Origin of the sequence: Streptomyces sp. NPDC059917, from assembly GCF_042730635.1 — a bacterium.
Classification (GTDB): domain Bacteria; phylum Actinomycetota; class Actinomycetes; order Streptomycetales; family Streptomycetaceae; genus Streptomyces.
Map to the genome: position 1 here is coordinate 1 of NZ_JBHWLC010000004.1, position 109,470 is coordinate 109,470.

Below are 109,470 nucleotides of genomic sequence, written 5' to 3' on the forward strand. Positions count from 1 at the left end.
CAGCGCCCGCACCGCCGTGGCGCCCGCTCCCGACCCGGCCCCGGCCCCCGCGCCCGTCGTCGCGCCCGCGGCCCCCGCGCCCGTTCCCGCCGCCGCTCCGGCTCCGGCTCCGGCTCCGGCCGAGGAAGCGGTCCGTGCCCCCCGGCGCACCGATCACGCCGTCTTCGAGCGGATGGCCGAGCGGGCCGCGCGCCCCGCCGGTCCGGCCCGCCGGCTGCTCGCGCGGGCCGTGGACTCGGTGGTGCTGGGCGCCGTCGCGGTGGCCGTGGCCCAGCCCCTCCTGCCGGCCGTCACCGCGCACCTGGACGCCAAGGTGGAGGCGGCCCGGGTGAGCGGGCGCACCGTCACGGTGTGGCTGCTCGACGGGACCACCGCCGGGTACCTGGGCGTCGTACTCGGCGCCGTACTGCTCTTCGGCGTCTTCTGCGAGGTGCTGCCGACCGCGCGGTGGGGCCGCACGGTGGGCAAGAAGCTGTTCGGGATCAGGGTGCTCTCGGTCGCGACCCGGCGCCCGCCGTCCTTCGCCGCGGCGCTGCGCCGCTGGCTGGTGTTCGCGCTGCTGGGCCTGCCCGCGCTGCGGTGCCTGGGCGACCGGACCCGCCGGCAGGGCTGGCACGACAGGGCGGCGGGGACGTACGTGGTCCGCTGAGGGCCGACCCCCGGCCCGCCGGGGCCCGTTCGGCCGGGCGGGTCGCCCGAACGGACGCGGTCGCATTGCGCGGGGTGCGCGGCCGGGTTCGACTCGGGCCATGAGCACCGACCAGCCGCCGCCGGGCCCGTCGCCCGAGGACGACCCGTTCCTCAAGAAGCCCCAGCAGCCGACGCCGCCGTCGGGCGGCTCGCCGTACGGCTCACCGCCGCCCGGCGGGCCCACCCCGCCGCAGGGCGGCGGCCCCTACGGCGGGACCCCGCCCGGTGGAGGCGGATACCCGCCCCCGCCCCCGCCGCCCTACGGCGGCGGCGGCCCGTACGGCGGGGGCGGCTACGGCATGCCCGACCCGCTCGCCGGGATGCCCCCGCTCGCGGACTTCGGCAAGCGGCTCGCGGCCCGCGTCATCGACCTGCTGATCATCAGCGTGCCGCTGTACCTCCTGCAGTGGATCTTCAGCAGCAAGCGCTACGTCGTCGACACCAGCAAGGGCGACGACATCAGCGACGTCGTCGTCAGGTCGTACAGCGGCAGCGGTCTGATCTGGACCCTGATCGGGATCCTCGCCTACGTCGGCTATGACTGGTTCATGACCAAGAAGAACGGTCAGACCATCGGCAAGAGGGCGATGAGCGTGCGCGTCGCCATGCTGAACGACGGCAGCGTCCCGCCGTCCAACGCCGCGCTGACGCGCGCCGCCGTGCTCTGGCTGCCGACGCTGCTCTGCTGCTTCTGCCTGTGGCCGATCGCGCTCGTCGTCTCGATGCTCATCGACAAGCCGTACAAGCAGGCGTGGCACGACAAGGTCGCCAAGACCGTGGTGGTCAGCTCGGCCACGTAGGAGTCGAGCCGTGCGCCCTAGTGGTGCACGGAGTGTTCGGCGGCGGCCGTCCGGGGTGCGGGGACCCGGGCGGCCGCCGGTGCGTCCACGGCGGTGTCGGGTCCACGGCGCCGCCGCTTCGGCATGGGCACGGTGAGGGCGACGAGCAGGCCGAGGGCGAGGGCCGCCGCAGAGATGACCGCGACGCCGAGGCCCGTGCTCGTCTGCGAGAGCAGCAGCATGGCGATCGTCGACACGACGACGGTGACGGAACCGGAAGTGAGCTGAACGGCGGTCGGTCGCGGCATGGCGGTATCCGTCCTCAAGCAGGGAGGGAACTCTACGACGGGGGATGCCCGAGCCTGACCAACGGTAAGCGTGTCCTAACCCGTTGGCACCGGTCTCCCGGAGCATGGGGGGCGCACGGAGTCATGCGTTGGCCCGAGATGGGGGGCGCGGGCGCGGGCGGGAAGCGCCGTTCGCCCCATATGGCTGTGGAACGTCCGAATAACGGAACTCCCTGACCGCATAGTGCAGTTGTAGGGAACAAGTCAAGGTCTGTCTTTTCTCGCGTTACTCCGGTCAAATGTCGTCACTTGAGACGCGTGCCGCGCGGAACCCCCCGCTCCGATGGAGACGTTCCGAACGTCCTGGCGGCCGCGGGAGGGGAACGACATCAAGTGACCAGCAACTCAGACTCCGCCAGAAGGCGGGCGCTGCGCGCCGCGGCTGTCGCCGTGACCATCGCCGCGTGCGCCGCCAGCGGCGCAGCCTTCACCACCGCGACCGCGTCGGGCCCCGTGGCCCCCGCGCCCGTGGCGGCCGCCGTCCATCAGGACCCGACGGCTCCGGCCAACTCGGTCAACCACAACCTCGACGGTCCGTTCAGCAAGCAGCAGGAGCAGGCCCGCAAGGCCGCCCTGGAGCAGGTGCTGGCGGGCAAGACCAACGTCGAGCAGCGTGGCGCGTCGAAGGTCGTCAAGCTCGACGACAAGAAGTACGTCGAGCTGGGCCGCGAGAAGACCGACAAGATCTTCACGATCCTCGTCGACTTCGGCGACCAGGTGGACAGCACCACCATGTTCGACCCGGACGGCCCCGACGGCCCGAAGCCCCCCGTGCAGAAGTACGGCGGCAACCCCGGCCCGGCGCACAACCAGATCGCCCAGCCCGACCGCAAGACGAACAACAGCACCGCCTGGCGCAAGGACTTCAGCCGCGACTACTTCCAGGACCTGTACTTCGGTACCGGCCAGGGCAAGAACTCGCTGAAGACCTACTACGAGAAGACCTCCTCGGGTCGCTACTCGGTCGAGGGCCAGGTCCAGGACTGGGTCAAGATCCCGTACAACGAGGCCCGTTACGGCTCGAACTACTGCGGTCAGACCAACTGCTCCAACGTCTGGGACACCGTCCGCGACGGCGTCACCGCCTGGGCCGACGCCCAGAAGAAGGCCGGCAAGACCGACGCCGAGATCAAGGCCCAGCTGGCGCAGTACGACCAGTGGGACCGCAACGACTTCGACGGCGACGGCAACTTCAACGAGCCCGACGGCTACATCGACCACTTCCAGATTGTCCACGCGGGCGAGGACGAGTCGGCCGGCGGCGGCGTGCAGGGCACCAACGCCCTGTGGGCGCACCGTTGGTACGCCTACGGCACCGACGCGGGCAAGACCGGCCCGGCGAACAACAAGGCCGGCGGCACCCAGATCGGCAACACCGGCATCTGGGTCGGCGACTACACGATGCAGCCCGAGAACGGCGGCCTCGGCGTCTTCGCGCACGAGTACGGCCACGACCTCGGCCTCCCGGACCTGTACGACACCTCCGGCGGCGGCGAGAACTCGGTCGGCTTCTGGTCCCTGATGTCGGCGGGCTCCTGGCTCGGCGAGGGCAAGGACTCCATAGGCGACCTCCCGGGCGACATGACCGCCTGGGACAAGTTCCAGCTGGGCTGGCTGAACTACGACAAGGCCAAGGCCGGGACGAAGTCCACCCACAAGCTGGGCGTCTCGGAGTACAACACCAAGGACAAGCAGGCCCTGGTCGTCGACCTGCCCGCGAAGCAGGTCAAGACGGACATCGTCGCTCCCGCCGAAGGCGCCACCCAGTGGTGGAGCAACATGGGTGACGACCTCAAGAACACCCTCTCGCGCCCGGTCGACCTGACCGGCAAGTCCTCCGCGGCCCTGTCCCTCAAGGGCTGGTGGGACATCGAGAAGGACTACGACTTCCTCTACGCGGAGGCCTCCACCGACGGCGGCGCCAACTGGACCGCCCTCGCCGGCACCGCGAACGGCAAGGCCATCCCGCTCGACGCGGGCGGCAACCCGGCCCTGACGGACGTCTCCGGCGCCTGGCAGGACCTGAAGTACCCGCTCGACGGCTACGCGGGCAAGAAGATCGACATCCGCTTCCGCTACCAGACGGACGGCGGCGCGGGCGGCAAGGGCTTCACCGCCGACGCCATCACCGTGACCGCGGACGGCCAGGCCCTCTTCACCGACGGCGCCGAGAACGGCGACAACGGCTGGACGGGCAAGGGCTTCTCCCGCATCGGCGCCAGCTTCACCAAGGAGTACGCGCAGTACTACCTGGCGGAGAACCGTCGCTACGTCTCCTACGACTCCACCCTCAAGGTGGGCCCGTACAACTTCGGTTGGGCCGACACCAAGCCGGGCTGGGTCGAGCACTACCCGTACCAGGACGGCCTGCTCATCTGGCAGTGGGACACCTCGCAGAAGGACAACAACACCAGCCAGCACCCGGGCCAGGGTCTGATCCTCCCGATCGACGCCAACGCCAAGCCCATGAAGTGGGCCGACGGCACCCTGCTGCGGAACAAGATCCAGCCGTACGACGCCACCTTCAGCGCGTACTCGACGGATGCCTTCACCCTGCACAAGAACGGCCAGGCGCTCTTCCTGAAGCCGAAGCCCGCCAACCTGGTCTTCGACGACCACAAGGGCAAGTACTACTACGACGAGAACCCGACCGGTTCGGTGAAGGTCACTGACACCAACACCAAGATCAAGATCGTGAAGGAGCCCTACGACGGTCTCCAGATGACGGTCGAGGTCGGTCCCTCCACCAAGTAACACGCATCGCCGCAGGTCAGAGCATGATCGGCCGTCGCCCCCTAGCGGGCGGCGGCCGTTCGCGTTTAGATGCCCGTGCGAGTTTCTTATTGACGGGGGAGATGACAAGCATGCCCGGTGGAGGTTTCGTCCGATTGCCCGGCGGCAGCGTGGTGGTCGCGCTCACGCTGCCCAGACCGTCCGGTGAGGGCGGAAATGTCCGCGTGCTGGTGCACGCCGTGAACCGGGCCCGCGCCCTGACCAGGCTGCGGAACCTCGGGATGCGGGCCGTGTACCTGCGGGGGAACGGGCAGCCGCCGACGCCCGACGAGGTGACGGCGGTCCTGCACCATCCGGACGGCCTGCTGTGGCGCGGCGCCCCCGACCGGGCCGAGGAGCTGTGGCACCCGATCAGGGCCCTGCTGCCGGGTGCCTGAGCTCGACCTGGGCAAAGCCTGGGCAAAACCTGTGCGTCCGCTGTGCGTGGGTCCCGTGGGACGCACGGGCCCTGCGGGGCGTCCTACGCGCCGGTCACGTGCGGGGAGCCGGAGAGCTTCACCCCGGCCGTCCTGAGCTCCTCCAGGGCCCGCTCCGTGCTGTGCGGGGCCACTCCCGCCGTGAGGTCGAGCAGCACGCGGGTGTCGAAGCCCGCGCGGACGGCGTCCAGGGCGGTCGCCCGGACGCAGTGGTCCGTGGCGATGCCGACCACGTCGACCTCGGTGACCTGGCGGGCGCGCAGCCAGTCCGCGAGGGTGGCGCCGTTCTCGTCGGCGCCCTCGAAACCGCTGTACGCAGCGTCGTAGGCGCCCTTGTCGAAGACGGCCGAGACGGCGCCCGAGGCGACGGCGGGGGCGAAGTTCGGGTGGAACCCGACGCCCTCGGTCCCGGCCACGCAGTGCACCGGCCAGGAGGTCTCGTAATCCGGCTCGGCCGGGGGGCGGGCGAAGTGCGCGCCGGGGTCGACGTGGTGGTCGCGGGTGGCGACGACGTGCCGGTAGCCGGGGGTGGCCTGGCCGATCAGCTCCGTGATGGAGGCGGCCACGTCGGCGCCCCCGGTGACCGCGAGGCTGCCGCCTTCGCAGAAGTCGTTCTGTACGTCGACGACGATCAGTGCGCGGTGCATGTTCGCGTGTCCTTCGCTCGGTGTGACGTCTGTGCCCCTGCTTCCGGCCGCCCGGCCCTCCGCTGGCCCTCTTCCCCGCTCCCCCCACCCCGAACCCGAGCGAGCCGCCAGCCGCTGCCCGCTCCAGCCTCGTCGGCGGGGCTGGATTGGGCGGGGCCCAGTCTTGTCGGCGGGGACGGGCCGGGCGGGGCTGGTCGGGCCCGCCTCGGCCCCGGCCCATCCAGCCCCGCCGGCGATTGAGGCGGGTCCTGGAGCGGCCCCCCGGGAGGGTCAGGCGTACTCGGTCGGGATCACGGCCTCGCCGCGGGAGAGCTGGGTCGCGGAGAGGGGCAGGGCCGCCAGCGCCGCGCGGTGGCGGTCGCGCGCCGCCTCCAGCGGCTCCCGGGCGACCACCTCGCCGCCCTTGACCAGCTGCACCAGCAGCTGCTCCCCGGCCAGCGCCGACGGCACGGCTCCGGTGCCGATGACCTCCGCCTCGGCCACCCCGTCGGCGTCCCGCCGCCGGGCCGCCCACTTGCGGCCGCCCACCGAGGTCTTGCCGCCGGAGGACTTCTTCGCCACCGGGTGCAGGACCGCCTTCGGATCGGCGGAGGTGGCCCGGGCGACCAGCTTGTAGACCATCGAGCACGTCGGGTGCCCGCTGCCGGTGACCAGCTGCGTGCCCACCCCGTACGCGTCCACGGGCGCCGCGGCCAGCGAGGCGATCGCGTACTCGTCCAGGTCGGAGGTGACCACGATGCGGGTGCCGGTGGCCCCCAGCTCGTCCAGCTGCTGGCGCACCCGGTGCGCGACGAGCAGCAGGTCGCCGGAGTCGATGCGGACCGCGCCGAGCCCGGTCCCCGCCACCTCGACGGCCGTCCGCACCGCCTCGGCGACGTCGTACGTGTCCACCAGCAGCGTGGTCGAGCCGCCCAGCGAGGCCACCTGGGCCTCGAAGGCGTCCCGCTCGCTGTCGTGCACCAGGGTGAACGCGTGCGCGCTGGTCCCCACCGTGGGGATCCCGTACCGGAAGCCCGCCGCCAGGTCCGAGGTGGAGGCGAAGCCGCCGACGTACGCGGCCCGCGCCGAGGCCACCGCGGCCAGCTCGTGGGTGCGCCGCGCGCCCATCTCGATCAGCGGCCGCCCGCCCGCCGCCGAGGACATCCGGGAGGCGGCGGCGGCGATCGCCGAGTCGTGGTTGAGGATCGAGAGGATCACGGTCTCCAGCAGCACGCACTCGGCGAAACTGCCCTCGACGCGCAGCACCGGGGAGCCGGGGAAGTAGACCTCGCCCTCCGGGTAGCCCCAGATGTCGCCGGAGAAGCGGTACGAGGCCAGCCAGTCCAGGGTCCGCATGTCGACGACGGCCCGCTCGCGCAGGAATTCCAGCACGGCGGCGTCGAAGCGGAAGTTCTCCACCGCGTCCAGCACCCGGCCCGTTCCGGCCAGCACTCCGTAGCGCCGGCCTTCCGGCAGCCGTCGGGTGAAGACCTCGAAGACCGAGCGCCGGTCGGCGGTGCCGTTGGCCAGGGCGGCCTGCAACATCGTCAGCTCGTAATGGTCCGTGAAGAGCGCTGTCGACGGCACGTCCACCGGCAGGCCCAGGTCCGCAGGGTTCATGGCACGGATGCTAGCGCACATCTCGTCAAAGTGACGAGATGTAGGGCCCGTTTGTGCGACGGGCCCGTCACAGTGGCAGCATGGGACGAGTGAGTGTCGCCCCCATTGAGATCGAACGCACCGAATCCGCCGAGGAGACCTTCGCGGTCCCCGAGCCCGACGTCCCCTGGGTGACGCTGGTGCACAACGACCCCGTCAATCTCATGAGCTACGTCGCGTACGTGTTCCAGGCGTACTTCGGCTACTCCAAGGACAAGGCGAACAAACTGATGCTCGACGTCCATCACAAGGGGCGGGCGGTCGTCTCCAGCGGCAGCCGCGAGGAAATGGAACGCGACGTGCAGGCCATGCACGGCTACGGCCTGTGGGCGACCCTCTCCCAGGACCGCAACTGATGGAGCGCGAGACGGGCACCTTCGTGCCGCTCGACGGCGGCGGCGCGGCCGTCGCCCTCGACGAGATCGAGATCCAGATCCTGCGCTCGCTGGCCGTCCAGCTGCTGGAGCTGATCGGCCCCGGCGCGGCCGAACCGGCCGAGGACGCCGACCCGCTGGCGGTCCTGTTCGCCGCCGACGGCCCCACCGAGCCGCCCTCCGACCCGGCGTTGGCCCGGCTCTTCCCGGACGCCTACGGCGGTCCCGGCGGCGACGGCGCGGCCGACCCGGAGGAAGTGCGGGCCCACTCGGCCGAGTTCCGCCGCTTCACCGAGAACGACCTGCGCACCCGCAAGCGCGAGGACGCGCTGGCCGTCGTACGCAGCCTCGACGCGCTGACGCTCGACGACGGCCTGGACGAGGAGTCCGACGACGACGGCGGCGGCGCGGTGTTGGAGCTGACCGGGGAGCTGCCGCTGCGCTGGCTCGGCTCGCTCAACGACCTGCGGCTCACCATCGCGGCGCGGCTGGAGATCACCGAGGACGACGAGAGCGCGGTCCTCTTCCGGCTGCCGGACGACGACCCGCGCAAGCCGATGGTGATGGCGTACCTGTGGCTCGGCGGCCTCCAGGAGACGCTGATCGAGACCCTCTGAGGGGGCTCCCGGCGGGCTCCCGTCACACTCCCGACACGCGCCGTTCGCTCAGCGGACGCTCAAATCCGGATAACGATCAGATCACCACCATGTGGTGGTCTGATCGCGTTCAGGGGCTTTGTCCGTATTTTTTCGTGCCATGGGTCACTTTTTCGCACCTCGATCACCCGTAAGGCCGTGATAAATCTTCACGACTGCCGACGGGACGCCACCCCTGTTCCCCGGCTCGCTCCAACCGGCCGACCGCCGGGTGCAACTCCATCCGTATCCGGGGGGATCGAGGATCCGGTCCGCAGCCACTCCAAGGCGCGGGTCGGCGTGGAGAAAGGCGCACCAAGACATGACCTCTGTGCAGGTCGAGCACGACGACACGAAGCCGGCCGGCGGCGGAGCCGAGGCGGGCGAGGGTTACCACCGCACGCTCGGCGCGCGGCAGATCCAGATGATCGCCATCGGCGGAGCCATCGGCACCGGCCTCTTCCTGGGCGCCGGAAAGGCGATCTCCAAGGCGGGCCCGAGCCTGATCCTGGCCTACGCCATCGCCGGCCTGGTCATCTTCTTCATCATGCGGGCCCTGGGCGAGCTGCTCATGTACCGCCCCGTCTCGGGCTCCTTCTCGGACTACGCCCGCGAGTTCCTGGGCCCCTTCTGGGGGTACGTGACGGGCTGGACCTACTGGCTCTTCTGGGTGGTCACCGGCATCGTCGAGGTCACCGCCGCCGCGAAGTACATGGCGTTCTGGACGGACGGCAGCTTCCCGCAGTGGGGCTTCGCGCTGATCTTCACGCTCATCCTCTACGGCGCCAACCTGATCTCCGTGAAGCTCTTCGGCGAGCTGGAGTTCTGGTTCTCCATGGTCAAGGTCACCGCCATCGTCGGCATGATCCTGATCTGCGCGGGCATCCTGACCATCGGCTTCTCCGACGCGGCCGACACGGCGAGCGTCTCGAACCTGTGGAACGACCGGGGCTTCTTCCCCAACGGCATCGGCGAGACGCTGATGACCCTGCAGATCGTGATGTTCGCCTTCCTCGCGGTCGAGCTCGTCGGCGTCACCGCCGGTGAGTCCAAGGACCCGGAGAAGACCCTTCCCAAGGCCATCAACACCGTGCCGTGGCGGATCGCCGTCTTCTACGTCGGCGCGCTGATCATGATCCTGTCGGTCATCCCGTGGCACGAGTTCAAGGCGGGCGAGAGCCCCTTCGTGCTGGCCTTCGAGAAGATGGGCCTCGGCATCGGCGCGGCCGTCGTCAACTTCGTGGTGCTGACCGCCGCCCTGTCCTCCTGCAACTCGGGCATGTACTCCACCGGCCGCATGCTGCGCGACCTCGCGCAGAACGGCCAGGGCCCGAAGGTCTTCACCAAGCTGACCAAGAGCGGCACCCCGCTCATCGGCACCACCTTCTCCGCCGCGCTGATGCTGGTGGGCGTCTGGATCAACTACGTCGCCCCGGGCAAGGCCTTCGAGTACGTGGTCTCCTTCGCCACCATCTCCGGCATGTGGGCCTGGATCATGATCCTGGTCTGCCAGATCCGCTACCGCGCCAAGTCCGACCGCGGCGAGCTGCCCGCGTCCCCGTTCCGGGCGCCCGGAGCCCCGTACACGAGCTGGTTCGCGCTCGCCTTCATCGCCATGGTCATCGTGATGATGGGCATCGACAAGGACGCCCGCGTCTCGCTGTACTGCGCCCCGCTGTGGGGTCTGATCCTCGGCGTCTCCTACCTGGTGATGAAGAGCCGCAACCCGAACGCGGACGCCTTCGTCAAGGCCTCGTAAGGCTCCTGTCCAGCATCCGGGCCCTTCCGTACCACTCCTCGGTACGGGAGGGCCCGTCTGTTTATCCTTTCGCTCATGCTGACCCTCACCCAGGACCTGTACGACCGGATCGTCGAGCACGCCCGCAAGGACCACCCGGACGAGGCCTGCGGGATCGTCGCCGGTCCGGCGGGCACCGGCCGCCCCGAGCGGTTCGTCCCGATGCTGAACGCCGCGCGGTCGCCCACGTTCTACGAGTTCGACTCCAAGGACCTGCTCAAGCTCTACCGCGAGCTGGACGACCGGGACGAGGAGCCCGTGATCGTCTACCACTCGCACACCGCGACCGAGGCGTACCCCTCGCGCACGGACGTGACCTACGCGAACGAGCCCGGCGCGCACTACGTCCTGGTCTCCACGGCGGACGCGGACGGCCTCGGGGAGTTCCAGTTCCGGTCGTACCGGATCGTCGACGGAGTGATCACGGAGGAAGAAGTGCAGGTCGTGGCCGGTTACTGAGGGGTTACTGCCCAGTATGTGAGCCGAAGGCGTCCACGATGCGGAATCACACTCCAAACGCCGGACCGGGAATCGTTAACATGACCGCATGGTTCCCCACGACGTGAGCATCGAGACGCCCGGCAGGCTGCTGCTCGTGGCGCGGCTGCACGTCGACCTGTGCCGCCTCGCCAGTGCCATCTGTCCTGCCGCTGCCTGAGTACCGCAGTGCCGGCGCCGCGCGCCGCGCCGCACCGCGAACCCGCTCCGCCCGCAACGCCCTTCCCGCTTCCTTCACGACTGGAGCCAGCCATGGCCATCGAGGTCCGCATCCCGACCATCCTCCGCACCTACACCGACGGCGAGAAGGCCGTCTCCGGTGAGGGCGCGACCCTCGGCGACCTCTTCGCCGACCTGGAGACCCGCCACAAGGGCATCCAGGAGCGCATCATCGACGCGGCCAAGGGCGGCGAGCTGCGCCGCTTCGTGAACGTGTACCTCAACGACGAGGACGTCCGCTTCCTCGCCGGCATCACCACCGAGCTGAAGGACGGCGACAGCGTCACCATCCTCCCGGCCGTGGCCGGCGGATCGAAGTAATGCGCTACGACTCCCCGCTGGCGGCGGTCGGCAACACCCCGCTGGTCCGGCTGCCCCGGCTGTCCCCCTCCGAGGACGTCCGGATCTGGGCCAAGCTGGAGGACCGCAACCCGACCGGCTCGATCAAGGACCGCCCCGCGCTCCACATGGTCGAGCAGGCCGAGAAGTCCGGCCGCCTCTACCCCGGCTGCACGATCCTGGAGCCCACCTCCGGCAACACGGGCATCTCGCTCGCCATGGCGGCGAAGCTCAAGGGCTACCGGATCGTATGCGTCATGCCGGAGAACACCAGCCAGGAGCGCCGTGACCTCCTGGCCATGTGGGGAGCCGAGATCATCCCGTCGCCCGCCGCGGGCGGCTCCAACACGGCGGTCCGCGTCGCCAAGGAACTGGCGGCGGAGCACCCGGACTGGGTGATGCTCTACCAGTACGGCAACCCGGACAACGCGGGCGCCCACTACGCCACGACCGGCCCGGAGATCCTCGCCGACCTCCCGTCCATCACCCACTTCGTGGCGGGCCTCGGCACCACCGGAACCCTCATGGGCGTCGGCCGCTACCTGCGCGAACACGTCGAGGGCGTCCGGATCGTCGCCGCCGAACCGCGCTACGACGACCTCGTCTACGGCCTGCGCAACCTGGACGAGGGCTTCGTCCCGGAGCTGTACGACGCCTCCGTGCTCACCACCCGCTTCTCGGTGGGCTCCGCGGACGCGGTCACCCGGACCCGGGAACTGCTCCAGCAGGAGGGCATCTTCGCGGGCGTCTCCACCGGGGCCGCGCTGCACGCGGCGATCGGCGTGGGCCGCAAGGCGGTCGCCGCCGGCGAGTCCGCGGACATCGTCTTCGTCGTCGCCGACGGCGGGTGGAAGTACCTGTCGACGGGCGTCTACACGGCGGCCACGACGGAAGAGGCCATCGAGGTCCTCCAGGGCCAGCTCTGGGCCTAGCCCTTCCCCGCCGGAGGCCGTACCGGCCTCCGGCGGGCCCTCAGTGGGTCAGGAGGGCCGCCAGGACCGCGGCGTGGCTGGTCGGCGGGTCCTTGACCGCGGTCAGCAGGGTCAGGGGACCGGCCGCCGCCAGGGCCCGCAGCCGCTCCAGCGCGGCCACCGCCCCGGCCCCGGCCAACTCCGCCTCGTACCGCTCGCGGAACTCCTCGAAGTCCCCGCCCCCGCCGTGGAACCACGTGCGCAGCTCCGCCGACGGGGTGAGCTCCTTGGGCCACTCGTCCACCGCGGCCACCGCCTTCGCCAGCCCCCGCGGCCACAGCCGGTCCACCAGCACGCGGACGCCGTCCGCCGCCGGGTCCGGGGGATCGTAGACGCGCCGCAGCCGAACCGTCCGCGTCACCGGCCCTCACCTCCCAGTCCGAGCCCCTTCACCTGGTCCCACACCGCGGGATCCACGGAACCGACCCGTCGGCGCAGCTCCCACACCGAGACCTCCCGCGCCCGGTCCGCCTCCACGAACGCGGCCCGGCCGTGCGCCGCCCCGAGCACCCCCGGCGGCAGCGCGATCACTCCCGGCCGGGCGTCCCGGTACTTCCCGGTCACCGGCGCGACCCGCGCGCGCGGCCCCCGTACCGCCAGGACCAGGTAGGACCGGCCGTCCGCCAGGCACCACAGCTCGCGCGCCACCGGCCGCGGCGCCGGCCCCGGGCCCTGCCCGGCCGCCACCGTCCGCCCCGGCCGCACCGCCGCCTTCCGCCGTCCCGCCACCAGCAGCACGAGGGCCACGGCCACCACCGCCGCCACCCCGGGCCACCAGGACGTGTCCATGCATCGACCGTAACCGCGCCCCCACCCGCCCGCACGGTCCGCGCCCGGCCCGTGCGCGGCAACCCGTGTACGGGCCGTCGCTCCACCGGGTGACACCGCAGGTGAGTTGCCCCACAACGGCCCGCCGCGGAGGAGCGACGGGACGATTCGCGCTTTACGCTCGACTCCACGCACGCCCCCGTCGCCCTCCCCGTATCCGTGTAACGTCCACGGACCGTCCACGGAGGTTCCCGTCTCCATGAAGCTCACCGTCGTCGGCTGCTCCGGCTCGTTCCCCTCCGCGGAATCGGCCTGCTCGAGCTACCTCGTCGAGGCCGACGGCTTCCGGCTGCTCCTCGACATGGGCAACGGCGCCCTCGGTGAGCTGCAGCGTCACTGCGGTCTGTACGACCTCGACGCCGTCTTCCTCAGCCACCTGCACGCGGACCACTGCATCGACATGTGCGGCTACTTCGTCGCCCGCTACTACCGCCACGAGGGCGGCCGCTGCGGGACCATCCCCGTCTACGGCCCCGAAGGCACCGAGAAGCGCCTGACCACGGCCTACGAGGACGTCCCGGACGAGCGCTCCATGAGCGAGGTCTTCGACTTCCGCACCCTCAAGCCCGGCACCTTCGAGATCGGCCCCTTCCAGGTCCGCACCGAGCGCGTGGCCCACCCCATCGAGTCCTACGGCATCCGGCTCGAACACGGCGGCCGCTCGCTGACGTACTCCGGCGACACCGGGGTCTGCGCCGAGCTGGGCCTGCTCGCCGAGGACGTGGACCTGCTGCTCTGCGAGGCCTCCTTCACGCACGGCAAGGAGGACATCCCCGACCTCCACCTCAACGGCCGCGAGGCGGGGGAGTTCGCCCGCGACGGCCGGGTCGGGCGGCTCGTCCTGACCCACATCCCGCCGTGGACCGACGCCGAGCGCAACCTCGCCGACGCCCGCGCCGTGTACGGGGGCCGCGTGGACCTCGCCCGCGCGGGCGAGGTCTACGAGGTCTAGGCGGTCCCTCCGGACGGCGAGGCGCCCCCGGAGGGACACGCCCTAGCGGGCGCGCCGCCCGGAGAGGGCCATCCGGTTCCAGGTGTGGCGCCGGCCGCGGATGGCCACCGAGTACGCGTACATGACCTCGGGGTCGCACATCCCCGGGAGGTAGGAGTCGCCGAAGTGGTGGGCGTCGAAGCCCGCCTCCTTCGCGTTCAGGGCGAGCTGCGGGACCACGTTCGCGTGGCTGCCCTCCTGGCTCGTCCCGATGGCGCCCATCACGATCGCGCCCGCGTCCTGGACCGCCGCCACCGCCTCGGCCGCCAGCTCCCGCGTCACCCCGGGCAGCGTGCCGGGCAGCGGCATGACGACCCCGTCGGCGCCCGCGTCCACCAGCGCGGTGAGCCGCGCCGTGGTCACCCGCTCCGGGTGCCCGGCGTGGTGCATCTTGCCCGACCACAGGGCCGCGTCGTCGCCCAGCCCGCGGCGCAGCTCCTCGGTCACCCGGGCCATCGCGTCGTACGAGCCGCCCGTGCCCGGGTTCGCGGTGATGCACAGCATCGCCGCGCCCATGTCGATCAGCCGCTTGGCGTACTCCGGCTTCGCCCGGCGGATCTCCGGTACGTCGCCGGGCTCCAGGTTCACGCCGATCGGACGGCCGATCACCTGGGCCAGCTCCGTGAACGAGGTGAACTCGCCGAGCCCCGGCAGCCGCAGCCGCTCCCCGTCCCAGGCGCGCTCGATGAGGTTCAGCACCACGATGTCCGCGCCGAAGGCGGCGACCAGCTCGGCGTTGTGCACCCCGCGGCCGTCCGGGTGCGGGGACAGCGCGGCGCGCTCGCCGAAGACCTCGGCGACCATGGTCCGCCCCTCGGCGGCGGCCACGGCCCGGGTCAGTGCCCGCCCGCGCAGGGCGGCGAGCTGTTCGCGGTCAAGGTCGAGAATGCGCTGTTCTGTCATGTTTCCAGGCTAGGCAACGCACAACGGCCGAAGCCCCTGTCTTCCGGAGGGAAAGACAGGGGCTTCGGACCTCGATATGTGCGCCGGACGCCCCGGGGGGCGCGGTGCGGCCGGGCTTACTTCGCCTCGGCCTTCTCCATCTCGGCGATCTCCTCGTCGGACTCGCGGCCCGGGGTCGGAAGGTTGAACTTCGTGATGGCGAAGCGGAAGACGACGTAGTAGATCGCGCCGAAGCACAGGCCGATCGGGATGATCATCCACGGGTTCGTGGCGAGCTTCCAGTTCAGCAGGTAGTCGATCAGGCCGGCCGAGAAGCCGAATCCGTCGTGGACGCCCAGGCCCCAGGTGACGGCCATCGAGAGGCCGGTCAGCACCGCGTGGACGGCGTACAGGAGCGGGGCGAGGAAGAGGAAGGTGAACTCGATCGGCTCGGTGACACCCGTGATGAAGGAGGTCAGCGCGAGGGAGACCATCATGCCCATGACGACCTTGCGGCGGCTGGGCTTGGCGCAGTGGGCGATGGCGAGCGCGGCGGCCGGGAGGCCGAACATCATGATCGGGAAGAAGCCCGACATGAACTGACCGGCGGTCGGGTCGCCGGCGAAGAAGCGCGGGATCTCACCGGTGACGATGGAGCCGTCGGCCTTGGTGAAGGAGCCCACCTGCTGCTGGAAGAAGGTGTTCAGGAACTGGTGCATGCCGACCGGGATCAGACCGCGGTTGAACACGCCGTAGATGCCCGCGCCGACCGAACCGAGGCCGATCAGCCAGTCACCGAAGCTGGCCAGCGCGTCGCCGACCGGGCCCCAGGCCAGACCGAAGAAGACGCCGAAGAGGGTGCCGATGAAGGCCATGAGGATCGGGACGAGACGGCGGCCGTTGAAGAAGCCGAGCCAGTCCACCAGCTTGGTGCGGTGGTACTTCTCCCAGATGATCGCGCTCACGAGACCGACGATGATGCCGCCGAGCACGCCCGGGTCCTGCGGCTTGCCGGCCGGAGCCAGGGCGGTGATCGAACCGGCGACCGGGAACGCGGTCAGCACGCTCTTGTAGACGAGGAAGCCGACGAGGGCGGCGAGGGCGGTCGAGCCGTCCGCCTTCTTCGCGTAACCGATGGCGACACCGACGCAGAAGAGCAGGGCGAGGTTCGCGAAGACACCGTCACCGGCCTTCGCGAAGACCAGCGCGACCTTGCCCCAGTGCAGGCCGTCCTTGCCGAAGACGTCGTCCTGGCCGAGGCGCAGCAGGATCGCGGCGGCCGGCAGAACGGCGACGGGCAGCTGGAGGCTGCGACCCACCTTCTGCATGCCCTGCATCAGGCCGGAGCCCCACTTCTTCGTGGGAGCGGCGGTTGCCGTACTCATCAACTTCCTCCATTGGGCAAGGCGCCGCCCGGGGATGTGGAAGGGGGAGGCGACGTCTCAGAAAGGGGGGACCGGGGCCCGTTGGGCCCGCGTGGTCTACACCACTAAGTGGTGTAGACCAGTTGTAGCACGGTGAGGTCTGCGTAAGGAACCCACCAATTCCATGACGGCGGACACATCTGGATATGAACGACAAAGGCCCCCGGACCCGAGGGGTCCGAAGGCCTTCGTGCCCGGGACGGATGGCCATCCGTCCCGTTTGGTGCTCTATGTCGCGCGGCGGCTCGCGCGCTCCGCGGCGGCGCCGCGCTACTTGATGTTGTCCAGTTCCATCTGCGCGATCTCCTCGTCCGACTCCCGTCCCGGAGTCGCGAGGTTGAACTTCGTGATGGCGAAGCGGAAGACGACGTAGTAGACCACCGCGAAGCAGAGCCCGATCGGAATGATCATCCACGGCTTCGTGGCGAGGTTCCAGTTCAGCAGGTAGTCGATCAGGCCCGCCGAGAAGCTGAAGCCGTCGTGCACCCCCAGCGCCCAGGTGACCGCCATCGACACGCCCGTCAGCACGGCGTGGATCGCGTACAGCAGCGGCGCGATGAAGAGGAAGGAGTACTCCAGCGGCTCGGTGATGCCCGTGACGAAGGACGTCAGGCCCACCGACAGCATCAGGCCGCCGACCTGCTTGCGCCGGGCGGGCTTCGCGCAGTGCGTGATCGCCAGCGCCGCCGCGGGCAGCGCGAACATCATGATGGGGAAGAAGCCGGACAGGAACTGCCCCGCCTTCGGGTCGCCCGCCAGGAACATCGCGATGTCACCGTGGACCACCTGCCCGTCCGGCTTGGTGAAGCTGCCGAACTGGAACCACACCGGCACGTTCAGGAACTGGTGCAGGCCGATCACCAGCAGCGCGCGGTTCGCGACGCCGAAGATTCCGGCGCCCCACGAGCCGAGCCCGACCAGCCAGTCCGAGAAGCTCTCCAGCGCGTCGCCGATCGCCGGCCAGATGCCCAGGCAGATCGCGGCGAAGGCGATCGCGACGAAGGCCATGATGATCGGGACGAGTCGGCGGCCGTTGAAGAAGCCGAGCCAGTCGACCAGCTTCACCCGGTGGTAGCGCTGCCAGAACCACGCGGCCAGCAGGCCCATGATGATGCCGCCGAAGACCCCCGGGTTCTGGAAGGTGTACTCCGCGAAGGAGTCGCCCTGCCCCAGGCAGCCGCCCCCGATGTCCTTGGTGCCCTCCGGGCACGACTTGGGGAAGGCGTGCAGGACGCCGCGGTAGACGAGGAAGCCGACGACGGCGGCCAGGGCGGTCGATCCGTCGGCCTTCTTGGCCATGCCGATGGCCACGCCGATGCAGAAGAGGAGGGGCAGGCCCAGGTCGGAGTTGAGCAGGGCGCCGCCCGCGCTCGCCATCACCTTGGCGACGTCCGTCCAGCCCAGGCCGTCCTTGCCGAAGACGTCGTCCTGGCCGAGGCGGTTGAGGAGGCCGGCCGCGGGGAGGACGGCGATCGGCAGCTGGAGGCTGCGGCCCATCTTCTGGAGCCCCTGGAAAAGGCCGTTCCACCACTTCTGCTGCGGCACTGCTGCGGCGCTGCTCGCGCTCATCGGCGTCCTCCCTGGCCGGCCGTCGGAGCGGCCCGTTTTTGGCAGTTGCGACACTTGCGGCACACTGGTGTAGACCACTTACGACGCGGTCGCGTCCAGGGTGATGCTGATCGTTATGATTCGGCATATACCGGACATGCGCCCATGTAAGTGGGCCAACCGTGGGCTACCGTGACAGAGCGGACGCTCACGCGGAGTATGCGCGCCGAGACTCGTTCTTCGTAGAACTCAGGGAGAAACAGATGGCCACCAAGGCTGAGAAGATCGTCGCCGGGCTCGGCGGTATCGAGAACATCGAAGAGGTCGAGGGCTGCATCACGCGCCTGCGCACCGAGGTCATCGACCCGAGCAAGGTCGACGAGGCCGCGCTCAAGGCCGCCGGCGCCCACGGCGTCGTCAAGATGGGCACCGCGATCCAGGTCGTCATCGGCACCGACGCCGACCCGATCGCCGCCGACATCGAAGACATGATGTGAGCTGAGCCCACCCGGCTCGGACCACAGGACCCCGCCCGGGGAGCACCCGGGCGGGGTCTTTCGCGCGGCGCCGTGGGGCGGGCGCGCACCGGCTAGGCTCGGAGCCATGTCTCGCATCGACGGCCGTACGCCCGAACAGCTCCGCCCGGTCACCATCGAACGCGGATGGAGCAAGCACGCCGAGGGCTCCGTCCTCATCTCCTACGGCGACACCAAGGTCTTCTGCACCGCCTCCTTCAGCGAAGGCGTCCCGCGCTGGCGCAAGGGCAGCGGCGAAGGCTGGGTCACCTCCGAGTACTCGATGCTGCCCCGCTCGACCAACACCCGCGGCGACCGCGAGTCCGTACGCGGCAAGATCGGCGGCCGCACCCACGAGATCTCCCGCCTCATCGGCCGCTCGCTGCGCGCCGTCATCGACTACAAGGCCCTCGGCGAGAACACCGTCGTCCTGGACTGCGACGTCCTCCAGGCCGACGGCGGCACCCGCACCGCGGCCATCACCGGCGCCTACGTCGCCCTCGCCGACGCCATCGCCTGGGGCCAGCAGAAGAAGCTGATCAAGGCCGGCCGCAAGCCGCTCACCGGCACCGTCGCCGCCGTCAGCGTCGGCATCGTCGACGGCGAGCCGCTGCTCGACCTCTGCTACGAGGAAGACGTCCGCGCCGAGACCGACATGAACGTCGTCTGCACCGGCGACGGCCGCTTCGTCGAGGTCCAGGGCACCGCCGAGGGCCAGCCCTTCGACCGCAAGGAACTCAACGCCCTGCTCGACCTCGCCGCGGGCGGCTGCGCCGATCTCGAGGCCATCCAGCGCGGAGCCCTGGAGCTGTAGCAACCGCGGGGCGCGGTCCCGCGTCATGACGGGTACGGGCGCACGGTGTCAAAGCCGTGCGCCCGTCCACGTATCCGGCCACCCGGGGGAGTCCGCATGTCCCAGTACCGTCGCCTGTCCGCCGTCCTGTTGGCGGCCGCGCTCGCCGTGCCCGCCCTGACCTCCTGCGACGCGATCTCCACGGCGATGGACTGCGCGAACACGGCGGTGGCCATCACGGACGGCGCGAACGACCTCCAGCAGGCCGTCTCCCAGGCCGGCAACAGCCCCCAGGACGCGCAGAACGCGCTCGACCAGATCGAGCAGAACCTCAAGAAGGTCGGCAAGCAGACCGACAACGCCGACCTCGGCAAGGCCGTCGACTCCATGACCAAGGCCGTCCAGAACGTCCGCACCTCCATCGAGGGCGGCAACAAGACCCCGGACATCACCCCGGTGGCCGACGCCGCCAAGGAGATCTCGAAGGTCTGCACCCCCGGCTAGCCCCAACCGGGCCGACGGGATAATGGGGACATGACCTCCACGCCCACCACGCCCCCGGCCCGCCCCCGCCTGATCCTGGCCACCCGCAACGCGGGCAAGGTCACCGAACTGCGGGCCATCCTGTCCGACGCCGGCCTGCCGCACGAGCTGGTCGGCGCGGACGCCTACCCGCACATCCCGGACGTCAAGGAAACCGGCGTCACCTTCGCCGAGAACGCCCTGCTCAAGGCCCACGCCCTGGCGCAGGCCACCGGGCTCCCGGCCGTCGCCGACGACTCCGGGCTCTGCGTGGACGTGCTGAACGGCGCCCCCGGCATCTTCTCGGCCCGCTGGGCCGGCACCCACGGCGACGACCAGGCCAACCTGGACCTCCTGCTGGCCCAGCTCGGCGACATCGGCGACGAGCACCGCGCGGCCCACTTCGCCTGCGCCGCCGCCCTCGCCCTCCCGGACGGCACCGAACGCGTCGTCGAGGGACGCCTCCTGGGCACCCTGCGCCACGCCCCCGCCGGCACCGGCGGCTTCGGCTACGACCCGATCCTCCAGCCGCTGGGCGAGTCCCGCACCTGCGCCGAGCTGACGGCGGCGGAGAAGAACGCCATCTCCCACCGCGGCCAGGCCTTCCGCGCCCTGGCCCCGGTGGTCCGCGAACTGCTGGGCTGACGCCGGTACGTCGAGGGCCCCGTACGCGGCTGCGTACGGGGCCCTCGACATCGACGTGCGGTTGGGGGGACTCGAACCCCCACGGGTTTTACCCCACTAGGACCTAAACCTAGCGTGACTGCCAATTCCACCACAACCGCATGCATACCGGGTCGATGTGGACATCCCCCGGTGCGCTGCGGTCAGTCTACGGCTGCCGGGGGTCGGCCCGTGCGGAGTTGTGCCGCCGGTCGCCGCGCCATCCGCGGGTGAGGGCGCGGCGATCGGGGCGGATCCGGCCCCGGGCCGGGGTCAGATGCCCAGGTCCTTGATGATCTTGGCTACGTGGCCGGTGGCCTTGACGTTGTAGAAGGCGTGCTCGACCTTGCCCTCCTCGTCCACGACCACTGTGGAGCGGATGACGCCGGTGACGGTCTTGCCGTACAGCTTCTTCTCGCCGTAGGCGCCGTACGCCGTCAGGACCTCCTTCTCGGGGTCGCCGACCAGGGTGACCTTCAGCTGCTCCTTCTCGCGGAACTTCGCCAGCTTCTCCGACTTGTCGGGCGAGACGCCGATGACGTCGTAGCCCGCCGTGGCCAGCAGGGCGAGGTTGTCGGTGAAGTCGCAGGCCTGCTTCGTGCAGCCCGGGGTGAGGGCCGCCGGGTAGAAGTAGACGATGACCTTGCGGCCCTTGTGGTCGGCGAGCGAGACCTCGTTGCCGTCCGCGTCGGGCAGGGTGAAGGCGGGGGCGGTGTCGCCGGGCTGCAGTCGCTCGCTCATGTCTCAGCAGTCTCCTCGGGAGGGGATCGGTACGGGACGAGACTAAGCTGACAGACTGTCCACGGCGGACTACGCCCCTTACGACCAGGACCACGACGACGGAGGCAGCGCGGTGCCGGAAGCCAGGACCCCCGAACAGATCGAGGCGGACATCGTCCGCAGGCGCGAGCAGCTCGCCGAGACGCTCGACGAGATCGGCGTGCGCATGCACCCGAAGACGATTGTCGGGGACGCCAAGGCCAAGGTCGCCGGAGCCGTGGACCACACGGCGGGCCGCGCCTTCGTCGCCGTCAACCGGCTCGTCACCGATGTGAAGGGCGGGCTGCGCGACGACGGCGGGGCCCCGCGCATCGAGCGGATCGTGCCCGTCGCGCTGGTGGCCGTGGCCCTCGTGGGGCTGCTGGCGCTGGGCGCCCGCCGCAAGCGCGCCTGACGCGGACGGGTAGGTTCGGGGCGTGAGCGAGAACAGCACCCACGACGACAAGCTGCCCATCCGCATGCTGCACGACCGCGTGCTCGTACGGTCCGACACGCCCGAGGGCGAGCGCCGCTCGGGCGGCGGCATCCTGATCCCGGCGACGGCCGCCGTGGGCAAGCGGCTCGCCTGGGCCGCGGTGGTGGCGGTCGGGCAGAACGTGCGCAGCGTGGAGCCGGGCGACCGGGTGCTGTACGACCCGGAGGACCGGGCCGAGGTCGAGGTGCGCGGGGCGACCTACATCCTGATGCGCGAGCGGGACCTGCACGCCGTGGCCGCGGAGCGGCTGGAAGGCGCCGAGGATTCGACCGGTCTCTACCTCTGAGTCCGTCAGGAACGCGCGAGCCGAAGGGCCGGTGACCGAGGTCACCGGCCCTTCGGCTGCGCTTTCCGGGGCTTTTGCTACGGTGGAGGGGATTCCCGACGAGACGCGCCGTACCGGGTCCGACAAGACGACGCACCTGATGTCCGTTCTCGTCCGGAGGTGCCCGTCATGGCATGGATCCTGCTTCTGCTCGCCGGTCTGCTCGAAGTCGGCTGGTCGATCGGCATGAAGTTCACCGAGGGTTTCACCCGGCTGTGGCCCAGTGTGTTCACCGGCGCCGGGATCGTCGCGAGCATGGTGCTGCTGTCCTACGCCGCGAAGACGCTGCCGATCGGTACCGCCTACGGCGTGTGGGTCGGCATCGGCGCGGCCGGGGCGGCGGTGCTGGGAATGGTGGTCCTCGGTGAGCCCGTGACCGCCGCCCGGATCTTCTTCATCTGTCTGCTGCTGGTCGCCGTCGTGGGGCTCAAGGCGACCTCCGGTCACTGACCGGAGGCCACCGGCCGGGCGTCACCGGCCCGGCGTCACTGGCCGAACAGGTCCGGCCCCACCGTCGTGCCGCCGCGGTCGCCGCCCTGGGTCGTCGTACCGCCCTGGTCGCCCGCCGTCGTGCCGCCCTGGTTGCCCGCGGTGGTGCCGCCCTGGTCTCCCTGGGTGGTGCCGCCGCGGTTCCCGGAGGTGGTGCCGCCGTTGCTCGGCGTGCCCGTGGTGGTGGTGCCTCCGTTGCTCGGGGTGCCCGTGGTGCCGCCGTTACTGGGGGTTCCGGTGGTGCCTCCCGTGCCGGGGGTTCCGGTGGTGCCGCCGTTGTCGGTGGCCGGGGGGCGGGTGAACGGGGTGTCCGGAGTGACCGGCGGCGGCGGGGGCGGCAGGCCGCCACCGGGCTGGAGGTCCAGGTCGAAGTCCTGCGGGTCGCTGCCGGCGAGCGCCGCCTTCGTGTACGCCGCCCAGATCCGGGCCGGGTAGCCGCCACCGCTGATGCGCGGCTCGCCCAACGCGCCGTAGAGGGGCTCGGTGGTGCCCTTGTCCGGGTCCTGGCCCATGATCGAGACGACCGTGACCAGGTCCGGGGTGTACGCCGCGAACCAGGCGGCCCGGTCCTGCTCGGCGGTGCCGGTCTTGCCCGCAGCGGGGTGTCCGGCGGCGAGGGCGGCCGTGCCCGTTCCGTTGTCGACCACGCTGACCAGCATCGACGTGGTGGTGTCGGCGGCCTCGCGGGTGACGGCCTGGCGCCCGGAGCGGTCCGGGAGGGGGACCGTGTCGTCGCCCTTGGAGATCTTCTCGACGAAGGTGTACGCGGTGTAGCGGCCGTGGTCGGCGAGGGTCGCGTACGCCTGGGTCATGTCGAGGACGCTGGCCTGCACCGTGCCGAGCGCGATGGCCGGGCCCGCGTCGAAGTTGGGGGTGTTCTCGGGGATGCCGAGGTCGACCGCCGTCTTCTTGACCTTGTCGGTGCCGACGTCGACCGCCATCTGCGCGTACACGGCGTTGACGGAGAGGTCGGTGGCGGTGCGGACGGTGATGTTCCCGTACGAGGCGTCGTCCTCGTTCGAGGGGGCGAAGGGGATCCGGCTGCCCACCACCGGGCGCCTGTTGGCCCCGCTGTAGACGGTGTTGGGGGTGATCGTGCGGCCGTCCTGGGTGCGCGAGTCGTTCTCGACGGCGGCGGTGAAGACGAACGGCTTGAAGGTGGAGGCCACTTGGAAGTCGTGCCGGGTGGCGTTGTTCACGTACTGCTTGGTGTAGTCGATGCCGCCGTAGAGCGCGACGACCTTGCCGGTGGCCGGGTCGATGGAGGCGCCGCCCGCGCGGACGACCCGGTCCGCCTTGCGGGCCTCCGGGTCGAGCTTGCTCAGCATCTGCTTCTGCACGGCGTCGACGAAGGCGTTCTGGCGGCGCTTGTCGATGGTGGTGGTGATCCGGTAGCCGCCTTCGGAGAAGGTCTTGTCGTCGAGGATCTTGCGGTCGACGATGTACTCCTTGATCGCCTCGACCAGGTAGCCGCGCTGGCCGGAGAGGCCGGCGGCCGGACGGACCTTGCCGGGCTCGGGGAAGGTGGTGGCGGCCCGTTCGGCCTCGGGCATCCAGCCCTTCTTCACCATGCCGTCGAGCACGTAGTTCCAGCGGGCGAGCGCGCGGGGGCGGCCCTGGGGGTGGGCGACGACGTCGAAGGCGCTGGGGGAGTTGAGCAGGGTGGCCAGGTAGGCGCCTTCGGCGGTGGTCAGCTTGCTGACGTCCTTGCCGTAGTAGGCCTGGGCGGCGGCCTGGATGCCGTAGGCGTTGCGGCCGAAGTAGCTGGTGTTCAGGTAGCCCTCCAGGATGTAGTCCTTGGACTTCTCCCGGCCGAGCTTGATCGCGATGAAGAACTCCTTGGCCTTGCGCTCCACCGTCTGTTCCTGGCCCAGGTAGTAGTTCTTGACGTACTGCTGGGTGATGGTGGAGCCGGACTGGGTGCCCTTGCCGGTCGCCGTGTTCCAGGCGGCGCGCAGCATCGCCTTGGGGTCGACCGCGCGTTCGGAGTAGAAGTCCCGGTCCTCGGCCGCGAGCACGGCCTCCTGGACGCTCCGGGGGATCTCGGAGAGCGAGACGTTGACGCGGTTGACCTCGCCGTCGCGGGCGAGCGGGGAGCCGTCGGAGTACAGGTACACGTTGGACTGGGCGGTGGCCGCGGCGTTGGCGGGCGGGATCTTCACCAGCAGGTAGCCCGCGATCAGGACGCCGCTGATCAGGAGGAGCAGCAGCAGGAACGCGCCGAGCAGCATCCGCCAGGTGGGGAGCGCGCGGCGCCAACCGGTCCGCTTCCGCTTGCGCTTGGGCGGCCGTGCGGCCTTTGCCGCCTGTGCCGGTGCGGGCGTGGGGGCCGGCTCGGGTGCGGGCTCGGGTACCGGCTCGGCGGCGGAGGCGGCGGTGGCGGTGGCGGAGGCCGCGGCCACCGCCGCCGCTGGCTCGGGCTCGGGCTCGGGCTTGGGCTCGGGCTTGGACTCGGGCTTGGGCGAGGGCGCCGGTTCGGCCTCGGGCTCGGCTGCGGTCGCGCCCGGTTCCTCCCGCTTCTCCTCGCCCTTCTCCTCGTGCTTCTCCTCGCCCTCGTCCTTCGTCGCGTCCGGCTCGGCCGGTGGTTCGGCGGGGGTGTCCGGGTCCCGAGGGGTCCAGCCCGGCGGTGGTGACTGGTCGCTCATGTCTCCAGGGCTCCTCGGCGCCATACGAAATATCCGTGTCTGTACCTAATGGTGTCTACCCGATGGCCAATGATTCCGCGCCGGACGGGGGTAAATCCCTCGCGTGGATCGCCCCACCGCACTAAGCTCGCGCGCTTTGGCCGTCGTAGGAACAACGTGCAAACGGAGGAATCGGTGCACCGGACCGCGCACCTCTATGCGGCGATCGCGGCGGGCGGCTTCCGCCGCTACGCCACCTACGGAACGGCGACCGCCGCGGGCGTGTTCACCAACACCGTCTTCGGCTTCATCGTGGCGTACACCTACATCGCGCTGTGGGACCAACGACCGGGCCTCGGCGGTTACGACCAGGCGCAGGCCCTGACCTTCGTCTGGGTCAGCCAGTCGCTGCTCGCCGCGGGCGCGCTCATCGGCGGCGGCTTCCAGGAGGAGATGCAGGAGCGCATCCGAACGGGTGACATCGCCGTCGACCTCTACCGCCCCGCGGACCTCCAGATGTGGTGGTTGGCCGCCGACATGGGGCGGGCCGCCTTCCAGTTGCTGGGGCGCGGGGTGGTCCCGCTGCTCGCCGGGTCGCTCGCCTTCCGGCTCGCGCTGCCCACGGCGCCGGGGCGGTGGCTGCTCTTCCTGGTGTCCGTGCTGCTCGGGCTGCTGGTGAGCTTCGCGCTGCGCTACCTGCTGGGGCTGTGCGCCTTCTGGCTGTTGGACGGATCGGGGATCAACATGCTGGCCACCCTCGTCTCGATCTTCTTCTCCGGGATGCTGCTGCCGCTGACCCTCTTCCCCGGCTGGTTCGGCGAGGTGGTCCGGATGCTGCCCTGGAGCGCGATGCTCCAGGTGCCGCTGGACGTGCTGATGGGCAAGCAGGCGGGGGCCCTGGGCACGGCGCGGGCGCTGGGCTTCCAGGCCGTGTGGGCGTGCGCACTGCTGGCGCTGGGCCGGCTGGTGCAGTCTGCGGCGACGCGCAAGGTGGTGGTCCAGGGTGGCTGAACCGGCGCACGTGCTGGGGGAGCGGCTCGGCTTCTGGCGCCAGGCGGGTGCGGGCCTGCGCGGTTACGGCCTGATCGTGGCGATGTGGATCCGCGCGACCATGACCTACCGGAGTTCCTTCCTCATCGCCCTCTTCGGCAACGCGGCCGGGAGCCTGCTGGACTTCGTCGCGATCTACATCATGTTCCGGCACGTGCACGCCCTCGGCGGCTTCACGCTGGCGGAGATCGCCCTGCTGTACGGGTCCAGCTCGGCGTCGCTGGGCCTCGCCGACCTGCTGCTCGGCAACACCGACCGGATCGGGGTCCGGATCCGCGACGGCTCGCTCGACACGATGCTGGTGCGCCCCGTGCCGGTGTTGGCGCAGGTCGCGGCGGACCGGTTCGCTCTGCGGCGGCTCGGCCGGGTGGTGCAGGGGCTGGGGGTGCTGGGCTGGGCGGTGTCGGCGCTGGACGTGGATTGGACGCCGGGCCGGGTGCTGCTGCTGCCGGTGATGGTGGTGGCGGGTGCCGCGATCTTCGGGGCCGTGATGGTGGCCGGGGCGGCGTTCCAGTTCGTCGCCGGTGACGCGGCCGAGGTGCAGAACTCCTTCACCTACGGCGGCAACACGATGCTCCAGTACCCGCCGACGGTCTTCGGCAAGGAGCTGCTGCGCGGGGTGACCTTCGTGGTGCCGCTGGCCTTCGTGAACTGGCTGCCGGCCCTGTACGTGCTGGGGCGGCCCGATCCGCTCGGGCTGCCGGGGTGGTTGGCCTTCGCGAGCCCGCTGGTCGCGGGGCTGGTCCTCGTACCGGCGTCGCTGGCGTGGCGGGCGGGGTTGCGCTCCTACCGGAGCACCGGGAGCTGAGCGCGGGGAGGCGGGCGGGACGTGGGCGGGGAAGCGGGTCGGGACCCGGATGCGGACGAAGGAGCGAGGAGTGCAGTGATGGAACCGCTGATCGAGCTGGTGGACGTGCGCAAGGTCTTCGACGTGCGGCGCCGGACCGGCCTGCTGCGTCGGGAGAAGCGGCAGGTCAAGGCCGTGGACGGGATCAGCTTCGGGGTCGCGCGGGGCGAGATGGTCGGCTACATCGGGCCCAACGGGGCCGGGAAGTCCACCACGATCAAGATGCTGACCGGCATCCTGACGCCCACCGACGGCCGGTTGCGGGTCGCGGGCATCGATCCGGCGCGCGAGCGCACGCGGTTGGCGCACCGGATCGGGGTGGTGTTCGGCCAGCGCACCACCCTGTGGTGGGACCTGCCGCTGAAGGACTCCTACGGGTTGGTGCGCAGGATGTACCGGATCCCGCCCGACCGCTTCCGCCGCAATCTGGAGCGCTGCGTGGAGCAGTTGGACCTCGGCGAGCTGCTCGACGTACCGGTGCGCCAGTTGTCGCTGGGGCAGCGGATGCGCGGGGACATCGCGGCGGCGCTGCTGCACGATCCGGACGTGCTGTACCTGGACGAGCCGACGATCGGTCTCGACGTGGTGAGCAAGGCCAAGGTGCGCGGGTTCCTGCGGGAGCTGAACGAGGAGTCGGGCACCACGGTGCTGCTGACCACCCACGACCTCCAGGACATCGAGCAGCTGTGCGAGCGGGTGATGGTGATCGACCACGGGCGCCTGATGTACGACGGCCCGCTCGACGGACTGCACGCGGCGGGGCCCGCGGGGCGCGGCGAACGGACGCTGGTGGTCGACCTGGAGCGGGACCTGCCGCCGATCGCGGTGGCGGGCGCGCGGGTGGTGAAGGTGGAGGGGCCGCGGCAGTGGCTGGCCTTCCCGGCGGAGGACTCGGCGGCCCCGTTGGTGGCGGCGGTGGCGGCGCGGTACCCGCTGGTGGACCTGTCGGTGCGGGAGCCGGACATCGAGGACGTGATCGCGCGGATGTACGCGGGGCGGGAGTAGCGGACCGGGCCGGGCCGGGCCGCTCGCCCCCCTACGGTTCGGGCGGGCGTCTGCATAGGCTGTGCCGTATGAGTGACGAGCGGCCGGAGAAGCCGTTGCCGGAGCTGCGGGCGTCCGATGCCGACCGGGAGCGGGTGGTGGAGCGCCTGCGCGACGCCGTCGCCGAGGGTCGGCTCGGCATGGACGAGTTCGAGGAGCGGCTGGAAGCGACGTACGCGTCGCGCACGTACGGCGAGCTGGAGCCCCTGACCAGCGATCTTCCGGCGCCGGGGCAGGTCTCCGGCGGGCCGGTGTCCTTCAGCAAGGCGCCCGCGCCGCGGTCGGGCGCCCCGGCGCAGGAGTCCTGGCCCGCGCGGATCGGGGGGCGGGGCACGTCGTCCTGGGGCGTGGCGATCATGTCCGCCTTCCAGCGCAAGGGCGCGTGGACGGTGCCCCCGCGCTTCTCGGCGGTGGCGTTCTGGGGCGGGGGCGAGATCGATCTGCGCGAGGCCCGTTTCGAGGAGCGCGAGGTGGTGATCACCTGTGTCGCGATCATGGGCGGGATCGAGATCGTCGTACCGCCGGGCGTGCAGGTCGAGGTGAACGGCATCGGGGTGATGGGTGCCTTCGACCACCGGGAGATGGACGTCGCGCCGGACCCGGGCGCCCCGCGGGTGATCGTGAACGGATTGGCCTTCTGGGGCGGGGTGGACGTGAAGCAGAAGGCCCGCAAGGTCCCGGGGCTGCGCCGCTCGAAGCGCAAGGAGCTGTAGCGGGGGCGCGCGGGGGCACGGGGTCCGCGCGGACCGCGGCCCGTGAGCGCGGGGACACGCCGGGTGGCGGCGGGAACTCCGCGGCCGCCCCGGGAGTCGGATGCTATGCAGACAAACCGGCGCCCCCGGGGGAAGGCAGGAACCCGTGAACGACACAGGGACGAGCACCGGAGCGCCGCCGACGGCGCCCCGGCCGCCCGCAGCGGCATCCGGTCAGTTCGTCTTCAACGCGGCGGACGAGGAGCGGCAGCGCGGCGTCCGCCGGATGAAGACGACGGCGACCGGTCTGCTGCTCCTGGTCGCGCTGGTCTACGTCCTGGCCAAGTGGGCCCAGCACGCGGGCGGCGGGGGCGGTGACGGCGGCTGGGCGGGCTACGTCGCGGCCGCGGCCGAGGCCGGCATGGTGGGCGCGCTCGCGGACTGGTTCGCGGTCACCGCGCTCTTCCGGCGGCCGCTCGGCCTGCCGATTCCGCACACCGCGATCATCCCCACGAAGAAGGACCAGCTCGGCGTCTCCCTCGGGGAGTTCGTCGGCGAGAACTTCCTCTCCTCCGACGTCGTCCGTACGCGGTTGCGGGCGCTCGGCATCGGCGGCCGGGTCGGTGCCTGGCTGGCCGAGCCCGCGCACGCCGACCGGGTCACCGACGAGCTGGCGACCGCGCTGCGCGGCGCGCTGACGGTGCTGCGCGACTCCGACGTGCAGGCGGTCGTCGGGGAGGCCATCACGCGGCGGGCGGAGAACGCCGAGATCGCGCCGGGCCTCGGCAAGACCCTGGAGCGGATCGTCGCGGACGGCGGGCACCGGCGGGCCGTGGACCTGGTGTGCGTCAAGGCGCACGACTGGCTGGTCACGCACGGCGAGTCGGTGATGGACGCGGTCCAGGGCGGGGCGCCGGGCTGGACCCCGCGGTTCGTGGACCGGAAGATCGGCGATCGGGTCTACAAGGAACTGCTCCGGTTCGTCACGGAGATGCGCGACATGCCGGAGCACCCGGCGCGCGGCGCGGTGGACCGGTTCCTGAGCGACTTCGCGGCCGACCTCCAGTCGGACACGGACACCCGCGCCCGGGTGGAGCGGCTCAAGTCCGAGGTCCTGGCGCGCGGCGAGGTCCAGGACATCATCGCGTCGGCCTGGTCGGCGGTGCGCACGATGATCCTGTCGGCGGCGCAGGACGAGCAGAGCGAACTGCGCCTGCGCGTGCGGGCGTCCTTGATCTCGCTCGGCTCGCGGCTGGCCACGGACGGCCGCCTGCAGGCGAAGGTGGAGGGGTGGATCGAGGGCGCGGTGGTCTACGTCGTGACGACCTACCGGGCGGAGATCACCTCGCTGATCACGGACACGGTGGCGGGCTGGGACGCGGAGCACACCTCGCGCAAGATCGAGGCCCACATCGGCCGCGACCTGCAGTTCATCCGTATCAACGGCACGGTGGTGGGCGCCCTGGCGGGCCTGCTGATCTACACGGTCAGCCGGGCGCTGGGGGCGTAGGCGGGCTCAGGGGGGCTGGGGGGGGGTGCCGGCCGGGGCCGCCGGGCCGGTGGTGCGTGGCCCCGGCGGCCCCGGCGAGGGGTCAGCCCCGGTCGGCCACGGCCCAGGAGGCGGCGGCCACGACACCGGCCGCGCCGAAGACCGCGGGCCAGGCCCCGATCTTCTTGGCCAGCGGGTGCGATCCGGCGAAGCCGGCGACGTACAGCGCGCCGAGCCCGACCGCGGCCGGGGCGCCCGCGCGCCGGTGCCATTCGCGGCCGGCGGCGATTCCGGCCGCGCCGAGCACGACCCCGCCCAGGGGCCGCTTGCGCGTCCACCGCGCGACGGCGTAGCCGCCGACCAGCCCTGCCGCGGCCACCACCGAGGTCGGTACCTGTGCCATGTCCATTCCCTCCGCCGTACGGACGTCCTACGCTTCGAACGATCCTTCCGACGAGGCTAGGGGATGTCCGACGGAGCTCCGTCGGACGCCCCCTAACGCGACCGCCGCGCGAAGCGACGCGCACCCACGGCGCCGAGCAGCAGCACGGCACCGCCCACGACGCCGTGCGGCACGCCGGGCGGCAGCATGGCGACCACGCCCAGCACCAGGAAGAACGCCAGCGCACACGCGCCGAGTCCACGCAGGAATCCGTCCACCGACACCCCTCGAGCGACCGCAGGCCACGGTCACCGGGCGGCCGCGCCACCCTGACAACGCCCCAACACCGGCCCCTGACACGGCAGCACGGTGGATCTGCCGGGAACCTCCCGATCGAGGCATGCGCCACACCAGGCAACCGCAGGGGCGTAGATTCGCTCTCCGCAGGAGAGAAACCCCCCAACCCACCCCAGGAGCGGACAACCGTGATCTGCTACGGACCGGCCGTCCTCGACCTGACGGACGAACTGGTCGACACCTACGCCGACGTCTTCTCGGGCCCGCCGTGGAACGAAGGTGAAGAAACCATTCGCCAGTTCGCGTCCCGCCTCCACTCCGACACCCGTCGCCGGGGCTTCCGTACCGCCTTCGCCCAGACCGCGGACGGCATCGACGGCTTCGCCACCGCCTGGCTGACCCGCGCCCCCTTCCCCGCCGACCGCGGCTACGCCCAGGTCAGCGCCCAGCTCGGCCGTGCCCGCGTGCGCCGGTTGCTGGTCGACGCCCTCGAGGTGGACGAACTCGCCGTCCGCCGCCACGCCCGCGGCCAGGGCACCGGCCGGGCCCTGCTCGCGGAGATCACCGCCGACGCCCCGGAAGGGCGCGCCTGGCTGCTCACCGCCCGCGCCGCCACCGACACCGTCGCGACCTACCGCCGCCTCGGCTGGCACGAGGTCACCCCGCTGCCCGGCACGGAGAACGCGGTGATCGTCTTCCTCTCCCCCGACCACCCGGAAGCGGGGACGGCCTCGGCGGCGGCCTGAGGCCCGGCTTGCCCGCGGCCCCGACGGGCATACCCGGGGCATGATCACGCACCGCGTTCGCGCCACCGCCCAGGACGTCGCCCCGCTCGCGCGCCGCCAGCTGAACCTCGTCACCGCCCACCAGCTCAGGGCCGCCCGGGTGCCGTCCGCCACGGTCGCCGGCCGCACCCGCCCCGGCGGACCCTGGCAGCGGCTGCTGCCCCGCGTCTACCTCCTGCAGACCGGGCCGCCGGACGAGCGCCAACGCGCCCTCTCCGCCGTCCTGTACGCGGCGGGGCCCGCCGCCGACCCCCTCGGCGGGGGTGCGGCGGCGCTCACCGGCGGCGCCGCCCTGGCGCTGATCGGCGTACGCGGCGCCCCGCCGACCCCGCTGGACGTCCTGGTCCGGGCCCCGCGCACGGTCGCGCCCGCCCCCGGGGTCCGGCCGCTGACCACCGCGCGCTGGCCGGCCACGATCACGGTGTCCGGGATCCCGAGCGCCCGCCCGCTGCGCGCCGCCGCCGACTTCGCGGCCCGGGCCGAGGACCCCGACCTGGTCCGCGCGGTCCTGGCGAACGTGGTCCAGGCCGGCTGGTGCCACCCGCGGGACCTGCACGGCGAACTGCGCGCCGCGCGCGCCCTGACCCGGCCCGCGGTGCGGGGCGCGGCCGCCGAGCTGGTGGCCGGGGTCCGCTCCATCGCCGAGGCCCGGGCCCGCGACGCCCTGGCGGCCACGGACCTACCGGCCCCGCTGTGGAACGCCCGGCTGTACACCCCGGACGGGGCCTTCCTGGCGAGCCCGGACGCGTACTGGCCGGACGAGGGCGTGGCCCTGGAGATCGACTCGGCGGAGTACCACTACGCCCGGGACTCCTGGCACGCGACCCTGCGCCGCCGGCTCCGCCTGGAGGCGCACGGCGTCCTCGTGGTCAGCGCCACCCCGTCGATGGTCCGCGACACCCCCGCCGAGGTGGTCGCCGCCCTGCGCACCCTCCTCGCCCTCGCCGCCCACCGCCCCCACCCACCCACGGCCACGGCCCGCGGCCACGAACAACTACGACTACCGCTCGGCTGACCGCCCCCGCCCCCGCCCCCGCCTCACCGCGGCGCGGACAGGAACCGGTGGACGGCCCCGGCCGCGCCGGGACCGTCTGCGGGATCAGGCGAGCGGGCCGCCGTGGCAGGTGGCGTACGGCTTGGTCGAGGCGCACCAGCAGGGGGTGGTGGGGGAGGGGGGCCAGGGGGTGGCCTTGCCGCGGGCGGCGAGGGTGGTGGCGTACTCGGCCAGGAGGCTGGGGGAGGCCGGGGAGGTCTTCTCGGAGGCGGCGAAGGCCTCGAAGGAGGGGACGCTCGCCGTGACGATGCCGAGGTTCGTGGTGCCCGAGGCGGCCAGGGCGCGCAGCGAGGTCTCGATGTCCGTCAGGTGCGCGGCGTGCGAGGGGTACTCGCTGGCCAGGGTCGGGTACGAGGCGAGGAGTTCGGACAGCTCCTGCAGGGGCCAGTGCAGCAGGGCCACCGGGAAGGGCCGGGAGAGCGCGGCGCGGCGGTCGCCGAGCTCGGCGCGCAGCCGGGCGATCTCGGCGCGCAGCTCGGTCGGGTCGTCGGAGCCCAGGGCCCAGATGCGCTTGGGGTCGTGGAGTTCGTCGAGCGGGATCGGGCCGGTGTGGCGGGTGTCGGCGACCATGTCCCAGTCGTCGTGGGCGAGCCCCAGCAGCCGGCGGACGCGGTGGCGGCCGGTGAGGAGGGCGGTGGTGGAGGCGGTGAGCGGTTCTTCGTCGGTGATGAGCAGCTGGGCGGCCTGGGTGAAGCAGTCGTGGGAGGCGTCGAGTTCGTCGTGGGCCTCCAGGGTCTCGGCGATGACCTCCCAGGGCGCCGGGTCGTCCGGGGCGGCCGCGCGGATGCCGGAGATCAGGGCGCGGGCCTCGGCCTCGTGCCCGTACTCCCACAGGTTCGCGGCCTGGAGGGCCTTGATCAGGTGGGTGTTGGCCGGTGTGCCGGACAGTAGTTGGTCGTAGAGCGCGCTCGCCCGTTCGCGTACGTCGGCCAGTTCGAGGTGGGCCGCGGCTTGCAGGAGCAGCGGCTCCTGGTCCTCGGGGTAGCGGTTCGCCGTGCGGATGAGGCGCTCGGCTTCGGCGATGTGCTCGGCAGGCGTGTCGGGGCGCATGGTTCACACCGTACTGCCGCTGGTCAGTTGGCGGGGTAGGTCTTAAGGTGCGGCCCGTGCGGGATCACATACCTGTGGTGGTGCAGGGGAGCGGTCGGCGGGCACGGCGCGTGGGGATCGCGCGGGTGCTGTGGACCTGTGCCGAACTGACCACGACGGTGGGCCTGGTGGTGTTGTTGCTGGTGGTGCACCAGGTGTGGTGGACGAACCGGGAGGCCGTGGCGGCGGCGCGGGACCAGGTGCGGGCCCTGGAGCGGTCCTGGGACGGGTCCGGTCCGATCGCCTCAGACTCAGACTCAGACTCAGACCCAGGCCCAGGCCCAGGCCCAGGTTCCGGCTCCGGTTCTCCGGACGGCGGGGGCGAGGGCGATCCCGCCGGGGCGGACGCGGATCCCGGTACGGGCGCGGACTCCGGCGCCGGGTCCGGCGCGCCCACCGCCCGCCCCGCGCGCCCGCCCGCCGCGGGGCAGCCGGGGCGGACCGGTTCCGCGACGGCTCCGGCCGCCTCGCAGGCGTACGCCGTGCTGCGGATCCCGCGGCTGGGGCTGGTCGTGCCCGTCGCGCAGGGGGTGTCCAAGGCCGCGGTGCTCGACAAGGGGTACGTCGGCCACTACCCGCAGACCGCGCAGCCCGGGGCGCGGGGGAACTTCGCGCTCGCGGGGCACCGCAACACGCACGGGGAGCCCTTCCGGTACGTCAACCGGCTGCTGGCCGGGGACGAGATCCAGGTCGAGACCCAGGGCAGGCGGTACACGTACGTGGTGGACAAGGTGCTCCCGGAGACGACCGAGCGGGACTCGGGGGTGATCGCACCGGTGCCGCGCAGCGTGGTGAAGCCCGACTACGGGTACGCCGAGCCGGGGGCGTACATCACCCTGACGACCTGCACGCCCGAGTACACCTCCAAGTACCGGCTCGTGGTGTGGGGGAAGTTGAAGGGCTGACCGCGGCGGCGGGGCCGTCGGCGCGGGGCGGTGCGCCTACCGTGGGGCGGTGCGTCCGAAACGAGTGAAACGTCCTCAGCTGGTGTGGCTCGCCGCGCCCTTCGTGCTCTTCCTCGGGGTGCTCCCCCTGGTCAACCGGGTGGAGCCGCTCCTCTTCGGGCGGGTGCCCTTCCTGCTCGTGTGGTGCGTGGGGGCGACGCTGGTCACCCCGCTCGCCGTCTGGCTGGCCTGGCGGGGTGACCACCGGTGAGCGCGGCCGCGGTGGCCACCTCCGTCTTCGCCGTGTTCATGGTGGGGACCGTCGCGCTCGGCCTGTACGCGGTGCGCGGCCGCGGGGGAGCGGGCGGCGGGGGCGGCGGGCTCGCCGAGTGGTCGGTGGGCGGCCGGTCGCTGGGCACCGTCTTCATCTGGGTGCTGATGGCGGGCGAGGGCTACACCAGCTTCAGCTACCTGGGCGCGGCGGGCTGGGGCTACAACTACGGCGCGCCCGTGATGTACGTCGTCGCCTACATGTCGTGCGGGTACGCGGTCGGCTACGTCGTCGGGCCCCTGCTGTGGGACTACGCGCGCCGGCACGGCCTGGTCGGGATCTCGGACATGGTCGCGCACCGGTACGGCCGCCCGTGGCTCGGCGCGGTGGTGGCGGTGCTGGCGACGGTGTTCCTGCTGCCCTACATCCAGCTCCAGATCACCGGGATGGGGGTGGTGGTCTCCACGGTGACCTACGGGGCGGTCCCGCTGGAGTGGGCCTACTTCGTGGCGTTCGCCGTCACCACCGGCTTCGTGGTGGTCAGCGGGCTGCGCGGGAGCGCGTGGGTGTCCGTGCTCAAGGACGTGCTGGTGATCGCGACGCTGGGCTTCCTCGCGGTGTACGTGCCGGTGCACTACTTCGGCGGGTACGGGGAGCTGTTCGACCGGCTGGTCGCGGAGCGGCCCGAGTGGCTGACCCTCCCCGGGCACGGGGGCGGCGGGAGCGGGCTCGGGACGGGGTGGTTCGTGTCCACCTCCGTGCTCAACGCGCTGACCGTGGTGATCTTCCCGACGACCGTGGCGGGCTACCTGGGGGCGCGCGACGCGGACGCGCTCCGGCGCAACGCGATCCTGTTGCCCGCCTACAACGTGCTGCTCTTCGTTCCGATGCTGCTGGGGATGGCCGCGCTGTTCGTCGTGCCGGGGCTGACCGGCGCGGGCTCCAACCTCGCGCTGTTCGAGCTGGTCGTCGACTCGTTGCCCGCGTGGGCGGTGGGGGTGATCGGGGTCGCGGCGGCGCTGTCGTCGATCGTGCCGATGGCGGTGTTCATGCTGGTGATCGGGACGATGTGGGGGCGCAGCGTGCTCTCCCTGGTGCCCCGTTGGAGCGCGCCGGAGCGGCAGAAGCCGGCCTCGCAGGTGGTCGTGGTGGTCGCCGGGACGCTGGCCCTGGTGATGACGTACACCGCGCCGAACACCCTGGTGCGGCTCTCGCTCATCTCCTACGAGGGGATGGCGCAGTTGGTGCCGATGCTGCTGCTGGGGCTGGTGTGGCGGCGACTGACCCTGACCGCGGCGGTGAGCGGGCTGGTGGTGGGGGTCGTGGCCGTCTGCCTGCTCGTGTTCACGGGCCACGACCCGGTGTGGGGGGTGAACGCGGGGATGGTCGCGCTCGCGCTGAACCTGGCGGTCGCCCTGGCGGTGGCGCGGTTCGGGCCGGGGGAGCGGGACGGGCGGCCGGACGCTGAGGTGTTGGCCGCCGATCCGATTGTCGGCGGGGGAGGTTAGGCTGGTCGAGCAGTGGGTCAGGACATCGGAGCGAGTGGCAGGGGGGTGGGTCGTATGGCGCGTGTCCGTGGGTTGTTGGGCGTCGTCCTGCTCACCGGTCTCCTCACGCTGCTCCTGGGACCCTCCTTCGGGGAGGGCGGGCTGGGCGCCGCCGTCGCCCTCGCGGCCACGGCCGCCGTCGGCGCCGCGGTGACGGGGTGCGCGGCGCTGCTCGCCCGGTGCACCCCACCCGTACCCCGCACCCGCATACGCACCGCGATCCGCGATCGCGAACAGCGCACGGCCTTCCTGCCGCAGCGCGATCCCGACGCCTCCGGCCGCTCGCGGCCCAGGGCGCCCGGGCGGTCCGTCCTGACGGCCGCGTAGGGGCGTTCCCCGGGTCCATCGCGACCCCCGCGGCGCCCCCGCACGGCTCGTCACGCCGAAATGCACCACGCACCACGCATCTTTCGACGTCCGACGAGACCTTCCGGAGGGACCCCGTGTCCGTTCTCACCCCGATCACCCATGCCCTCACCCAGGGCGTCGCGCAGCCCGTCGCCGCCCTCGCCCAGCTGCTGGAGCCGGTGGCGGCCCCGGCCGCGACCGCTGCCGCGATCGTGCTGTTCACCGTGCTGGTGCGGCTCGCCCTGCACCCGCTGAGCCGGGCCGCCTTCCGGGGCGCGACCCCGCGGGCCGGTTGCCTGCCCGTGCTCGTGCAGCTGCCGGTGTTCTTCTTCATGTACCGGGCGTTCACGTCCGTGGACAGCGGGCTGCTGGGCGAGCGGCTCTTCGCCGCCCCGCTCGGGGCCCGCTGGGCCGACGCGCTGGGGGACGGCGGCCTCTTCGGCGGTCCGGGGCTGGTGTTCCTGGGCCTGTTCGCCGCCATCGCGGCCGTCGCCGCGTGGAGCGCCGTACGGGGGCGGCGGGCCGCCCGCTCGGGCAACGGCCCCGAGCTGCCCGACACGCTGCCCGCGGAGCAGCGCGAGCTGATGCGCAAGATGTCCGGCGTGCTGCCGCTGCTCTCCTTCGGCACGCTGGTCACCGCGGCCGTGGTGCCGCTGGCCGCGGGCCTGTACCTGGTGGCCACGACCGCGTGGACGGTGGCGGAGCGGGTCTGGCTCCAGCACCGCAAGGACCGCGCGGGGCGCATCGCGCTCGGAGCCGCGCGTTCCAGTCTGTGAACAGGGTCTTGCGGATTGGGCGGACATCTTGGAGGATCGACCAATCCTCCGATGGCCGCAACCCATCGGCCGGCCCGGGGCGCGCCCACGGGCCGACCACCCACGACCACGGGAGAATGCCCATGAAGCTGCTGCGCGTCGGACCGGTGGGTGCTGAGCGCCCCGCGCTGCTCGACCAGGACGGGACCCTGCGGGACCTGTCCGGCCTGATCACGGACGTGGACGGGGCGCTGCTCGCCGACGACTCCGTACTGTCCCGCGTCCGGGAAGCGGAGTCCGGCGACCTTCCGGTGCTGGGCGCCGAGGGACTGCGCGTCGGCGCGCCCGTCGGCCGGATCGGCAAGATCGTGGGCATCGGGCTGAACTACCACGGGCACGCGGCGGAGGTCGGCGCCGAGACCCCCGCGGAGCCGATCCTCTTCCTCAAGGCCCCGGACACCGTCGTCGGCCCCGACGACACCGTGCTGATCCCGCGCGGCAGCGTGAAGACCGACTGGGAAGCGGAGCTGGGCGTCGTCATCGGCAGCACGGCCCGCTACCTCGGCTCGGCCGCGGAGGGCCTCGCGCACGTCGGCGGCTACCTGCTCGTGAACGACGTGTCGGAGCGCGAGTTCCAGATCGAGCGCGGCGGCACCTGGGACAAGGGCAAGAACTGCGAGACCTTCACCCCGCTCGGCCCCTGGTTGGTCACCGCCGACGAGATCCCGGACCCGCAGGTCCTGGACGTGAAGCTGTGGGTCAACGGCGAGCTCAAGCAGGACGGCAACACCTCCGACCAGATCTTCCCGGTCGGCGAGGTCGTGCGGTACCTGAGCCAGTTCATGACCCTCCACCCGGGCGACGTCATCGTCACCGGCACCCCGGCCGGGGTGGCCATGGGACAGCCGGAGCCGAAGCCGTTCCTGCGGGCCGGTGACGTCGTGGAGCTGGAGATCGAGAAGCTCGGCCGCCAGCGCCAGGAGTTCAAGAGCGCCTGAGGCGCCGGACGCGCGGGAGGGGGCGGGACCGCCGTGGTCGGCGGGCCCGCCCCCTCTCGTACCGGGAAATACCGGTGACGCGTACCGGGAACGCGGAGCGGAGCGTCAGCCGCGGGTCGACGCGCCGCGCCGACGCGCCGTCAGCACCAGGCCCGCGCCCGCCGCCAGGGCGAGGGCGCTGCCGCCGACGATCCACGGGGTCTCGGCGCCGCTTCCGGTGGACGCCAGCGGGCCCTTGCCGCCGGCCGGGGCCGCGGTGTTGCCGCCGGACCCGTTGTTCGGGGTGACGACGACCTTGCCGGCCTCGTCCTTGGGCTTGTCCTTGCCGCCGACCGGGTCCTTGCCGTCCGCCGGCTTGCCGTTCCCGTCCTGCTTGTCCTTCTCGCGGGCGGTGAACTGCCCGGTCTTCAGGAATTCGGCACGGTCCTTCGCGCTGCCCTTGAGGGCGGCCTGCGCGGCCTTCTTCAGCTCGGGACCCGGGTTCTTGCCGAGGATGGCCGAGATCAGGACGGCGTTGTCGTCGTCGCGCAGCTGGTGCTGCGTGGTCGTGACGAACTCGCGGACCTGGGCCGCGGTGCCGTTCGAAAGGATCTTCTGGATGCCTTCGGTCAGGCCCGGACCGGCGCCCTGGAGAGCCTTCAGCAGCTCGACGCGGTCGTCCTCCAGCCGGGCCGCGTGCTGCCCGGTCTCCAGGAACGCGGTCAGCGCCGCCTGGGTGTCGACCTGCAGGGCCTTCTTGCCCTCGCGCTGCACGGCCTTGCCGCCGGAGTGGATGAGCTGCGAGACCCGCACCCGGTCGTCGTCGAGCTGCTGCTCGGCCAGCTCGACCGTCAGGAATCGCCGCATGTCCGCGTCCGTGCCCTTGAGGGCCTTGGCCGCGGCCCCGCGCACGCCGGGCCCGCTCTTCGGGTCGGCCAGGATCTTCTCGATCGCGGCGCGGTCGGCCGCGGCCTGGTCCTTGCCGTCGGCGGGCTTGCCGTCGACCGGCTTCGGGTCGACCGGCTTGCCGTCAGCGGGCTTGGTGTCCGCGGGCGTCGACACCGTCGAGGCGGCGGAGGCGGAGGTCGCCCCCGCCGCCGTCGAGGTGTCGGCGGCGAAGGCCGGCGAGGCGATCAGGACGGCGGGAGCCATCGCGGCCACGGTGACGGCCGTGGCGATCCGGGACAACTTCACGGGCGGTACCCACTCTTCGCAACTGTGATGATCATAGGATTCTCACAGCTTAAGGCGCCCTCATCGATCGGTTGATCGATTTTCAGGCGGAAGTCGCCGCACGCGGCGAGAGGTTCACCGCACACCCCTCCTCGGAGGAGCGCCGGGCCGCCTCCAGGACCTCCAGGCAGTCCGCGGCCTCGTGCGCGGTGACCGGAGCCGGGCCGCCGTCGCGCAGTGCGGCGGCCACCGCCGCGTAGTAGGCCGGGTAGTCGCCCGGCTCCGTCGGTACGGGCCGCCCGCCACCCGTCAGCGGGGACTCGCCGGAGCCGATCCGGCCCCGGCAGTGCTCGGGCTCCTCGCCCCACGGCAGGTCCACGCCCGGGCGCCTGCCCTCGCGCAGGGCGCCCTCCTGCGGGTCCAGGCCGTACTTGACGTAGCCCGCGGCGGAACCGAGCACCCGCATGCGCGGGCCGAGCTGGGCGGTGGTCGCGCTGACGTAGAGGTGCGAGCGGACGCCGTTCGCGTGGGTCAGCGCGATGAAGGTGTCGTCGTCCGCCCGGGCTCCGGGCCTGCGCACGTCCGCCTCCGCGTAGACGCGGACGGCCGGGCCGAACAGCACCAGGGCCTGGTCCACCACGTGGCTGCCCAGGTCGTACAGCAGCCCGCCGATCTCCTCCGGGGCGCCGGACTCGCGCCAGCCGCCCTTGAGCTGGGGGCGCCAGCGCTCGAAGCGGGACTCGAAGCGCTGGACCTCGCCGAGCTCGCCCTCCTCGATCAGGCGGCGCACGGTGAGGAAGTCGTTGTCCCAGCGGCGGTTCTGGAAGACGGACAGGAAGGTACCGGTCCGGTCGGCCAGCGCGGCGAGTTCACGGGCCTCCGCGGCGGTGGCGGCGAGCGGCTTGTCGACCACCACGGCCAGGCCCGCCTCCAGGGCGGTGGTGGCGAGCGGGACGTGGGTCTTGTTGGGGGAGGCGATCACCACGAGGTCCAGCTCCGGGGCCCGCTCCCACAGCGCGTCGGGCGACGGTACGACGTGTGCGTCCGGGAACCGCGCGTGCACCTGGGCCGCGCGTTCGGGGTCGGAGGTGACGACCGTGTCGAGGACGAGCCCCTCGGTCGCCGCCACGAGCGGGGCGTGGAAGACGGAGCCGGCGAGTCCGTAGCCGATCAGGCCGACGCGGAGCGGGGCGCCGGTGGGGGTGGCGGGGCCGGAGGGGGAGGTGGGGGAGGTGGTAGCCATGGAGTCCACTTTGGCAACACTGTTGCCAAAGTGCAAGGAGGGTGGACAATGGGCGGGTGATCAGAGGCAACGGTGGTGGTGGGGACGACGCGGTCGGCGGAGCGAATCTGGCCGGGCTGCGCGGGCACAACGCCGCGCTGGTCCTGGGCCTGCTGCGCGCGGCGGGACTGCGCGGCGAGGCCGGGTCGGGCCGCGGCGAGCTGGCCGCCCGTACGGGACTGACCCCGCAGGCCGTCAGCAAGATCACGGCCCGGCTGGCGGCGGAGGGCCTGGTCGCGGAGGCGGGCCGCGGCGCGTCCACCGGGGGCAAGCCGCGCACCCTGCTGCGCCTGGTGCCCGAGGCCCGCTGCGCCGTGGGCGCCCACCTGGACCGCGACGAGCTGCGCGTGGTGCGCGTGGACCTGCTGGGGCGGGTGGTGGCCGAGTCCCGCCGGCCCCTGGATTTCGGGGCCGACCCCGACGCGGTGGTCGCGGCCGTGGCGGAGGCGGTCGTACGGGCCTGCCCCGGCGGATCGGCGACGGACGGGCCGTCGGGCCCGGGCGGGCCGTCGGGCCCGGCCGGGTCGTCGGCCGCGGCCGGTTCGTCGGGTGCGAGCGCGCCGTTGGGCGTGGGCGTGGCCGCGCCCGGGCCGTTGGACCACCGGACCGGGGTGCTGGGTCGGGTGACCGGGTTCCCGGGCTGGGAGGGCTATCCGCTGCGGGCGGCGCTGGCCGAGCGCCTCGGGCTGCCGGTGGTGCTGGACAAGGACACCAACGCGGGCGCGGCCGGAACCGGTACCGGGCCGGGCTCCGGCAGCTCGGTGTACCTGCACGTGGGCACCGGACTGGGCGCGGGGCTGCGCCTCGGGGGCGAGGTGTACCGGGGGAGCCGCTCGGGCGCGGGGGAGTTCGGGCACCAGGTGCTGCTGCTGGACGGGCCGCCGTGCAGGTGCGGGGCGCGCGGCTGCGCCGAGGTGCTGTGCCTGGAGGCGGTGGCGCGGGGCGACCTCGACCGGGCCGCGCGGGTGCTGGGGGAGGCGGCGGCGAACCTGGTGGCGCTGCTGGACGTGGAGCGGGTGCTGCTGGGCGGGCGCGTGGTGGCGGCCGCGCCGGAGGTGTTCGTCGAGGGGGTCCGTACGGTACTGGCGGCCCGCGCCCTCGGCGGCGGACCCGTGCGGGTGGAGCGGGCCCCGGGCGGAGTGGCCGAGGGCGCGGCGGAGCTGGTCCTGGCCCCCCTCTTCGGCGGTGCTTGACCCCTTGCGCCGATCGGGCGTAAACCGGTCCGACCGGGGCGCGGCGACGGCGGGGGGCGGGAGGGGCGTGGCAGGGTGCGGCCAAGGCGGGGTGATTGTCGCTTCGTCAGATCATCGTCCGGCGAGCCAGCGAAGGCCCACCATGCGACTGCGCAAAGCCCTTGCCCTCTCCGCGGTCCTCGTCGTCGTATCGGGACCGGTCGCCCTTCCGGCCGTCGCCGCGCCCGCGCCCCCCGGCGGCGGTGGCGCCCGCCCCGCACCCGCGCTGCCCTCGCGCGCCAAGGCCAGCTGCGGGGACGGCAAGAACGCGGCCTTCCCCATCGGGGCCCGGATCCGCGGCGGACCGAGCGTCTACCGCACCGGCGCCGGACCGCAGACCTGGTACCTGGACCTGACCAACACCACCGCCACCGAATGCACCGCCATCCACCCCGTGGTCGTCTTCACCGACAAGGCGCGCACCCTGCGCCCCGCCCACCTGCGGATGGAGTTCGAGGCGCGGGGCGCCACCTTCCCCGTCAGCCTGGAGAGCACCGACCGGGACGAGGTCATCGCCGTGTTCGACGGCGGGGAGGCCTTCCCCGGCTTCACCGTCGGCGCCGGCGGCTCGGCCACCGTCAAGGTGCAGCTGGCCTTCGCCGCCACGGCACCCCTCGGCGAGGTGGTCGCCGACGCGGCCCTGGTCCAGCGCAAGGGCGACGACGGCGACTGGGTCGGGGACACCGGCGGCTACCGGTTCTCGGTCGAGGGCCCGCAGGAGCCGGTCCCGGCGGAGGCCGGGGCCGAGGCGGAGTCCGGGACGTGGTCCGGGGCCGACGCCCTCGCCGAGACCGGCACCCCTGACATCGCGGCCCGCGCCCAGGGCCTGGCCGCACGCGGCGCCCTCGGCGCCCTCGCGGCGGGCGGGGGGCTCCTGCTGGCCGCCCGGCGCCTGCGCCGGGAGACGACCACCGGGCCGTAGGCCCCGCGCCCCGCCCCGTACAGTCCCAGAGTGGAACCGACCAAGCACCGCCCCGGCTCGCCGGTCCGATCCGGCATTCCCGAGCACGGGCGCATCCCCAAGTACTACGCCGTCAAGGCCCGCCTCGCCGAGCTCGTCGAGGAGCTCGGCGAGGGCGGGACGCTGCCCACCGAGCGGGACCTCGCCGAGCGCTACGAGGTGTCCCGCGAGACCGTCCGCCAGGCCCTGCGCGAGCTGCTCCTCGAAGGCAGGCTGCGCCGGTCCGGGCGCGGCACGGTCGTCGCCGGGCCGAAGCTGGAGCAGCCGCTGTCCCTGGCCAGTTACACCGAGGGGGTCCGCCGCCAGGGGCGCCGCCCCGGCCGCAACCTCATCGGTCTGGAGCAGTTCCCCTGCCCGCCCGACCTCGCCCCCGGCATCGGCGCCGAGCCCGGCGAGCCCGTCTGGCACCTGGAGCGGGTGCTGCTGGCCGACGACGAGCGCGTGGGGCTGGAGAGCACGTACGTCCGGGTGGCCCGCGCGCCCCGACTGGACGGCGAATTCCAGCCGGATTCCTCCTTCTACGGATATCTCCGGGACCGGCTCGGCATCGCCTTCGGCGACGCCGACGAGAAGTTGGAGACGGTCCTGGCCACCCCGCGCGAGGCGCTGCTCATCGGGACGCCCCCCGCGCTGCCGATGCTGCTGATCCACCGCTTCTCGCGCGATCAGGACGGGCGGCCCCTGGAGCGGGTGCGTTCGCTCTACCGTGGCGACCGGTTCAGCTTCACGACGCACCTGCGCCCCGAATAGTCGAGGGCGAACCACACCGAACCGGACCAAAAAGGGCGCTCATGAATCACGGAACGGTAACGGGTCTGGTCCAAGCGTCGAGGGCTGTTCACCGACCCGTCGCCTGATGGCTCCTCCCGGTCCATGGGTCCCGGACACCGTGGGCCGGGTGAGAGTCATAGTCATCGGAGGCGGCGTGGTCGGCACCATGCACGCCTGGCAAGCAGTCGAACGCGGCCACGAGGTCGTCCAGATCGAGCGCGAGGCCGAGGCGCGCGGTGCCTCACTGCGCAATTTCGGCCAGATCTGGGTCAGCGGGCGGGCCGGCGGTGCGGAGCTGGAGACGGCGCTGCGGGCCCGCGAGCTCTGGGAGCGGATCGGGGAGCGGGTCCCCGGCCTGGGCTTCCGCGCCATCGGATCCCTGACCCCCGTGCGCAACGCCCGTGAGCACGCGGTCGCCGAGGCGGCCGTGGCCCGCGCGGACGCCGCCGACCGCGGGTACGCGCTGCTCGGTGCTGCCGAGGCGCGCGCGATCAACCCGGCCCTGCGCGGCGCCTTCGAGGCGGCCCTGTGGTGCGAGCGGGACGCGGCCGTGGAGCCGCGCACCGCGCAGCTCCACCTGCGCGAGGCGCTGCGGGCCTCCGGCCGCTACACCTTCCTCCCCGGCCGCGAGGTCCGCGAGGTCACCGGGCCCGGCGCCGTCCGCGACGACCACGGTGACGTCCACCGCGGCGACGTCGTCGTCCTGGCCACCGGCGCCTGGCTCTCCGGCCTGGTCCGGGAGTTGGCCCCGGACCTGCCCGTGCGCCGGGTCCGGCTCCAGATGATGCAGACCGAGCCGCTCGGCGAGCCGCTGACCACCTCGGTCGCCGACGCCGACAGCTTCCGCTACTACCCGGCGTACCGGAGCGAGGCCCTCGACGAGCTCAACGCCGAGCAGGCGCAGGCGCCCGTGGCCGCCGCGCACAAGATGCAGCTGCTGATGGTCCAGCGGCGCGACGGCGGCCTGACCATCGGCGACACCCACGAGTACGAGCACCCCTTCGCGTTCGACACCCTCGAAGAGCCCTACGACCACCTCACCGGGGTCGTCGAGTCCTTCCTGGGCCGCCCGCTGCCGAAGATCCGGCACCGCTGGGCGGGCGTGTACGCGCAGTGCACCGACACCACCCGGGTCGTCCACCGCGAGCAGGTGCGGGACGGCGTGTGGCTGGTGACCGGACCCGGCGGCCGGGGCATGACCTGCTCGCCCGCCATAGCCGAGACCACCGCGAACGAACTGGGCTGGTAACCGACATGGCCGACAACACCACCACCGACAACACCACCACCAACGACACCACCACCACTGACACCACCACCACTGACACCACGACCGCCACCACCACCTCCCGCCACGGCCTCGTCGTCCTGGACATGGCCGGCACCAGCGTCGCCGACGGCGGCCTCGTCGAGCGGGCCTTCGAGCGCGCCGCCGAGCGCCTCGGCGTCGAGCCCGGCTCCGCCGACCACGCCGAGAAGCTCCAGTACGTCCGCGACACCATGGGCGAGTCGAAGATCTCCGTCTTCCGCCACCTCTTCGGGTCGGAGGAGCTCGCCCAGCGCGCCAACGTCGCCTTCGAGGAGGCCTACGGCGCCCTGGTCGACGGCGGCCTCGTGGCCCCGCTCCCCGGTGCCCGCGAGACCATCGACACCCTCCGCGGCCAAGGCCGCACCGTCGTCCTGACCACCGGCTTCGCCCGCGTCACCCAGGACGCCATCCTCGCCGCCCTCGGCTGGCAGGACCTCGCGGACCTCACCCTGTGCCCGGCCGACGCGGGCGGGCGCGGGCGCCCGTACCCGGACATGGTGCTGGCCGCCTTCCTGCGCACGGGCGCGGTCGCCGACGTGCGCGAGGCGGTCGTCGTCGGCGACACGGCCTACGACATGCTCAGCGGATGCCGGGCGGGTGCCGGGGTCGTGGCCGGCGTGCTGACCGGGGCGCACGACCGCGCGGCCCTCACCGCGCACGGCGCCACCCACGTCCTCGGATCCATCGCCGAACTCCCCGCCCTGCTCGGCCCCTTCGCCCCGGAGCCCGCCGCGTGAGCGGCATCCGCTTCGACGCGGTCTCGGTCGCCTACGCGGGCACCACCGTCCTGGACTCCCTCGACCTGAGCGTCGAGCCCGGCGAGGTCATGGCGCTGCTCGGCCCCTCCGGTTCGGGCAAGACCACGGCGCTGCGGGCGGTCGCGGGATTCGTACGTCCCCGCTCGGGCCGGGTGTTCATCGGGGACCGGGACGTCACGGCGCTCCCGCCGCACCGGCGCGGGATCGGCATGGTCGTCCAGCAGTACGCCCTCTTCCCGCACATGCGGGTCGAGGACAACGTCGCCTTCGGCCTCAAGGCGCAGAAGGCGCCCAAGGCGCAGATCCCGGGGCGGGTCACCGAGGCCCTGGAGATGACGGGCATGGCGGCCTACGCCAAGCGCTACCCGCGCGAGCTGTCCGGCGGCCAGCAGCAGCGCGTGGCCATCGCCCGCGCGCTGGCGATCCGGCCCGGGGTGCTGCTGCTCGACGAGCCGCTCTCGGCGCTCGACGCGCAGCTGCGCTCCGGGATGCTCGCCGAGCTGGCCCGGCTGCACCGCGAACTGCCCGACGTGTCCATCCTGTACGTCACCCACGACCAGGTCGAGGCGCTCACCCTCGCCGACCGGATCGCGGTCATGGACCGGGCGCGGCTGCAGGACTGCGGCACCCCGCAGGAGCTGTACCGCACCCCGCGCACCGAGTTCACCGCCTCCTTCGTCGGCAACGCCAACCTCCTCCCGGTGACCGTCGCCGACGGCGGCGCGCTCTTCGCCGGGCGGAGCCTGGAGCTCGACCCGGGCCGGGCGGCCCCCGGTGCGAGCGCCACCCTGTGCCTGCGCCCGCACCTGCTGGCGCTGGGCGAGGGGCCCAACGCCCTGAGCGGCAAGATCACCGAGGTGCAGTGGCGGGGCTCGACGCACCGGCTGTACGTCGACGTGGACGGGCACCGGATCAAGGCGGACCTGCCGGAGCTGCGCGAGACCCCGGCCCTCGGCGACCACGTCACCCTGCACTTCGAACCCCGCGACGCGGTCCTGCTCTCGGCGGGGGTCTCCGATGGCTGAGGCCCCCGCCCCCGCCCCGGCGCCCCCGGCCCCCGCGCCCCCGTCGCGGTCGGCGTCGGCGTCGGCCGCGGTGCCCGCCGCGGCCCGCCGGACGCGGCCCGCCGGGGCCGGTGCGCGGACCCCGCCCCGCTGGGTGTGGGCCCTGCCGCCCGTGGTCGTGCTCGCCCTGGTCTTCCTCTACCCCCTCGGGCTGGTCGTCCAGCAGTCCTTCACCCCCGACGGCGGGGGCGGCGCCTTCGACGCCTACGGGAAGGTCTTCGCCTCCGCCGCCTTCCGCGAGGCCCTCGGCACCACCGTCTGGCTGGCCGTCGGCGCCACCGTCGGCTGCCTGGTCCTCGGCTTCGCGCTCGCCCTGGTCATCGCCTTCGTGCCGTTCCCCGGGGCGAAGGCCGTCGCCCGCTTCGTCGACGTCTTCCTCTCCTTCCCCTCCTTCCTCGTCACCCTCGCGCTGCTCTTCCTGTACGGCACGGTCGGCGTGGCCAACGGCGTGTGGACGGACGTCACCGGTGCGGCGGAGGGCCCCTTCCACTTCCTCACCACCCCCTGGGGCGTCCTCCTCGCGGAGATCACCTACTTCACGCCCTTCGTGATGCGCCCGCTGCTCGCGGCCTTCTCCCAACTGGACACCGCGCAGCTGGAGGTGGCCTCCTCGCTCGGCGCGAAGCCCGGCCGGATCGTGCGGCGGGTGATCCTCCCCGAGGCCCTGCCCGCGCTCGGGGCGGGCGGCAGCCTGGTGCTGGTCATGTGCCTCAACGAGTTCGGGATCGTGCTCTTCACCGGGGCCAAGGGCGTCACCACGCTGCCGATGCTGATCTACGGCAAGGCCATCCTCGAATCCGACTACCCGGCCGCCTGCGTGGTCGCCGTCGTCAACATCGCGATCTCCGTCGGCCTCTACGGCCTCTACCGGGTGGTGAGCAAGCGTGCTGGTGCATAGCAAGTCCGGCCGCTGGGCCGCCTGGGCCGGATTCGCCGTCCTCTTCCTGCCGCTCTTCGCCCTGCCCCTGCTCGTGGTGGTGGCGGCCTCCTTCGCCACCCACTGGTCCGGGGCCTTCCCCTCCGGCCCGACCACCGGGAACTACGCGGCCGCGGTCCGCGGGGAATCGCTCCAGGCCCTCACCACCAGCCTGGTCACCGCCCTGGTCGCCAGCCTGCTCGCGCTCACCGTCGGCACCTGGGCGGCGCTGGCCGCCGGCGGGCTGGGCAAGCGCGGGAAGCGGGCGCTGGACGCCCTGTTCGTGCTGCCGGTCGCCGTGCCGTCCGTCGTCGTGGGCCTCGCCGTGCTCGTGGCCTTCAGCCGCCCGCCGGTGCTGCTCAACGGCACGAGCGGCATCGTCGTCCTGGCGCACACGATCCTTGTCACGGCGTTCGCCTACCAGTCGGTTTCGGCTGCGATGATCCGTCTGGATCCGGCCTACGAACAGGCGGCGGCCAGCCTCGGCGCCCGCCCCTCCTACGTGCTGTGGCGGGTCAGGCTGCCCCTGCTGCTGCCCTCGCTCACCGCGGCCGCCGGACTCTGCTTCGCCCTGTCCATGGGCGAGTTGAGCGCCACCATGATGCTCTACCCGCCGGACTGGGTGCCCCTGCCCGTCCGGATCTTCACCGCCACCGACCGCGGCTCGCTCTTCGGCGGTTCCGCCGTCGCCGTGGTGCTGATGGCCGCCACCCTGCTGGTGCTGCTGGCCGTCGGCCGCGTCCGCACCAGAGCCTCCTACCGCTGAGCGGTATCCCTCCAGAACCCAGAAGGAACCCCATGTCCCGCGTGTCCCGCATGCCCCACAGCCTGCTGCGCCCGCTCGTCGCCCTGACCGGCTGCCTCGCCGTCGGCGCCACCCTCACCGCCTGCGGCGGTTCCTCCGCCGCCGACTCCGGGGGCGGCGAGAAGGTCGTCACCGTCTACAGCGCCGACGGGCTCAAGGGCGAGAAGGGCGACGGCTGGTACGACAAGGTCTTCGCCGACTTCACCAAGAAGACCGGCATCACCGTGAAGTACGTCGAGGGCGGCTCCGGCGAGATGGTGCAGCGCGCCGTCCGCGAGAAGTCCAACACGCAGGCCGACGTCCTGGTCACCCTGCCGCCGTTCATCCAGCAGGCCGACGGCAAGGGGCTGCTCCAGTCGTACAAGCCCCGGGGTTCGGACCAGGTCAACGGTGCGAACAAGGCCGCCGACGGCAAGTGGACCTCGGTCGTCAACAACTACTTCGGCTTCGTCCACAACAAGAAGGAGCTGCCCGAGGCCCCCACGACCTGGGAGCAGCTGCTGGACGCCAAGTTCAAGGGCAAGATCCAGTACTCCACCCCCGGCGTCGCGGGCGACGGCACCGCCGTGCTCATCAAGGCGATGCACGACTTCGGCGGCAAGGAGCCGGCGCTGGAGTACCTGAAGAAGCTCCAGGCCAACAACGTCGGCCCGTCCTCCTCCACCAGCAAGCTCGCGCCGAAGACCGACAAGGGCGAGATCCTCGTCGCCAACGGCGACGTCCAGATGAACTTCGCCCAGTCCAAGTCCATGCCGAACCTGGGCATCTGGTTCCCGGCCAAGGACGGCGGCAGGCCCACCACCTTCGCCCTGCCGTACGCGGCGGGCCTGATGGCCAAGGCCCCGCACACCGAGAACGGCAAGAAGCTCCTCGACTACCTGCTCACCGAGGACGCCCAGAAGCTGGTCAGCGAGGTCGGCGGCGGCTTCCCGGCCCGCGCCGACGTCAAGCCGACCGATGCCAACGCGGTCGAACTGACCAAGGTCATGACCGGAGTCGAGGTCTTCGAGCCGGACTGGGCCGACATCGACAAGAACCTGTCCGCGTACGTGGACGCGTGGAAGTCGGCCACTGGCAGCTGACCGGAAGCCGGTCGGTCACTTCCCCGTCACCCGCTCCCGCAAGAGTGACGTTTGCATAACGGGTCTGGTCCAATGGACCGGCCCCCCGCCGCTGTTCTCCCCTTCGCTTACTCCCTGGAGGAGTACGTGTCCCCTGTCCTGCCCGGACGCGCCCTCGCCGTGGCGGCCACCGCCGCGGCCCTGATCGCCGCCGCCGCCCCGACCGCACCGGCCGCCGCCACCGCGGCCGCCGCCGTCAACAAGGTCCTGGTCATCGGGATCGACGGCACCGTCCTCGACCGCGTCAAGGTCGCCGACGCCCCGAACCTCAACGGCCTGATGGCCCAGGGCCTCACCGCGCGCAGCACCCTGTACGCGAACCCGATGGCCGCGACCTCCTCCGGCCCCGGCTGGTCCACCATCGCCACGGGCGTGTGGCCCGACAAGCACGGCGTGAAGGACAACTCCTTCACCGGCAAGAACTACACCGCGTACCCCGACTTCCTCACCCGCGTCGAGAACGCCAACCCGGCGCTCAACACCTACGCGGCCGCCGACTGGGAGCCCATCACCTCCACCGACCAGAACGGCCCGATCTTCTCGCCCAAGGTGGACAAGCGCCTCTCCCTCAAGGGCGACCGCGACGGCTACGGCAGCGAGGACCCGAAGATCGCCGCCGCGGCCTCGGCCGAACTGCGCGACCAGAACCCGGACGCCGCCTTCGTCTACTTCGGCGAGATCGACCACGCCGGCCACAGCTCCGGCGCCGCCAGCCAGGAGTACCTGAACACCATCGGCCGCGTGGACAAGCTCGTCGGCCAGCTCCTCACCGCCGTCCAGGCCCGGCCCACCTACGGCCAGGAGAACTGGAAGATCCTGGTCACCACCGACCACGGGCACACCGACGCGGGCGGCCACGGCGGCTCGAGCATCCAGGAGCGCGGCACCTTCGTCATCGCCAAGGGCGCCGGCATCGCGGCCGGTTCGGTCCGCGGCGACGTACGCCTCGTCGACGTCGCGGCCACCGCGCTCCAGCAGGTCGGCGTCTCCACCGCCGGACTGGACGGCGTACCGCTGAACGCCCCGGACGGCGACCCCTTCGACACCCTGCGCCCGAACCTCCAGGCCCGGGTCGACGAGAGCGGCATCCCGGCCGCCACCAAGGGCTTCACGCACACCCCGCCCGCGGGCTGGAGCATCGACAACTCCAAGATGGGCACGGGCGGTGTCGCCGAATGGGCCGGATGGGCCTTCGCCACCGACGAGTTCTGGAGCCAGTCCCAGCGCGACCAGTGGCGCGAGCTGAACGTCCGCTCGCGTGACGTCTTCGCCGTCGCCGACTCCGACGAGTGGGACGACAAGAGCCACACCGGCACCTTCGACTCCACCCTCGTCACGCCCAAGTGGGCGGTGACCGGGGGCAGTACGAAGACCCTGGCCTTCCAGACGCACTACCGCCACGAGGCCGGGCAGGTCGCCCAGGTCCTCGTCTCCTACAACGGCGGCGCCGCGACCGTCGTCAAGAACTACACCGCCGACGCCGTCGCCAAGGCCGAGGCCATCAGCCTCCAGGTCCCGGCGGGCGCCACCGACGTCCAGGTCCGTTTCCGCTACAGCGGCAACAACAACTGGTACTGGACCGTCGACAACGTGACCCTGGGCTGACCCCCGGGCCGCCCGTTCTCCCAGGTGACCGGGTCGTGGACGCCCCACGCGTCCGCGGCCCGGTCCGCGTAGGGTGGTAGAGACCACATAGAGCGGTCAGCGGACCGGCCGGAATCCCGGGCCACCGAGAGCGGAGAACAGTCCAGTGGCAGAGCGCAAGCCGATCGAATCCTGGCTCACCGACATGGACGGGGTCCTCATCCACGAGGGCATTCCGATCCCGGGCGCGGATGCCTTCATCAAGCGGCTGCGCGAGTCGGGCAAGCCCTTCCTGGTCCTGACCAACAACTCCATCTACACCCCGCGCGACCTCCAGGCCCGCCTCCAGCGGATGGGCCTCGACGTCCCCGTCGAGAACATCTGGACCTCGGCGCTGGCCACCGCGAAGTTCCTCGACGACCAGCGCCCCGGCGGCACGGCGTACGTCATCGGCGAGGCCGGACTCACCACCGCCCTGCACGACATCGGCTACATCCTGACCGACCACGAGCCCGACTACGTGGTGCTGGGCGAGACCCGCACCTACAGCTTCGAGGCCATGACCAAGGCCGTCCGCCTGATCAACGCGGGCGCCCGCTTCATCTGCACCAACCCGGACGAGACCGGCCCCTCCGCCGAGGGCCCGCTGCCCGCCACGGGCGCCGTCGCCGCGCTGATCACCAAGGCCACCGGCAAGAAGCCCTACTTCGCCGGCAAGCCGAACCCGCTGATGATGCGCACCGGCCTCAACGCCATCGGCGCGCACTCCGAGACCAGCGCGATGATCGGCGACCGGATGGACACCGACGTCCTCGCCGGCCTCGAAGCGGGCATGCAGACCTTCCTCGTGCTGACCGGCCTGACCTCCGAGGCGGACACCGAGCAGTTCCCGTACCGCCCCACCAAGACCGTCCCCTCGATCGCGGACCTGGTCGACCTCATCTAGATCCCCTCCGGCACCTCTCCCTCGGCCGACCGTCGGACTTCTGACACGTACGGGCCAAGAGCGCGCCGCTCCGGATGCGGAGCGGCGCGCCGCACGTGAGTCTCCTTGTTGAGGAGGTTCACCATGCGCAGTGATCTGATCGCTCTCCGTGCCGCCGGGGTGGCCGTCGCCCTGACGGCACTCTCCGCCGTGACCATCGTGACCGCGCCCATCGCCCTCGCCAACGGGGACGATCGCGGCAGCGTCTCGGCCAATCCCGACCCCGCCCACCAAGGAGCGCAGGTCAAGCTGCGGGTCCGCGGCTGTGACAGCGACTCGGCGACCGCCACGTCCTCGGCCTTCGTCTCCGAGGTCCGGCTCGGCCGGGGCCACGGCGGCGGCGAGCGGGAGCTGTGGGGCGACGCCCACGTCCGCTCGGACGCCTGGTCCGGCCGGCACGAGATCCGGGTCCAGTGCGACCGGGACGGCAGGGTCACCGGTTCCCTGGAAGTGGAGCACCGGCCCTCGCACCACTCCACCCCGATCTGGCCGGTCCACGCCGGTGGCGGCGGGATGGCGGCCGAGCTGGCCGCCGCGCCCCCGGCGAACGCCACCACCGCGAAGAAGGACCACGACACGGGCGGCCCCGGTCTGCCGCACACGGTGATCGGCGCGGTGCTGGCCGCCGCGGCGACCCTCGCCGTGGCGGGCCGCGCGCTGGCCCTGCGCCGCCGCCGCAGCGGGCAGTGAGGCCGCCGCCGTGAGCGCGGAGCCGAAGGCGTCGGGCAGCGGCCGGTTGCTGACGGCCGCCGCCTGGACCGTGCTGGTGCTGGGGCTGTGGCTGTGGGGCCGCGAGATCACCGGGGTGCCCGGGGGTCCGTACGCCCAGCCCGGGCTGATGGCCGCCCCCGGGCTGCCCGCCGCGCACGCCCCGCTCCCCGCGCCTGCGGCGGCCGGGCCGCCGCAGCGCGTGGACGTGCCCTCCATAGGCATCCAGGCCCCGGTGATGGTCCGGGGCCTGGACGCCGAGGGGGCGATCGAACCGCCGCCCTACGACCGGCCGGGCACGGTGGGCTGGTGGTCGGGCGGGGTCCAGCCGGGCGCCGCGGGCACCGCGCTGCTGGTCGGCCACGTGGACACCGAGTCCAAGCCCGCCGTCTTCTACGGGCTCAGCTCGGCGCAGGCGGGCGGCAAGGTGCGGGTGCTGCGGACGGACGGGATGACCGCCGAGTTCACCATCGACGACATCCAGGTCTACGAGCGGGCCTCCTTCGACCCGCACAAGGCCTACGGGCCGAAGGTGCCGGGCCGGGCCGAGCTGCGGCTGGTGACCTGCGGGGGCTCCTACGACAAGGCGGCGAAGACCTACACGGCGAACGTGGTCGTGTCGGCGTACCTGACGGCCACGATGAAGACGGCCGAACAGCCCGAACCGGCCGGATCGCCCCCGTCCGCCGCGGCGGGCGGCTGACACGGGCCCGGCCGCGCGTCCGTCGCCCGGGCCGCGGCCGGGCCCGTCCTCGACCGCGCGGGCCCGCCCGGGCTGCGGGAGGAAGCCGGGGGACCGCTGCGGGAGGTCCGCCCGCCACTGTAGGGCCGCAGGACACAGCGAAGAAGCCCCCCGCGTGAGCGAGGGGCTTCTTCGTGTCTGTGCGCCGCCAGGGACTCGAACCCCGGACCCGCTGATTAAGAGTCAGCTGCTCTAACCAACTGAGCTAGCGGCGCTTGTTCCGACAAAGAGAACTTTACCCCACACGGGACGGTGCTCGTGACAACACACGCCCGCCTTGTCCGATTAGCCCATGTTTAGGGTGTTTATCGTGCACGATGTGTTCTGGCCGCGCCGTACCTGATGCCCCGCCAGATGCGCCCCCGGCCGCCCAGTGGACGAAACAGGGGAGTGGACGGAACCGCATGACGACGCAGCCTCCGACACCGATGCCGATGCCGCTCTTCACGGACTACGACCCCGGGCGCGACTGCGCGTGCCCGGGCTGCGCACAGCGCCGCCGCTCCCTGGCCCGTGCCCGGGCCATACCGCTCCGGGACGGCGGGCACCCGGCCGCGCGCGGAGCCCGGCGCGCGCTGGTGCTGGCCACGGCCGCGGGCGTGGTGCTCGGCGGTGGCGGCGGAGCCGCGGTGGCGGTCGCCAACCCCGAACCGGTGCCGGGTCCGCTCGCGCCCGGCAGCCCGCAGGGTCCGCGGGCCCCGCTGCACGGCCCCGCCCCGGCGGCCCCGCCGCACGCGCCGACGGTGCGGCGGCAGATCGACCGCGCGGCGATCATCAACCGGGCGAAGCTGTGGCTGGACGCGCAGGTGCCGTACAGCATGTCCCTGTACTGGACCGACGGCTACCGCCAGGACTGCTCCGGCTACGTCTCCATGGCCTGGAACCTCGGCACCAACGAGTGGACCGGAAGCCTCGACAAGTTCGCCACCCGGATCACCAAGGACGAGCTCCTGCCGGGGGACATGCTGCTCTTCCACAACCCGGCCGACCCCAACCAGGGCTCGCACGTCACGCTCTTCGGCGGCTGGGTGGACGAGAGCCGCACGCACTACATCGCCTACGAGCAGACGCGCCCCAACACCCGGAAGCTGGCCACCCCCTACGGGTACTGGAACAACGCGACCAAGTACCTGCCCTACCGCTACAACGGGCTCACGGGGACGCCGCCCGTGCCCGAGGCGCCCGCGGTGACGCCGGTGCCCCCCGCGACGCCCGTGACGGTGCCCGCCCCCAAGCCGACGGTCGACGCGCCCTATCCGGGGGCGGACAAGTTCGGGCCGGGCGCGAACAACGCGTACGTCACCCAGCTCGGCCGGATGCTCGGCGAGCGCGGCGGCGCACGGTTCTACCCGCAGGGGGTCGGCCCGCAGTGGACCGACTCCGACCGACTGGCCACCGAGGCCTTCCAGCGCGCCCAGGGCTGGACCGGCGAGGAGGCGGACGGCCTGCCCGGTCCGCAGACCTGGAAGCTCCTGGTCCAGAAGAAGGGCAAGGACATCCCGCCCGCCACCGCGACCGGGACGACCGGGGCGGCCGGTCCGCCGTCGTCGCGGGTGCCCGCGTACCCGGGAGCCGCCGCACTGCGCCCCGGGGCGTTCGGGCCGATGGTCACCGCCCTGGGGCAGCAACTGATCAAGAAGGGCTTCGGCAAGTACTACACGACCGGCCCGGGTCCCCGGTGGGGCGAGGCCGACCGCCGTGCCGTCGAGGCGTTCCAGCGCGCGCAGGGCTGGCGCGGCGCCTCGGCCGACGGCTACCCGGGCCCGGAAACCTGGCGCCGGCTGTTCGCATGACGGAGGAAACGATGTACCCCACGCGTACGACGTCCACGACGGGCACCCTGCGGATCCCCCCGGTGCCGCCGCCCGCACCCCTGACCGTCCAGGCCCAGGACCAGATCCAGGACCAGATCCAGGACCAGGCCCAGGACCACGCCGAGGCCCAGATCCAGGCTCCGGCCCCGGGTGCGGAGGCGACCCGGTCCCAGGGGCGCTGGACGATGCCCCCGGTGGCGCCGCGGGCGGGCCTGCATACCCTCGGCGGCCCGCTGCCGGCCCCGGACGGGCCGGGGCCCGGGGCCCACTCCTTCGCGGACGAGCCGAGCCCGGATCGGGAGGCGAAGCCGTACGGCTACGCGGCGCGGCCGCACCCGTGGGCGCGGGAGCAGGGCCCCGAGGCCGGGCCGGACCCGGAGGAGGACCGGCCCCTGTGGGAGGAGGTCGGCCCCGAGCCCGCGGCCGAGGAGGCGGACGCGCCCGCGGAGGCGGAGGCGGACGCCGCCGACACCGGGTGGACGTGGCCCGAGGTCCCCGCCGCGCGCGGCGGGACCGGAACGGAAGCGGAGGCCCCGGCGGTCGAGGCCGACCCGGCCCCGGCCATGGTCGCGGCCGGAGCGGGGGCGGGGTTCGGCTCCGCGCCCGCCGTCGCCGCGGCCCCCGCGCAGGTGCTGGACCTCGCCCCGCTCCCCGCCCCCGCGGCGGCCGCACCCCCCGCCCCGGAAGCGGACCCCGCCCCCCGCGCCCCCGCGGTCGAGGCCGCCCCCGTCCGCGCGCTGGACGCCGTACCGGCACCCGGAGCGGAGCCGGACCCCGAGCCCGCAACCGCGCCCGACCCCGGTGCGGCCCGCCCGCACGGGGCCGGTGTGTGGCCGCCGCCGCCCGTCCCCGGAGGCGGGCGCGGGGTGCCCGGGCCCGGGGTCGCGCACGTGGTCGCGCAGGCCGTGGCCCGGGGGATGGAGGAGGACACCCAGGACCTGCCCCGGGTGACCCTCCCGGGGCCGGGCTCCGCGGCCACCGAGGTACCGGCCGATCTGCCCTTCCGGGACGGGGCGAGCGGGGTGCTGCGCCCCTCGGCCGCCCCCCGGCCCCGCCCGGCGCGCCCCGCCGCCCCCGGCCGCCGGGTCCCGCGCGGTGACGAACGGCTGCGCGAGCGCCGCGGCCCGGTGCTGCCCGGCTCGGTTGGCCTGCTCGTCGGCGGCCTCGCCCTCGCCGGATGCGCGGCCGTGCTCTGGCGGGCCGGGGCGCTGCCCGCCGCGCTGGTGGCGGGCTTCGGCGTCACGCCCCGGGCGTACCAGGGGCTGCGCGCCTACCAGTGGCCCCCGCTCGCCTTCCTCGGGATCGTCGCCCTGTTCGCCCTCGGCGGGCTCGGGCGGGGTCGTACCGGGCACGCGCTGGTGCTGACCCTCTTCGGCCGCTACCGCGGCACGGTCCGCCGGACGGGCCTGCTGTGGGCCAGCCCGCTGCTGCTGCGCCGCCGGGTCGACGTACGGCTGCGGCATTGGCGCAGCGACCCGCTGCCCGCCGTGGACTCGGGCGGTCTGGCCCTCCAGGTCGTCGTGCAGGTGGTCTGGCAGATCAAGGACACCGCCCGCGCCGCGCTGGCCGTCGAGGACCACATCGACTACCTCGCCGAGCAGGTCGAGTCCGCCATGGCCCGGGTGCTCTCGCAGCTGCCGGCCGACGCCTTCCACGAGGACGCCCCGACCCTGCGCGACGCGGAGGCGGTCGGGGACGCGCTGACCCGGATGCTGGCGGACGAGACGGAGGCGGTGGGCATCGAGGTGTACTCGGCCCAGCCGACCCGGATCGAGTACGCCCCGGAGGTCGCCGCGGCGATGCGCCGGCGCCGGGTCGCCGCGATCGACGCGAAGCACCGGGACAGCGTGCTGACCTCGGTGGTGGACGCGGTCGACGACACCGTCAACCGGCTGACCTCGCGCGGGCTCGTCGAGCTGGACGACTACGAGCGCAAGGCGCTCGTCAAGGACCTCACCGTGGCCTTCTACACGGGCCGCCCCGAGTAGCCCGCAGGGCCGGGTGGATGGGCGAGGGGCGGCCGGAGCCACCGGCCGCCCCTCGCGCGCGTCCGCCCACATTGCGGGACGCCCGTTCGCCGATTGGTCTGGACATGGCCAACTCCCGTCAATAATCTGGAACTTGGTCTAGACCTGAATTCCGGTACCGCAGTCCCCACGCGTGCGCACGCTCACCGAACTCCCCCCACGTTCTAGGAGCATCATGCGTAAGTCCCGCATGTCCATCCCCATGCCCAGACGGATCGGCTCCGCCGCGATCGGCCTCGGCATGATCGTCGGCGTGTCCGTCCTCAGCGCCCCCACCGCGAGCAGCCACGGGTACACCGACACGCCCATCAGCCGCCAGAAGCTCTGTGCCAACAAGACCGTCGCCGACTGCGGCCCCATCCAGTGGGAACCGCAGAGCGTCGAGGGCCTCAAGGGCTTCCCGGCGGCCGGGCCCGCCGACGGCCGGATATGTTCCGGCAACCACACCGAGTTCGCGCAGCTCGACGACCCGCGCGGCGGCACCTGGCCGACGACGAAGATCACCAGCGGCGCGCCCTACGACTTCCGGTGGCAGTTCACGGCGAACCACTCCACCACCGACTTCCGCTACTACGTCACCAAGAACGGATGGGACCCGACCAAGCCGCTCACCAGGGCCTCGCTCGACCCGCAGCCCTTCCTCACGGTCGCCTACAACGGCGCCCGCCCCGCCATGACCACCATCCACCACGGCACGCTGCCCAGCGGCAAGACGGGCCGGCACATGATCCTGGCGGTGTGGACGGTCAACGACACGGCCAACGCCTTCTACTCCTGCTCCGACGTTCAGTTCTGACGCAGCGTCAGCTACCCTCCGCCCGTATGCGGAGGACGACGACACCAGGAACCGTCGCGGAGCTCGTGGCGCGCCAGTGGGACGATCACCGGCCCGGGCTGAGGTACGGCGACGCCGTCCTCAGCCACCACCGGAGCGCCGCCGAGAGCGCCGCGCGCGCGGCGCTGCTCGTCGACCTGCTCCCTCCGGGGGAGCCCCCGCACGTGGGGGTGCTGCTCGACAACACCCCCGAGTTCCCGTTCTGGCTCGGCGCGGCGGCCCTGGCCGGGGCCGCCGTCGCCGGGATCAACCCCACGCGGCGCGGCCCCGAGCTGGCCCGCGACATCCTGCACACCGACTGCCGGATCCTGGTCACCGAGCGGGCCCACCTGCCGCTGCTCGACGGCCTCGACCTGCCCGGCGTGCGGATCCTGGTGACCGACGACGACGGGGAGTACGCCGCCCTGCTCGCCCCCTACGCCGGTGCCGGGCCGGGGGACGCCGTGCTCCGGCCCGCCGGCCCGGGGCCCGGCGACCGGCTGCTCCTCTACTTCACCTCCGGGTCCACCGGCGCCCCCAAGGCGGCGATCTGCACCCAGGGGCGGCTCGCCGCCGCCGGTGCGGCGCTGGTGCGGCAGTTCTCGGTCACCCCCGAGGACGTCCACTACATCTGCATGCCGATGTTCCACGGCAACGCCGTCATCGCCGACTGGCTCCCGGCGCTGGCCGGGGGCGCCTCGGTGGCGCTGCGCCGCCGCTTCTCGGCCTCCGCGTTCCTGGACGACGTACGGACCCACGGGGCGACGTACTTCACCTACGTCGGGCGGGCCGTCCAGTACCTCCTGGCCACCGAGCCGCGCCCCGACGACCGGGACAATCCGCTGCGCCTCGGCTTCGGCACCGAGGCCGGGGCGGTGGACGCGGCCCGCTTCGCCGAGCGCTTCGGGGTCCGCCTCGTCGAGGGCTACGGCGCCACGGAGGGCGGCGCCTCCGTGCAGCGCACCCCGGACACCCCCGCGGGCGCCCTGGGCCGGGCGGGCGCGGGGGACGACCTGGCGGTGATCGACCCGGAGACGGGCGCCGAGTGCCCGCCCGCGGAGTTCGACGCCGGGGGCCGCCTGACGAACGGCGCCGAGTCCATAGGGGAGCTGGTCAACCGGGGCCGCAGCCTCTTCGAGGGGTACTGGCGCAATCCCGATGCGGAGGCGGCCCGCACCCGGGACGGCTGGTACTGGACCGGGGACCTCTTCTTCCGCGACCGGGACGGCTTCCTCTACTTCGCCGGACGCACGGACGACCGGCTGCGCGTCGACAGCGAGAACCTGGCCGCCGCGATGATCGAGAACATCCTGGCCCGGTGGCAGGACGCGGCGGCCGTCGCGGTCTACGCGGTGCCGGACGAGGTGGCCGGGGACCAGGTGATGGCCGCCGTCGCGCTGCGGCCGGGGGCCGCCTTCGATCCGGGGGGCTTCGAGGCGTTCCTCGCCGCGCAGCCGGACCTGGGCACGAAGATGGCGCCGCGCTACGTGCGGGTGGTGGCGGCCATGCCGGTGACCGCGACGAACAAGGTGCACCGGGTGGGCCTGCGCCGGGCCGGTTTCCGCACGCCGGACCCGGTGTGGTGGCGCCCGGCCGGGGCGGCGGGCTACCGGCCGCTGGCGGCGGCGGACCTGTCCGCGCTCCTGGAGTCCTACGCGGCCCAGTCCCGCGCGGAGCTGCTGGACCGCTGACCGGGGCGGACCGGGGCGGACCGCGGCGCCCGCGGAAATGGTGGTCGCGAGCACCCCCGGGGACCAGGTAATATTTTCTTTGTCAGGCGCCGCTAGCTCAGTTGGTTAGAGCAGCTGACTCTTAATCAGCGGGTCCGGGGTTCGAGTCCCTGGCGGCGCACCTGTACTTCGGGCGGTTTCCGGTTCACCGGGAACCGCCCGAAGTGTTTTCGGCCCCGACCGCCCCGACTGCCCCGGCAGTCCCGACGGCCCGGTCGGCCCGTCCCTACAGCGTGAGCGACAGCAGCAGCGGCGCGGCCTTGCGGTTCAGCGCCTCGGCCGCGGCCCGCAGCCGGTGCGCGTGCTCCACCGGCATCGACAGCGCCAGGCAGCCCACGGCCGATCCGGCGGTGATCGGAACCGCCGCGCACACCGTGCCCACCGCGTATTCCTGCAGGTCGAGCACCGGCACCGTGGCCGGCTGGCTGTCCAGCTTCGAGAAGAGGATCTGCTCGTTCGTGATCGTCTTCGACGTCAGCCGGGCGATCTTGTGGCGCGAGAGGTGGTCGCGGCGGCCGTTCTGGTCCAGCTGCGTCAGCAGGCACTTGCCGACCGCGCTCGCGTGCGCGGCGGAGCGGAAGTCGACCCACTCGTGCACCTTGGGGGTGCGGGGACTGTCCGCGAACTGCGTGATGCTGACCTCGCCGTCCACGTACCGGCTGATGTAGACCGCCGCCCCCACCGAGTCGCGCAGCCGGTCCAGGGTCTCCTGGAGCTTGTCCCGCAGGGCCTGCTGCCGGTCGACGCCGGAGCCGAGCAGGACGAGCGAGTCGCCTATCGCGTACGCGCCGTCGGAGACCTGGAGCACGTACCCCTCGCGGCGCAGCATGAGGAGCATCGGAGTGAGGTGGGCGGAGGGGAGCCCCGTCTCACGGGCGATCTGGACGTCCGTCACACCGCCGGAGTGCCGTGCGATGGTTTCGAGTACGCGCAGTGCGTACTGCACCGAGTGGAACGGCGCGGTCGGCTCGGGCTTCAGCGCCACGGTTTCCCCCTAGCAGGTTGTTACCGCTTGCTCTCACACGATAGCCACGAAGGAGCCCGCACGGGGCGGCTGTTGAAGAACTTGATGGCTCAATCATGCCCTTCGGTCAGTGGCTACTCCGTCGGCATATGCCAAGGTCAACCACCCTGTCCCGGTGTGCCGGGAATGCCCCGGGCGCGGGCGCTGTTCGACCCCTTCGTACGGCCGCGTCACGGACCGATCACGGTCGTGGCGCGAACACGACGAGTGGCCGGACGAGGCCGCCGAGGGACGACAGAGGAGCGAAGATGGCTGACACGGGGGACGCGGTGGGCGCGGCGGACGCGATCCACGGAAGCGTCCACGGCTCGGCGCCGGTACCGCTGTCCGTACTGGATCTGGTCACCGTCGGCGCGGGCAGCACCGCGCACGCCTCGCTGCGGACCAGCGTGGACATCGCCCGGCTCGCCGAGGCGCGCGGCTTCCACCGCCACTGGGTGGCCGAACACCACTCCATGCCCGGGGTCGCCAGCTCCTCCCCGGCCGTGATCCTGGCGCACCTGGCCGCCCACACCTCCCGCATCCGGCTCGGCTCCGGCGGGGTCATGCTGCCCAACCACGCGCCGCTGGCGATCGCCGAGCAGTTCGGCACCCTGGAGGCGCTCGCGCCGGGGCGGATCGACCTGGGCCTCGGCCGTGCGCCGGGCACCGACGGGCGCACCGCGACGGCGCTGCGCGGCGGCGGCCGGCTCGACGAGGGGGCCGAGGACTTCCCGCGCCAGCTCGCGGAGCTGACCCGCTTCCTCGACGACGACTTCCCCGACGGGCACCCCTACGCCCGGGTGCACGCCGTGCCCGGGCCGGTGCAGGGCCCGACCGCGCGCCCGCCGCTGTGGCTGCTGGGCTCCTCCGGCTTCAGCGCGGCCCTCGCCGGCCAGCTCGGGCTGCCCTTCGCCTACGCCCACCACTTCTCCGCGGCGGGCACGATCCCCGCGCTGGACCTGTACCGGCAGAGCTTCCGGCCCTCGGCGGTGCTGGCCGAGCCGTACGCGCTGATCGGGGTGTCGGCGCTGGCCGCCGACACCGAGGAGGCCGCCCGGGCGCAGGTGCTCACGGGCGCCCTGTCGATGCTGCGGCTGCGCAGCGGCCGGCCCGGCCTGGTGCCGACGCCCGAGGAGGCGGCGGCGTACGACTTCGGCCCCCTGGAGCGGGAGTTCGTCGACAGCTGGCTCGCGAACGTCGTGTACGGCACCCCGGACGTGGTGCGCGAGGGGTTGGACGCCCTGGTGAAGCGGACGGGTGCGGACGAGCTGATGCTGACCGCGACCGGGCACAGCGGGGCCGCCCGACTGCGCTCGTACGGGCTCGTCGCAGATGCGTACGGCATGCCCGGGGAGGGCGCCGGACCTGCCTGAGTGCGCTCGACCGGGGTTTGGTTGGTTTGTTGCCAAAACCTTGCACGGAGATGGCCTAAGGGGGCCTTAAACCGCTCGTCACCGGGGTGACGAGCGGTTTCTTTTGTGCCGTCAGGTCTCTGACGAGCGGGTTTACCGCCTGAGTGGTCTAGTCCTTGTTTGGTCCAAACCATTGACGCGGGGTTGAGGTGATCGCTATCACTTCTCTCACCCACAGCGTTGCGACCTCCCCCCGAACCTCCCCCCGCCTCCGGAGGCCCCCCATGCACATCCGTAAACCCCTCGTTGCGGCGGCCACCACGGCCGCCCTCGCCGCCGGGGTGCTCGCCACCTTCGCCGGCCTCGGCACCGCGCAGGCCGCGGACTCCTCGACGACCGCCGCGGCGGCCGGTGGTGGCGTCAAGATCGCCTACTACGACCAGTGGAGCGTGTACGGGAACGCCTTCTACCCGAAGCAGCTCGACACCCGGGGGATCGCGAGCAAGCTGGACGTCCTGAACTACTCGTTCGGCAACATCCACCCCACCAACCTCACCTGTTTCGAGGCGAACAAGGCGGCGGGCGACGACAACAACCCCAACGCCGGTGACGGCGCCGGGGACTCGTACGCCGACTACCAGAAGTCCTTCAGCGCGGCCGACAGCGTCAGCGGGGTCGCCGACAAGTGGGACCAGCCGATCGTCGGCGTGATGAACCAGTTCAAGCAGTTGAAGGCGAAGTACCCGCACCTCAAGATCAACATATCGATCGGCGGCTGGACCTACTCCAAGTACTTCCACGACGCGGCGCTCACCGACGCCAGCCGGAAGAAGTTCGTCTCCTCCTGCATCGACCAGTACATCAAGGGCAACCTGCCCGTCGACGGCGGCTACGGCGGCGTCGGCAGCGCGGCCGGGATCTTCGACGGCATCGACATCGACTGGGAGTACCCCGGCTCCACCGGCGGCCACCTGGGCAACCACACCGGCCCCGAGGACAAGGCCAACTACACGCTCCTGCTGAAGGAGTTCCGCGAGCAGCTCGACGCCTACGGCGCGGCCAACGGCGGCAAGAAGTACCTGCTGACCTCGGCCCTCCCGGCGGGCCAGGACAAGATCAAGTACATCGAGACGGACAAGATCGGCGCGTACCTCGACTACGCGAACATCATGACCTACGACATGCACGGCGCCTGGGACGCCGACGGTCCGACCTACCACCAGTCCCCGCTGCTGAACTCGGCCGCCGACCCGACCGACCCGATCGCGCCGGGCACCCAGAAGTACGGCATCAAGAACGCCATCGACTCCTGGATCGACGGCAACGCGGCCTACGGCATCGCGGGCGGCTTCCCCGCCAACAAGCTGACCCTGGGCTACGAGTTCTACTACCGCGGCTGGAAGGGCGTCCCGGCCGGCACCACCAACGGCCTCGCCCAGACCGCGACCGGCCCGTCGGCCGCCCGGCCCACCAGCCAGCAGGCGGGCATCGCCAACTACAAGGAGCTGGGCGGGATCGTCGACAACCCGGCCACCACCTTCTGGGACGACCAGGCCAAGGCGTCCTACTTCTACAAGGACGGCGAGTTCTTCACCGGCCTGAACCAGAAGTCCATCCAGGCCCGGGTCGACTACGGCAAGCAGCGCGGCCTGGCCGGCGCGATGATGTACTCCCTGCTCGGCCTGGACGACAAGACCACCCTGCTGAACCAGATCTCGGACGCCCTCGGCGGCACCACCCAGCCGCCGACCACCCCGCCGACGACGCCTCCCACGACCCCGCCGACCACGCCCCCGACGACGCCTCCCACCACGCCTCCCACCACCCCGCCCGCGGGTTGCGGAGGGGTCGCGGCCTACGTCGGCGGCACCATCTACACCGGTGGCCAGCAGGTCTCCTACGGCGGCCACAAGTGGCAGGCCCAGTGGTGGACGCAGAACGAGGTGCCCGGCACCACCGGTGCCTGGGGTGTCTGGAAGGACCTCGGCGCCTGCTGATCCCCCCACCCCGCGCCGAGCGAACGCCGCCCCCGACCCCGCCAGGGTCGGGGGCGGTGGTGTTCAGCGGGCGAGGTCCTGCGGGCGGGCGCTGATCATCTCGGCGATCCGCTCCGGGGCCACCGCGCGCGAGTACAGCCAGCCCTGGCCGGTGTCGCAGCCCACCCGGCGCAGCCGGGCCGCCTGGCCCGCGGTCTCCACGCACTCGGCGGTCACCGTCAGGCCCAGCCGGTGGGCGAGCTGCACCAGGGCCTCGACGATGGTCTCGTCGGCCGGGTTCGGGTGGGCCCCCTCCTCGTAGCGGAAGCCGCGCACGAAGGAGCCGTCCAGCTTCAGCACCGAGACCGGCAGCCGGGACAGGTAGGCCAGGTTCGAGTAGCCCGTGCCGAAGTCGTCGATGGCGATCCGCACGCCCATGTCGCTGAGCGCCTGCAGGGCCTGGAGCGGCCGGCCCGCCGAGCCCATCACCGCCGACTCGGTCAGCTCCAGCTGGAGCAGCTGCGGCGCGAGCCCGGTCTCCGCGAGGATCTCCGCCACGTCGCCGACCAGGTCCGAGTCCCACACCTGGCGCACCGCGACGTTCACCGAGACGAAGACCGGTGCGTCACTGGGGTGTTCGATCTGCCAGCGGCGCGCCTGGCGGCAGGCGGTCCGCAGCACCCACTGCCCCAACTGGACGATGGAGCCGTCCTCTTCGGCGATCCCGATGAACCGATTCGGCGTGAGCGTCCCGAACTGCGGGTGGTTCCAGCGCACCAGGGCCTCCACCCCGCGCACCACCCCGCTCTCCAGGTCCACCAGCGGTTGGTACTCCAGCACGAACTCGTCCCGCTCCACGGCCGGCCGCAGCGTGGAGGACAGGGCCTGGCGGGTCATCCGGTGGGCGTTGCGCTCGGGGTCGAAGAGCGTCCAGCGGGCCTTGCCGTCCTCCTTCGCCCAGTACAGCGTGGTGTCGGCCGCCTGCATGAGGGCCGTCGCCGAGGTGCCGGCCGTCACCCGCTCCACCACGCCGATGGACGCGGAGACCGACAGCCGCTGTCCGGCCAGGTCGAAGGGCTCCTGTACGGCCGCCAGCGCGGACCGGGCCAGGTCCGCGAGCTGTTCGGTGCCGGTGGAGTCCTCCACGAGCAGCGCGAACTCGTCGCCGCCGAGCCGCGCGACCAGGTGCCCGCCCGTGCGCCCGTAGCCGGACTGGTCCGCGCAGTGGGTGAGCCGGGCCGCGACGGCGGTCAGCAGCCGGTCGCCCACCCGGTGGCCCAGGGTGTCGTTGACCGCCTTGAACCCGTCGAGGTCGAGGTAGCACAGGCCGATCCGGCCGGTCCCGCGCCGCTCGTAGGACGGGGCCTCCAGGGCGGCCGACAGCCGTTCGAAGAAGAGCGCCCGGTTGGGCAGCCGGGTGACCGGGTCGTGCATCTGCAGGTGGCGCAGCCGGGCCTGCAGGTCGCGCCGGTCGCTGATGTCGGCCACCGAGAGCAGCACGTCACCGGTGCCGGGCACCGGCCCCAGCGTGATCTCGGTCCACAGGGAGTGCCCGTCGGGGTGTTTGAGCCGGCGGGTGCAGCGCAGCCGGGCCCGCCGGCCGCGCAGCACCTCGCGGTAGGCCTGCCAGGTGCGGGCCTCGGCGGCCAGGTCCACCAGGTCGGCCGCGTTGCGGCCGTCGAGGGCGTGCGGCTCGACGCCCAGCAGCCCGGCGAGGGCCGCGTTGGCGTTGACGACGAAGCCGTCCCGGTCGACGACGGCCATCGCGAGGTGGGCCGCGTTGAAGGCGGCCCGGTAGTCGCGCAGTTCGGACTCGCGCACCGCGGTCCGTCCCGCCGTGGCCCGGCCGGGGGCGCCCGAGGGCGCGGTCGACGCGGCCGGTACGGCCGGGTGACGCTCCGTAGCGGCCGGGCGGATGCTGTCGGCCGCCGAACCGGTTCCTTCTGAGGTTCCGCTCACCGTTGGCTCCCGCAGTGCTCGTGGTCTCCGCGCAGGAAAGTGTGCCGATCATAGAGGTTGCCGGGAGGCCCTATCCAGCGGCGGCGCCGTGCGGAGCCCGCCGGGTCGGTGTGCTGACGGTGTGTCGGGCCTTCGTCGCCCGATCGTTTCCGCACGGCTGTGAGCGCGTGGGGTCCGCGCCTGACCTCGGCTGATCACTCGTGACGTTCTGTAGGCGCAGCTGGATATGCGCGTAAAGCGGCGGGGTCACCGGGATGCCGGATCGCTCACTCGTGTGGGGCACCGGAACAGGACATTAGTAAGACAATCGCCGCAAGGTGGGTGGGATGTTACGAAATCCACCACCGGAGGTCGATGTGCCGCTGCAGCAGACACCCGGGGGAGTGGAGCGCTACCGCGTGCGCAGTGCCGCGGCCGCCCTCACCTCCCTCGCGGCCATCGCCGCGATCTCGCTCGTGGCGGGTCCGGCGGTGGCCGATCCCGGGTCCGGGCCGTGCGAGCTGACCCGCACGCAGGCGCACCACTCGCTGGGCCTGGACACCTGGAACGGTGCCTACCCCAAGCCGGAACGTTCCCTCAACGCCCTGATGGTCTTCCTGTCCTTCCCGGACTCCCGGCCGCTCACCACTCCCGAGCAGCTGACCGGTGACTACTTCCCGGCCACCAGCGACTTCTTCGAGCGGGCCTCCTACGGCCGCTTCCGGCTGGTCCCGCACCCCCAGCGGCAGTGGATGCGGATGCCCAAGCCGTCCACCGCCTACGGGATACAGCGCGACTGGGCCCCCGAGTCCCGGGCGGCGTACCTGCGCGACGCGGTCGCCACCGCCGACCCGGCGGTCGACTTCAGCAAGTACGACATCGTGTACTTCGTCGCCGACCCGGACGCGCCCGGGGTGGACTCCGACGCCACCAAGGTCGTCAACTTCGACCGGCCGCTGCGCGCCGACGGCACCGACCTGCGGCGGATCGTCACCGTCTTCGAGAAGCACCCCCCGGACCGCAACGTCCTGGCGCACGAGACCGGGCACGTCTTCGACCTGCCCGACCTCTACCACCGGCCGACCGACGGCAAGGGGGACTGGGACACCTACGTCGGGGACTGGGACGTGATGGGCAGCCAGTTCGGCATGGCCCCGGACCTGTTCGCCTGGCACAAGTGGAAGCTGGGCTGGCTCGGCCCCGGCCAGGTCGACTGCGTGCGCGGCGGCACCTCGCTGCACACCCTCCAGCCACTGGGCCAGGCCCCGCAGCGCGGCGGATCGGTCGGGACCCGGCTCGCGGTGGTCCGTACGGGCCCCGGCAGCGCGATCGCCGTCGAGGCCCGGGGCTCCGCGGGCAACGACGGGGACACCTGCACCGAGGGCGTCCTGGTCTACCGGGTGCGTAACGAGCCCGCGTCCGGCGGCGGCCCGATCGAGGTGCTGGACGGCCACCCGGACACCGGAGCCTGCTGGGGACGCTCGGTCTACCCGCCGCTCGCGGACGCGCCGCTGGAGGTCGGCGAGACCTTCACCGTGCCGGGGGAGCGGATCACCATCGAGGTGGCCGACCGCACCCAGTCCGGCGCGTACACGGTGAAGATCACCAGCTAGCGCCCGGCGCCGGAACACGAAGAAGGCCCCCACTCGCGTGGGGGCCTTCCTCCGTCTGTGCGCCGCCAGGGACTCGAACCCCGGACCCGCTGATTAAGAGTCAGCTGCTCTAACCAACTGAGCTAGCGGCGCTTGCTGACGTCGTAGACATTAGCATCCGGACCGGCGGAAGGAAAAATCGATATCCGCAGGTCCGGTGCGCCCGCGGTGGCGCCACCGGTGCGGGCGGCCCGGACGCAGGCCCACAGCAGGGCCTCCGGCCCCGGCAGCCACGGCAGCCGGGCGTCCGGAGCCACCACCCAGCGCGAGTGGCCCGGTGCGCCCCCGGGCGCGGCGCTCAGCGCCGGTACGGTCACGGCGTCCCCCCGGCCGTGGCAGAGCGGTGCGGGCGGCCGCCCCGGGGTCGCGCCGTGGGCCTCGCCCCACTCCTCCCAGTCGAGCAGCGCGGGCAGCCGCTGGGCCGTGCCGGGGGTCGCGAACAGCAGCATCCGGCCGCGGTGCACGGCCACCGGCCCGCAGCCCGGCCCCTCGGCCCACAGCAGGTCCAGCATCCGGCGCCCGAAGACCACGGGGACGTTGACGACGTCGAAGGCGGTGCCGCACGGCAGTACCGCGGGGGCCGTGGGCCGGTCCTGCCACAGCGCGAGGGTGCTGCGCGGGTAGGGCGAGGCGGAGGCGAGCCACGCGGCCCCCTGCGGGGTGACGTGGGTCGCGGGTCCGTGGAGGGCGGGGCAGCCGGTAGCCGTCGTCGTCATGCGGCAGGTCTACCGGCCGTAGCGCCCCGCTTCCGCGGAGTTACCGGAAACCCGGACGGTGCGGGTCGCGCTGGGGTATCTTGCGCCGCGCATATGCCGGGACGGGTGTGCGGGCGGCCGCGTCAGTGGTTCTCCGCACCGCCCCGCAGCAGGCCCTCGCCGAAGTCGATCATCTTCTCGGCGTAGTCCTCGGACCACTGCGCGGACTCGCCGATGGCCGCCGGCGAGAGCCGGTCGAACCGGCGCGGGTCCGCCAGCTGGGCGGCCGCCATGGCCTGGAACTCGACCGCCCGGTCCTGCGCCGCCCGGAAGGCGAGCGCGAGTTCGGTGGCGCGGGCCAGCAGCTCGCGCGGGTCCTCGATGGATTCGAGATCGAAGAAGTGCTCCGGATCCGTGGCCGCGTCCGAGGGCTCGAAGAGCAGCGGGGCGGGCCGCAGCCTCCGCTCGGTGCGCTCGGGCTCTGCCATGCGTGTCCTCCTGCTTCGTGGACGAATTCCTTCCGGGCCACCGTCCATTGTCCAGCGCCGCGCAAGCCCGCCCCAAGGGGCCCCGCGACGCTGGAACGCGCGTACGACCCCTCCCGCGTGTCGTGCGCCGTGGTCACGGCTTCCAGGCGACCCGGTGCTCCGAGAGGTGCGCCAGGACCGAGTGGTTGGCCTCCCACCCGTCCGGGAACTTCATGGTCACGCCGAGCTGGACCGGTTCCGTCGAGGGGTGGTCGTCCAGGAGGCGCGCTATGCCCGCGCGGGCCACCACCACGCAGGCGTGCCGGTGCCGGGAGGCCAGGACGCACAGCCGGCCCGTCTCCAGGTGGAAGGCCGTCGCGTCCGGGCGGCCCGACAGGGGGTGCAGGACCACCGTGAGGTCGTACTCGCGCCCCTGGAGCCGGTTGGCGGTGTCCACCGTCACCCCGGTGACCCCCAGCCCGGCCAGGGCGGCGCGGATCGCCGCGGCCTGGTCGCGGTGGGCCGTGCCGACCGCGATCCGGTCCGCGGTCAGCGGCGCCGGACCCGGGCCGCGCTCGTCCGAGGTCACCGCGCCCCGGTCCAGCGCCCGCCTGACCACCAGGGCCACCGCCCCCACCGCCTCCGGGTCGGTGCGCGGGGTGTGCCGGGCCGGCAGCTCCAGCAGGCCCCACCCGGACTCGGCGGCCTCGTCGAGGACCCGGTCGGGCCCCGACCCGTCCGAGGGCACGCCGTACGAGAGCCGCCGCTCGCCGTGGTCCGTACCGCTGCGGAAGCGGGCGTACGGGTAGAACGCGCGGGAGACCAGCGGCGCGGCCGACGCCGGGAGCCGCCAGGACACCGGCAGCCGGTGCTGCGGCAGCTGCGGGTTGTGCGCGAGCAGGGTGGAGACCGCCGAGGCGGACGGGTCGTAGGACAGGCCCGCCCACTGCTCGGCGCCGACCACGCTGAAGGGGTCGAGCTGGCCCGGATCGCCCACGAACAGCGCCCGTTCGAACAGGCCGGCCACGGCCAGCAACGCGTCGGAGCGCATCTGGTACGCCTCGTCCACGATCGCGTGCTCCCACGGCTCCACGTTCTGGGTGTGGGCCCACTTCGCCGCCGTCGAGATGACGACCGGCAGCTCGGCCAGGTCGTTCGCCTTCGCCGAGAGCGTCACCGACGGCAGTTCCAGCAGCGCCTTGTCGTAGGCGTCGCCGTCACTGCTGTGCAGCCGCCCCACCCGCAGCTGCGGGTCCTTCTCCGCGAGCCGCACCACCAGGTCGTCCACCTGCGCGTTGGTCTGCGCCACGATCATCATCCGGCGCCCCGCCGCGGCGAGCTCCCGGGCCGCCCGCACCACCAGGGTGGACTTCCCGGCCCCGGGCGGGGAATCGACGACCACGCCCCGCTCGGCGCCGTGCAGGGTGTCGTGCAGGATCGCCTCGGTGGCCCGCGCGGCGGCGGCGCCCGGGTCGGAATCCGACGCGGGCGCGGACAGGATGGTGGTCACAGGATGTCCTCGTCGGTCACGGCGTCGGGCTGCGGCGCCGTGGCGGAGCCCGCGGAGCCGGGCGGTCCGCCGTGCGTCCACGGCGTGTTCTCCGGGTCGGGCAGCTTCGGCCCGCCCCGCGCGTCGTGCTCGAAGAGCGTCCAGCACACCCGGTCGCCCTTGCCCGGCACCGAGCCGGCGTCCGGCTCCTTGCCGCGGCCCATCTTGTCCAGCAGGCGCAGCACCAGCAGCCCGTCCTCCTTGGGCCCGGCGTAGCCCACGAACTCGGCCGACTGCGGGCGCCCGTCCAGCGCCCGGTACACCTTCGCCCGGCCGCCGTCCTCGGGCAGCTGCGGCCGGTCCTCCGTCGCCACCGTCACCAGCGGGCGGGGACTGGGCCGCTTGGACTGCGTCCACTCCATGACCACCTCGGTGACCTCGCCGGCGAAGGCCTCGCCCGCCAGCCGCCGCCCCGCCATCACCAGCGGGTCGTCCAGCGCCTCCTGGGCGTCCACCCGGACCTGCTCGGTCTCGCGGGTGGCCAACTTCTGCGCCGCCGTCACCGCGTCGTCGCGGCGGGGCTGCGGAGGCTCGCCCGCCCGGACCCGGTCCCGGTGGCCGGTGAAGGACCAGCGGTCCCGGGTCCAGCGCTGTTCGACGTACGCGCCCTCGGGCAGCCCGTGCAGCAGGTCCAGGGAGCGCCACACCGCGTCCCAGGTCGGCCGCAGCTGGGACTCGACCAGCCGGTGCACCTCGCGGCCGGCCCGCTCCACCGCGTCCTCGACGCGCGGATCGGCGCCGCGGGCCGCGTCGAAGCGGGTCATGGCGGGGGCCAGCAGCCGGTTGTCGAAGGCCGGGTCGGTGGCGGGCCCCGCCGGGGGGACGAGCAGCTGACCGTCCCGGTCCCGGCCCAGCTCCGCGCGCAGCGCGGCCGCCGCCCCGGATTCCCCCGCAGGCGGGTCCATCCAGGCCAGCAGCGCTCCCAGGTGCTGGTCCTCCAGGTTGCTCTGGCCGCTCGCCCAGTGCCGGGCCAGCAGCTCCGTCGCGGACAGCAGCATCGAGGAGCCCGGCACCCGGGAGCGCTCCGCGAGATGCGTGAACCAGCGGCCGAGCAGCGGCACCAGCGGCGGCGCGGGGTAGGGGGCGTCCGGATCCTCCTCGGCCGTCCGCCGGAACCGCATCGAACGCCCCAGCAGCCGGACGTACTCGATGCCCGCCCGGCTCGGCACGATCAGCTGCGGCGCGTCCGCGCACAGCTCGGCGGCCACCTTGACCTTCTTGCCGCTCTCCGGATCCGTCTCGGTCCGCTCGGCCGCCTCGACCGCCTCCGCGTACCCGTCGAGGTACGGCACCACCTCGTCCGCCAGCGCGGCGAGGAACCGCCAGCGCAGGTCCCGGTCGCGCGGCTGCGTCACGACGAGCAGCCGCGGCCGCTCCCGGTCGGTGCCCACCAGCGCGCCCAGCGGGGCCCCCGCCTCGCCCGCCGTGGTCAGCGGGACGAACACCAGCGGGCGGGCCCCCAGGTGCCGGTGGCGGACGGTGGCCAGGGGCTGCGCGCGCCCCGCGCGGACGGCCTGGAGCCGGGCCAGTGTGCTCAGCAGGGGCATGCGACGGCCTCCGGAAGCGGGTCCGAGCGGACGGCGGAGAATTCCAGGGCCTCGGCGCGCAGCCGGGCGGCCCGGTACAGCGCCTCGGCGGTCGGATCGCCGGGCGCGCCCGCTCCGGCGGCGGCCGCCAGCGCCGCCCCGACCGTGGTCAGCGCGCCCAGCTCGCCCCGGATGGAGCGGCCGAGCGCGCCCGCCGCGTCGGCCGCGCGGGACCGCTCGCGGCAGTGGAAGGCCAGCTCGCAGGAGGCCAGGCACTCGGGGGCGTAGGCGGCGTCGACCGCCTCCACCGCCTCGGTCAGCTCCTCGGCGGGCCGGGCCGGGTCGAAGCTCAGCCCCTCGGGCAGCTCCGCGGCCAGCTCCTCGACCCGGGTGAGGCGGGCCAGCTGGCGGGCCGTCACCGAGCGCTGCTTGCGGATGTCGAGGACCGCCGCGGTGGGCAGGTTGGAGAAGTCCTTGGGGCAGACCAGCAGGGCCGAGTGCGCGACGGTGGCGCCCGTCAGCACGGCGGCGATCCGCTCCAGGGCCAGCACGTAGACCGCGGACTGGCGGGCCGCGGCGCCGGCCTTCGCCGCGTCCGCCGTCCCGTCGATCATCGGGAAGGACTTGATCTCGACGACGGTCCAGCGTCCGTCGGGATGCACCACGACGGCGTCGGGCTCCAGGTAGGCGGGGGAGCCGGCGACCTCCAGCGCGAGCATCGGATGGTCCAGCAGGGTCCAGGCGGCCGCCGCCGTCGCCTCGCGCAGCGCCAGCGCGGTCCGCGCGGCGCGGCCCTCGGGACCGGCCGCGCCCAGATCGGGGACGAGGGCGCCCCGGGTCGGCGCTTCGGCCCCGGCGCCCAGGTGCGCGTGCACCAGGCGCAGCAGCTCGGCGCCGCCGTCGCCCTTGACCTTGGCCTCGAAGGAGTTGCCGCGGATCATCGCGAACTGGGACTGCCCGAAGGCGGCCGGCGAGCCGAGCGCCGAGGCCAGCGCGGTCTTGTCCACCCCGGCGCCGTCCAACAGGGCCCGTCTGCCGCAGCCGGGGTTGGCGGCGAGGGCCGCCAGCGCCCGGGCGTCGAGCGGGCGTGGCGGCACGGCGGGGCCGCGCAGGTCAGCGAGCCGTTGCCGGAGCGTCGTCGGCTGCGGGGGGCCGCTGGGCGGGAAGGAGCTCACCCGCGGAAGTCTCCCATCCGCCACTGACAATCGTGGACTTACGGCGGAAACCGGCTCCCGACGCGGTGGCGGCCGGGCCGGGGCCGCCAGGAGTGGCGGGAGCGACGGGAGTGGCGGCGTCGGCGGACCGGCGGGCGGCGAGCCGCTCCACGCCCAGCGCGATCAGGAAACCGACGCCCATGACGCCCGCTCCGGCGACGGCGTCGAGGAAGTAGTGGTTGGCGGTGCCCATCACGACGAGGGTGGTCAGCAGCGGGTACGCCGCGCCCAGCACCCGCAGCAGCGGGTGGCGCCCGTGGCGCCACAGCAGCACCCCGCACCACAGCGCCCAGCCGACGTGCAGGCTCGGCATCGCCGCGTACTGGTTGGTGAAGGAGCCGAGCCCGCGCGGCGCGCTGGCCTCGGCGCCCCACCAGCCGTACGCGCTGTACTGGGCCATGGTGTCGGTGAACCCGTGGGCGAGGTGGAGCAGCCGCGGCGGGCAGGTGGGCATCAGGGCGAAGCCGACGAGCCCGAGCAGGGTGGAGGAGACCAGCCAGGTCCGGGCGGTGCGGTAGCGCTCGGGGCGCCGGTGGTAGAGCCAGATCAGCACGGCCGGGGTGACCAGGTAGTGCAGCGAGGCGTAGACGAAGTCGGCGGGTATGCCGAGCCACGCGTGGGCGCTGAAGAGCCGGTTGAGGGGGCTCTCGAAGTCGATCGACAGGCCGCGCTCGAAGCGCAGGATCGCGAGGCCGTGGTCGACGGCGAGCTGCACGTCGCCCCGGGCCAGGAGCCGGCCGCCCGAATAGGCGCCGTACACGAGGCCCAGGAGCAGCAGTTCGGCCCACCATCGAGTGGGCCGTCGCCAATTAGTCATACGGTGTAAGACGCGGATGAGCGCCGGGAGGTTGCCTGGTGTTCGTGTGATGGATGATTGGCCGAAGACAGACCATATGATCCACGGCATACACGCGAAAACGCCGGTGAAGCCGACAACACCGGTGAACCCTCACGGACCGGGAGAAAACAACATGGCCCCCCGCATCCTGCTGGCCCGTCACGGACAGACCGCCTGGTCCTTGTCCGGCAAGCACACGGGACGTACGGACGTCCCGCTGCTGGAAGAGGGGAAGCGGGGCGCGAAGCTGCTCGGCGAGCGCCTGGTCCGCGACCCCTGGGCGGGCCTGCCGGGGATCGAGGTCCGCACCAGCCCGCTGATCCGCGCGAGCGAGAGCTGCGACCTCGCGGGCTTCGGGCTCCAGGCGACGCCCTGGGACACCCTCATGGAATGGGACTACGGCGACTACGAGGGCATGACCCCGGCCGAGATCCACGCGGTCCAGCCCGGTTGGCTCATCTGGCGCGACGGGGCGCGCGGCGGCGAGACGACCGCCGACGTCTCCGCGCGGGCGGACGAGGTGGTCACCTGGGCCCGCTCGTCCGAACGCGACGTGTTGATCTTCGCCCACGGCCACATCCTGCGCGCCCTCGCCGCCCGCTGGCTCGGCATGGACATCTCCTTCGGCGCCCGGATCAAACTGGACCCGACCTCGCTGTCCGTCCTCGGCTGGTCCTACGGAGCCCCGGCGCTGGAGCGCTGGAACGACACCGGGCACCTGGACACGTAGTCCCGCGGGGCCCGCCCCCCGCTCCCGGTCAGGTCGAGGCGTGCCGGGTCAGGAAGGCGCCGACCCGCGGCGAGCGCTGGTGCGGGACCAGCGCGCGGGCCGTGCCGGACAGCATCGACTCGACCCGGGTCGACTGCACCTCGGCCAGCAGGTCCAGGACCCGGTGGCCCGCCCAGGCCGCTTCGTCCGGGGCGCCCGCGCGGGCCAGGTCGTCGGCCAGCTCCGAGGTGTAGAGGGCGACGTTGCGGGCGAAGTGCGGGTCCTGGAGGTCGGCGGCCCGCCGCGCGTGCCGGGCGGCGCGGGAGTACTCGCCCAGCGCCGCCCAGCAGCGGGCCTCCAGGAACTCCAGCTCGGCCTCGCCGAAGAAGGACATCCACTCGGGGTCGGCCGCGGCCGGGCCGCGCGAGAAGTGGGTGTGGGCGCGGGTCAGCGCGTCCTCGCAGGACCTGCGGTCCGCCATCCCGGCCCAGCCGCCGGCCTCGCGCAGGGCCAGCAGGGACAGCAGCCGGGCGGAGCCGAGGTTGCGGGCCGCCCTGGCGCCGGCCTGGGCCGCCCGGACCGATTCGCGGGGCCGCCCGCAGTCCCCGGCGAGGAACGCCGCGTTGCTGAAGGCGTGCGCCTCCAGGGCCGCGTCGCCGGAGACCCGGGCGGTGGCGAGGGCCTCCGCGTAGTGCGAGCGGGCGTCCTCGAAGCGGCCCGAGTCGTGGGCCAGCCAGCCCACCGAGATGGCCAGCTCGCCCGCGCCCGCGTGCAGCCGGTCCTCGGTGGACTGGCGGGTGGCCCCGGCGTCCAGCAGCGCGTAGGCGGTGCGCAGCGGTTCGGCGGCCTTGCGGTAGAGGGCGTCCGCGCCGTGCCGGTCGTCCAGCAGGCGGATCTGGCGTACGGCGTCCTCGACCGCGGCGGCCTCGGACTCGCCGGCCCGCGCGGGGACCCGGCGGCCCGCGCCGAGGAGGGTGAGGTTGAGCGTCGCGGCCGCCGCGACGGTCGCGGAGCCACCCGCCATGAATGCGCGACGCAGCACGTCGCTCTCCTTGGAGGAATGCGTGAAGCCTGGGAACAGGGACAGGGGTGGTGAGGGCGTCCGGGGCGAGGGGACCCGGTGCGCGGACCGGCCGCGCACCGCCTCGCGGGGGGAGAAGCCGAGATCGGTGAGCGTGTGCCCGGGAAACATGTGCAGGAACACGCGCTCATAGGCGTAGTTGGGACAGCGGATCTCCCCCGACTCGACCCGGCCGATGTAGCGGGCGTCGCAGGAAACCGTTTCTCCGATCTCTTTCGCCGCCCGGCGCACCATGCCCGCGAACTCGGCGGGCGAACGCTGCCCCCGGAGTCGTCGGAACGATGAGTTGGGTGAGTGGGGGGACGCCGCCATGGACGTGGCCTCTCTGGCGAGGAACGCTGCCGGCGATCTGGGGCCCGGCGCGCACGAACGTACCGCCAGGGAGGGGCGACCCACACGGTGTTTGCCTACAAAACGGATATCTCACCCGCGATCCGCCATGAACTGCCATCCTTTGCGGCGTCCTGTCGCCGCACCCGTTGACGACTCCGTGCGTTGAACCATGCGGACCGGGAGGAGACTCCCGGCCGGCACGCGCATCGAGGAGGGGTTCCCTTGTTGGAGGGCGGCATGGACACCAGTGGCACGAACACCGCGACCGGGCCGGGCACGGCTCCGACCGGAACCCCGGCGGGCGCCCCGGCCCCGGACCTGGTGACCGTGCCCGCACGACAGGGGCTGGAGGCGGTGGACATCATCCGCCGCGCCGCCGCCCGGGACAGCGGCGTGGGCCCGGTCCTGCACGACGGCTCCGGCGACACCCTCGGCTTCCTGGTGCCGCCCGGCACCGCCGACGGCTGGGACATGCCGGGCAGCGCCTGTACGCAGACCAACGGGCGCGGGATCCGGCTCTTCGACGAGTCCCCCACGGCGGGCGGCACCGGCTGGCTGCTGCCCCCGGACAGCACCGGTCCGGTCACCGATCCGGAGGTGCTGCGCGCCGCCCTCGGCGAGGCGGCCCGGCTGATCGAGGCCGCCGACAACTGTCGCTGAGACCGCGTGACGGGCTCGTGAGCTGGGACGACGCCATAATGGCGGCATGGCAAAGGGTAGGCAGCGCGGCGAACGGGGCGGCAGCGGGAGCGGGAGTGCGGGCGGCGGCGCACGAGCGGCGGCCGCCGGGCCCCTCGTCGGACCGGTCGACGGCGGCACGGCGGAGCTGGCGCCGGACCGCGAGCGCGCCCGTGCCTGGACCCTGCTGATCGACGGCGCCCCGCAGTCCCACGTGGACCTGGACGACCCGCGGTACCTGGACTTCTCCTACCAGCGCCGGATCGGGCACCTCATCGACCTGGTCGCGCCCGCCCGCCAGCCCCTCAACGTGCTGCACCTGGGCGGCGGAGCCTTCACCCTGGCCCGCTACACCGCGGCCACCCGGCCCCGCTCCACTCAGCAGGTCGTGGAGATCGACGCGGGCCTGGTGGCCTTCGTACGGGCGCACCTCCCGCTGGACCCGCAGGCGCGGGTCCGGGTCCGGACCACCGACGCGCGGGCCGGGCTCGGCAAGCTCCCGGACGGCTGGGCGGACCTGGTGATCGCCGACGTGTTCAGCGGCGCGCGCACCCCCGCGCACCTGACCAGCACCGAGTTCCTGGACGAGGTGCGCCGGGTGCTGGGGCCCACGGGGTGGTACGTCGCCAACCTCGCGGACGGTCCGCCGCTCGCGCACCTGCGGGGGCAGATCGCCACCGCCGCCTCCCGGTTCGGGCAGCTGGCGATGGCCGCGGACCCGGTGGTCTGGCGGGGCAAGCGCTTCGGCAACGCGGTGCTCGTGGCCGCCGACCGGGAGCTCCCGGTGGCCGAGTTCACCCGGCGGGTGGCGAGCGACCCGCATCCGGGGCGGGTCGAGCACGGACGCGAACTGGCCGCCTTCGCGGGCGGGGCCGCGCCGGTGGCCGACGCGGCCGCGGTGGCCTCGCCGGTGCCGCCGGCGTCCGTCTTCCGCTGACCGCGCGCTGCCGGGCGGTCGGCGCCGGTCAGCCGTCGACGACCTCGACCAGCGGCGGGTGGCCGTTCCAGGTGCAGAAGACGGACACCGCCCGGTTGTCCCGGGTGAAGTTCACCCGGATCCACTGCGACTGCTTCCACACCTGCATCCGCCACCCCGCGTCCGGGGTCGCGGAGACCAACTGGCCCGCGGCGCCACCGAGGTCGAAGACGACCCGGCCGCCCGTGACCGCGTAGCTGCGCACGCTCCCGCCGTCCTCGTCCGCGGGCCGGCCGTACGACTGCCCGGGCGGCGGCGAGGACGTCCGGGCGCTCGGTGACGGGGCCGCGGTGGACGCGGACGCGCTCGGCGACGGAGCGGGGGAGGACGGGGCGGCGGACGCGGGGGCGGGCGTACGGGCGTCCCCGGTCGAGGAGGAGCGCGGCAGCGCGGTCAGCGGCACGGCGCGCGGAGGATCGTAGGCCGTACCGGACATGACGGTGTGCACGCCCCACCACGAGAGCGTCACCGCTGCTCCGGTCGCCAGCGTCCAGGCCAGTGCGTGGACAAGTCCTCGATGCATCAGGGGCCATACTGCACCACCCGATCGAGTGGCGGCCCGAGGGCTCCGGGGGTCCCCCGAATGGCGTACGGTGCCGCTCATGGCAAGTGTGCTCGTGGTCGAGGACGACCAGTTCGTACGTTCCGCCCTCATCCGGCACCTGACCGAGGCCTCCCACACCGTGCGGAGCGTCGGCACCGCCCTGGAGGCCCTGCGCGAGGTCGCGCACCACCGCTTCGACGTGGTCATCCTGGACCTCGGGCTGCCCGACCTGGACGGTTCGGAGGCGCTCAAGATGCTGCGCGGGATCACCGACGTACCGGTGATCATCGCGACCGCGCGCGACGACGAGGCGGAGATCGTCCGGCTGCTCAACGACGGGGCCGACGACTACCTCATCAAGCCCTTCTCCGTGGAGCACCTCTCCGCCCGGATGGCCGCCGTCCTGCGCCGCTCCCGCGCCGCCACCGGCGCCGAACCGCCCTCGCGGGTGCTGCGGGTGGGCGGGCTCGCCATCGACCCGCTGCGCCGCCAGGCCGAGCTGGACGGGGCCGTACTGGACCTGACCCGGCGCGAGTTCGACCTGCTGACCTTCCTGGCCGGGCGGCCCGGGGTGGTCGTGGCCCGGCGGGAGCTGCTGGCCGAGGTGTGGCAGCAGTCCTACGGCGACGACCAGACGATCGACGTCCACCTGTCCTGGCTGCGCCGCAAGCTCGGCGAGACGGCGGCCAGCCCGCGCTACCTGCACACGCTGCGGGGTGTGGGCGTCAAACTGGAGCCGCCCCTGTGAGCCCCGCCGACCGCGTGCGCCCCGACCGCGTGCGCGCCGACCGCGCCGGTGGTGCGCGATGAGGTGGGCGCTGGTCAAGGTGTGCCTCGCGGTCACCACCATGGTCGTCGCGGCCTTCGCCGTCCCGCTCGGGCTGGTCGTCCGGGAGATGGCCAGCGACCGGGCCTTCTCCAACGCCGAACGGCAGGCCGCCACCATCGGCCCCACCCTCTCCATCACCACCGACCCGCTCCAGCTGCGCAAGGCCGTCGAGTCCACGCAGATGGGCGCGGCCCGCCGGATGGCCGTGCACGTCCCGGCCGTCGCCGGCGCCGCCGCGGTGGACATCGGCGGGTCCGCGGACGGCAGGGACAGCGGCGCGGGCTGGGCGGGAGCGCGGGCGGTCGCCGAGACCCGCGGCTACGGGCGCGGGATGACGGCCTCGGTGGCGGGCGGCGGTTCGGCGCTGCTCCAGCCCACCGCCCTCGGGTCCGGCGACATCGCGGTGATCGAGATCTACGTGCCCGAGAGCGAGGTCAGCAACGGGGTCACCACCGCCTGGCTGGTCCTCGCGGGCGTCGGACTCGCCCTGATCGTGGGCTCGGTGGCGGTCGCCGACCGGCTCGGCGCGCGCCTGGTGCGCCCGGCCGAACGCCTCGCGGACGCCGCGCACCGGCTCGGCGAGGGGAAGCTGGGCGCCCGGGTGCCCGAGGAGGGGCCGAAGGAACTCCGCTCGGCCGCCGTCGCGTTCAACTCCATGGCGGACCAGGTCGTGGAACTCCTCGCCAGCGAGCGGGAGCTGGCCGCCGACCTCTCGCACCGGCTGCGCACGCCGCTGACGGTGCTGCGGCTCAACGCGGCCTCGCTCGGGGACGGTCCGGCGGCCGAGCAGACCCGGGCCGCCGTCGAACAGCTGGAGCGCGAGGTGGACACCATCATCCGGACCGCGCGCGAGCAGCGGCCGACCGCCGCGCAGGGCTTCTCCGGCGGCGGGTGCGACGCCTCGGAGGTGATCCGGGAGCGGATGGACTTCTGGTCGGCGCTGGCCGAGGACGAGGGCCGCGAGGTGCGGCTGGCGGGCGTGGACCGGGTGGTGCGGATCCCCGTGGCCCGGCCGGAGCTGGCGGCCGCGCTGGACGCGATGCTCGGCAACGTCTTCCGGCACACCCCCGAGGGCACCCCCTTCGCGGTGGACGTGCACGACGCGACGGACGCGGTGATCGTGCTGGTCTCGGACGCGGGGCCGGGGATCACCGACCCCGACGCGGCGCTGCGGCGCGGGAACGACGGGGGCCGGGACGGGTCCACGGGCCTGGGCCTGGACATCGTGCGCCGGGTCGCGGAATCGACCGGCGGGGACGTCCGGCTGGGGCGCTCGGTGCTCGGCGGGACCGAGGTGCGGGTGTGGATCGCGCTGGACGGGCGGACCCGCGGCGGGTCGGCCGGGGCGCGCGGGCGCCGGGGCGGTCGGCGCAAGCGGAGCAGGTGAGGTCGGGGCCGCCGGGGCGGGCACCGGCACGGGGGCGGTGCAAGTGACGTAACCGCAGGCGGGCGGGGGCGCGCCTCGTGGGGGGCGCGGCGTGCGATCGGTACGGTCCGGCGCATGGACACCCTAATCTTCGGCGGCCTCCTCGCCACGATGATCGCGATGTGCCGGGACTCGTCCCGGACGGTCGTGCTCGCGGCCTGGTGGGTCATGCTGCTCGCCGTGATCCTGCTGATGGCGCACCACATCACCAGCAGCCTCGCCCTGACCCTGAGCTACTGACCGTGGCCGCGATGCGCAGCATCATGCCCGAGGCCCCGCTGGAGGGCGGGCTGCTGGGGCGGGTCCAGTACTGGTTCGCCTGCGTCTTCGCCATCGGCTGGACGGGGGTCGTCTGCGGGGGCCTCTTCTTCCAGTTCGGGCTCTGGGAGTACCCGTGCCCGCTCTGCATCGTGCAGCGGATGTTCATGCTGCTGGCCGCGATGGGGGCCGCGTACATCATCCGGACGGGCATCAGCACGGGGGCGGTGACCGGGCGGGACTACATGATGGGCTGGGGGCTGGCCCTGGTCGCGGCGATCGCCGGTTCCTTCGCCTCCTGGCGGCAGACGATGCTGCACATCCTGCCGGGGGACGCGGGGTTCGGGAGCGAGGTCCTCGGCCTGCACCTGTACGTCTGGGCGTGGGTGCTCTTCCAGGCCTCGGTGGTCGCGATCGGGGTCGTCCTCGCCTTCGCCCACGCGACGGCGGACCGGGCGGTGCCGGAGGACGGGCCGTACCGGGCGGTGGGGTTGTTCGCGCTGTGGTTCCTCGGCGCGGTGATCGCGGTGAACGTGGTGGCCGTCTTCTTCGAGGAGGGGTTCCACTGGTTCCTCCCCGACGACCCGACGAAGTACCGGCTGCCCTACGACATCGGGATCCTCGACTGACGGACGGGGCGGGGTATCCGGAGGAGGCCGTATCTGTTGGTGCGGCGTCCCGGCGAACCCTTACGGTACGGGGCGTTGAGATCAACTCAGGCTCCACGAAGGGAAGTCCGCACATGCGCTACGCAGTCCTCGGTACCGGGGTCGTCGGCCGGACGCTCGCGGGGAAGCTCGTCTCCGTCGGCCACGACGTGGTGATCGGCACCCGGGACCCGGCCGCCACGCTCGCCCAGGTGAGCGACGACCCCGCGGCCCCGTCCTACGCCGACTGGCAGGCGGCCCACCCCGAGGTGGGGCTGGCCGCCTTCGCGCGGGCCGCGGAAGGGGCCGACGTGCTCGTCAACGCGACCGGCGGCCGGGCCAGCCTGCTGGCACTGGCCACGGTGGACCCCGCCCACCTGGAGGGGAAGGTGCTGATCGACATCGCCAACCCGCTCGACTTCTCCCGCGGGTTCCCGCCCGGCCTCGACCCGGTCGACAGCGACAGCCTCGGCGAGCAGATCCAGCGCGCCCACCCGGGGCTGCGCGTGGTCAAGACCCTCAACACCATGCAGTGCGCGGTGATGGTCGATCCCGGCCGGGTCGCCGGTGAGCACCACGTCTTCGTCTCCGGGGACGACGCGGAGGCGAAGAAGGAGGTGCGGGAGCTGCTGTACTCCTTCGGCTGGCCGCAGCCGGCCGTCCTCGACCTCGGCGGGATCGAGACCGCGCGGGGCACCGAGATGCTGCTGCCGATCTGGCTGCGGCTGATGGGCTCCCTGGGGCACGCCGAATTCAACTTCCACATCCAGGGCGCGGGCGCCGCGGGCGGCGGCCACTGACGGGTGCGGATGTGTTGCCGGGGCGGGTGCGCGCGCCGAGTGTGGGCGTGACGGAAGGAGTCACGCATGAGAGTCATGCTCCGCGCCCATTTCGACACGGCCGCCGCCAACGAGGGCATCAAGAGCGGCGCCCTGCCCGCGGCCGTGGGCAGGATGATGGACACCCTGAATCCGGAGGCCGCCTACTTCGGGCTGTCCGAGGGGGTGCGGACCTGTTGGCTCGTCTTCGACATGCAGGACAGCTCGCAGCTGCCGCCCGTGGGCGAGGACCTCTTCATGCAGTTCAACGCGGAGGTCGAGATCTCGCCGGTGATGAACCGCGACGACCTGGCCAAGGGGTTGGAGGCGTTGAAGGCGACGAGTGGCTGACGGCCGTCAGCCGGTCGGCGCGTCGGACGGTGCGTCGCTCGGCGCGTCGGCCGCGCCCGAGGCCAGGCGGTGGGCCTGGGCGCGGCCGACCTCGGCGGCGCGGTGCAGGTAGTCCGCGATGACGTGGAGCTCCGCGTCCGAATAGCTCGCCAGTACGTCACCGAAGGCGCGGCCCGGGGTCTCCCAGGCCGCGCCGATGCGTGCGCGGGCCTCGGGGGCGAGGGCGACGAGGGAGCGGCGGCGGTCGTGCGGATCGGCCTGCCGCTCGACGATGCCCGCCTTGACCATGCGGTCCACCAGGCGGGTGGCCGAACCCGAGGTCAGACCGGTGAGGCGGGCGATGTCGCCGGTGCTGACGGGGCCGGGCTCGATGTCGAGGAGCGCGATGCACTGCAGGTCGGTGGGGTGCAGGCCGACGTGGTCGGCCATGGCCTGGCTGAAGAGGGAGTAGTCGGCGTAGTGGCGCTGGCTCTCGCTGACGACGCGCGCGAGCAGCTCGGCGCGGCTCCAGGCCGGGGAATCACCCGAAGGAAGTGAATCGGTTGACATCGGCATCTCCGTGCTCCAAATTTATCTGTGTGACGCAGAGGTTGTGTCGCACAGAATCTGCGCCACGTTTTCATCTTAACCGCGAGCACCGCCGAGGCGCATCACCCCGCAGGAAAGGACCCACCGCCATGACCGTCCTCATCACCGGAGGCCGCGGAGCCGTCGCCCGAGGTCTCGCCGCCCTCCTCGCCGAGCGCGGCGCCGCCTTCCGACTCGCCTCCCGCGAGCCCACGGGTGCGGCCCCGGGGGCCGTGCACTGCGATCTGACCGACCCCGGGACCTTCCCGGCCGCCCTCGAAGGCGTCCGCTCGGTGTTCCTCTACGCCGCCGCCGAGCACATCGACGCCTTCGCCCGGGAAGCCGTCCGCGCCGGAGTGGAGCACGTCGTGCTGCTGTCCTCCTCCAGCGTCCTGGACCCCGGAGCCCGCGAGAACGCCCTGGCCGCGTCCCACCTCGCCGTGGAGGAGGCCCTGCTGGCCGCGCCGCTGCGCACCACGCTGCTGCGCCCCGGATCCTTCGCGAGCAATGCCCGCAGCTGGGCCCGGGACATCCGCTCCGGGGTGCCGGTGCGGCTGCCCCACCCCGGTTCGCACAGCGATCCCGTCCATGAGGCGGACCTCGCCGAGGCCGCCCTCGCCGTCCTCACCGAACCGGAGCTCGGTGGCCGCGCCCACACCCTGACGGGGCCGCGGTCGCTGACCTTCCTGGACCAGCTGGAGGTGCTCTCCGGTGCGCTGGGGCGGCCCGTGCCCCACGAGGAGGTCACCCCGCAGGCCTGGAAGGACTCGGTCGCCGCGTACCTCCCCGGGCCGTACGCCGATGCGCTCCTGGCCCACTGGGCCGCCGGGGTCGGGGTCCCCGCGCCGATATCCGGGTCCGTGGAGCTGCTCACCGGGCATCCGGCCCGTTCCTTCGCCGACTGGGTCGAGGACCACAGGGAGGAGTTCGCCGATCCCGCAAACGCGAAGGGCCCCGGTCCGCTCGCGCGTACCGGGGCCCTTCAACAGGGTGAGTGACGGGACTTGAACCCGCGGCCACCTGGACCACAACCAGGTGCTCTACCAACTGAGCTACACCCACCATGCCCGGCGGGAATCCCGACCGGCCGATTAAAAGGGTACAGGGTCCGAGAGGGTGCTCGCTCCCACCTTTTCGCCGGCCGGCGGGCACCCGCCCGCAGGTCCGCTATTCGGCGGGGACGACGTGCTTCGCGGCGATGGTGCGCGCGGTGTCCGAGTCCGGTCCGGGCTGCGGGACGAAGACCGCCTCGCGGTAGTAGCGCAGCTCGGCGATGGACTCCTTGATGTCCGCGAGCGCCCGGTGGTTGCCGCTCTTGGGCGGGCTGTTGAAGTAGGCCCGGGGGTACCAGCGGCGCGCCAGCTCCTTGATCGAGGACACGTCCACGATCCGGTAGTGCATGTAGGCCTCCAGCGTGGCCATGTCGCGCAGCAGGAAGCCCCGGTCGGTGCCGACCGAGTTCCCGCACAGCGGGGCCTTGCCCGGCTCCTTCACGTGCTCCCGTACGTAGGCCAGGACCTGGGCCTCGGCGTCCGCCAGGGTGGTCCCGGCCGCCAGTTCGTCGAGCAGGCCGGAGGAGGTGTGCATCTCGCGCACCACGTCGGGCATGGTCTCCAGGGCGGCGTCCGGCGGGCGGATCACGATGTCCACGCCTTCGCCGAGCACATTGAGCTCCGAGTCGGTGACCAGCGCGGCCACCTCGATAAGTGCGTCGTCCGCCAACGAGAGCCCGGTCATCTCGCAGTCGATCCACACCATGCGATCGTTCATGCGTCCCACCTTATGCGGAGCTTCCCCGTCTACGGGCCTCCCGGTGGGCGTGGGTGTGCGCGGGTGTGCGCGCCCCGCCGCAACGCGCAGGTCCCCCCGGCCCTGATCAAGGGTCGGAGGGACCTGCCGTTCGGCGCTGTACGCCCAGGCGGGGACTACGCGTGCTCGCGCAGCACCCGGCCGGGGGAGTACAGCTCGGTCACCGACGGTCCGGTGGCCGCCAGGGCGGCCGCGGCCCGCTGGGGCTGCGGCGTGCGCTGGTGCGGAACCGGCCCGTCGGACAGCTGCGACACCTGCGGCACGTCGACCTGCGGCCGGCGCGCCCGGTAGGCCGAGCGGTAGGCGGCGGGGGAGGACCCCAGCTGCCGCCGGAAGTGCCCGCGCAGCGCGACCGGCGAGCGGAAGCCGCAGCGCCCGGCGACCTCGTCGACCGAGTAGTCGGAGGTCTCCAGCAGCCGCTGCGCCTGGAGCACCCGCTGGGTGATCAGCCACTGCAGCGGCGCGCTGCCGGTCAGCGAACGGAACCGCCGGTCGAAGGTGCGCCTGCTCATGTAGGCGCGCGCCGCCAGCGTCTCCACGTCGAACTGCTCGTGGAGGTGTTCCAGCGCCCAGGCGACGACCTCGGCGAGCGGGTCGGCACCGATCTCCTCCGGCAGCGACCGGTCGAGATAGCGCTCCTGGCCCCCGGTGCGGCGCGGCGGCACGACGAGTCGGCGGGCCAGTGCCCCGGCCGCCTCACTGCCGTGGTCCGTGCGCACGATGTGGAGGCACAGGTCGATTCCGGCCGCGGTGCCCGCGGACGTCAGCACGTCGCCGTCGTCCACGAAGAGTTCGCGCGGATCGACATGGACGGACGGGTACCGCTTGGCCAGCGTCGGCGCGTACATCCAGTGCGTCGTCGCGGGTCGGCCGTCGAGCAGACCGGCGGCGGCGAGCACGAAGGCTCCCGTGCACAGCCCGACGATCCGGGCCCCCTCCTCGTGCGCCTGACGCAGTGCGTCGAGCGCCTCCGGCGGTGGCGGCGAAGTGATGGAGCGCCAGGCCGGGACGACGACCGTGCCTGCCCGGGCGATCGCCTCCAACCCGTACGGCGCGGTCAGTTCGAGCCCGCCGGTGGTCCGCAGCGGACCGTCCTCCCCGGCGCACACGAGCAGTCGATAGCGTGGAACTCCCGCGTCCTGCCGGTCAATGCCGAACACGGAGAGTGGAATGGAACTCTCGAAGATCGGACCGCCGCTGAAGAGCAGCACCGCAACAATTTCCCTGCGGCGGCGCCCTGCGAGCTTCCGGCCGGCGTCCGCGACGACGGCGGTGGAATCCTGGCTCATGGCGCTAAGCCCCCCTTGGGTGTCGCGACTCCTTGGTCTGGTCGCACCTGCACGTTTCCCCTCGGCCTTGCACGTGGATCCCCCGCCGTAAATACATGATCGAATCTACTGCGTCCCGTGGTGTCGGCGTGACAAGTTCAGCACGCAGCGCTATGTCGACTTGGCAACTTGGCGAAAAGCATTCGATCAGGAACCCTTCCACTCCGCCAGGCGGGTGGGAAGTGCGCCGTCCGCTGCTGGCCAGTACACATAGGGTCTGGACGCTCCCGCGGCTCTGTCGTCCCTGGTGGTAGGGGGGTTGGCCGGGGCTTCCGGCAAGGGTGGAGTCCGGAAGTGAAGTTGGCTGAAAACATGCGGGCGCGAGTGTGCGAATAAGTCATTCGTGGGTGGAGATCCCGCCGGAACCATGGCATCCGCGGTGTGTTCCGGCCCCGGGACGGGAGTGCCGGCCCCGGGGTACTGCCCCTGTCGGGAGCGCTGTCGGGAGCGCTACCGGAACCCGGGCCGCGGCCCGTTGGGTCTTCTCCGCCCGGCGCAGCATCACCCGGCACGCCGCGGTGACCGTCACCAGCCCCAGGGTCGCGACGGCGGCGCCGTCGAAGGAGGTCCCGTAGACGACGAGGACCACGGGGACGAGCAGGCAGCTGAAGGCGGCCCAGCGCACCACGTCACCCGCGGGGTCGTCGCCGGGCCGGCGAGCCGGGTGCACGGACGGGTGAACGGCCGCGTGGTGGGAAGGCGGGAGGGGCGGAACGGACTGTGTCGGCGGAGCTGGCTGGACGGGGTGGACCGGATGACCGGGCACGGCGTACTCCCTGCGGGCTCTTCCTGGACGGTCGGACCCTTGTCCAACGCCGGGCGGCGCGGCTCGGTCACTGCGCGCACGGGTGGCTCGTCACTGCCTGTAGGGGGCAGCGGCCATTGCCAAGGAGCCCTCGCTCCGGCATGCTCCCTTCGACGCTCTCCAAGGGCGGCAAGGGGCGGCAAGCCCTGTGCACGGCAGGAGTGTCGCCGTACCCTGGGGGTAAGGGCTTGGGAAGATGGTTTCCCGGACAGACCCCCGTCACCCTGAGTCGCCGATTCCGCGCGACCCTGATCCCGAGGACCTTTCGCCGAGACGCCCATGGCCGGTCACGAATTCTCCGAACCCGCGGACCGCAAGCGCAAACCCCTCGCCGACTCCGTGTCGAGCGACCTGCGCGCGGTGGAACAGACACGTCTCGCCTGCGACCCGGCCTTCCGGCACGGGGTCGTGGTGGGATTCGACGGCTCGACGTCCAGCGAGCGCGCCCTCGCCTATGCGATCGGGATGGCCCGCCGCTCCGGCTCCGGCCTGATCATCGTCCATGTGGCCAATCGGCTGCCCACCACCGTGTGGGCGGGCTGTGAACCACCGGTCTTCGTGGACGTCCCGGACCATCGCACCGAGGTGCTCGGGCTGGAACTCGCCTGTGCCGACTACCTGACCGAGATCCCGTGGATCCTGGTGGAGCGCGGTGGGGACATCTGCCACGAGCTGGAGGAGGTCGGCCGCGAGTACTCGGCCGACGCCATCGTGGTCGGCTCCACCCAGGGCTTCGTCGGGCGCATCTTCGGCTCGGTGGCCGGACGCCTCGCCAAGCGCGCCCAGCGGCCGGTCGTCGTCATCCCGTGAGCCGCTCCGCGGAGCGATCCGCGGATCATCTCGTGACCGGTTGTGTTCGCTCCGTGACCCAGCCGTGACCCGTCGCGTGGTGGATTGAGCGGTTGTGAAGGGTACATAAAAGTCGCTGGGACACAGCATAAAACTGCAGATCGAAGGGAGCCCGCCGTGGACAATGATGTCTCTGCGGGAAGCACGGCCACGACTTCGACCCTGGGGCACCTGGCCCTGGGGCTGACCCTTCTCGCGTTCGGAATCGGCCACACCGGCATCATCGACGGAGTGTCGGCGGCCGATTCCGTCTCGCTCGCCACGTACCTCGGCGGCCTCGCCCTGTTCGTCCTCGGGATCCTCGAGTACCGGGGCGGCAACGGCTTCAACGGCACGGCCTTCGCCGGACTCGGCGTCTTCTGGTTCACCTGGGCCAGCGGCGCGGGGGACAAGGTGTCGGCCGACGCAGGCGGAACGTTTCTGGTGCTGTTCGCCCTGCTCGCGCTGACCCTCACGGTCGGTGCCTCGGGCGGACTGTTCGGGCAGGGCATGTACGCCCTGCTGTTCCTCTCGCTGGTGCTGCTGGCGATCTCGGCCTTCGCCGACAGCGGCTCGCTGGCCAAGGCGGCGGGCTGGGTCGCGGCGGTCTCCGGACTGCTCGGCTGGTACGGAGCCACGGCGGCCCTCGCCAAGTGGCCGATGGCGCTCGGCCGGCGCTCCGGCGGAGCCGTCGCCGCGAGCTGAACCACGAACCGCCCCCCGTGCGCCGTGCGCACGGGGGGCGGTTCGCTGCCGTCGGCGGCCGGTCCGACTACTCGACGGTGACCGACTTGGCCAGGTTGCGCGGCTTGTCGATGTCCCGGCCCAGGGACAGGGCCGTGTGGTAGGCCAGCAGCTGGAGCGGGATCCCCATCAGGATCGGGTCCAGCTCGTCCTCGTTCTTCGGCACCACGATGGTGTGGTCGGCCTTCTCCTGCTCGCGGTGGGCCACCGCGAGGATCCGGCCGCTGCGGGCCTTGATCTCCTCCAGGGCCGCGCGGTTCTTCTCCAGCAGGTCGTCGTCCGGCACGATCGCGACGGTGGGCATCGCGGGCTCGATCAGGGCGAGCGGGCCGTGCTTGAGCTCGGAGGCGGGGTAGGCCTCGGCGTGGATGTAGGAGATCTCCTTGAGCTTGAGGGAGGCCTCCAGCGCGACCGGGTAACCGCGGACCCGGCCGATGAACATCATCGACTTGGCCTCGGCGTACTCGGCGGCCAGCTGCTTGATGTCCTCCTCGCCCTCCAGGATCTCCTGGATCTGCGCGGGCAGCTTGCGCAGGCCCTCGATGATCCGCTTGCCGTCGGTGACGGACAGGTCGCGGATGCGGCCGAGGTGCACGGCGAGCAGCGCGAAGGCGACCACCGTGTTGGTGAAGCACTTGGTGGAGACGACGCAGACCTCCGGGCCGGCGTGCACGTACACGCCGCCGTCGGCCTCGCGGGCGATGGCCGAGCCGACCACGTTGACCACGCCGAGGACGCGGGCGCCCTTGCGCTTGAGCTCCTGCACCGCCGCGAGCACGTCGTAGGTCTCGCCCGACTGCGAGACCGCGATGTAGAGGGTGTCGGGGTCCACCACCGGGTTGCGGTAGCGGAATTCGGACGCGGGCTCGGCGTCGGCGGGGATCCGGGCCAGGCTCTCGATGAGGCCCGCGCCGATGAGGCCCGCGTGGTACGAGGTGCCGCAGCCCAGGATCTTGACGCGGCGGATGCCGCGCGCGTCGCGCGGGTCCAGGTTCAGGCCGCCCAGGTGCACGGTGGAGAAGCGGTCGTCGATCCGGCCGCGCAGCACGCGGTCGACCGCGTCGGGCTGCTCGGAGATCTCCTTGTGCATGTAGGTGTCGTGGCCGCCCATGTCGTAGGAGGCGGCCTCCCACTCCACGGTCTCGGGCGTGGCGGTGGTCGTCGTACCGCTCGTCGTGTAGGTGCGGAAGTCGTCGGCCTTGAGGGTCGCCATCTCGCCGTCGTTGAGGGTGACGACCTGGCGGGTGTGGGCGATCAGCGCGGCGACGTCGGAGGCGACGAGCATCTCCTTCTCGCCGATGCCGAGGATGACCGGCGAGCCGTTGCGGGCGACGACGATGCGGTCGGCGAAGTCGGCGTGCATCACGGCGATGCCGTAGGTGCCCTCGATGACCTTGAGCGCCTCGCGGACCTTCTCCTCCAGGGTGTTCGCCTGGGCGCGGGCGATCAGGTGGACGATCACCTCGGTGTCGGTCTCGGAGGCGAAGACGACTCCGTCGGCCTCCAGCTTGGCGCGCAGCTCGGAGGCGTTGTCGACGATGCCGTTGTGGACGACGGCGACCTTGTTGTCGGGGTCCATGTGCGGGTGGGAGTTGTGGTCGCTCGGGGCGCCGTGGGTGGCCCAGCGGGTGTGCGCGATGCCGGTGGTGCCGGTGAAGCGCTTGGGGACCTTCGCTTCCAGGTCGCGGACCCGGCCCTTGGCCTTGACCATCTTCAGCGCGGGGGACTTCGGGGTGTTGACGACCATGCCGGCCGAGTCGTAACCGCGGTACTCCAGGCGTGCCAGACCCTCCAGCAGCAGCGGTGCCACGTCACGCTTGCCGATGTAACCCACAATTCCGCACATACGGTTCTTGCCCCTCCTGAAGTTCGGTGTTCGTGCCCGGCGGCGGCCCCGTGGCCGCCCGGCCGGTTCAGCCGTAGACGATGCGGCGCAGCTGCCGCAGCGAGAGCTCCGGCGGCGCCACGGCGCGGTGCGGCAGTTCGCCCGCGATGCGCTCGAAGATGTCCGCGTTCACCGCGCCGCCGGACTGCAGCTCGCGGTGGCGGCGCCGGACGAATTCCTCGGTCGTCTCGTCGAAGTACGCGAGGACGTCGAGCACCACCCGGGCGGCTTCTCCGCGCTGGAGCGCGGTGCTGCGCACCAGGTGGTCGACGAGGTCGTCATGCGACGTGCGGCGATCGGACACCCGTAGATACTGGCCGGGGATCTCCGGGAATGCAAAGATCCTGCCCGAATTCGGGCAGGATCTAGCTGGTACGGACCAATGGAAGCGAATAATCCGGTCAGGATGCGGGTGGCTCGGTCAGAAACGACGCAAAACCGCCTGCTTCGTCGCCGCGAACTCCTCCGCGGTGAGGACCCCCGCCTGGTGCAGCTCGGCCAGCTCGCGCAGCCGCCGCAGCAGCACGTCGTGGTCCTCGGCCGGAGCCGGGCCCGCGCCGGAGCCGGTGGGTCCGGTCGCGGACAGCTCCTTCGGCGGCGCTGCGGCCGGTACGGCGTCCCGCGGCGCCGCCGGGTGCGGCATCCGCACCAGCACCGCGGCCGCGACCAGTGCCATCAGCGGGTCCTTCTTGAAGCCGAACAGCTCGACCGCGTAGGGGTCGTACTTCGCGGCGGGCGCGGACGGCGCCCCCGCGAGGCCGAAGCGGAGCCAGCCGTTCTCCAGCCCCGTCGCCGGGAACCACTCCACCGACCCCAGCGCGCCCACCCGGAAGTCCCGCGCGCCGAAGGAGCTCTTGGCCTGCTCCGTCTTCCAGTTCCACTCCAGCGACACCCGGTCCCCGTCGAAGGACACGGTCCCGTCCCCCGCGCCGACCGTGATCGGCACGGCGGGCCCGGCCAGCAGGTACGCGTCCACCGGCCCCGGATCCACCTGCTCCAGCAGCAGGGCGTTGCGCACCTCGTCCACGAAGTACTCCGCGACGCCGCTGCGGTTCGCCTCCACCGTCAGCACGTACGGATCGGAGCCCTCCGGCAGCCGTCCGCCCGAGACCTGGAGCAGCGGATCGGCCCCGTCCCGCAGGCGCAGCCGCAACCGGCCGGTCCTGCGCCCCGGTTCGTAGGAGATCCCCGCCAGCGCGCGCAGCGGGACGACCACCTCACCGAGGGTCTGCCGGAGCAGCCCCACCCCCTTGTCGCGGCCCGGAACGATGCGGACCGCTTCCCCGTCGAAGGTCCAATTGCCGTCCTTCTGGATGATTTCCGCCATCCAGGGATTCTCGCACCGCACGAGGCGCCTATACCTGGCCTCATGAGAGTCCCGCGCACCTGCGCCGCCCTGCTGGTCCTCATGACGGCGGTCTCCTGCACCGCCGCCCACGGGGACGACGCGAAACCGGGGGCCCCGGCGCCCGTGCTCCCCGCCTTCCAACGCCTGCTCCCGGCCCCCGAGCGGGCCAGGGCCGCCGCCCCGGGCACCGGCTACCGGTTGGAGCCGGGCACGGTGATCCGCGCCGGATCGGCCTCCTCCGGGGAGACCCGCGAGGCCGCCGAGCGGCTCGCCGAGCAGCTGCGCGCCAGCAGCGGGTACTCGCTGATGGTGGTGGACGGCGACCAGGCGAACGGGATCCTGCTGCGGATCGACGAGGACGCCGCCGAGCTGGGGGACGAGGGGTACGAGCTGACCTCGAACGCCGCCGCCGTGACCCTGACCGCGCGCACCCCGGCCGGACTCTTCTACGCCGTGCAGACCCTGCGCCAGCTCGTGCCGGCGGCGGGCGGCGGGATCGTCCAGGGCGGCACGATCACCGACCGGCCGCGCTTCGCCTACCGCGGCGCGATGCTCGACGTCGCCCGCCACTTCTTCCCGGTCGGCCAGGCCAAGCGGTACGTCGACCAGCTCGCCCAGTACAAGGTCAACAAGCTGCACGTGCACCTGAGCGACGACCAGGGCTGGCGGCTCGCCATCGACTCCTGGCCGCGCCTGGCGGAGTACGGGGGCGCCACCGAGGTCGGCACCGGGCCCGGCGGGTACTGGAGCAAGGAGGAGTACCGCTCCCTGGTGACGTACGCGGCCGAGCGGCACGTCGAGGTGGTGCCCGAGATCGACATGCCCGGGCACACGAACGCGGCGCTGGCCTCCTACGCGGAGCTGAACTGCGACGGCAAGGCCCCCAAGCGCTACACGGGGATCAGGGTCGGCTTCAGCTCCCTGTGCATGACCGAGCAGAAGAAGGAGGTGACGTACCGGTTCATCGACGAGGTGCTCGGCGAGCTCGCGGAGCTGACCCCCGGCCCGTACCTGCACATCGGCGGCGACGAGGCGCACAGCACCGGCGCGGCGGACTACGCGGCGTTCATGGACCAGGCGCAGAAGACGGTGGCGAAGTACGGCAAGACGGCCGTGGCCTGGCACCAGCTGGCGGCGGCCCGCCCGGCGGACGGCACGGTGCTCCAGTACTGGGGGACCGCGGCCACCTCGGCCGCGGAGAAGGGGCGGGTGGCGGACGCGGCGAAGAGCGGGCACCCGCTGATCCTGTCCCCGGCGGACCGGCTGTACCTCGACATGAAGTACGACCTGACCACGGGGCCGGGGCTGACCTGGGCCGGGTACGTGCCGGTGAAGAAGGCCTACGACTGGGACCCGGGCGGCTACCTGGGCGGGGCCGGAGTGCCGGAGTCCGCGGTGCTGGGGGTGGAGGCCCCGCTGTGGACCGAGACCATCGCGACCCGCGCCGACCTGGAGTTCATGGCCTTCCCGCGGGTGCTGGGCCTCGCGGAGCTGGGCTGGGCGCCCAAGGGCGCGCACGACTGGACGGCGTACCGCCAGCGGCTGGCGGAGCAGGGACCGCGCCTGGACGCGCAGGGCGTCACCTTCTACCGGGCCCCGGACGTCCCCTGGTCCTGACCCGTGGGGCCAGGCAGGGACGGGGTCGGGACCAGGGGACGGACGAGCCGGGCGCGCTGTGCGAGGGACCGTATCGGACAGCGCGCCCGGCCCGCGGTCACCGCCGCGCGAAGGGCGCGACGGGGTTCTTGAGGGTGCCGATCAGCTGCAGTGCGGCGGCCGGGTCGGCGAGGTCGACCATCTGCTTGTTGTTGCGCAGCTGGAGCCGGTTCAGGCAGGACAGCTGGAACTCCTCGGCGAAGAGGTCGTAGCGCGCGAAGCGCTCCGCCAGCTGCGGCATCGACTCCTGGTAGTCGTGTCCGCAGTCGGCGACCGCCCGCCAGAAGGTGGACTCCTCGCAGATGCCCTCCGCTTCCAGGATCGAGCCCAGGAAGCGGAAGAAGCAGTCGAAGACGTCCGTGAAGATCGACAGGAGCTTCATGTCCTCCGGGATGTCCGCCCGGACCCGCTCGACCGCGGGCGGCAGCACCGCGTCCGGGTCCATGACCACGATCTCCTCGGCGATGTCCTTGAAGATCGCCCGCTTCACCACGCCGCCCTCGATGACGAGGATGGTGTTCTCGCCGTGCGGCATGTACGCGAGGTCGTACTGGTAGAAGCAGTGCAGCAGCGGCACCAGGTAGGCGCGCAGGTACGAGCGCAGCCACTCGGCCGGGGTCAGCCCCGACTCCTCGATCAGGGCGCCCACGAAGGACCTGCCCTCGGAGTCGACGTGCAGCAGCGAGGCCATCGTGGCCAGGCGCTCGCCCTCGCGCAGGGACTCCACCGGGGACTCGCGCCAGAGCGCGGCCAGCATCTTGCGGTACGGGGAGTACCGGTCGGTGGCGCGCTCGTACTGGCGGTGGTGGTAGCCGATGGCCGCCCGCTCGCGGATGATCGAGAAGTCGACCGAGCGCAGCGTCTCGTCGCCCTGGATCAGCTGGTGCAGCCAGTCGTTGATGGCCGGGGTGGCCTCCATGTAGGCGGCGGAGAGGCCGCGCATGAAGCCCATGTTGAGGACCGAGATCGCCGTCTTGACGTAGTGCTTCCGCGGCGCGCTCTGGTTGAAGAAGGTCCGGATCGACTGCTGCGCGAGGTAGGCGTCCTCGCCCTCGCCCAGCAGCACCAGGCGGCGGTTCGCGATCTCGGCCGCGAAGGTGACGGAGGTCTTGTTCCACCACTGCCAGGGGTGCACCGGCAGCAGGTGGTAGTCCGCGAGGTCGAGACCGAGCTCGCGCAGTCGGGCGGCGAAGCCCTCGACGGCCTTCTCGCCCAGCTCGGCGCGGATGAAGGAGTCGTGGTCCAGGCCGGCGCCCGCGGTGAAGGTGGAGACGTCCCGGTGCGCGGCGACCCACACGAGGTGGACGGGGCTGGCGGCCTCCGGGGCGTAGGAGAGGAACTCGTGGACGCCGAAGCCGAGGCGGCCGTTGTTCGCCACGAAGCAGGGGTGGCCCTCGGTCATGCCGGTCTCGATGTCCTGGAAGGAGGACGTGGCGAGGACGGCGGCGGGGGTCTGTTCCTTCGTGTACTTGAAGGCGGAACCGGCGAGGGTGGAGGAGATCTCCTCCAGGTACACCGGCAGCACCTCGGGGCTCAGCCCGAGCGTCTCGCGCAGCTCGATGTGGAAGTCGAGCGCGTCGAGGGGGACTTCCCGGCCGTCCTGGTGACGGGTGATCGAGGGCTCCTCGACCGCCCAGTGGTCCAGGGCGTGGCGGCGCGCGGTGAAGCGGTACTCCACGCTCCCGTCGTCGCTGCGGACGGCGTAGCGGTCGTCGCCGAGCGGCTCGGGGGTGAGCAGGCGCTCGTGCGAGAACTCCGCGAGGCCCTTGCGGACGAGGGCGCGGTTGGCGCGGTCCCACAGCTCGGGGGAGAGGTGGGAGACGGCGTCGGCGAGGCTCATATGGAGGCTCCCTGCGCGGCCGTGGCCGCCTGGAACTGGGCGCGGGTGCAGAAGCTCAGCAGGGCTTCCTTCTCCGGCTTGGTGATCGGGCGGTCGGGCACGAAGCCGACGGCCTCGTTGAGGGCGTGCACGGCGGTGTTGGCGACGTCGGGCTCGACGACCACGCGCACGGTGGCCGGGTCCTCGAACAGGGCCGCCATGACGGTGGTGATGACGGCGCGGGTGAACCCGTGCACCGGCCGGTCGCTGGGGGCGACGAGGAAGTGCATGCCGACGTCCCCGGGCTGTGCGTCGTAGAGACCGACCAGCTCCAGCTCGCTCGGGTCGTAGCGCTCCATCAGGAAGGCCGGGCGGCCGTCGTGCAGTCCGATGAACGCGTCGTGGTGCTCGGCCGCGGCGATCTTCATGTACTCGCGCTCGACGTCCGGCAGCGAGGCGTCCTGCATCATCCAGAACGCGGCCTTCGGATGGGTGACCCAGCCGTGGAGCAGCTCCGCGTCGGCGAAGGGGTCCAGCGGGCGCAGGGCGAAGGTGCCCAGGGCCGGATCGGTGCGGGTGAAGAGGACGTCGGTGGTGCTCATGCCAGGGTGCCTTCCGGGGCGGCGAACTGCTGGAACGCGATGGACTTCTCGACCTTGTAGTACTCGCGGCCGAGCAGTTCCCCGACGATGTACGCGTTGCGGTACGCGGCCATGCCCAGGTCGGGCGAGGTGATGGAGTGGTTGTGGACCGTTCCGTTCTGGAGGAACACGCCGCGACCGGTGGTGTCGATGCTGTAGTTGCGGGCCGCGTCGGGTCGCCCGTGGCCGTCGAAGTTCAGCCGGTCGCGGATCGGGTCGAGGAAGCGCGGCACGCTGTACTTGTAGCCCGTGGCCAGCACCAGGCCCTCGGTGGAGAGGGTGAAGTCGCGCTCCTGCTCCTCCTGGCGCAGCCCCAGGGTGTAGGTGCCCGTGGTGGTGTCGTACGCCGCCGAGTTCAGCGAGGTGTTGGTCAGCAGGGTGGTCGGGACCGGGCCGGGCGAGGAGACCTTCTTCTGGTAGAGCAGGTCGAAGATGGCGTTGATCAGCTCGCCGTCGATGCCCTTGAAGAGGTTCTTCTGCGTGGTCTCCAGGCGGTAGCGGGTCTCCTCGGGGAGCGCGTGGAAGTAGTCCACGTACTCGGGGGAGGTCATCTCCAGCGTCAGCTTGGTGTACTCCAGCGGGAAGAACCGCGGGGAGCGGGTGACCCAGTTGAGCTGGTAGCCGTGGACGTCGATCTCCGAGAGGAGGTCGTAGTAGATCTCGGCCGCGCTCTGGCCCGAGCCGACCAGGGTGATCGACTTCTTCTTCTGCAGCTCCGCCTTGTTCTGCATGTAGGCGGAGTTGTGCGTGAAGTCGCCGCCCAGCGTCTCGCAGGCCTGCGGGACGAAGGGCGGGGTGCCGGTGCCGAGGACCAGGCGGCGGGCGCGGTGCACGGAGCCCTGGTCGGTGTGGACCTCGTACAGCCCGGCCTGCTCGTCGTAGGTGACCTCGGTGACGGAGGTCGAGTAGAGGACGTTCTCCAGGCGGTCGGCGGCCCAGCGGCAGTAGTCGTTGTACTCGGCCCGCAGCGGGTAGAAGTTCTCCCGGATGTAGAAGGAGTACAGCCGGTCCTTGTCCTTCAGGTAGTTCAGGAAGGAGAAGGGCGAGGTCGGGTCGGCCAGCGTGACCAGGTCGGACATGAACGGCGTCTGCAGGTGCGCGCCGTCCAGGAACATCCCGGCGTGCCACTCGAAGTGCGGCTTCGACTCGATGAACAGGCCGTCGAGTTCGTCGATCGGCGCCGTCAGGCAGGCCAGTCCCAGGTTGAAGGGACCGAGTCCGATGGCGATGAAGTCGTGGGGCCCGCGGGGGTCACGGAGGTCACGAGGCGTGGACAAGGGATTCTCCCAGGTACTGCTCGGCGTGGGCGGCGAGCAGGTCGAGGACGGCCGCGATGTCGGACGTCGTGGTCTGCGGGTTGAGGAGGGTGAACTTCAAGTACTGGTCGCCGTCCACCTTGGTGCCGGCGACGACGGCCTCGCCCGAGGCGAAGAGGGCCTTGCGGGCGTGCAGGTTCGCCTCGTCGATCAGGTCGGCGCGGAACTCGCCCGCTTCCGGACCGGGGACGTAGCGGAAGACCAGGGTGGAGATCTGCGGCTCGACGACGACCTGGAAGCGCGGGTCGGCGGCGATCAGCTTCCAGCCCTCGGCGGCCAGGTCGATGACCTCGTCGAAGAGCGAGCCGATGCCGTCCGCGCCCATCACGCGCAGGGTCATCCAGAGCTTGAGCGCGTCGAAGCGGCGCGTGGTCTGGATCGACTTGTCGACCTGGTTGGGGATGCGCTCCTCGGCCATCCGGCGCGGGTTGAGGTAGTCCGCGTGGTACGTGGCGTGCTTCAGGGTGTCGCGGTCGCGGACCAGCATCGCGCTGGAGGAGACGGGCTGGAAGAACGACTTGTGGTAGTCGACCGTGACCGAGTCGGCCCGCTCGATGCCGTCCAGGAGGTGGCGGCGGGTGGGGGAGGCCAGCAGGCCGCAGCCGTAGGCGGCGTCGACGTGCATCCACGCGCCGTGCTCGGCGGCCAGGTCGGCGATCTCCTGGAGCGGGTCGATGGACCCGAAGTCGGTGGTGCCCGCGGTGGCGACGACGGCCATCGGGAAGAGGCCCTCGCGGGCGCAGTTCTCCAGCTCCAGGGCGAGGACCGAGGTGTCCATCCGGCGCTTGGAGTCGCAGGGCACCGAGATGACCGCTTCGTAGCCGAGGCCGAGCATGGCGGCCGACTTCTTGACGCTGAAGTGGCTGCACTCGGAGGTGAAGATGCGCAGTTTCGGCAGCACCTGCGACTTGGGCAGCTCGGTGGCGCTGTTCTGCATGACGATCCGGCAGGCCTCGTCACGGGCGAGGAGCAGCGCGTGGAAGTTCGACTGGCTGCCGCCGGAGGTGAAGACGCCGTCCGCGGCGGGGCCGAGGCCGATGCGCTGGGTGGTCCAGTCGATCAGGCGGCGCTCGATGAGCGTGCCGCCGATGGACTGGTCCCAGGTGTCGAGCGAGGAGTTGACGGCCGAGAGGACCGCCTCGCCGAGCACGGCCGGTATGACGACCGGGCAGTTGAGGTGGCCGAGGTAGCGCGGGTGGTGGAAGTACACCGCGTCGCGCAGGTAGACCTCTTCCAGCTCGTCCAGGACGAGGGCCGGGTCCTCCAGCGGCTTGTCCAGGTCGATCCCGTTGATGACCGGGGCGAGTTCGTCGACGGATATACCGGTGTGGGGGCGCTCCGTGGTGGCGATCTTGGCCGCCACGCGCGAGACGCCCTCGGTGACAGAACGCCGGTAGAGGTCCGCGGTCGTCTCGTTGAGCAGATGCTGGCGCATCAACTGGTTCCTCCGGGCAGGGAAGAGGGGGTGGGGTGCGAGGATTAGGTTAGCCTAACCTAACTCGCAGACCAAATAGAGATGGGCCCCGGCCAAAAGCCGGGGCCCATCTCGCAAGTCGGGTACTACAGAGCGGAGTCGGGGTCCTCGCTCGGAGCCTTGCCCGCGTACGCCTCGGCGAGGAGCTGCTCCTCGCTCTTTCCGAGCCGCCAGTAACCGGTGAAGCGCACCGCGCGCCGGTCGACGGAACGTTCCTGCACGACGTGGCGACGGACCGCCCGAATCGTGCCCGACTCGCCCGCGATCCATGCGTACGGAGCCCGCGCGTCCGGGAGTTCGGCCGCCCGCAGCACCTCCAGGACCTGGTCGGTGCGCCCGGGGCCCTGGTCCGCGCGGACGATCCAGGTGATGTCGACGTCCGCCGGGCTCGCCAGCGCGAGCCGGTCGTCCTCGTGGGGCACCTCGAACCAGGCCTTCACCGGCGTGCCGGCGGGGAGCCGCTCCAGGACGGCCGCGGCCGCGGGCAGCGCCGTCTCGTCCGCGTACATCAGGACCGCGTCGGTGCCCGCGGGCGGCTGGAACCGGACGGACTTGTTCTCCGCGACGGCCGGGCCGATCGCCATGATCCGGCGGCCGGAAACCGCCCTGCCCGCCCAGGAGGAGGCGGGGCTGACGTCGCCGTGCAGGACGAAGTCGATGTCGACCTCGTCCACGCCCTCGGGCGTACGGCGCTGCTCGCGCACGGTGTAGGAGCGCATCACCGGACGCTCCTCGTCCGGCATCCCGCGCCAGGCGCCGAACCAGGTGTCCTCGTCCGTGGACGGGAGCGCGGTGTGCTCCTGGTGGGGCTGCGGGAGGAAGAGCGAGAGGCTCTGGTCGTAGCCGCCGGAGCGGAAGTCCGCGAGCTCGGCTCCGCCGAACGTGACGCGCAGGAAGGAATGGCCGAGGCGCCGGGTGCGCAGCACTTCCATGGTGAAGAAGCGGAAGTGGGCGACGGCGGCCGGGGCCGGTGCGGTGACGGTCATGCGGAGGATCCCCCCTGGGATGCGGTGCGTGCGAGGCGTGCGACGACCTGTGCGGCGGCGCCCGGCGGGTGGTCAGGGCCGGGCGCCGCCGCGGGATCAGCCGAGCTTCTTGGCCTTCTCGATCGAGGCGGCGAGGTCCTCGACGAGCTTGGCGGCCTTGTCGTAGGAGTAGATCGGCTCGGTCACGCGCGGGATGACCTGACCGGCCTTGACGGCGGGCAGCTCGTTCCAGGTCGGCTTGGCCTTGAGCGCCTCGGGCTGGAGGGTGGCGCTGCGGTTGTCGAGCATGATCACGTCGGCCTTGTACTTGCCGGCGTTCTCCCAGCTGAGGGCCTCGAAGAAGCCGCCCTCTTCCAGCTTCTCCGGGGTGACGAACTCGACGCCCAGCTCCTGGAAGAACTTCAGGTCGGCCGAGGTCTTCGGGGTGGAGACGTAGAACATCTGGTCGGCGCCGGAGCCGACGAGCACCTTGACGCCCGGGTTGGCCTTGGTGGCCGCGCGCAGCTTGGCGGAGGCCGCCTCGAAGCGGGCCTTGGCGTCGACGACGTTCTTGGCGTTCATGTCGGCGCCCAGGGACTTCGCCAGCTCGGCCATCCGCTCCAGCGGCTTGGTCAGGCTGACGTCGCCGCCCACGGAGACGGCGGCGGCCGGGGCCAGCTTCAGGATCTTGTCCTTGGAGGCCTCCGGGACGTACCAGTACGTGCCGTCCCAGGTGTTGGTGAGCAGGAGGTCGGGCTGCAGGGCCGCGTACTTCTCCACGTTGAACTGGTCGTAGACGTTGCCGAGGACCTCGACCTTGGAGACGTCCATCGAACCGGCCTGCACGTCGGGCTTGCCGTCCGGCAGGGTCGTCGGGCCGAACACGCCCTTGACCGGGATGCCGTAGTCGTACAGCGCGGCGGCCGTACCGGTGAAGGCGACGATGTTCTTCGGCTTGGCCTTGAGGGAGACCGTCTTGCCGAGGTCGTCCTTGAAGGTCCAAGCGCCCTGGCTGGCGCCCGCCTTGTCCGCGTCGCCCTTCTCCGTTTTGGCGTCCGAGCCGCCGCACGCGGTGAGCGCGGCGACGAGACCGAGGGCGCCACCCGCGGCGATCAGGCCGCGACGGGTGAGGAGGGAGGAACGGGACTTGGGCATGTGGGTGTCCGCTTTCGTGCGTTGCAGGGGCCGCTCTCGGCCGTTCGGAACGAAGGTTAGCCTAACCTCATGCCCTGTGGGTAAGGGGGGCCTAAGTTCCTTACCGGAACGTGATCCGGCGCCCGCCGCGGGTGCGACGGGCGCCGGATCACGCCGGTGTGCGGGGCGGCCGGGTCAGCCGGAGAAGCCCAGCTCGCGCGCGATGAGCATGCGCTGGACCTCGCTCGTGCCCTCGCCGATCTCCAGGATCTTGGAATCGCGCCACATACGGGCGACGGGGTACTCGTTCATGAAGCCGTACCCGCCGTGGATCTGGGTGGCCTCGCGGGCGTTGTCGACGGCGACCGTCGAGGAGTACAGCTTCGCGAGCGCCGCCTCCTTCTTGAACGGCTCCCCGTGCACCAGCCGGGACGCCGCGTCCCGCCAGCCGAGCCGCGCCATGTGGGCGCGCATCTCCATGTCCGCCAGCTTGAACTGGATGGCCTGGTTGTCGCCGATCGCGCGGCCGAAGGCGTGGCGCTCCTTGGCGTACTTCACCGACTCGTCCACGCAGCCCTGGGCCAGGCCCGTGGCGAGCGCGGAGATGGCGATCCGGCCCTCGTCCAGGATCCGCAGGAACTGGGCGTAGCCGCGGCCCTCCGCGCCCACCAGGTTCGCCAGCGGCACCCGGACGTCGGCGAAGGACAGTTCACGGGTGTCGGAGGAGTTCCAGCCGACCTTGGAGTACGGCGCGGCCACCGTGAAGCCGGGGGTTCCCGACGGCACGATGATCGACGAGATCTCGGGGCGGCCGTCGGCCTTGCGGCCGGTGACGGCGGTGACCGTGACCAGGCCGGTGATGTCGGTGCCGGAGTTGGTGATGAAGCACTTGGACCCGTTGATCACCCACTCGTCACCGTCGCGGACGGCCGTGGTGCGGGTGCCGCCCGCGTCCGAACCGCCGTCCGGCTCGGTCAGGCCGAAGGCGCCGAGGATCTCGCCGGAGCACATCCGCGGCAGCCACTCCCGCTTCTGCTCCTCGGTGCCGAACAGGTGGATCGGCATGGCGCCCAGCGAGACGCCCGCCTCCAGGGTGATGGCGACGGAGGAGTCGACGCGGGCCAGCTCCTCCAGGGCGATGCCGAGGGCGAGGTAGTCGCCGCCCATGCCGCCGTACTCCTCCGGGAAGGGCAGGCCGAAGAGGCCCATCCGGCCCATCTCGCGGACGATCTCGTACGGGAACTCGTGGCGCTCGTAGAGGTCGCCGATCTTCGGGGCGACCACGTCGTGCGCGAACGCCTCGACGGTGCGGCGGAGTTCCTCGTGCTCGGGGGTGAGCCGGTGGTCGAGGGCCATGGTTCTACTGCTCCTTGTGGGAGAGGGCTTTGACGGTGCGGGAGGGGCTGGGCCGGCCCAGCTGTTCGGCCATCCACACGCTCGTGGCGGTGAGGGCGGCCAGGTCGACCCCGGTGTCGATGCCGAGGCCGTCGAGCATCCACACGAGGTCCTCGGTGGCGAGGTTCCCGGTGGCGCTCTTCGCGTACGGGCACCCGCCGAGGCCGCCCGCGGAGGCGTCGACGGTGGTGACGCCGTGCTGGAGGGCCGCGAGGGTGTTGGAGAGGGCCTGTCCGTAGGTGTCGTGGAAGTGGACCCCGATCCGGTCGGTCCCCACGCCCGCCTCGTTCAGCGCGGACAGCAGCGCCTGCACGTGGCCGGGGGTGGCGACGCCGATGGTGTCGCCGAGGCTCAGTTCGTCGCAGCCGAGGTCGAGCAGGGCCTTGGCCACCCGGACGACCTGGTGGACCGGGACCGGCCCCTCCCACGGGTCGCCGAAGCACATCGAGAGGTAGCCGCGCACGTGCGCCCGGCCCGCCTTGGCGCGGGCGACGACCGGATCGAACATCGCGAGGGACTCGGCGACGCTCCGGTTGAGGTTGCGCGCGGCGAAGGTCTCGGTCGCCGAACCGAAGACGGCGATCCGGCTCGCGCCGAGGGCCAGGGCCCGGTCCAGGCCCCGCTCGTTGGGCACGAGCACCGGCAGGGCGGCGGGGACGTCGGACAGCAGCGGGAACAGGGTCTCCGCGTCGGCCAGTTGGGGCACCCACTTGGGGTGCACGAAGCTGGTCGCCTCGATGGTGGTGAGGCCCGCCGCGGCGAGGCGGTGGATGAACTCCGCCTTCACCTCGGTGGGGACGGAGGCCTTCTCGTTCTGCAGGCCGTCGCGGGCGCCGACCTCGTGGATGCGGACCCGGGCCGGCAGGTCGGGCGCGGGGAAGGCCATCGGGAGCCCGTTCACTCGGCCTCCTCCGCCGCTACGGGGGTCACCACGGCCAGGACCTGGTCCATGGCGACGGTGGTGCCGGGGGTGACGTCGAGCTCGGTGACGGTGCCGGCGTGGGGGGCGGAGATGACGTGCTCCATCTTCATCGCCTCCACGACCAGCAGGCTCTGGCCCGCCTCCACCTCGTCCCCGACGGCCACCTTCACGACGGTGACGGTGCCGGGCATGGGGGCGGCCAGGGTGTCCGCGCCCGAGCGGCCGCGACCGGTGAGGGAGGCGGTGACGGGGTCGTGCGCCTGGACGTGCCAGGTGTCGGCGTCGCGGCCGAGCCAGGTCCCCTCCGGGGAGGGGGCGTGGGTGAAGCGGTGGGTGATGCCGTCGAGTTCGATGGTGACGGTGCTGTGGGTGCGGGTGACGATCCGGCCGCGGGCCGGTGCGGCTGGAACGGCTCCGGTGACCAGGAGTTCCGTCGTGCCGCTGGTCGAGGGGCGGGTGCGGACCTCCACCGGGTCCTGGCCCGGGAGGCGGAAGTGGTGGACCGTCCAGGCGGGGGTGCCGCCCAGGCGCCAGCCGCTGGGCACCCCGAAGGGGTCGACCCACGCGCCCGGCTCGTCCGGGGCGGAGCCCTGGTCGAGCAGCGCGGCCGCCGCGTACACCTCGGGCGGGACACCCTCCGGGAGGAGCTTGGCCAGGTCGCGCTCGACCAGCCCCGTGTCCAGGTCGCCGGAGACCACGTCGGGATGGGCCAGCAGGCGCCGCAGGAAGCCCGTGTTGGTCTGGACGCCCAGGATCACCGTGTCCGCCAAGGCCCCCCGCAGCACCCGCAGGGCACTGGCCCGGTCGGGCCCGTAGGCGATGACCTTCGACAGCATCGGGTCGTAGGTGCTGCCGACCGGCACGCCCTCGGTCAGCCCGGAGTCGGTGCGCACGGCGCCGCCGTTCGGCTCCGACAGGGCGAGCACGGTCCCGCCCGAGGGCAGGAACCCGCGCGCCGGGTCCTCGGCGCAGACGCGGGCCTCGATGGCGTGCCCGGTGAGGGTGACGTCGTCCTGCCCGAAGCCGAGGGGCTCGCCGGCGGCGACCCGCAGCTGCCACTCCACCAGGTCCAGGCCCGTCACCAGCTCGGTGACCGGGTGCTCGACCTGGAGGCGGGTGTTCATCTCCATGAAGTAGTACGAGGACGGGTCCCCGCCCGGCACGATGAACTCCACGGTGCCCGCGCCGACGTACCCGCAGGAGCGGGCCGCCGAGGTGGCCGCCGCGCCCATCGCCTCGCGCAGCTCGGGGGTGAGCAGGACGCTGGGCGCCTCCTCGATGACCTTCTGGTGGCGGCGCTGGAGGGAGCACTCGCGCTCGCCGAGGTGGACGACGTTCCCGTGGGCGTCCGCCAGGACCTGGATCTCGATGTGCCGCGGCCGGTCGACCCAGCGCTCCACGAGCAGGGTGTCGTCGCCGAAGGAGGACCGCGCCTCGCGCCGCGCGGCGGCGATCTCCTCGCCCAGCAGGGCCTCGTCGCGCACCAGCCGCATGCCCTTGCCGCCGCCGCCCGCCGAGGGCTTGAGCAGGACCGGCATGCCGATCTCGCGGGACGCCGCCGTCAGTTCGGCGTCGCTGAGCCCGCTGCCGGAGGAGCCCGGGACCACCGGGACGCCCGCGGCCCGCACGGTCTCCTTGGCGCGGATCTTGTCGCCCATCAGGGCGATGGCGCCGGCGGGCGGGCCGATGAAGACGAGACCGGCCTCGGCGCAGGCGGCGGCGAAGGCGGCGTTCTCGGCGAGGAAGCCGTAGCCGGGGTGGACGGCCTCGGCCCCGGTGCGGCGGGCGGCGTCGAGCAGCCGCTCCACCGACAGGTAGCTCTCGGCGGCGGCCGCCGGGCCGATCCGGACGGCCGTGTCGGCCTCCCGGACGTGGCGCGCGTCGGCGTCGGCGTCGCTGAAGACGGCGACCGAGCGCACGCCGAGCTGCCGGAGCGTACGGATGACCCGGACCGCGATCTCGCCCCGGTTGGCCACCAGAACAGTGCTGAACATCGAAGGGTTCCTCACGTCACACATCACATCCGGAAGATGCCGAAAGCCGAGTCGGCGAGGGGCGCGTTGGCGCAGGCGGTCAGGGCGAGCCCCAGCACCTGGCGGGTCTCCACCGGGTCGATGACCCCGTCGTCCCACAGGCGCGCGGTGGCGTAGTAGGCGCTGCCCTGCTCCTCGTACTGCGCGCGGATCGGAGCCTTGAAGGCGTCCTCTTCCTCGCCCGACCAGTCCTGGCCGGCGCCCTCGATCTGGTCGCGCTTGACCGTGGCCAGCACCGAGGCGGCCTGCTCGCCGCCCATGACCGAGATCTTGGCGTTGGGCCACATCCACAGGAAGCGGGGGCTGTAGGCCCGGCCGCACATGGAGTAGTTGCCCGCGCCGTAGGAGCCGCCGACGACCACGGTCAGCTTGGGCACCCGGGTGCAGGCGACGGCCGTGACCATCTTCGCGCCGTGCTTGGCGATGCCGCCCGCCTCGTAGTCCCGGCCGACCATGAAGCCCGAGATGTTCTGGAGGAAGAGCAGGGGGATGCCGCGCTGGTCGCACAGCTCGATGAAGTGGGCGCCCTTCTGGGCGGACTCGGAGAACAGGATGCCGTTGTTGGCGACGATCCCGACCGGGTGCCCGTGGATCCGGGCGAAGCCGGTGACCAGGGTCTGCCCGAACTCGGCCTTGAACTCCTGGAAGCGGGACCCGTCCGTGATGCGCGCGATGATCTCGCGGGCGTCGTACGGCGTACGGGAGTCGACCGGCACCGCGCCGTAGAGGCCGTACGGGTCCACCTTGGGCTCCTCGGGAGCCTCCAGCGACCACGGCGCCGCGGTCCGCTCCGGGAGCGTGGCCACGATGTTGCGCACGATCCGCAGCGCGTGCGCGTCGTCCTCGGCCAGGTGGTCGGTGACCCCGGAGGTCCGCGAGTGCACCTCGCCGCCGCCCAGCTCCTCGGCGGTGACCACCTCGCCGGTGGCCGCCTTCACCAGCGGCGGCCCGCCCAGGAAGATGGTGCCCTGGCCGCGCACGATGACGGCCTCGTCGCTCATCGCCGGTACGTAGGCCCCGCCCGCCGTGCAGGAACCGAGGACGGCGGCGATCTGCGGGATGCCCGCGCCCGACATGCGGGCCTGGTTGTAGAAGATCCGGCCGAAGTGCTCGCGGTCCGGGAAGACCTCGTCCTGCATGGGCAGGAAGGCGCCGCCGGAGTCGACCAGGTAGAGGCAGGGCAGCCGGTTCTCCAGCGCGACCTCCTGGGCGCGCAGGTGCTTCTTGACCGTCATCGGGTAGTAGGTGCCGCCCTTGACGGTGGCGTCGTTCGCCACGATCACGCACTCGCGGCCGCTGACCCGGCCGATGCCCGCGATCACGCCGGCGGCGGGGGCGGCGCCCCCGTACATGTCCTCGGCGGCCAGCGGGGCCAGCTCCAGGAACGGCGAACCGGGGTCCAGGAGGGCGTCGACCCGCTCGCGCGGGAGGAGCTTGCCGCGCGCGGTGTGGCGGGCGCGGGCCTTCTCGCCGCCGCCGAGCCGGGCGGCGTCGAGCCGGGCCCGCAACCCCTCGGTCAGCTCGCGGTGGGCGGCCTCGTTGGTCCGCCAGGCCTCGGACGCCGGATCGGCGGCGGTCGTCAGCACTGGTGCCTGCTGCATCGCTCGAGCTCCCTTGCTCGGTTAATGAGCGTTAACGCCTTACGCGCCATAGGTTAACGACCGCTAACGGCCCTGTCTAGAATGGATTCCCATGAGCACCAGAGCGGCCGCCCCCACCCGTCGCGAGCAGATCCTCAACGAGGCCGCTCGTCTCTTCGCCGAGCGTGGTTTCCACGGGGTCGGCGTGGACGAGATAGGGGCCGCGGTGGGCATCAGCGGCCCCGGCCTGTACCGGCATTTCGCGGGCAAGGAGGCGATGCTCGCCGAGCTGCTCGTCGGGATCAGCGAACGGCTGCTGACCGGCGGCCGCCACCGGGTGGCCGAAGCCGCCGGTGACCCGGCGTCCGTGCTGGCCTCGCTGATCGACGGGCACATCGACTTCGCCCTCGACGACCGCGCGCTGATCACCGTCCACGACCGGGAGCTCGACCGGCTGCGGGACGCCGACCGCAAGCTCGTGCGCCAGCTCCAGCGGCAGTACGTCGAGCTGTGGGTGGAGGTCGTGCGCGAACTGCACCCGCTGGTGCCGCAGGCGGAGGCGCGGATCTGCGTCCACGCCGTCTTCGGCCTGCTGAACTCGACCCCGCACCTGGGACCGCTGGGCCGCGAGGCCACCGAGTCGCTGCTGCGCCGGGTGGCGCACGGGGCGTTCGGGGCGCTGTCGCCATGAGCGCGTGGGCCGCGCTGCTGCGCCGGGCCGGACGGAACGGACGCGTCCGGGTCGGCGGCGGCAGAATGGGGACCATGCCGATAGAGACGCCCGTACCCAGCCGCGCCGAACTCATCGATCACCTGGTCCGCACCCGGATCGCCGGGCAGGTCGCCACGCCGCGCGAGAACAACCTCTCCCACTACCGCAAGCTCGCCAACGGCGACCGCCACTACTGGCTGGGCCTGGAGCTGGGCGACCGCTGGAGGGACGAGCAGGACGTCCTCGCGGTGATGGCCGAGCGCTGCGGGGTCGTCGACGACCCGGCCCAGCTGCACGGCCAGGACACCATCGACCCCGAGCTGACCCTCGACGCGCTCGACCGGATGGCGGCGCGGCTGCGCAAGGCCGCCCTGGACCAGCAGCGGGTGCTGTTCGCGACCGGGCACCCGGGCGGGCTGCTCGACGTGCACCGCGCCACGGCGGCGGCCCTGCGGGCGGCCGGCTGCGAGATCGTGGTGATCCCGGCCGGGCTGACGGCCGACGAGGGCTCCGTGTGGCAGTTCGCCGACGTGGCCGTGCTGGAGCGGGGGGCCACCCTGTGGCACACCCATTCCCCGAACCCGATGGCCGCGATCCTGGACGCCCTGGCCGCCGAGGGGCGGCCGCAGCCCGACCTGGTCGTCGCCGACCACGGCTGGGCCGGTTGCGCGGCCCAGCGCGGCCTGGACGCGGTGGGCTACGCCGACTGCAACGACCCGGCGCTCTTCCTCGGCGAGGCCGAGGGCACCCTCCAGGTGGCGGTGCCCCTGGACGACCACGTGCGCGACCCGCGCCACTACGACCCGCTGGTGGCGTACCTGCTGGACGCGGCGGGGCTGTCGTCCTGACCCCGGCCCCCGGCGCCCCGGAGGGGTCTTCCGGGGCCCGGCGAGATCCGAAGGGGGCGGCCCGGGACGTCCGCCGGACCTCCCCCCGCGCGGGTCAGGGGCCGGGCGGCGGGGCCGCGCGGCGCGGGGTGGGGTCCAGGTAGACGCGGCGGATCGCCGGGTAGCGCTCGCGCAGTTGCGCCTCGGCCTCCTCGCAGGCGCGCTCGACCTGCCAGGCGGCCGCCAGGTCGTGGAAGTCGATCTTCGCCGCGATCAACACCTCGTCCGGGCCCTGCACCAGCGTGGTCAGTTCCAGCACCGCCTCGATGTGCGGCACGGACAGCAGCTCCTCGCGGACCCCGGCCCGCATCCGCGGCGGCAGCGGGCGCCCGATCAGGTACTGCGCGTTGGAGCGGCCCAGCTCCCACGCCACCCCCACCAGCAGCAGCCCGATCAGCAGCGAGGCGATCCCGTCGTACGCCCCGGAGCCGGTCAGCTGCGCGCCCAGC

The 109,470-nt window shown here is 72.6% G+C and carries 110 protein-coding genes, 5 tRNA genes and 1 riboswitch (1 of these 116 only partly in view); of the genes, 68 read left to right on the top strand and 47 right to left on the bottom strand.

The window, feature by feature from the left end; all coding sequences use genetic code 11:
• Positions 1 to 649: RDD family protein (locus tag ACFWAR_RS03310; RefSeq protein WP_385772585.1), on the top strand; the 649-nt coding region annotated here is incomplete at its 5' end.
• A gap of 100 nt (positions 650 to 749) precedes the next feature.
• Positions 750 to 1,490 (top strand): RDD family protein, encoded by a 741-nt coding sequence (locus ACFWAR_RS03315; RefSeq protein ID WP_385772586.1) that lies wholly within the window; start codon positions 750 to 752, stop codon positions 1,488 to 1,490.
• Positions 1,491 to 1,507: 17 nt separating this feature from the next.
• Here ACFWAR_RS03315 and ACFWAR_RS03320 read toward each other — a convergent pair whose 3' ends face one another.
• A complete protein-coding gene (locus ACFWAR_RS03320) occupies positions 1,508 to 1,777 on the bottom strand; it encodes a hypothetical protein (RefSeq protein ID WP_385772587.1) in 270 nt (89 codons plus the stop codon).
• A 492-nt stretch (positions 1,778 to 2,269) separates the two neighbouring features.
• Here ACFWAR_RS03320 and ACFWAR_RS03325 point away from each other — a divergent pair, with 492 nt between their 5' ends.
• On the top strand, positions 2,270 to 4,570 hold the full coding sequence (locus ACFWAR_RS03325) for an immune inhibitor A domain-containing protein (RefSeq protein ID WP_385772845.1): 2,301 nt from the start codon (positions 2,270 to 2,272) through the stop codon (positions 4,568 to 4,570).
• A gap of 110 nt (positions 4,571 to 4,680) precedes the next feature.
• Positions 4,681 to 4,986 (top strand): hypothetical protein, encoded by a 306-nt coding sequence (locus ACFWAR_RS03330; protein ID WP_385772588.1) that lies wholly within the window; start codon positions 4,681 to 4,683, stop codon positions 4,984 to 4,986.
• A gap of 83 nt (positions 4,987 to 5,069) precedes the next feature.
• Here the strand turns inward: ACFWAR_RS03330 and ACFWAR_RS03335 are convergent, their stop codons facing one another.
• Together ACFWAR_RS03335 and ACFWAR_RS03340 are read right to left on the bottom strand one after the other, a co-directional pair.
• Positions 5,070 to 5,672 (bottom strand): nicotinamidase, encoded by a 603-nt coding sequence (locus ACFWAR_RS03335; protein ID WP_385772589.1) that lies wholly within the window; start codon positions 5,670 to 5,672, stop codon positions 5,070 to 5,072.
• 270 nt (positions 5,673 to 5,942) lie between these two features.
• The gene (locus ACFWAR_RS03340) at positions 5,943 to 7,271 is read right to left on the bottom strand and encodes a nicotinate phosphoribosyltransferase (protein ID WP_385772590.1); all 1,329 of its coding nucleotides are present in this window, start codon (positions 7,269 to 7,271) and stop codon (positions 5,943 to 5,945) included.
• Positions 7,272 to 7,351: 80 nt separating this feature from the next.
• Between ACFWAR_RS03340 and clpS the strand changes: the two genes are divergently transcribed.
• From clpS to ACFWAR_RS03375, 7 genes are all read left to right on the top strand, one after another.
• On the top strand, positions 7,352 to 7,666 hold the full coding sequence (gene clpS / locus ACFWAR_RS03345) for an ATP-dependent Clp protease adapter ClpS (protein ID WP_354384416.1): 315 nt from the start codon (positions 7,352 to 7,354) through the stop codon (positions 7,664 to 7,666).
• On the top strand, positions 7,666 to 8,301 hold the full coding sequence (locus ACFWAR_RS03350) for a DUF2017 domain-containing protein (RefSeq protein WP_385772591.1): 636 nt from the start codon (positions 7,666 to 7,668) through the stop codon (positions 8,299 to 8,301). The genes clpS and ACFWAR_RS03350 overlap by 1 nt, the downstream gene beginning before the upstream one ends.
• Positions 8,302 to 8,641: 340 nt before the next feature.
• The gene (locus ACFWAR_RS03355) at positions 8,642 to 10,078 is read left to right on the top strand and encodes an amino acid permease (RefSeq protein ID WP_385772592.1); all 1,437 of its coding nucleotides are present in this window, start codon (positions 8,642 to 8,644) and stop codon (positions 10,076 to 10,078) included.
• A gap of 75 nt (positions 10,079 to 10,153) precedes the next feature.
• Positions 10,154 to 10,576 carry a M67 family metallopeptidase gene (locus ACFWAR_RS03360; protein WP_354384419.1) on the top strand — a complete coding sequence of 141 codons (423 nt, stop codon included), beginning with the start codon at positions 10,154 to 10,156 and terminating at the stop codon, positions 10,574 to 10,576.
• Between the two features lie 88 nt (positions 10,577 to 10,664).
• Positions 10,665 to 10,775, top strand: a complete 111-nt coding sequence (locus ACFWAR_RS03365) for a putative leader peptide (RefSeq protein ID WP_330330664.1) — start codon at positions 10,665 to 10,667, stop codon at positions 10,773 to 10,775.
• A gap of 92 nt (positions 10,776 to 10,867) precedes the next feature.
• Complete coding sequence (locus tag ACFWAR_RS03370) at positions 10,868 to 11,155, top strand: MoaD/ThiS family protein (protein ID WP_385772593.1); 288 nt, start codon at positions 10,868 to 10,870, stop codon at positions 11,153 to 11,155.
• On the top strand, positions 11,155 to 12,105 hold the full coding sequence (locus ACFWAR_RS03375; RefSeq protein ID WP_354384421.1) for a cysteine synthase: 951 nt from the start codon (positions 11,155 to 11,157) through the stop codon (positions 12,103 to 12,105). The genes ACFWAR_RS03370 and ACFWAR_RS03375 overlap by 1 nt, the downstream gene beginning before the upstream one ends.
• A 40-nt stretch (positions 12,106 to 12,145) precedes the next feature.
• Here the strand turns inward: ACFWAR_RS03375 and ACFWAR_RS03380 are convergent, their stop codons facing one another.
• Both ACFWAR_RS03380 and ACFWAR_RS03385 read right to left on the bottom strand, forming a co-directional pair.
• A complete protein-coding gene (locus ACFWAR_RS03380; RefSeq protein WP_385772594.1) occupies positions 12,146 to 12,505 on the bottom strand; it encodes a DUF488 domain-containing protein in 360 nt (119 codons plus the stop codon).
• A complete protein-coding gene (locus tag ACFWAR_RS03385; RefSeq protein ID WP_385772595.1) occupies positions 12,502 to 12,933 on the bottom strand; it encodes a hypothetical protein in 432 nt (143 codons plus the stop codon). Before ACFWAR_RS03385 ends, ACFWAR_RS03380 begins: the two co-directional genes overlap by 4 nt.
• 238 nt (positions 12,934 to 13,171) lie before the next feature.
• Between ACFWAR_RS03385 and ACFWAR_RS03390 the strand changes: the two genes are divergently transcribed.
• Entirely contained in the window at positions 13,172 to 13,924 is a 753-nt protein-coding gene (locus ACFWAR_RS03390; RefSeq protein WP_385772596.1) for an MBL fold metallo-hydrolase, read from the top strand.
• A gap of 42 nt (positions 13,925 to 13,966) precedes the next feature.
• Here the strand turns inward: ACFWAR_RS03390 and ACFWAR_RS03395 are convergent, their stop codons facing one another.
• From ACFWAR_RS03395 to ACFWAR_RS03405, 3 genes are all read right to left on the bottom strand, one after another.
• Entirely contained in the window at positions 13,967 to 14,866 is a 900-nt protein-coding gene (locus tag ACFWAR_RS03395; protein WP_385772597.1) for a hypothetical protein, read from the bottom strand.
• Between the two features lie 116 nt (positions 14,867 to 14,982).
• Positions 14,983 to 16,230, bottom strand: coding sequence for a PTS transporter subunit EIIC (locus ACFWAR_RS03400; RefSeq protein WP_385772598.1), 1,248 nt, complete (start codon positions 16,228 to 16,230; stop codon positions 14,983 to 14,985).
• 309 nt (positions 16,231 to 16,539) lie between these two features.
• Positions 16,540 to 17,838 (bottom strand): PTS transporter subunit EIIC, encoded by a 1,299-nt coding sequence (locus ACFWAR_RS03405; RefSeq protein ID WP_385772599.1) that lies wholly within the window; start codon positions 17,836 to 17,838, stop codon positions 16,540 to 16,542.
• Between the two features lie 161 nt (positions 17,839 to 17,999).
• On the opposite strand from ACFWAR_RS03405, the gene ACFWAR_RS03410 reads away from it, so the two are divergent.
• From ACFWAR_RS03410 to rdgB, 4 genes are all read left to right on the top strand, one after another.
• Entirely contained in the window at positions 18,000 to 18,314 is a 315-nt protein-coding gene (locus ACFWAR_RS03410) for a glucose PTS transporter subunit EIIB (RefSeq protein ID WP_385772600.1), read from the top strand.
• 106 nt (positions 18,315 to 18,420) lie between these two features.
• Positions 18,421 to 19,146: a ribonuclease PH gene (gene rph / locus ACFWAR_RS03415; RefSeq protein ID WP_385772601.1), complete on the top strand. Its 726-nt coding sequence runs from the start codon at positions 18,421 to 18,423 to the stop codon at positions 19,144 to 19,146.
• A 96-nt stretch (positions 19,147 to 19,242) separates the two neighbouring features.
• Complete coding sequence (locus ACFWAR_RS03420; protein WP_385772602.1) at positions 19,243 to 19,629, top strand: hypothetical protein; 387 nt, start codon at positions 19,243 to 19,245, stop codon at positions 19,627 to 19,629.
• Positions 19,630 to 19,659: 30 nt separating this feature from the next.
• On the top strand, positions 19,660 to 20,292 hold the full coding sequence (rdgB, locus tag ACFWAR_RS03425) for an RdgB/HAM1 family non-canonical purine NTP pyrophosphatase (RefSeq protein WP_385772603.1): 633 nt from the start codon (positions 19,660 to 19,662) through the stop codon (positions 20,290 to 20,292).
• 56 nt (positions 20,293 to 20,348) lie between these two features.
• On the opposite strand, the gene ACFWAR_RS03430 is transcribed toward rdgB, so the two are convergent.
• Both ACFWAR_RS03430 and bcp read right to left on the bottom strand, forming a co-directional pair.
• Positions 20,349 to 20,432: transfer RNA gene (locus tag ACFWAR_RS03430), tRNA-Leu, on the bottom strand.
• 151 nt (positions 20,433 to 20,583) lie between these two features.
• Positions 20,584 to 21,051 carry a thioredoxin-dependent thiol peroxidase gene (gene bcp / locus ACFWAR_RS03435; protein WP_385772604.1) on the bottom strand — a complete coding sequence of 156 codons (468 nt, stop codon included), beginning with the start codon at positions 21,049 to 21,051 and terminating at the stop codon, positions 20,584 to 20,586.
• 112 nt (positions 21,052 to 21,163) lie between these two features.
• Here bcp and ACFWAR_RS03440 point away from each other — a divergent pair, with 112 nt between their 5' ends.
• The 3 genes from ACFWAR_RS03440 to ACFWAR_RS03450 all read left to right on the top strand — a co-directional run bounded on the left by ACFWAR_RS03440 (position 21,164) and on the right by ACFWAR_RS03450 (position 22,340).
• Positions 21,164 to 21,484, top strand: coding sequence for a DUF3618 domain-containing protein (locus ACFWAR_RS03440; protein ID WP_385772605.1), 321 nt, complete (start codon positions 21,164 to 21,166; stop codon positions 21,482 to 21,484).
• A 22-nt stretch (positions 21,485 to 21,506) separates the two neighbouring features.
• The gene (locus ACFWAR_RS03445; protein WP_354382545.1) at positions 21,507 to 21,851 is read left to right on the top strand and encodes a co-chaperone GroES; all 345 of its coding nucleotides are present in this window, start codon (positions 21,507 to 21,509) and stop codon (positions 21,849 to 21,851) included.
• Positions 21,852 to 21,917: 66 nt separating this feature from the next.
• A riboswitch (guanidine-III (ykkC-III) riboswitch) is annotated at positions 21,918 to 21,988 on the top strand.
• 31 nt (positions 21,989 to 22,019) lie between these two features.
• Positions 22,020 to 22,340, top strand: a complete 321-nt coding sequence (locus ACFWAR_RS03450) for a multidrug efflux SMR transporter (protein WP_354382544.1) — start codon at positions 22,020 to 22,022, stop codon at positions 22,338 to 22,340.
• 35 nt (positions 22,341 to 22,375) lie between these two features.
• Here ACFWAR_RS03450 and ACFWAR_RS03455 read toward each other — a convergent pair whose 3' ends face one another.
• Positions 22,376 to 25,024 (bottom strand): transglycosylase domain-containing protein, encoded by a 2,649-nt coding sequence (locus ACFWAR_RS03455; RefSeq protein ID WP_385772606.1) that lies wholly within the window; start codon positions 25,022 to 25,024, stop codon positions 22,376 to 22,378.
• Positions 25,025 to 25,180: 156 nt separating this feature from the next.
• On the opposite strand from ACFWAR_RS03455, the gene ACFWAR_RS03460 reads away from it, so the two are divergent.
• The 5 genes from ACFWAR_RS03460 to ACFWAR_RS03480 all read left to right on the top strand — a co-directional run bounded on the left by ACFWAR_RS03460 (position 25,181) and on the right by ACFWAR_RS03480 (position 30,146).
• Complete coding sequence (locus tag ACFWAR_RS03460; RefSeq protein ID WP_385772607.1) at positions 25,181 to 26,014, top strand: ABC transporter permease; 834 nt, start codon at positions 25,181 to 25,183, stop codon at positions 26,012 to 26,014.
• Between the two features lie 82 nt (positions 26,015 to 26,096).
• The gene (locus ACFWAR_RS03465; RefSeq protein ID WP_385772847.1) at positions 26,097 to 26,861 is read left to right on the top strand and encodes an ABC transporter permease; all 765 of its coding nucleotides are present in this window, start codon (positions 26,097 to 26,099) and stop codon (positions 26,859 to 26,861) included.
• Positions 26,862 to 26,939: 78 nt separating this feature from the next.
• Entirely contained in the window at positions 26,940 to 27,905 is a 966-nt protein-coding gene (locus ACFWAR_RS03470) for an ATP-binding cassette domain-containing protein (protein WP_385772608.1), read from the top strand.
• Between the two features lie 68 nt (positions 27,906 to 27,973).
• Positions 27,974 to 28,657 carry a DUF1707 domain-containing protein gene (locus ACFWAR_RS03475; protein WP_385772609.1) on the top strand — a complete coding sequence of 228 codons (684 nt, stop codon included), beginning with the start codon at positions 27,974 to 27,976 and terminating at the stop codon, positions 28,655 to 28,657.
• A 100-nt stretch (positions 28,658 to 28,757) separates the two neighbouring features.
• Complete coding sequence (locus ACFWAR_RS03480; RefSeq protein WP_385772610.1) at positions 28,758 to 30,146, top strand: DUF445 domain-containing protein; 1,389 nt, start codon at positions 28,758 to 28,760, stop codon at positions 30,144 to 30,146.
• A gap of 82 nt (positions 30,147 to 30,228) precedes the next feature.
• On the opposite strand, the gene ACFWAR_RS03485 is transcribed toward ACFWAR_RS03480, so the two are convergent.
• The gene (locus ACFWAR_RS03485; RefSeq protein WP_385772611.1) at positions 30,229 to 30,528 is read right to left on the bottom strand and encodes a hypothetical protein; all 300 of its coding nucleotides are present in this window, start codon (positions 30,526 to 30,528) and stop codon (positions 30,229 to 30,231) included.
• A 92-nt stretch (positions 30,529 to 30,620) separates the two neighbouring features.
• Positions 30,621 to 30,785, bottom strand: coding sequence for a hypothetical protein (locus tag ACFWAR_RS03490; RefSeq protein WP_354382538.1), 165 nt, complete (start codon positions 30,783 to 30,785; stop codon positions 30,621 to 30,623).
• A gap of 207 nt (positions 30,786 to 30,992) precedes the next feature.
• Here ACFWAR_RS03490 and ACFWAR_RS03495 point away from each other — a divergent pair, with 207 nt between their 5' ends.
• Together ACFWAR_RS03495 and ACFWAR_RS03500 are read left to right on the top strand one after the other, a co-directional pair.
• The gene (locus ACFWAR_RS03495) at positions 30,993 to 31,550 is read left to right on the top strand and encodes a GNAT family N-acetyltransferase (RefSeq protein ID WP_385772612.1); all 558 of its coding nucleotides are present in this window, start codon (positions 30,993 to 30,995) and stop codon (positions 31,548 to 31,550) included.
• Positions 31,551 to 31,590: 40 nt separating this feature from the next.
• Entirely contained in the window at positions 31,591 to 32,604 is a 1,014-nt protein-coding gene (locus tag ACFWAR_RS03500) for a hypothetical protein (RefSeq protein ID WP_385772613.1), read from the top strand.
• Positions 32,605 to 32,688: 84 nt separating this feature from the next.
• Here ACFWAR_RS03500 and ACFWAR_RS03505 read toward each other — a convergent pair whose 3' ends face one another.
• Complete coding sequence (locus ACFWAR_RS03505; protein ID WP_385772614.1) at positions 32,689 to 33,693, bottom strand: tetratricopeptide repeat protein; 1,005 nt, start codon at positions 33,691 to 33,693, stop codon at positions 32,689 to 32,691.
• A 56-nt stretch (positions 33,694 to 33,749) separates the two neighbouring features.
• On the opposite strand from ACFWAR_RS03505, the gene ACFWAR_RS03510 reads away from it, so the two are divergent.
• The 6 genes from ACFWAR_RS03510 to ACFWAR_RS03535 all read left to right on the top strand — a co-directional run bounded on the left by ACFWAR_RS03510 (position 33,750) and on the right by ACFWAR_RS03535 (position 38,535).
• Entirely contained in the window at positions 33,750 to 34,637 is an 888-nt protein-coding gene (locus tag ACFWAR_RS03510) for a class E sortase (protein WP_385772615.1), read from the top strand.
• A gap of 64 nt (positions 34,638 to 34,701) precedes the next feature.
• Positions 34,702 to 34,887, top strand: coding sequence for a DUF3311 domain-containing protein (locus tag ACFWAR_RS03515; RefSeq protein WP_385772616.1), 186 nt, complete (start codon positions 34,702 to 34,704; stop codon positions 34,885 to 34,887).
• 38 nt (positions 34,888 to 34,925) lie between these two features.
• On the top strand, positions 34,926 to 36,395 hold the full coding sequence (locus tag ACFWAR_RS03520; RefSeq protein WP_385772849.1) for a sodium:solute symporter: 1,470 nt from the start codon (positions 34,926 to 34,928) through the stop codon (positions 36,393 to 36,395).
• A gap of 54 nt (positions 36,396 to 36,449) precedes the next feature.
• On the top strand, positions 36,450 to 36,761 hold the full coding sequence (locus ACFWAR_RS03525) for a DUF6412 domain-containing protein (RefSeq protein WP_385772617.1): 312 nt from the start codon (positions 36,450 to 36,452) through the stop codon (positions 36,759 to 36,761).
• A gap of 116 nt (positions 36,762 to 36,877) precedes the next feature.
• On the top strand, positions 36,878 to 37,558 hold the full coding sequence (locus ACFWAR_RS03530) for a YidC/Oxa1 family membrane protein insertase (RefSeq protein ID WP_385772618.1): 681 nt from the start codon (positions 36,878 to 36,880) through the stop codon (positions 37,556 to 37,558).
• Between the two features lie 122 nt (positions 37,559 to 37,680).
• Entirely contained in the window at positions 37,681 to 38,535 is an 855-nt protein-coding gene (locus ACFWAR_RS03535; RefSeq protein ID WP_385772619.1) for a fumarylacetoacetate hydrolase family protein, read from the top strand.
• A 105-nt stretch (positions 38,536 to 38,640) separates the two neighbouring features.
• Here ACFWAR_RS03535 and ACFWAR_RS03540 read toward each other — a convergent pair whose 3' ends face one another.
• Together ACFWAR_RS03540 and ACFWAR_RS03545 are read right to left on the bottom strand one after the other, a co-directional pair.
• On the bottom strand, positions 38,641 to 39,708 hold the full coding sequence (locus ACFWAR_RS03540) for an ALF repeat-containing protein (protein ID WP_385772620.1): 1,068 nt from the start codon (positions 39,706 to 39,708) through the stop codon (positions 38,641 to 38,643).
• An 82-nt stretch (positions 39,709 to 39,790) separates the two neighbouring features.
• On the bottom strand, positions 39,791 to 40,930 hold the full coding sequence (locus ACFWAR_RS03545; protein ID WP_385772621.1) for a Gfo/Idh/MocA family oxidoreductase: 1,140 nt from the start codon (positions 40,928 to 40,930) through the stop codon (positions 39,791 to 39,793).
• Positions 40,931 to 40,986: 56 nt separating this feature from the next.
• Between ACFWAR_RS03545 and ACFWAR_RS03550 the strand changes: the two genes are divergently transcribed.
• The 13 genes from ACFWAR_RS03550 (at position 40,987) to ACFWAR_RS03610 (ending at position 53,886) form a co-directional block, all read left to right on the top strand.
• Positions 40,987 to 42,162, top strand: coding sequence for an ROK family protein (locus tag ACFWAR_RS03550; RefSeq protein WP_385772622.1), 1,176 nt, complete (start codon positions 40,987 to 40,989; stop codon positions 42,160 to 42,162).
• 142 nt (positions 42,163 to 42,304) lie between these two features.
• Positions 42,305 to 43,123: a hypothetical protein gene (locus tag ACFWAR_RS03555; protein ID WP_385772623.1), complete on the top strand. Its 819-nt coding sequence runs from the start codon at positions 42,305 to 42,307 to the stop codon at positions 43,121 to 43,123.
• A 30-nt stretch (positions 43,124 to 43,153) separates the two neighbouring features.
• Positions 43,154 to 43,912 carry a GntR family transcriptional regulator gene (locus ACFWAR_RS03560; RefSeq protein ID WP_385772624.1) on the top strand — a complete coding sequence of 253 codons (759 nt, stop codon included), beginning with the start codon at positions 43,154 to 43,156 and terminating at the stop codon, positions 43,910 to 43,912.
• A 148-nt stretch (positions 43,913 to 44,060) separates the two neighbouring features.
• Complete coding sequence (locus ACFWAR_RS03565) at positions 44,061 to 45,182, top strand: TIGR03364 family FAD-dependent oxidoreductase (RefSeq protein ID WP_385772625.1); 1,122 nt, start codon at positions 44,061 to 44,063, stop codon at positions 45,180 to 45,182.
• Between the two features lie 5 nt (positions 45,183 to 45,187).
• Positions 45,188 to 45,979 (top strand): phosphonatase-like hydrolase, encoded by a 792-nt coding sequence (locus tag ACFWAR_RS03570; RefSeq protein ID WP_385772626.1) that lies wholly within the window; start codon positions 45,188 to 45,190, stop codon positions 45,977 to 45,979.
• Entirely contained in the window at positions 45,976 to 47,025 is a 1,050-nt protein-coding gene (locus ACFWAR_RS03575; RefSeq protein WP_385772627.1) for an ABC transporter ATP-binding protein, read from the top strand. The genes ACFWAR_RS03570 and ACFWAR_RS03575 overlap by 4 nt, the downstream gene beginning before the upstream one ends.
• A complete protein-coding gene (locus tag ACFWAR_RS03580) occupies positions 47,018 to 47,962 on the top strand; it encodes a 2-aminoethylphosphonate ABC transporter permease subunit (protein ID WP_385772628.1) in 945 nt (314 codons plus the stop codon). Before ACFWAR_RS03575 ends, ACFWAR_RS03580 begins: the two co-directional genes overlap by 8 nt.
• Entirely contained in the window at positions 47,949 to 48,746 is a 798-nt protein-coding gene (locus tag ACFWAR_RS03585; RefSeq protein WP_385772629.1) for an ABC transporter permease, read from the top strand. The genes ACFWAR_RS03580 and ACFWAR_RS03585 overlap by 14 nt, the downstream gene beginning before the upstream one ends.
• Positions 48,747 to 48,796: 50 nt before the next feature.
• A complete protein-coding gene (locus ACFWAR_RS03590; protein WP_385772851.1) occupies positions 48,797 to 49,867 on the top strand; it encodes a 2-aminoethylphosphonate ABC transporter substrate-binding protein in 1,071 nt (356 codons plus the stop codon).
• A gap of 126 nt (positions 49,868 to 49,993) precedes the next feature.
• Entirely contained in the window at positions 49,994 to 51,511 is a 1,518-nt protein-coding gene (locus tag ACFWAR_RS03595) for an alkaline phosphatase family protein (protein ID WP_385772630.1), read from the top strand.
• A 145-nt stretch (positions 51,512 to 51,656) separates the two neighbouring features.
• A complete protein-coding gene (locus tag ACFWAR_RS03600; protein ID WP_385772631.1) occupies positions 51,657 to 52,436 on the top strand; it encodes an HAD-IIA family hydrolase in 780 nt (259 codons plus the stop codon).
• Between the two features lie 123 nt (positions 52,437 to 52,559).
• Positions 52,560 to 53,165 (top strand): hypothetical protein, encoded by a 606-nt coding sequence (locus tag ACFWAR_RS03605; protein WP_385772632.1) that lies wholly within the window; start codon positions 52,560 to 52,562, stop codon positions 53,163 to 53,165.
• A gap of 10 nt (positions 53,166 to 53,175) precedes the next feature.
• On the top strand, positions 53,176 to 53,886 hold the full coding sequence (locus tag ACFWAR_RS03610) for a class F sortase (protein ID WP_385772633.1): 711 nt from the start codon (positions 53,176 to 53,178) through the stop codon (positions 53,884 to 53,886).
• Between the two features lie 180 nt (positions 53,887 to 54,066).
• Here ACFWAR_RS03610 and ACFWAR_RS03615 read toward each other — a convergent pair.
• A tRNA-Lys gene (locus tag ACFWAR_RS03615) sits at positions 54,067 to 54,140 on the bottom strand.
• 213 nt (positions 54,141 to 54,353) lie between these two features.
• Between ACFWAR_RS03615 and ACFWAR_RS03620 the strand changes: the two genes are divergently transcribed.
• The 5 genes from ACFWAR_RS03620 to ACFWAR_RS03640 all read left to right on the top strand — a co-directional run bounded on the left by ACFWAR_RS03620 (position 54,354) and on the right by ACFWAR_RS03640 (position 60,431).
• Complete coding sequence (locus tag ACFWAR_RS03620; protein ID WP_385772853.1) at positions 54,354 to 55,718, top strand: peptidoglycan-binding protein; 1,365 nt, start codon at positions 54,354 to 54,356, stop codon at positions 55,716 to 55,718.
• Between the two features lie 11 nt (positions 55,719 to 55,729).
• Positions 55,730 to 57,727, top strand: coding sequence for an SPFH domain-containing protein (locus tag ACFWAR_RS03625; protein ID WP_385772634.1), 1,998 nt, complete (start codon positions 55,730 to 55,732; stop codon positions 57,725 to 57,727).
• Positions 57,728 to 57,968: 241 nt separating this feature from the next.
• Positions 57,969 to 58,562 carry a lytic polysaccharide monooxygenase gene (locus ACFWAR_RS03630; RefSeq protein ID WP_385772855.1) on the top strand — a complete coding sequence of 198 codons (594 nt, stop codon included), beginning with the start codon at positions 57,969 to 57,971 and terminating at the stop codon, positions 58,560 to 58,562.
• A gap of 26 nt (positions 58,563 to 58,588) precedes the next feature.
• The gene (locus tag ACFWAR_RS03635) at positions 58,589 to 60,271 is read left to right on the top strand and encodes an AMP-binding protein (RefSeq protein WP_385772635.1); all 1,683 of its coding nucleotides are present in this window, start codon (positions 58,589 to 58,591) and stop codon (positions 60,269 to 60,271) included.
• An 86-nt stretch (positions 60,272 to 60,357) separates the two neighbouring features.
• Positions 60,358 to 60,431 (top strand) — tRNA-Lys (locus ACFWAR_RS03640).
• A 105-nt stretch (positions 60,432 to 60,536) separates the two neighbouring features.
• Here the strand turns inward: ACFWAR_RS03640 and ACFWAR_RS03645 are convergent.
• Entirely contained in the window at positions 60,537 to 61,295 is a 759-nt protein-coding gene (locus ACFWAR_RS03645; protein ID WP_385772636.1) for an IclR family transcriptional regulator, read from the bottom strand.
• 287 nt (positions 61,296 to 61,582) lie between these two features.
• On the opposite strand from ACFWAR_RS03645, the gene ACFWAR_RS03650 reads away from it, so the two are divergent.
• Together ACFWAR_RS03650 and ACFWAR_RS03655 are read left to right on the top strand one after the other, a co-directional pair.
• Positions 61,583 to 62,689, top strand: a complete 1,107-nt coding sequence (locus ACFWAR_RS03650) for an LLM class flavin-dependent oxidoreductase (protein WP_385772637.1) — start codon at positions 61,583 to 61,585, stop codon at positions 62,687 to 62,689.
• 263 nt (positions 62,690 to 62,952) lie between these two features.
• Positions 62,953 to 64,665: a glycosyl hydrolase family 18 protein gene (locus ACFWAR_RS03655; protein ID WP_385772638.1), complete on the top strand. Its 1,713-nt coding sequence runs from the start codon at positions 62,953 to 62,955 to the stop codon at positions 64,663 to 64,665.
• Between the two features lie 63 nt (positions 64,666 to 64,728).
• Here the strand turns inward: ACFWAR_RS03655 and ACFWAR_RS03660 are convergent, their stop codons facing one another.
• Positions 64,729 to 66,603, bottom strand: coding sequence for a putative bifunctional diguanylate cyclase/phosphodiesterase (locus ACFWAR_RS03660; RefSeq protein ID WP_385772639.1), 1,875 nt, complete (start codon positions 66,601 to 66,603; stop codon positions 64,729 to 64,731).
• Between the two features lie 326 nt (positions 66,604 to 66,929).
• Between ACFWAR_RS03660 and ACFWAR_RS03665 the strand changes: the two genes are divergently transcribed.
• A complete protein-coding gene (locus ACFWAR_RS03665) occupies positions 66,930 to 68,195 on the top strand; it encodes a M6 family metalloprotease domain-containing protein (protein WP_385772640.1) in 1,266 nt (421 codons plus the stop codon).
• A gap of 58 nt (positions 68,196 to 68,253) precedes the next feature.
• Here ACFWAR_RS03665 and ACFWAR_RS03670 read toward each other — a convergent pair.
• The 7 genes from ACFWAR_RS03670 to ACFWAR_RS03700 all read right to left on the bottom strand — a co-directional run bounded on the left by ACFWAR_RS03670 (position 68,254) and on the right by ACFWAR_RS03700 (position 74,502).
• Positions 68,254 to 68,327, bottom strand: a tRNA-Lys gene (locus ACFWAR_RS03670).
• A complete protein-coding gene (locus tag ACFWAR_RS03675) occupies positions 68,318 to 68,950 on the bottom strand; it encodes a bifunctional DNA primase/polymerase (protein ID WP_385772641.1) in 633 nt (210 codons plus the stop codon). Before ACFWAR_RS03675 ends, ACFWAR_RS03670 begins: the two co-directional genes overlap by 10 nt.
• Before the next feature lie 122 nt (positions 68,951 to 69,072).
• Positions 69,073 to 69,417, bottom strand: coding sequence for a hypothetical protein (locus tag ACFWAR_RS03680; RefSeq protein ID WP_385772642.1), 345 nt, complete (start codon positions 69,415 to 69,417; stop codon positions 69,073 to 69,075).
• A 133-nt stretch (positions 69,418 to 69,550) separates the two neighbouring features.
• Positions 69,551 to 70,906, bottom strand: coding sequence for an AAA domain-containing protein (locus tag ACFWAR_RS03685; RefSeq protein ID WP_385772643.1), 1,356 nt, complete (start codon positions 70,904 to 70,906; stop codon positions 69,551 to 69,553).
• On the bottom strand, positions 70,903 to 72,492 hold the full coding sequence (locus tag ACFWAR_RS03690; RefSeq protein WP_385772645.1) for a hypothetical protein: 1,590 nt from the start codon (positions 72,490 to 72,492) through the stop codon (positions 70,903 to 70,905). Before ACFWAR_RS03690 ends, ACFWAR_RS03685 begins: the two co-directional genes overlap by 4 nt.
• Positions 72,480 to 73,646 carry a hypothetical protein gene (locus ACFWAR_RS03695; RefSeq protein WP_385772647.1) on the bottom strand — a complete coding sequence of 389 codons (1,167 nt, stop codon included), beginning with the start codon at positions 73,644 to 73,646 and terminating at the stop codon, positions 72,480 to 72,482. The genes ACFWAR_RS03690 and ACFWAR_RS03695 overlap by 13 nt, the downstream gene beginning before the upstream one ends.
• The gene (locus ACFWAR_RS03700; RefSeq protein WP_385772648.1) at positions 73,585 to 74,502 is read right to left on the bottom strand and encodes a phosphatase PAP2 family protein; all 918 of its coding nucleotides are present in this window, start codon (positions 74,500 to 74,502) and stop codon (positions 73,585 to 73,587) included. Before ACFWAR_RS03700 ends, ACFWAR_RS03695 begins: the two co-directional genes overlap by 62 nt.
• A gap of 154 nt (positions 74,503 to 74,656) precedes the next feature.
• On the opposite strand from ACFWAR_RS03700, the gene ACFWAR_RS03705 reads away from it, so the two are divergent.
• Positions 74,657 to 75,253, top strand: a complete 597-nt coding sequence (locus ACFWAR_RS03705) for a histidine phosphatase family protein (RefSeq protein WP_385772650.1) — start codon at positions 74,657 to 74,659, stop codon at positions 75,251 to 75,253.
• Between the two features lie 28 nt (positions 75,254 to 75,281).
• Here ACFWAR_RS03705 and ACFWAR_RS03710 read toward each other — a convergent pair whose 3' ends face one another.
• Positions 75,282 to 76,625 (bottom strand): tetratricopeptide repeat protein, encoded by a 1,344-nt coding sequence (locus ACFWAR_RS03710; protein WP_385772652.1) that lies wholly within the window; start codon positions 76,623 to 76,625, stop codon positions 75,282 to 75,284.
• A gap of 258 nt (positions 76,626 to 76,883) precedes the next feature.
• Between ACFWAR_RS03710 and ACFWAR_RS03715 the strand changes: the two genes are divergently transcribed.
• A complete protein-coding gene (locus ACFWAR_RS03715; protein ID WP_385772654.1) occupies positions 76,884 to 77,306 on the top strand; it encodes a hypothetical protein in 423 nt (140 codons plus the stop codon).
• Between the two features lie 46 nt (positions 77,307 to 77,352).
• Positions 77,353 to 78,261: a spermidine synthase gene (locus ACFWAR_RS03720; RefSeq protein ID WP_385772656.1), complete on the top strand. Its 909-nt coding sequence runs from the start codon at positions 77,353 to 77,355 to the stop codon at positions 78,259 to 78,261.
• A gap of 28 nt (positions 78,262 to 78,289) precedes the next feature.
• Here the strand turns inward: ACFWAR_RS03720 and ACFWAR_RS03725 are convergent, their stop codons facing one another.
• Positions 78,290 to 78,823 (bottom strand): hypothetical protein, encoded by a 534-nt coding sequence (locus ACFWAR_RS03725; protein ID WP_385772658.1) that lies wholly within the window; start codon positions 78,821 to 78,823, stop codon positions 78,290 to 78,292.
• A 79-nt stretch (positions 78,824 to 78,902) separates the two neighbouring features.
• On the opposite strand from ACFWAR_RS03725, the gene ACFWAR_RS03730 reads away from it, so the two are divergent.
• The 6 genes from ACFWAR_RS03730 (at position 78,903) to ACFWAR_RS03755 (ending at position 83,173) form a co-directional block, all read left to right on the top strand.
• Entirely contained in the window at positions 78,903 to 79,592 is a 690-nt protein-coding gene (locus ACFWAR_RS03730; protein ID WP_385772660.1) for a response regulator transcription factor, read from the top strand.
• A 58-nt stretch (positions 79,593 to 79,650) separates the two neighbouring features.
• Positions 79,651 to 81,060 (top strand): sensor histidine kinase, encoded by a 1,410-nt coding sequence (locus ACFWAR_RS03735; RefSeq protein WP_385772662.1) that lies wholly within the window; start codon positions 79,651 to 79,653, stop codon positions 81,058 to 81,060.
• A gap of 114 nt (positions 81,061 to 81,174) precedes the next feature.
• Entirely contained in the window at positions 81,175 to 81,339 is a 165-nt protein-coding gene (locus ACFWAR_RS03740; protein WP_385772664.1) for a DUF5993 family protein, read from the top strand.
• Positions 81,340 to 81,350: 11 nt separating this feature from the next.
• Positions 81,351 to 81,986, top strand: coding sequence for a disulfide bond formation protein B (locus ACFWAR_RS03745; protein WP_385772666.1), 636 nt, complete (start codon positions 81,351 to 81,353; stop codon positions 81,984 to 81,986).
• Positions 81,987 to 82,099: 113 nt separating this feature from the next.
• Entirely contained in the window at positions 82,100 to 82,804 is a 705-nt protein-coding gene (locus tag ACFWAR_RS03750; protein WP_385772668.1) for an NADPH-dependent F420 reductase, read from the top strand.
• A 66-nt stretch (positions 82,805 to 82,870) separates the two neighbouring features.
• Complete coding sequence (locus tag ACFWAR_RS03755) at positions 82,871 to 83,173, top strand: hypothetical protein (protein WP_385772670.1); 303 nt, start codon at positions 82,871 to 82,873, stop codon at positions 83,171 to 83,173.
• A 6-nt stretch (positions 83,174 to 83,179) separates the two neighbouring features.
• Here the strand turns inward: ACFWAR_RS03755 and ACFWAR_RS03760 are convergent, their stop codons facing one another.
• Positions 83,180 to 83,722, bottom strand: a complete 543-nt coding sequence (locus ACFWAR_RS03760; protein WP_385772672.1) for a MarR family winged helix-turn-helix transcriptional regulator — start codon at positions 83,720 to 83,722, stop codon at positions 83,180 to 83,182.
• A 128-nt stretch (positions 83,723 to 83,850) separates the two neighbouring features.
• Between ACFWAR_RS03760 and ACFWAR_RS03765 the strand changes: the two genes are divergently transcribed.
• The gene (locus tag ACFWAR_RS03765) at positions 83,851 to 84,738 is read left to right on the top strand and encodes an NAD(P)H-binding protein (protein WP_385772674.1); all 888 of its coding nucleotides are present in this window, start codon (positions 83,851 to 83,853) and stop codon (positions 84,736 to 84,738) included.
• Here the strand turns inward: ACFWAR_RS03765 and ACFWAR_RS03770 are convergent.
• The 4 genes from ACFWAR_RS03770 to ACFWAR_RS03785 form a co-directional block, all read right to left on the bottom strand.
• Positions 84,730 to 84,802: transfer RNA gene (locus ACFWAR_RS03770), tRNA-His, on the bottom strand. The genes ACFWAR_RS03765 and ACFWAR_RS03770 overlap by 9 nt on opposite strands.
• 105 nt (positions 84,803 to 84,907) lie before the next feature.
• On the bottom strand, positions 84,908 to 85,510 hold the full coding sequence (gene orn / locus ACFWAR_RS03775; protein ID WP_385772676.1) for an oligoribonuclease: 603 nt from the start codon (positions 85,508 to 85,510) through the stop codon (positions 84,908 to 84,910).
• 155 nt (positions 85,511 to 85,665) lie between these two features.
• The gene (locus tag ACFWAR_RS03780; RefSeq protein WP_354382488.1) at positions 85,666 to 86,838 is read right to left on the bottom strand and encodes a helix-turn-helix domain-containing protein; all 1,173 of its coding nucleotides are present in this window, start codon (positions 86,836 to 86,838) and stop codon (positions 85,666 to 85,668) included.
• Between the two features lie 376 nt (positions 86,839 to 87,214).
• Positions 87,215 to 87,547: a hypothetical protein gene (locus ACFWAR_RS03785; RefSeq protein WP_385772678.1), complete on the bottom strand. Its 333-nt coding sequence runs from the start codon at positions 87,545 to 87,547 to the stop codon at positions 87,215 to 87,217.
• A 414-nt stretch (positions 87,548 to 87,961) separates the two neighbouring features.
• On the opposite strand from ACFWAR_RS03785, the gene ACFWAR_RS03790 reads away from it, so the two are divergent.
• Positions 87,962 to 88,492, top strand: coding sequence for a universal stress protein (locus tag ACFWAR_RS03790; RefSeq protein WP_385772680.1), 531 nt, complete (start codon positions 87,962 to 87,964; stop codon positions 88,490 to 88,492).
• Positions 88,493 to 88,648: 156 nt separating this feature from the next.
• On the top strand, positions 88,649 to 89,215 hold the full coding sequence (locus ACFWAR_RS03795; protein ID WP_385772682.1) for a GPR1/FUN34/YaaH family transporter: 567 nt from the start codon (positions 88,649 to 88,651) through the stop codon (positions 89,213 to 89,215).
• Between the two features lie 67 nt (positions 89,216 to 89,282).
• Here the strand turns inward: ACFWAR_RS03795 and glmS are convergent, their stop codons facing one another.
• The 3 genes from glmS to ACFWAR_RS03810 all read right to left on the bottom strand — a co-directional run bounded on the left by glmS (position 89,283) and on the right by ACFWAR_RS03810 (position 92,466).
• Positions 89,283 to 91,100: a glutamine--fructose-6-phosphate transaminase (isomerizing) gene (glmS, locus tag ACFWAR_RS03800; protein ID WP_385772684.1), complete on the bottom strand. Its 1,818-nt coding sequence runs from the start codon at positions 91,098 to 91,100 to the stop codon at positions 89,283 to 89,285.
• Positions 91,101 to 91,167: 67 nt separating this feature from the next.
• The gene (locus ACFWAR_RS03805) at positions 91,168 to 91,443 is read right to left on the bottom strand and encodes a hypothetical protein (protein WP_354382483.1); all 276 of its coding nucleotides are present in this window, start codon (positions 91,441 to 91,443) and stop codon (positions 91,168 to 91,170) included.
• Positions 91,444 to 91,560: 117 nt separating this feature from the next.
• On the bottom strand, positions 91,561 to 92,466 hold the full coding sequence (locus tag ACFWAR_RS03810; RefSeq protein WP_385772686.1) for a DUF4429 domain-containing protein: 906 nt from the start codon (positions 92,464 to 92,466) through the stop codon (positions 91,561 to 91,563).
• 42 nt (positions 92,467 to 92,508) lie between these two features.
• On the opposite strand from ACFWAR_RS03810, the gene ACFWAR_RS03815 reads away from it, so the two are divergent.
• Complete coding sequence (locus ACFWAR_RS03815; RefSeq protein WP_385772688.1) at positions 92,509 to 94,104, top strand: beta-N-acetylhexosaminidase; 1,596 nt, start codon at positions 92,509 to 92,511, stop codon at positions 94,102 to 94,104.
• 97 nt (positions 94,105 to 94,201) lie between these two features.
• On the opposite strand, the gene ACFWAR_RS03820 is transcribed toward ACFWAR_RS03815, so the two are convergent.
• From ACFWAR_RS03820 to ACFWAR_RS03865, 10 genes are all read right to left on the bottom strand, one after another.
• The gene (locus ACFWAR_RS03820; RefSeq protein WP_385772690.1) at positions 94,202 to 95,983 is read right to left on the bottom strand and encodes an IucA/IucC family protein; all 1,782 of its coding nucleotides are present in this window, start codon (positions 95,981 to 95,983) and stop codon (positions 94,202 to 94,204) included.
• Positions 95,980 to 96,564: a GNAT family N-acetyltransferase gene (locus tag ACFWAR_RS03825; RefSeq protein WP_385772692.1), complete on the bottom strand. Its 585-nt coding sequence runs from the start codon at positions 96,562 to 96,564 to the stop codon at positions 95,980 to 95,982. The genes ACFWAR_RS03820 and ACFWAR_RS03825 overlap by 4 nt, the downstream gene beginning before the upstream one ends.
• Positions 96,561 to 97,880, bottom strand: a complete 1,320-nt coding sequence (locus tag ACFWAR_RS03830; protein WP_385772694.1) for a lysine N(6)-hydroxylase/L-ornithine N(5)-oxygenase family protein — start codon at positions 97,878 to 97,880, stop codon at positions 96,561 to 96,563. The genes ACFWAR_RS03825 and ACFWAR_RS03830 overlap by 4 nt, the downstream gene beginning before the upstream one ends.
• Positions 97,864 to 99,354, bottom strand: coding sequence for a pyridoxal phosphate-dependent decarboxylase family protein (locus tag ACFWAR_RS03835; protein WP_385772696.1), 1,491 nt, complete (start codon positions 99,352 to 99,354; stop codon positions 97,864 to 97,866). The genes ACFWAR_RS03830 and ACFWAR_RS03835 overlap by 17 nt, the downstream gene beginning before the upstream one ends.
• 125 nt (positions 99,355 to 99,479) lie before the next feature.
• On the bottom strand, positions 99,480 to 100,379 hold the full coding sequence (locus ACFWAR_RS03840; protein WP_385772698.1) for a siderophore-interacting protein: 900 nt from the start codon (positions 100,377 to 100,379) through the stop codon (positions 99,480 to 99,482).
• Between the two features lie 96 nt (positions 100,380 to 100,475).
• Positions 100,476 to 101,513, bottom strand: coding sequence for an ABC transporter substrate-binding protein (locus ACFWAR_RS03845; RefSeq protein ID WP_385772700.1), 1,038 nt, complete (start codon positions 101,511 to 101,513; stop codon positions 100,476 to 100,478).
• A gap of 174 nt (positions 101,514 to 101,687) precedes the next feature.
• Complete coding sequence (locus ACFWAR_RS03850) at positions 101,688 to 102,848, bottom strand: acyl-CoA dehydrogenase family protein (RefSeq protein WP_385772702.1); 1,161 nt, start codon at positions 102,846 to 102,848, stop codon at positions 101,688 to 101,690.
• 4 nt (positions 102,849 to 102,852) lie between these two features.
• Entirely contained in the window at positions 102,853 to 103,773 is a 921-nt protein-coding gene (locus ACFWAR_RS03855; RefSeq protein ID WP_385772857.1) for a hydroxymethylglutaryl-CoA lyase, read from the bottom strand.
• An 11-nt stretch (positions 103,774 to 103,784) separates the two neighbouring features.
• Positions 103,785 to 105,803 (bottom strand): biotin carboxylase N-terminal domain-containing protein, encoded by a 2,019-nt coding sequence (locus tag ACFWAR_RS03860; RefSeq protein ID WP_385772704.1) that lies wholly within the window; start codon positions 105,801 to 105,803, stop codon positions 103,785 to 103,787.
• Positions 105,804 to 105,826: 23 nt separating this feature from the next.
• Entirely contained in the window at positions 105,827 to 107,443 is a 1,617-nt protein-coding gene (locus ACFWAR_RS03865; protein ID WP_385772706.1) for a carboxyl transferase domain-containing protein, read from the bottom strand.
• A 91-nt stretch (positions 107,444 to 107,534) separates the two neighbouring features.
• Here ACFWAR_RS03865 and ACFWAR_RS03870 point away from each other — a divergent pair, with 91 nt between their 5' ends.
• Both ACFWAR_RS03870 and ACFWAR_RS03875 read left to right on the top strand, forming a co-directional pair.
• Positions 107,535 to 108,113 (top strand): TetR/AcrR family transcriptional regulator, encoded by a 579-nt coding sequence (locus ACFWAR_RS03870; protein ID WP_385772708.1) that lies wholly within the window; start codon positions 107,535 to 107,537, stop codon positions 108,111 to 108,113.
• A 65-nt stretch (positions 108,114 to 108,178) separates the two neighbouring features.
• A complete protein-coding gene (locus ACFWAR_RS03875) occupies positions 108,179 to 108,982 on the top strand; it encodes a phosphatase (protein ID WP_385772859.1) in 804 nt (267 codons plus the stop codon).
• A 94-nt stretch (positions 108,983 to 109,076) separates the two neighbouring features.
• On the opposite strand, the gene ACFWAR_RS03880 is transcribed toward ACFWAR_RS03875, so the two are convergent.
• Positions 109,077 to 109,470, bottom strand: partial view of a cation diffusion facilitator family transporter gene (locus ACFWAR_RS03880; RefSeq protein WP_385772710.1) — the 3' end only. The gene runs 569 nt beyond the window's last position; the window shows 394 of its 963 coding nt (coding positions 570-963); its start codon lies beyond the right edge, outside the window — the gene reads right to left on this strand; it ends in the stop codon at positions 109,077 to 109,079.

Excerpts from the sequence above, each read along its gene's own strand:
- ACFWAR_RS03525 (WP_385772617.1), top strand. The coding sequence starts at position 36,450 with ATGGCGCGTGTCCGTGGGTTGTTGGGCGTCGTCCTGCTCACCGGTCTC.
- ACFWAR_RS03735 (WP_385772662.1), top strand. The coding sequence starts at position 79,651 with ATGAGGTGGGCGCTGGTCAAGGTGTGCCTCGCGGTCACCACCATGGTC.
- ACFWAR_RS03875 (WP_385772859.1), top strand. The coding sequence starts at position 108,179 with ATGGGGACCATGCCGATAGAGACGCCCGTACCCAGCCGCGCCGAACTC.
- ACFWAR_RS03370 (WP_385772593.1), top strand. The coding sequence starts at position 10,868 with ATGGCCATCGAGGTCCGCATCCCGACCATCCTCCGCACCTACACCGAC.
- ACFWAR_RS03730 (WP_385772660.1), top strand. The coding sequence starts at position 78,903 with ATGGCAAGTGTGCTCGTGGTCGAGGACGACCAGTTCGTACGTTCCGCC.
- ACFWAR_RS03860 (WP_385772704.1), bottom strand. The coding sequence starts at position 105,803 with ATGTTCAGCACTGTTCTGGTGGCCAACCGGGGCGAGATCGCGGTCCGG.
- ACFWAR_RS03630 (WP_385772855.1), top strand. The coding sequence starts at position 57,969 with ATGCCCAGACGGATCGGCTCCGCCGCGATCGGCCTCGGCATGATCGTC.
- ACFWAR_RS03555 (WP_385772623.1), top strand. The coding sequence starts at position 42,305 with ATGCGACTGCGCAAAGCCCTTGCCCTCTCCGCGGTCCTCGTCGTCGTA.
- ACFWAR_RS03760 (WP_385772672.1), bottom strand. The coding sequence starts at position 83,722 with ATGTCAACCGATTCACTTCCTTCGGGTGATTCCCCGGCCTGGAGCCGC.
- ACFWAR_RS03850 (WP_385772702.1), bottom strand. The coding sequence starts at position 102,848 with ATGGCCCTCGACCACCGGCTCACCCCCGAGCACGAGGAACTCCGCCGC.
- ACFWAR_RS03320 (WP_385772587.1), bottom strand. The coding sequence starts at position 1,777 with ATGCCGCGACCGACCGCCGTTCAGCTCACTTCCGGTTCCGTCACCGTC.
- ACFWAR_RS03870 (WP_385772708.1), top strand. The coding sequence starts at position 107,535 with ATGAGCACCAGAGCGGCCGCCCCCACCCGTCGCGAGCAGATCCTCAAC.
- ACFWAR_RS03395 (WP_385772597.1), bottom strand. The coding sequence starts at position 14,866 with ATGACAGAACAGCGCATTCTCGACCTTGACCGCGAACAGCTCGCCGCC.
- ACFWAR_RS03740 (WP_385772664.1), top strand. The coding sequence starts at position 81,175 with ATGGACACCCTAATCTTCGGCGGCCTCCTCGCCACGATGATCGCGATG.
- ACFWAR_RS03500 (WP_385772613.1), top strand. The coding sequence starts at position 31,591 with ATGATCACGCACCGCGTTCGCGCCACCGCCCAGGACGTCGCCCCGCTC.
- ACFWAR_RS03840 (WP_385772698.1), bottom strand. The coding sequence starts at position 100,379 with ATGACCGTCACCGCACCGGCCCCGGCCGCCGTCGCCCACTTCCGCTTC.
- ACFWAR_RS03420 (WP_385772602.1), top strand. The coding sequence starts at position 19,243 with ATGTCCCAGTACCGTCGCCTGTCCGCCGTCCTGTTGGCGGCCGCGCTC.
- ACFWAR_RS03365 (WP_330330664.1), top strand. The coding sequence starts at position 10,665 with ATGGTTCCCCACGACGTGAGCATCGAGACGCCCGGCAGGCTGCTGCTC.
- ACFWAR_RS03535 (WP_385772619.1), top strand. The coding sequence starts at position 37,681 with ATGAAGCTGCTGCGCGTCGGACCGGTGGGTGCTGAGCGCCCCGCGCTG.
- ACFWAR_RS03845 (WP_385772700.1), bottom strand. The coding sequence starts at position 101,513 with ATGCCCAAGTCCCGTTCCTCCCTCCTCACCCGTCGCGGCCTGATCGCC.
- ACFWAR_RS03315 (WP_385772586.1), top strand. The coding sequence starts at position 750 with ATGAGCACCGACCAGCCGCCGCCGGGCCCGTCGCCCGAGGACGACCCG.
- ACFWAR_RS03465 (WP_385772847.1), top strand. The coding sequence starts at position 26,097 with ATGTGGATCCGCGCGACCATGACCTACCGGAGTTCCTTCCTCATCGCC.
- ACFWAR_RS03390 (WP_385772596.1), top strand. The coding sequence starts at position 13,172 with ATGAAGCTCACCGTCGTCGGCTGCTCCGGCTCGTTCCCCTCCGCGGAA.
- ACFWAR_RS03375 (WP_354384421.1), top strand. The coding sequence starts at position 11,155 with ATGCGCTACGACTCCCCGCTGGCGGCGGTCGGCAACACCCCGCTGGTC.
- ACFWAR_RS03625 (WP_385772634.1), top strand. The coding sequence starts at position 55,730 with ATGTACCCCACGCGTACGACGTCCACGACGGGCACCCTGCGGATCCCC.
- ACFWAR_RS03765 (WP_385772674.1), top strand. The coding sequence starts at position 83,851 with ATGACCGTCCTCATCACCGGAGGCCGCGGAGCCGTCGCCCGAGGTCTC.
- ACFWAR_RS03470 (WP_385772608.1), top strand. The coding sequence starts at position 26,940 with ATGGAACCGCTGATCGAGCTGGTGGACGTGCGCAAGGTCTTCGACGTG.
- ACFWAR_RS03675 (WP_385772641.1), bottom strand. The coding sequence starts at position 68,950 with ATGACGACGACGGCTACCGGCTGCCCCGCCCTCCACGGACCCGCGACC.
- ACFWAR_RS03330 (WP_385772588.1), top strand. The coding sequence starts at position 4,681 with ATGCCCGGTGGAGGTTTCGTCCGATTGCCCGGCGGCAGCGTGGTGGTC.
- ACFWAR_RS03825 (WP_385772692.1), bottom strand. The coding sequence starts at position 96,564 with ATGAGCACCACCGACGTCCTCTTCACCCGCACCGATCCGGCCCTGGGC.
- ACFWAR_RS03520 (WP_385772849.1), top strand. The coding sequence starts at position 34,926 with ATGGTGGGGACCGTCGCGCTCGGCCTGTACGCGGTGCGCGGCCGCGGG.
- ACFWAR_RS03450 (WP_354382544.1), top strand. The coding sequence starts at position 22,020 with ATGGCATGGATCCTGCTTCTGCTCGCCGGTCTGCTCGAAGTCGGCTGG.
- ACFWAR_RS03400 (WP_385772598.1), bottom strand. The coding sequence starts at position 16,230 with ATGAGTACGGCAACCGCCGCTCCCACGAAGAAGTGGGGCTCCGGCCTG.
- ACFWAR_RS03635 (WP_385772635.1), top strand. The coding sequence starts at position 58,589 with ATGCGGAGGACGACGACACCAGGAACCGTCGCGGAGCTCGTGGCGCGC.
- glmS (WP_385772684.1), bottom strand. The coding sequence starts at position 91,100 with ATGTGCGGAATTGTGGGTTACATCGGCAAGCGTGACGTGGCACCGCTG.
- ACFWAR_RS03505 (WP_385772614.1), bottom strand. The coding sequence starts at position 33,693 with ATGCGCCCCGACACGCCTGCCGAGCACATCGCCGAAGCCGAGCGCCTC.
- ACFWAR_RS03335 (WP_385772589.1), bottom strand. The coding sequence starts at position 5,672 with ATGCACCGCGCACTGATCGTCGTCGACGTACAGAACGACTTCTGCGAA.
- ACFWAR_RS03725 (WP_385772658.1), bottom strand. The coding sequence starts at position 78,823 with ATGCATCGAGGACTTGTCCACGCACTGGCCTGGACGCTGGCGACCGGA.
- ACFWAR_RS03865 (WP_385772706.1), bottom strand. The coding sequence starts at position 107,443 with ATGCAGCAGGCACCAGTGCTGACGACCGCCGCCGATCCGGCGTCCGAG.
- ACFWAR_RS03665 (WP_385772640.1), top strand. The coding sequence starts at position 66,930 with ATGTTACGAAATCCACCACCGGAGGTCGATGTGCCGCTGCAGCAGACA.
- ACFWAR_RS03340 (WP_385772590.1), bottom strand. The coding sequence starts at position 7,271 with ATGAACCCTGCGGACCTGGGCCTGCCGGTGGACGTGCCGTCGACAGCG.
- ACFWAR_RS03485 (WP_385772611.1), bottom strand. The coding sequence starts at position 30,528 with ATGGCACAGGTACCGACCTCGGTGGTGGCCGCGGCAGGGCTGGTCGGC.
- ACFWAR_RS03605 (WP_385772632.1), top strand. The coding sequence starts at position 52,560 with ATGCGCAGTGATCTGATCGCTCTCCGTGCCGCCGGGGTGGCCGTCGCC.
- ACFWAR_RS03620 (WP_385772853.1), top strand. The coding sequence starts at position 54,354 with ATGCCGATGCCGCTCTTCACGGACTACGACCCCGGGCGCGACTGCGCG.
- ACFWAR_RS03475 (WP_385772609.1), top strand. The coding sequence starts at position 27,974 with ATGAGTGACGAGCGGCCGGAGAAGCCGTTGCCGGAGCTGCGGGCGTCC.
- clpS (WP_354384416.1), top strand. The coding sequence starts at position 7,352 with ATGGGACGAGTGAGTGTCGCCCCCATTGAGATCGAACGCACCGAATCC.
- ACFWAR_RS03755 (WP_385772670.1), top strand. The coding sequence starts at position 82,871 with ATGAGAGTCATGCTCCGCGCCCATTTCGACACGGCCGCCGCCAACGAG.
- ACFWAR_RS03360 (WP_354384419.1), top strand. The coding sequence starts at position 10,154 with ATGCTGACCCTCACCCAGGACCTGTACGACCGGATCGTCGAGCACGCC.
- ACFWAR_RS03700 (WP_385772648.1), bottom strand. The coding sequence starts at position 74,502 with ATGACTAATTGGCGACGGCCCACTCGATGGTGGGCCGAACTGCTGCTC.
- rph (WP_385772601.1), top strand. The coding sequence starts at position 18,421 with ATGTCTCGCATCGACGGCCGTACGCCCGAACAGCTCCGCCCGGTCACC.
- ACFWAR_RS03650 (WP_385772637.1), top strand. The coding sequence starts at position 61,583 with ATGGCTGACACGGGGGACGCGGTGGGCGCGGCGGACGCGATCCACGGA.
- ACFWAR_RS03545 (WP_385772621.1), bottom strand. The coding sequence starts at position 40,930 with ATGGCTACCACCTCCCCCACCTCCCCCTCCGGCCCCGCCACCCCCACC.
- ACFWAR_RS03745 (WP_385772666.1), top strand. The coding sequence starts at position 81,351 with ATGCGCAGCATCATGCCCGAGGCCCCGCTGGAGGGCGGGCTGCTGGGG.
- ACFWAR_RS03815 (WP_385772688.1), top strand. The coding sequence starts at position 92,509 with ATGAGAGTCCCGCGCACCTGCGCCGCCCTGCTGGTCCTCATGACGGCG.
- ACFWAR_RS03720 (WP_385772656.1), top strand. The coding sequence starts at position 77,353 with ATGGCAAAGGGTAGGCAGCGCGGCGAACGGGGCGGCAGCGGGAGCGGG.
- bcp (WP_385772604.1), bottom strand. The coding sequence starts at position 21,051 with ATGAGCGAGCGACTGCAGCCCGGCGACACCGCCCCCGCCTTCACCCTG.
- ACFWAR_RS03820 (WP_385772690.1), bottom strand. The coding sequence starts at position 95,983 with ATGAGCCTCGCCGACGCCGTCTCCCACCTCTCCCCCGAGCTGTGGGAC.
- ACFWAR_RS03710 (WP_385772652.1), bottom strand. The coding sequence starts at position 76,625 with ATGGCGGCGTCCCCCCACTCACCCAACTCATCGTTCCGACGACTCCGG.
- ACFWAR_RS03715 (WP_385772654.1), top strand. The coding sequence starts at position 76,884 with ATGGACACCAGTGGCACGAACACCGCGACCGGGCCGGGCACGGCTCCG.
- ACFWAR_RS03655 (WP_385772638.1), top strand. The coding sequence starts at position 62,953 with ATGCACATCCGTAAACCCCTCGTTGCGGCGGCCACCACGGCCGCCCTC.
- ACFWAR_RS03855 (WP_385772857.1), bottom strand. The coding sequence starts at position 103,773 with ATGGCCTTCCCCGCGCCCGACCTGCCGGCCCGGGTCCGCATCCACGAG.
- ACFWAR_RS03835 (WP_385772696.1), bottom strand. The coding sequence starts at position 99,354 with ATGCGCCAGCATCTGCTCAACGAGACGACCGCGGACCTCTACCGGCGT.
- ACFWAR_RS03385 (WP_385772595.1), bottom strand. The coding sequence starts at position 12,933 with ATGGACACGTCCTGGTGGCCCGGGGTGGCGGCGGTGGTGGCCGTGGCC.
- rdgB (WP_385772603.1), top strand. The coding sequence starts at position 19,660 with ATGACCTCCACGCCCACCACGCCCCCGGCCCGCCCCCGCCTGATCCTG.
- ACFWAR_RS03355 (WP_385772592.1), top strand. The coding sequence starts at position 8,642 with ATGACCTCTGTGCAGGTCGAGCACGACGACACGAAGCCGGCCGGCGGC.
- ACFWAR_RS03690 (WP_385772645.1), bottom strand. The coding sequence starts at position 72,492 with ATGCCCCTGCTGAGCACACTGGCCCGGCTCCAGGCCGTCCGCGCGGGG.
- ACFWAR_RS03405 (WP_385772599.1), bottom strand. The coding sequence starts at position 17,838 with ATGAGCGCGAGCAGCGCCGCAGCAGTGCCGCAGCAGAAGTGGTGGAAC.
- ACFWAR_RS03680 (WP_385772642.1), bottom strand. The coding sequence starts at position 69,417 with ATGGCAGAGCCCGAGCGCACCGAGCGGAGGCTGCGGCCCGCCCCGCTG.
- ACFWAR_RS03580 (WP_385772628.1), top strand. The coding sequence starts at position 47,018 with ATGGCTGAGGCCCCCGCCCCCGCCCCGGCGCCCCCGGCCCCCGCGCCC.
- ACFWAR_RS03780 (WP_354382488.1), bottom strand. The coding sequence starts at position 86,838 with ATGAGCCAGGATTCCACCGCCGTCGTCGCGGACGCCGGCCGGAAGCTC.
- ACFWAR_RS03480 (WP_385772610.1), top strand. The coding sequence starts at position 28,758 with ATGCTATGCAGACAAACCGGCGCCCCCGGGGGAAGGCAGGAACCCGTG.
- ACFWAR_RS03790 (WP_385772680.1), top strand. The coding sequence starts at position 87,962 with ATGGCCGGTCACGAATTCTCCGAACCCGCGGACCGCAAGCGCAAACCC.
- ACFWAR_RS03750 (WP_385772668.1), top strand. The coding sequence starts at position 82,100 with ATGCGCTACGCAGTCCTCGGTACCGGGGTCGTCGGCCGGACGCTCGCG.
- ACFWAR_RS03350 (WP_385772591.1), top strand. The coding sequence starts at position 7,666 with ATGGAGCGCGAGACGGGCACCTTCGTGCCGCTCGACGGCGGCGGCGCG.
- ACFWAR_RS03705 (WP_385772650.1), top strand. The coding sequence starts at position 74,657 with ATGGCCCCCCGCATCCTGCTGGCCCGTCACGGACAGACCGCCTGGTCC.
- ACFWAR_RS03455 (WP_385772606.1), bottom strand. The coding sequence starts at position 25,024 with ATGAGCGACCAGTCACCACCGCCGGGCTGGACCCCTCGGGACCCGGAC.
- ACFWAR_RS03570 (WP_385772626.1), top strand. The coding sequence starts at position 45,188 with ATGGCCGACAACACCACCACCGACAACACCACCACCAACGACACCACC.
- ACFWAR_RS03810 (WP_385772686.1), bottom strand. The coding sequence starts at position 92,466 with ATGGCGGAAATCATCCAGAAGGACGGCAATTGGACCTTCGACGGGGAA.
- ACFWAR_RS03590 (WP_385772851.1), top strand. The coding sequence starts at position 48,797 with ATGCCCCACAGCCTGCTGCGCCCGCTCGTCGCCCTGACCGGCTGCCTC.
- orn (WP_385772676.1), bottom strand. The coding sequence starts at position 85,510 with ATGAACGATCGCATGGTGTGGATCGACTGCGAGATGACCGGGCTCTCG.